This window comes from Plantibacter sp. MCCC 1A11337, assembly GCF_013349365.1.
Lineage (GTDB): Bacteria > Actinomycetota > Actinomycetes > Actinomycetales > Microbacteriaceae > Plantibacter > Plantibacter flavus_A.
This window is the reverse complement of record NZ_JABJWX010000002.1, coordinates 729959-840939: the sequence shown is the minus strand read 5'-3', so window position 1 is coordinate 840939 and position 110981 is coordinate 729959. Positions and strand designations below refer to the sequence as shown.

Genomic DNA, 110981 nt, shown 5'->3' with positions numbered 1-110981 from the left:
TGGGCGACCCAGTACTCGCTCGCCCAAAGATGGGCGAGTGAACCGGGACAGGGGGAACCTCCCGAATCACCCCTGCACTGGGGGCAACACCACTCTCGGAAGTCGGTCGCTCGACTGTCATGCTCAGATCGTGACCACATCAGAACCGCTGGGGGGCGGCTCACAGCAGCCCGACCCCGCATACGCACAGCAGCCGACCGCACCCCACACGAACCCGTACCCACCGACGGCCCAGTACACCGACACCACGGCACCGCCGCCCTACGGCCAGCAGCCGTACGGGCCACCACAGAACCCAGAACCGAAGCAGGGCCGGAACGTCCTCGCGCTCATCGCGTTCATCACATCCGTCGTCGGCTTCATCTTCGCCTGCATCCCCGGCGCCCTCATCGTCGGATGGGTCCTCTTGCCGATCGCCTTCATCCTCGCAATCGTGTCGCTGTTCCTCAAGGGATCGGGGAAGGCCTTCGGCATCACCGGCCTCATCCTGTCGGTCATCGGCACGATCGTCGGCGTCGTCGTGTTCTTCGCCGTGATCGCCACCTCGTTCGACGACGCGTTCGGCTCCGGACCGACGAAGATCGACACTTCATCGGCACCCGAGGAGTCTGCCGACGCACCCGCCGCTGAGCCCGACGCCGCTGAAGGTACGCGCGAGAACCCCGTCGCGATCGGCGCGACGATCAGCAGCGATGACTGGACCGTCGTCGTGAACTCCTACTCGACCGACGCCAACGCAGCCGTTGCAGCTGCCAATAGCTTCAACGAGGCTGCCCCGGCTGGCTCGCACTACGAAATGATCAACTACACCGTCACGTACAACGGAGCGGATTCGGCTATCGCGGCGCTCGTCGGGGTCGATGTCGTGACCAGCTCAGGCAACGTCATCAACAGCTTCGACAACTTCGTCGTCCTGGGAGACAGCATGGGCCTCGACGAACTATTCACAGGAGCGTCCGCCACCGGATCCGCGGCTTTCCTCGTCCCCGACGGCGAGACCGTACTCATCCGCGTTCGACCCGGGATGGTGGCTGACGAAGTCTTCGTCAAGCCGTAACCTGCTTCACCACATGGCCCCCGACGCGACCGTCGAGGGCCATGTGTGTTGCTCCATCGATGGACGAGGTGAGGCAGATCGTCGCACGCTCACCTCTCTGACGACGATCTGCCTCACTTCGTGGGCTCGATGCGCTGCCACTTCCCTATGCTGGCTGGATGATGAGCCAGGTCGGCTACACCTCCTTCACCGGATCCGCCCCCGACGACGTGTGGGGCGAGGTGACGCAGTTGTTCGTCGCGGCGTTCACCGCCGAGCCGTACAACGAGGATGCGATCGACCTCGCGACCATCCGGCAGTGGGGCCCGGAGCATCTCGGGCACCGCGGCGGGCGCCTTGTGATCGCGACGGTCGACGGCCGGATCGTGGGCTTCGCGCTCGCCCACGGCCTCGACCCCGACCCGGCCTGGCTCGGTATTCTGGCGCAACTGGCCGACTCCAGCAGCACGGCTTCGACTGCGCTCGCACGACCGGCGGACGCCGTCGTCGTCCACGAGCTCGCCGTCTCGGAGGAACAGCGCGGACGTGGGATCGCCCGCGGGTGCCTGGCTGGAGTCTTGCAGGAGCGCACCGAGTCGACGACCTTCATCGGCGTCTACGAGCGCGCGACCGACGCCGCGTCGATGTACCACCGCTGGGGGCTCAGCGAACTCGGTCGCGTACCGATGCCTGGCGACGCGATAGCCCTCCGCGTCCTGTCCGCACCCACGACCGAGCTGGTTTCGCGCCTGCGGTCCGACGACCCGGCGTCGGCGCGGATGACCCGGCGGACGCTCTGGCTCAGCTCCTGGGAGTGGGATTGTTGCGGCGGGCCGTTGGAAACCGGCCAACGGGCGACCTTCTCCGTCTGGCCCGTCGACGACGGCCAGCGGACCTGGCTGACCGAGGAGATCGGGGCGGATCTGACGGCGCGGATCGACGGTGTCGAGATGCACCACGAAGAGGACGCCGCACCGGAGCGGCTGACGGGCAGGCTGGCGAAGCTGTCGAGGGTGTCGATACCCTCGCGCCGCGTCCACACCAAGCGACCACCGTTGCCGCTTGGAGCTCTGCCCGCGACGAGGCGCCTCATTGGGCCACCAGGCAGCGGCGTGTACATCGGCGTAGCGGTCTCCGACTACGTCACCCACCATGAGACCGTCCCCGGCCCGCCCGTCGTCGAGGAGACACCGCGGATCCCGCTCACGCGCGGGATCGATCACCCCGACGCCCAAGCAGCGGCAGAGGCAGCGGCGGCCACGGCACGCGCAGCGGCGCAGGCGGCGGAAGCTGCCGCTCGAGCGGCGCGGACGACGGACCCGCCACCACCCGGCGAGGTCGAACCACGACTTGTCGGCTATCTCGTCGAACTCGAACTGGACGTCGACTGAGCAGGATCTTCGCGACTCAGCCCGCTCGGCGCAGGCCCCGGAGCGTCGCGGCGATGAGCCGCTCCGCCCGCTCCGGGGTCATCCGGTCCGACTGCTCCGCCGCTCGCGCGACCGCGATGCCGTCGAGCACTGCGAGCAGGAGCGCCGCATCGTCCGCGACCAAGCCGTCGTCAGGGAATGCTGCGACGAGCAGCCGCAGGAGGACCTCCTCGGTGCGGGCCCAGTCGACGGCGTGGATCGCGCGCACCTCGGTCTCGGTGCTCGCCCGCGCAGCGAAGGCGACCCAGACGATCCCATCGGTCAGGTCGTCGCCCTCGATGCAGGCGATCTCACGACAGAAGATCCGAAGTCGCTCTTCCTCGGACGCCACGGCCTCGAGCCGCGCCGCCACGCGCCGACGGAACCGCTCGTTGACCTCGGTCATCGCCGCGACGACCAGTCGGTCCTTCGTCGGGAAGTGATGCTGGACCGCGCCGACGGAGACCCCGGCTTCGCCAGCGACGGTGCGGATGGTCAAGGCATCGGCTCCGCGCGACGCCATGATGCGCAGCAGTGCATCGAGGATCCGATCCCTGTTCGTGTCCTGCTCGGTCATCGCCTCCGCTTTCGCCATCGCCCACTCGACAGGGTACGGTCATCTCATGACCAATACGAGCGTATTGCCACCGTCGCGTCCGAGCAACCGACGGATCGCCGCACTCGACGTCGTCCGCGGACTCGCCATCCTCGGCACGCTCGGCACCAACATCTGGCTGTTCTCGCACCCCTGGGGCATGGTCGGCATGCTCTCGGCCCCGGTGACGCTGGAGACCGGCCCCGCGGCGGGCACGATCCAGCTCGCCCTCATGGCACTCACGCAAGGCAAGTTCCTCGCTCTGCTGACCCTGATGTTCGGCGCCGGACTCGCGATCCAGCACGCCGCGGCACGCCGACGCGAGCTGCGCTGGCCAGGCCGGTACCTGTGGCGCGCCACCCTGCTCCTCATCGACGGTGCCGTGAACTACGTCCTCATCGCGGAGTTCGACGTCCTCATGGGCTACGCGGTCACCGGCGCCATCGTCGCCTGGCTCCTGCTCACGAGGCCCCGCGCGCAGCGCGCCATGATCGCCGTCTTCGGGGCGCTGCACGTGCTCCTCATCACCGCGATCGTCGCGTTCATCGCCACAACGCCGACGATGTCGGGCGACCTCCCGCTCCCCGCCGGACCGAGCCCGTACGCCACTGACTCGTTCCTCGGCCTGGCGGCCTTCCGACTCGAGAACGTCGCGGTCTTCCGCGCGGAGCCCGTGCTGATCGGGTTCCTCACGCTCGCGATGTTCCTCGCCGGCGCACACCTCTTCCAAGCCGGGGTCTTCGGGGAGACCGGCGGTCAACTCCGACGCCGCCTGATGATCGTCGGTGCCTGCGCGCTGCCGGTCGACCTCGCCCTCGGTGTCTGGGGCGGCACCGCGGGACTCCTCGCCGAACGCTACCTGGCCGCGCCCCTCGTGGCGCTCGGCATCCTCGGCGCCACCGTCGAGCTCTGTCGTCGCCTCGGTACCGAGGGCTGGATCGCCGTACGCCTGCGCGAACTCGGGAAGGTCGCGCTCAGTGCCTACCTCCTGCAGAACCTCCTCGGCGGCGCACTCTTCTACGGCTGGGGATTGGGCCTCGCCGAACACACGACCGCCTGGCGCGTCCCGGTCACCGTGGCTGCGTTCGTCGTCATCGCCGCGCTCGTGACCGGCTTCGCCCACCTCTGGCTCCGACGGTTCGCGCTCGGCCCCGTCGAATGGCTCTGGAAACGCGGCGCGGAGCTCGGGACGAAGCGGCCGGAGGGCCGACCCTCGCTACGGTGAGACCATGACCACCGTGCACCTGACCGGCCAGTTGATCTGCGCGACACCGACCGACGTGGCGGTCGTCGAGACCCATCTGCCGGAGCATGTCGCTCTCACCCGCGCCGAACCGGGATGCGTGTCGTTCGAGGTGACGCCGACGGACGACCCGCTCGTCTGGGACGTCGCCGAGGTCTTCGAAGACGACGAGTCGTTCGCAGCACACCAGGCCCGCGTCGCGTCCAGCGAGTGGGGGCGTGCGACCGCGGGCATCGAACGCCGCTACCAGGTGACCCGGTCGCCAGCAGGCCAGGCCGTTTTGGACATCAGCGACGACGACCTCGCCGACCTCCGCCGCAGACTCCACGACACCCGCTGGCCCGACCGGTGGCCGACCGCGGGTTGGGAGGCCGGCACCGACCAGGACGAACTGCGGCGGCTCGTCACCTACTGGGCGGACGACTTCGACTGGGCGGCACAGCAGCGGGACATCAACGCCCTGCCGTGGCACCGCGCCGAGATCGGCGGGGCCGCGATCACCTACCTCCGGTTCGACGCCGAGGCCCCGGGCGGCATCCCCGTCGTCCTCACGAACGGATGGCCGAGCACCGCCCTCGAACTGGTCGGACTCGCCAGGCGCCTCGCGACACCGTCCCGGTACGGCGGAGACCCGGCGAGCGCCGTCACCGTCATCGTGCCCGCACTGCCCGGACTGCCGTTCTCACCGCAACGCCCGAGCTTCGACGACCAGACGCACGAGCTGTGGCACACGCTCATGCACGATCACCTCGGCTTCGCCCGGTACGCCGCGCACGGAGGCGATCTCGGGGCGGGGATCACCTCTCGGCTCGCGCAGGCGCATCCCGAGGCGGTCGCCGGCATCCACCTCCTCGCGGTCGCTGCACCGCGCGAGGTCGACGCTGAGACGCTCACGGAGGAGGAGCGGGCGCATCTCGCCCGGGTCGATGCCTGGGACGCCGAGGAGGGTGCGTATGAGCATCAGCACCACACCCGTCCGCTCACGCTCGCTCCCGCGCTGTCCGACTCCCCCGTCGGCCTGCTCTCATGGATCCTCGAGAAGCATCGGGCCTGGAGCGATTGCGGCGGCGACGTCTCGTCCCGGTTCAGCGACGAGTACCTCGCGACGCTCGCCTCCGTCTATTGGTTCACGAACGCGATCGGCACGTCGCTCCGCCCGTACTACGAGTCCGCGACCGGGATCACGACGCGTGTCGACCGGGTCGAGGTGCCGACCGCGGTCGCGCTCTTCCCGCACGACCTGGCGAGTCCGCCGCGCAGCTGGGCCGAGCGGAGCTACGACGTGCGGCGGTTCACGACGATGCCCCGAGGCGGCCATTTCGCGCCGCACGAGGAGCCCGAGCTCCTCGCGGACGACATCCGGGCGTTCCTGACGACGCTGTGATGCCGGGAACGCCCGGGACGGATGCCGTGACCGCTCAGAGTTCGCGCTTGCGGTACAGGGGCACGGCGACGAGGACGCCGACGACGATCCCGACGGCGCCGAGCGCGAGTCCGAGGCCGACGACGAGCGGGAGCGGAACACCGGTGGCGGCCTCTTGCGCGCCGTCCAGCACGCCGATCGCCTGCGCGAGCCAGGCGAGGCCTGCGATCGCCAGCGCAGGGGCGTAGCTGATCAGTCGGCCGCGCGTGTACCCGATCCGGAACAGGACGGGCAACTGGATGCTGGCCGACAGCCCGACGAAGGCGACCGCGACGGCCTGGATCACGAGCAGGAGGCCCCAGTCGAGTGAGGCGCCGCGCACGCTGGCCATGAGCAGGGTCACGGCGAAGGCGATCGCCGAGGCGAGCGGGGCGAAGACGACGATGGAGCCGGCCCGTCCCACCACGACGGTGGACCGCGAGACGGGGAGGATGCCGTAGAGCGTGTCGAGGCGTCCGCGCTCGTCGCCGAGGAACGGCGCGGCGATCATGAGCGAGGTGACGATCGCCGCGCCCATGATCGCCATGCCGGGCACGGGGAGCAGGATCCCGACGACGGCGACGAAGCCGAGCAGGAGGAGCGTCTGCCGCCGGGGCAGCCAGGAGGTCAGGTCGAAGCGGATGAATGAGCCGATCATGCGGAAGCCTTCCCGTGTGCTGCTGCCAGGTGGATGACGATGTCGTCGACGCTTGCCGCGTCGATCACGGTCTCCGGTCCGAAGTCCGCCATCTGCGTCGTCCGGATGAGTGCGGACCACTGCTCCCCGCGTCGCTCGAGTCCGAGCACCTCCCCGGTCGGCGGGGCTCCCGCGCCCCGCACCATCGCGAACTCGTCGACGGTGTCGGCGAACCGTCCGTCATAGGCGACCCGGCCGTTCACGAGCACGAGCAGGTCGTCGGCGAGCTCGTCGAGATCCGTCGTGATGTGTGTCGAGAAGAGCACCGCGTGCTCGGGGTCGACCATGAACTCGCGGATCAGGTCCCCGATCTCGCGCCGGGAAGCCGGGTCGAGGCCGCTGGACGGCTCGTCGAGGATGAGGAGTTCCGGCTGCTGCGCGAGCGCGGTCGACAGCGACAGCTTCACGCCCTGCCCCCGGGACAGCTCGCTGACCCGCTGCTCGCGGGGCACCCCGAGGCGGTCGAGCAACGACTCGAACCGCTGCTGATCCCATTCCGGATAGAACGGGCTGAGCCGTCGGCCGATCGATGCGACACGCCACTCCGGAGCCGCGGTCGGCTGGTCGAGGACGACGCCGATCCGTGCGAGCGCACTCGGGGAACCGGCCGGCCGCCCCAGCACCTCGATGTCGCCGGCGTCGGGGGTCAGCAGGCCCAGTAGGGCACGGATGGTGGTCGTCTTGCCGGCCCCGTTGGGTCCGACGAGGCCGGTCACGGTGCCGCGTTCGACCGCGAAGGAGACGTCGTCGACGGCGAATGATCGCCGCTGGACGCGCAATCCCTCGATGCGAAGGATGTTGTCAGTCATCGGTACTCCACCTCTGTTCGAGTCGTGTCTGGATGTCGGTCCTGCTGAGGCGCGCATGCCGAGCCGCGATGACGAGCTCGCTGATGACCTCGTCGACCCGCGACTGCAGGAGGGTGCTCGCCGTCTCGGGGTCGACGTCGAGGACGACGAACCCGCGTCCGTGCTCACTCCGCACCAAGCCCTCGGCGACGAGATCGTTGTAGGCCCGGGTGACGGTGATGACGCTCACCCGGAGATCCGCCGCGAACTGCCGCAGGGATGGGAGCGTCTGCCCGACGGGGATCTCCCCGGCGAGGATCGACGCACGCAACTGGGTCTCGATCTGTTCGTAGATCGGTGTTCCCGAACTGTTCGAGATCACGACGCCCATGGCACCTCCATCTGTTTATAAACACCATAACAGTTGGCATGCGGAACCGCGAGGCCCGCCTCTCCATCCCGACGGCGAAGCGTGCCGCGTGCTCGCTACGGTGGAGCCATGAGCACCGTCCGAGACGCCTACGCCCGACGGTCCACCGAGTACGTGAAGCTGCTCGGCACGATGGCCTCGGTGCATCCATCGGACCGGCAGCTCGTGACCTCCTGGGCCGACCGGATCATCGGTCCCGCGCTGGACGCCGGCTGCGGCCCGGGGCATTGGACGGCGTACCTCTCCTCGCGCGGGCTCGACATCCGCGGCATCGACCTGGTCCCCGAGTTCATCGCGCATGCCCGCGCCGAGCACCCGGAGACCCGGTTCGACCTCGGCAGCCTCGACACCCTCGACGCTGAGACCGGCTCGGTGGGCGGCGTCCTCGCCTGGTACTCGCTGATCCACCACCGCCCCGACACGATCGAGACACCGCTCGCGGAATTCGCTCGCGTGCTCCGGCCGGGAGGTGGACTCCTGATCGGCTGCTTCGAGGGGCCGACGGTCGAAGCGTTCGACCATGCCGTGGCGACGGCCTATCGCTGGCCCATCGCGGAACTGGCCGAGCACGTGCGCCGAGCGGGCTTCGAGGTCATCGAGACGCACACCAGGACGAGCCTCGATCAACGACCGCACGGAGCGATCCTGGCCAGGCGAGCCGACCCGGTGAGGTGAGGCGATTCGTCGCCCGGCCCGCGGCTGAGCGACGATCCGCCGCATCTCACTGCCGCTGCAGTTCCAGCGTACGCCGGGCACCGGGGCTTGCCGCAAGACCCCCTCCGGCCTCCAGAATGGGTGGCCGCGGTCGCCTCCGACCACGAGAACGGGGTCCTCATGCATGACGTCATCATCAGCGGTGGCGGACCGACCGGCATGATGCTGGCAGCCGAACTCCGGCTCCACGGCGTCGATGTCCTCGTCATCGAACGGGACGCCGAGCCGAGCCCTGCCGTACGGTCGTTGGGCCTCCACCCGCGGACCATCGAGATCCTCGACCAGCGCGGCATCCTCGATCGGTTCCTCGCCGAGGGCACGCAGTACCCGGGCGCCACCGGTCACTTCGCCGGCATCGTCCCGCCGCGACCCGTGCCGCTCGACACCGCGCACGACTACGTCCTCGGTCTCCCGCAGCCGGTCACCGATCGACTACTGACCGAGCGCGCGGTCGAGCTCGGTGCCGAGCTGCGTCGCGGGAGCGGACTCGTCGGCCTCGAACAGGACGACGACGGGGTCACCGTCGAGCTGGACGAGGGTGAGCGCCTGCGGGCACGGTGGCTCGTCGGGTGCGACGGCGGGCGGAGCACCGTTCGGAAGATCCTCGGCATCGGCTTCCCCGGCGAGCCCGCGCAGACCGAGTGGATCCTCGGGGAGATCCAGGTCACCCTCCCGGCCGACGAGGTCACCGCCATCGCCGACGAGGTCCGGAAGACGCACCGTGGCTTCGGCATCGGGCCGGTGTCCGACGGCTTCTTCCGCGCGGTGGCGCCCGCCGACGCCCCCGCCGACGAACGCCTGGCGACTCCCACGATCGAGGAGTTCCGGGCCCGGCTCGAACGCTTCGCCGGGACCGACTTCGGCGCACACTCCCCACGCTGGCTGTCGCGCTTCACCGATGCGACGAGACTCGCTGAGCGCTACCGGGTCGGCCGGGTGCTCATCGCCGGCGACGCCGCCCACGTGCACCCACCCCTCGGCGGGCAGGGCCTCAACCTCGGGATCCAGGACGCGTTCAACCTCGGATGGAAACTGGCAGCCGAGCTCGCAGGCTGGGCACCGGCCGACCTCCTCGACACCTACGCGACGGAGCGCCGCCCGGTCGCCGACGACGTCCTCACGCTCACCCGCGCGCAGAGCGTCCTCCTGTCCCCCGACCCCGGCCCGCAGGCGGTGCGTCGGCTGTTCTCGGAGCTCATGCGGTTCGACGACGTGGCCCGTTTCCTGGGCGCGCGGATCGCGTCCACCGGCATCCGATACGACGTCGGAGGTCCCGGCACAGCGGTGGACAGCGGCTCGGACGAGGGGTCGCTGCTGGGTCGACGGCTCCACGACCTCCCCCTGGCCGACGGCAGGGGCCTGTTCACGCTCCTGCACGAGGGTCGCGGACTCCTGCTCGACCAGACCGGGACCCACAACGTCACCGACTGGGCGGACCGCGTCGACCGGGTCGCCACCACGACCCCGGAGCTCTCGGCCACGGCGGTGCTCCTGCGCCCCGACGGACACGTGGTCTGGCTGGCCGACGGGCGGGAGCCGCTCGAGCCGGCCCTCCGGCGCTGGTTCGGTGAACCGACGCGGTGAGGTGAGGCGGTTCGTCGCCCGGCCCGCGGCTGAGCGACGAACCGCCGCATCTCAGCGAGCGCTCAGTCGTGGTCGATGGAGGCGACCGCGTCGGCCACCTGCGACTTCCCCTCGGCCACGCGGTCGTCGTCGTCGGTGACGATCCCGATGGTCTCCTCGATGCGTCCCTGCACAGCCTGGATGACCGCCTTCGGCTGCGGCGCCTCCGGCTCGGAGTCGTCGCTCCCGTCCGAGTCCTCGGGGTAGACCCGGAGCCGGTCGTCGTCACCGTCCGCCACCGTGCGTCTGGCGTGGTCGACGCAGAGTTTGGCGACCTCCTCCGCGTGCGCGTACATGACGGAGTGCGCTGCGCCGGGGATCTCCCAGAGGCGCGAGGAGGGCAGGAGTTCTCCGACCCGCTCCACCCACTCGCGCGGTGCGACGGCGTCGTACTCGCCGCGGATCACGAGCGTGTGCGCCTGCACCTTCGGCAGGGCCTCCTCGATCGGATACCTGAGCATCTGGGGCAGAACCCGAGAGAACCACTTGAAGCCGCAGAAGACGTAGGCGCTGACGGCGAGCACCTTCACCGTGAGCGGTTCGTGCCAGCTCGACTGCAGGAAGCGGACGGCCTGGGTGAGCACCCGGCGCTGACCGGGCACGACGACCGGGCCGATGAGGACGAGGGTGGACAGCTCAGGACGACGGGAGACGAGGTCGCTGACCACCTGGCTGCCCATCGAATGGCCGACGATGATCGGGTCCTTGAGATCGAGCTCGTCGATCACCCGGCCGACGAGGTCCGCGTACTCGCGGATCGTGAGCGTCGACGAGGGGTGCGGCACGCCGCCGAAGCCGGGGAGGTCGAGCGCGTGCACGGGACCGAACTCGTTGAGGTGCGGCGCCAGGCGTTCGAAGTAGGTGGAGGAGACACCGATGCCCGGGATGAGAATGAAGGAGCGGTCGCCGCTGGATCCCACGGAGTTGACCCGGACGTAGACGTCGCCGTCGTACACGCGATCGACCCGCACACTCCGCTTGCGACGCTTGCGTTCGATCCTCGACATGCCCCCAGCGTACAAGCGGGTGACGCCTGCGCCGCCGGAGCTGTCAACCATGCGGGATTCGGATCGGCGATTGCGATGATGGAGGCAACCGGAGCGGCAGTCCCACGCTCCTCGAGAGGTGGCACCACCATGACCGTTCCCCGCGTCCTGATCTCCGGAGCCAGCATCGCCGGCCCCGGCCTGGCCTTCTGGCTGAACCGCTACGGCTGGGAGACGACGGTGATCGAGCGCGCGCCGGCGTTCCGTGACGGCGGCCAGAACATCGACGTGCGCGGCGCCGCTCGCGAGGTCCTGCGACGCGCTGGCCTCGAGGACGCGGCGCGCGAGGCGACCACCGGAGAACGCGGCACACGCTTCGTCGGCGACGCCGGTGAGACGATCGCCGAATTCCCGGTGTCGGACTCCGAGACCGACGGCGCGACCGCCGAGGTCGAGATCCTGCGCGGTGACCTGGCCCGCATCTTCATCGATGCGACGGACGGCACCACCACCTACCGCTACGGCGACCACATCACGGCCCTCGACGACGACGGCGAACGGGTCCTCGTGTCCTTCGCGCATGGAGCGGACGAGGCGTTCGACCTCGTGATCGCGGCGGACGGCATCCGATCGTCGACCCGTGAGCTGGCCTTCCCCGGCGAGGCGGTGACCCGGTCCCTCGGGCTCGAGATGACGTACCTCACGATTCCGCGCGACGACGCCGACGTGCCGTGGTGGCAGTGGTACTCGGGCGTCGGCGGCCGCAGCGTCACGCTCCGACCCGACCGGCACGGCACCACTCGCGCGGTGTTGACGGAGGTCACGTCCGACCGTGGTGACGGCGTCGTCCCCGCGCGCCGCGACCTCGACGCGCAGCGACGGCATCTCCGGAACCGCTTCGTCGGACTCCCCTGGCAGGCGAACCGGATCCTCGAGCACCTCGACGACAGCGACGACGTCTATTACGAGTCCATCGGCCAGGTCAGGACGCCCCGCTGGGCATCCGGACGGGTCGCGCTGCTCGGCGACGCGGCCTGGTGCGCGTCGCCCGTCAGCGGCATGGGGACGAGCCTGTCGATCGTCGGCGCCTACGTGCTGGCCGGAGAGCTGGCCGCGCACGTGCACCACCGGGACGCCTTCCGCGGGTACGAACGCATCATGCGCCCCTACGTCGAGCAGGCCCAGTCGCTGCCGCCGGGCACGCCGCAGCTCGCCAATCCGACCTCGAAGGCCGGCGTCGCCGCCTTCCGAACCGCGCTCCGCGTGGCCGGGTCGAAGCCGGCGAAGCTCGTCGGTGCGCAGTTGTTCTCCCCGCCGGCCGACAAGATCGACCTGCCCGAGTACGAACACCTGGCATGACCGGCGAGCCCAGGCCGATCGCCTCGGACGCACCGGCACTGTCCGGCCCGGTCGTCGCCGCGCAGGAATGGCGGGACCTGGCGTTCGTCCACTGGCGCGTCCCGGCGAGCGCGGTCGCGCCACTGCTCCCGCCCGGGGTGGTCCCCGACGTCTTCGACGGTTCCACCTGGGTCGGACTCATCGCCTTCCAGTTGGGCGACGCCCGCATCGGCCCACTGCCGCCGTCGCCCATCGGCGGTTCCTTCACCGAGGTGAACGTCCGGCTGTACGGGGTCGACACCGAGGGGCGTCGCGGCGTCGTGTTCCGGTCGCTCGAGGCGTCGAGCCTGCCGGCGGTCCTCGCGGCTCGCGCGATGTTCGGTCTGCCCTACCGGTGGGCGCGGACCGCGCAACGGCCGACGGACGACGGCTGGGAGTACGCGTCGCGGCGGATCACCAGGTCGCCGACGACACGGGGTCCGGGCTTCCAGCTCGGCGTCGATGTCGACCGGACGACGACCGTCGTCGACGAGCTGTCCCAGTTCCTGACGGCGCGGTGGGGGCTCTTCCAGAGCCGCTTCGGTCGGACGCAGTGGTTGCCGAATAAGCATGAACCCTGGGTCCTCCACCCGGCTCGCGTCACCTCGTTGCGCGACGAGCTCTGCGCAGCGGCGGGCCTCCCGGGTGTCGTCGAGCACGAGCCCGACTCGGTCCTCTTCAGCCCCGGCGTGACCGCCCGGTTCGGTATCGGCTCGTTCCTCGCCCACTAGTGCCGGATCAGTCCGCTGCAGCGACCGCGGCGAGCACCACGGGGTCCTCGCAGCCGCGCGCGAAGCCTCGGATCCGGCGGTCGATGTCGCGCTGCAGGACGATCGCACCGATGCGCTCGGCGATCGGTGCCAGCCACCGCGGCTTGCACGTGAAGTTGTAGCGCCAGACGGCGAGGGTGCGCTGGTCGTCGCCGTCCACCAGGCTGAAGCGCCAGCCGCCGGCGAGCCGTTCGAAGAACCATGAGCCCTTCGTCATCTTCATGCCGACGTTGATCGGCGGGTGGTACGAGACGTATTCGCTGACCATCCGGAACCCGAACCGCTGGACCGTGAAGGTGCGGACGCCTTTGGCGGCCTCCTTCGCGCCGTCGAGGAAGTGCTGCCGCCGGATGAACGGGTCCCAGCGCATCCGGGTGTCGCCCGTGGTCTGGGAGATCGCGAACGCGACGTCGGGCGGGACGGGCACGGTGCAGCGGGATTCGACGACGGGCATGCCCCATCCTTACACGGCCCCGAAGTGAGGCAGATGGTCACCCGGAACGCTGCCGGGCGACCAGTTGCCTCACCTCAGCGGCGGAGCGTGGCGGGCAGCACCCGGTCGACGAGCTTGAGCAGCACGGCGAACACGATCGCGACGACGAGCACCATGAGCGCGTTCCGGACGGCACCGTCGAAGCCGAGCTGCGTCGCATCGAGGAAGGGGTAGGGGTACCAGCCGGTGATGCCGCCACGGATGAAGGTGAAGACCACCCAGGCGAGCGGCCAGAGGAACGCCCAGGCGACGGTGCTCCAGGTGAAGCGCGGACGCGGACCGAACACGAGCCAGGCACCGAGCGTGAGCCACGGCGAGAGGTAGTGGAATCCGATCGTGATGACGAGCGCCCACCCCGTGAGGTTCACCTGCGGCGCGAGGACCACCGCGTAGACGATGCCGGTGATGACGATGCTGAGCAGCGCGTCGAGCCGCGCCACCCGCCACAGCCGGCCGTCACGCAGGGGGTCGATCACCAACAGGACGGACACGGTGAGCACGATGAGGTTGCTGAGGATGGTGAACGCGCTGAAGATGCGTGCGAACCGGGTCGCGAGGTCGACGGACATGTCCACACCACCCGAGCGGGCGTCGGCGCCGCCGGTGATGACGAGGACGATCTGGATGACAAGGGAGATCGCGATGATCACGGCGATCAGGAGGTAGACCACACGGCTGGCGGTGACGACGGCCGCGGACGGCGCGACCTGCGTGGGATGGACGGTGGTGCTCACCCGCCAACCCTAGCCAGCCCGCCGCACCCCATCTCCCTCAAGCCCTGACACGTGCGCTTTCAGGCCAACAGCGGCAGTCGCCCGACGATCCGGTCCACCCGGTTGCGCGGCCCGACCAGGGCGACGGCCAGCGGGTTGAGTGCATCCGACACGGTGTCCCCAACCACCTCGAGGTACTCGTCGTAGACCCGGGTGAGCTGGCCCGCCTCCGGCATGTCGACGACGAGCACGCCGTCCGACCCCGCCGCTTTGGCCCGGATCGCCCCCAGTTGCGCAGCCGGAGCGGACAACACACTGCACCCCGCCCACGGCAGTCCGGGATGAGCCGAGCCGTCGGCGTCGACCGCGTCCGGTCCGAGGAGTCCCTGCACCCCGGCTCCGATCGCCGCTGCGACGCAGGCCGCCGCATTCACGGCACGACCGGCCGGAAGATCCTGTTGCACGACGACGACCCACTTCAGCCGGGCGGACCGCGTGGGCGCCGCCGTGTCGATCTCCTCCGGCGCGAAGCCGACGAATCGTTCTTCCGTCATGTCTCTCCCTGATGTCGTACGCGAATCGATCCTCAGGCTACGTCGATCAGAAGGGAGCGCGGATCGCAGCCGTACATCGTTCGGTGCATCTGGCAGAATCGCCGCCATGGACGAACTTGATACGGCGATCCTGCGCGAACTCCAGCGCGACGCTCGGCGCACCAACCGCGACATCGCGGCCGCGGTCGGCGTCTCCCCCACCACCGCACTCGACCGGACACGCGGCCTGTACCGCCGCGGCATCATCCGCGGCGCGCGACTCGACGTCGATCTGCCGTCGCTCGGTCGCTCCGTCCAAGCGCTCATCGCGATCCGGATCCGGCCGCCGTCGCGCGTCAACATCGACGCGTTCCGCAGCTGGGCGATCACCCTTCCCGAGACCATCGGCGTCTTCGTCGTCTCCGGGAACGAGGACTTCCTGCTCCAGGTCGCCGTCACCGACAACGACGCGCTCTACGCCTTCGTCATCGACAAGCTCACGGAGCGCGAGGAGGTCGCGGACGTCCGGACGAGCGTCGTCTACGAGCACGTGCGACCGCAGGTGGTGATGCCTGCGGAACCCGAGACCTGAACGATCAGCCGGTGTGCGCCTCGAGGAACCCGCGGACGTCGTCGATCTCGGCTTGGTGGATCCCGTGGGCGAGCCCCGGATAGGTGCGCTCGGTGAGCGTCGTGTGCAGCGGCAACCAGGCGGCGGTTCGCGCGACGGCCGGCGCGGCGATGACCCGGTCCTCGAGACCCCGTCCCCAGAACACCGCGGGCTTCGTCGCCGCCAGCACCTCGTCGCCGGGCTGTGGTGCACTCAGGACGAAGCCGGCGACGATCACCGGCGCCACGACCCGCTCGGGTCGGGTGCGCAGCAGCTGCGAAGCCATGAAGCCACCCTGCGAGAAACCGATGGGCACGATGCGCGCCTCGGCCGACACGTGTTCATCGATCCAGCCCCAGACGGCGTCCGTTGCGCGGGCGATCGGCTCCGGGTCCGGGTTGCCCGGAGTCGTGATCTCGAACCAGGCCGCCCCGCCGTGTCCCATCTCGAGCGGCGCGCGCAGCGACACCCAGGGCATGCCGAGCGCGAGGGGCCCGACGAGGCCGGTGAGGTCGTGCTCGTTCGAGCCGTAGCCGTGCAGGAGCACCGCGACGGCGGGAGCCGCAGCGGCAGTCTCGGCCCAGTCGGCGGAACGGACGTCGCGCAGTGCGGTGGTCATCGGGACAGCAGCTCCTCGGTCGACAGATCGGGCAGCGCCACCGTCACGCGGGTGCCCCACGGGTCGGAGACGGTCACGGAACGACCGTCCGCGTCGAAGGGGATCGTGCGGGTGCGCAGCCTCGCGGCCAGCGTATCGAGGTTCGCGAGGTCGGGGACGGTGATCGACACGTCGCCGAGGCCGAGGGCGGCCGCGCGGGGACCGGCGCCCTGGCTGTTCCAGACGTTCATCGCGATGTGGTGGTGGTACCCGCCGGCGGAGGCGAAGATCGCGCCGGGGTACTCGGTCTGCGTCGTCTCGAATCCGAGGGCGTCGACATAGAAGGCTCGGGCGGTCTGGAGGTCGCCGACCTGCAGGTGCACGTGCCCGACCGCGCCGGCCAACGACGGCCCGGCGCCGAGGGCGTCCTCCGTGAGGTGCCGCTGCAGGTAGGCGTTCGGGTCGAGGTACGTGGTGGTCATGGCGATCTGGTCGCCCGAGCGCACCCAGCTGCTGCGCGGGCGGTCCGTGTACAGCTCCACGCCGTTCCCCTCCGGGTCGGTGAAGTAGAACGCCTCGCTCACGAAGTGGTCGCTCGACCCGACGAATTGTCCACGGGGATCCTGCGCGGCCCGATAGACCGTCGCCGAGAGACTCGACTCGTCCTCGAACAGGAACGCCGTGTGGAACAGGCCGGCCTGCCGCCGGTCGACGGCCGGCAGGTCTGGCGTGTGCACGAGTCGCACGAGCGGGGTGTCGCCACGACCGAGCACCCGGTGCACCTCGCGGGCACGGCTGCGCTCCTCGAGCGGCTCCATCGCGAAGGCGTTGGCGTAGTAGCCGGACATGAGGTCGAGGTCGCCGACGCGGAGCGTGACCGCGCCCATCGACGTCTCCGGGGCGAGCAGACGCTCGTCGAGCACAGCGGACATTCGGTCTCCGATCGGGTGATGGGGTCGGTACAGGCTACCCCGTTTACTTGTAGATGTAACCAATTCAGGGTCGTCGTATTCCGCGATCGGCCGACACGCCTGTCAAGCCCTTGTCTCGCGCGCGCGAGGGGTGTGGGCTGGAGGACCACAACGAGAAGAGTGCTCACATGACCGATGCCAGCAGCGCGGCCGACCGCAGACGGAGTCGCCGCGGACTTCCTCCCATGAAGACCCTCCTCACCGACCTCCGCGAGGACGTCGTCCGCCTGGTCACCGGCGAGATCGCCCTGTTCAAGGCGGAGATGACGAAGAAGGCCAAGGACCTCGGGATCGGCGCGGGGATGCTCGTCGTCGCCCTGGTGCTCGTGCTCTTCGGCTTCGGGACGCTCATCGCGGCCGCCGTCCTCGGACTCGCCACCGTGCTCCCCGCCTGGCTCGCCGCCCTCATCGTCGGCGTCGTCCTCATCCTCGTCGCCGGGATCCTGGCGCTCGTCGGCGTCAAGAAGCTCAAGGCCGGCGCGAAGCCCGTTCCCGAGCGCAGTGTCGAAGCCCTCACCGGCGACCACCTCGCAGAGCACCAGCAGCACGACTCGAAGCACGACACCAAGGAGGCCGCAGCATGAGCGACCAGGATCTCGCCCGCCCCACTCCCCCCGAGGGCGCCGGGCTGAACACCCTGCAGCTCGACGTCGAGCAGACGCGTGAGCACCTCGCACAGACGCTCGACCTCCTCTTCCAGAAGTTCGACGTCCGCACCGCCGTGGCCTACCACCTGCGCACCACCGCCATCGTCGTCGCCTCGGTGGCGGTCGTCGGCGCCGGCGTCCTGCTGTGGCGTGCGAACCGAGGGCACCGTGTCTGAACCCACCAAGCAGCGCCAGGACCGCGTCGAGGCGAGCCAGCCCGACGATCCGAAGGACCGTCACGCGGATGACGCCGAGGAGACGATGCAGCCGCAGCGCGTCCCCGTGCCCTGGGGCTACGTCCTCAAGCGGACGCTGCACTCCTTCACCTCGAACCAGTGCACCGACCTCGCGGCAGGGCTCACCTACTTCGCGATCCTGTCGCTGTTCCCGGCCGTCCTCGCGCTCGTCTCGATCCTCGGCCTCTTCGGGCAGAGCCGGAGCGGCACCGACGCCCTGCTCGAGATCGTCGGCAACCTCGCACCGGGCGACAGCCTCGGCTTCCTGACCGACGCCGTGAACCAGTTCGTCGAGTCACCGGCGATCGGCTTCGCCCTCTTCGCCGGTATCGCCGGTGCCGTGTGGTCGGCATCCGGCTACGTGGGTGGTTTCGGTCGCGCGCTGAACCGCATGTATGGCGTCGAAGAAGGTCGCAAGATCTGGTCGCTGCGTCCCACACAGCTCGGCGTTACCTTGGTCGTCCTGCTCGTCATCTCGGTGATCGCGCTCGCACTCATCGTGTCCGGTCCGGTCGCGCAGGCCATCGGACAGGCGGTCGGTCTCGGTGAGACGGGCCTCACGGTCTGGTCGATCGCGAAGTGGCCGGTCATGGCCATCGCGCTCGTCTTCGTCATCGCCGTGCTGTACTCCGCGACGCCGAACATCAAGCCGGAGAAGTTCCGTTGGATCAGTATCGGTGCGCTCGCCGCTCTCCTGATCCTGCTCATCGCCTCGGTCGGGTTCGGCTTCTACATCGCCAACTTCAGCAACTACGACGCCACCTACGGCTCGCTCGCCGGCATCATCATCTTCCTGCTGTGGATCTGGATCGCGAACCTCGCACTGCTGTTCGGCGCCCAGCTCGACATCGAGATCCAGCGGGGCCGTCAGCTGGCCTCGGGTGTCGCCGCGGAGCAGGAGCTGCAGCTGCCACTGCGCTCGGACGCCGCCATCAAGGCGCTCGCCGACCGCGACGCGAAGGACGCCCTCGAGGGCCGTCGGGTCCGACGAGCTGCAGACCGCACGGACTGACCAGAACAGCCCGCGAACTGTCAGAACAAGCTAGTCGAACGGCGTCGGACTAGCCGGAACTGACAGTTCGCGGGCTGCTGTGGGGCGGGACGGGGTTACGGCGTGGGCATACCGCCGTTGACGTTCAGGGTCTCACCGAGGACGTAGCTCGACTCCGCCGACGCGAGGAACACGTAGGCGGGCGCGAGCTCGGCTGGCTGGCCCATGCGGCCGAGCGGGGTGTCCTCGCCGAACTCGGCGATCTTGTCCTGCGGCTGACCGTCCGACACCTGGAGCGGCGTCCAGATCGGGCCGGGCGCGACCGCGTTGACGCGGATGCCCTTGGGTGCGAGCTGCTGCGCCAGCGCCTTCGTGAAGGCGTTGATGGTCGCCTTGGTCGACGCGTAGTCCACGAGGATGTCGGAGGGCGAGTACGCCTGGATCGAGGTCGTGTTGATGATCGACGAGCCGGCCGGCAGGTGCGGGAGCGCGGCCTTCGAGAGCCAGAACATCGCGTAGACGTTGGTCTTGAAGGTGTCGTCGAACTGCTCGTCCGTGAGGGTGGTGAGGTCCTCGTTGAACTTCTGCTTGCCGCCGTTGTTCACGAGGATGTCGAGTCCTCCGAGGCCATCGACCGTCTGCGCGACGAGGTCACGGCAGTAGGACGGGTCCCGCAGGTCACCAGGCAGGGTGAGGACGGTGACGCCGGCCTCGCGGACGATCCCGGCGATGCGCTGAGCGTCCTCTTCCTCCTCGGGGAGGTAGGACAGCGCGACGGATGCGCCCTCGCGGGCGAAGGCGATCGCCGTGGCCGCTCCGATGCCGGAGTCACCGCCGGTGATGAGCGCCTTGCGGCCGGTGAGACGGCCGCTGCCGCGGTAGCTCTCCTCGCCGAGGTCGGCCTTCGGGTCGAGCTTCGCGTCCAGGCCGGGCTCGGGCTGGTGCTGCTTCTCCGCGGAGATGTGAGCGTAGAGCTTCGCCGGGTCGGTGAAGGTGTACTGGTCGTCGGCCATGGTGATGGTCCTCTCGTTCAGTGGGTGTTCGGCGTGGATCGGATCGTGGCCGAGTGGTTGCAACGCTACGGACCGCGACCGGTGTGACCCCGGGGCTTGCGTTCTCGGAGGCTGCCGGGTATCCGCGCAGGGACCGCCCTTCGACAAGCTCAGGGACCGGGGTGCAGACTCAGGGACCGGGGTGCAGACTCAGGAACCGGGGTGCAGACTCAGGGACCGGGGACTTCACTCCTCTCCGGTGAGCTCCTTGATCGTGAGAGCCGCGTTGATGAGCGCGAGGTGACTCAACGCCTGCGGCAGGTTGCCCCAGTGCGCACCGTCGGCGGGATCGATCATCTCGGCGAGGATTCCGACGTCGTTGGTCATGCCGACGAGTTCGTCCATGGCCGCGATCGCCTCGTCATGGCGGCCGACGCAGGCGAGCGCGGACGCCCGCCAGAACGCGCAGGCGACGAAGGTGTACTCCTCCTGCTGCACGCCCGAGTACCGGTAGAGCAGGGCCCCCTCGCCGAGTTCGTTCGTGAGCGCGTCGATCGTCGATGACATGCGGTCACCACGGTCGAATCCGCTCATCGCATGCAGCAGCACCGAGGCGTCGAGATCGTCGCTCCCGGGGAACATCACGTACGCCCCGCGCTCCTCGTTCCATCCGTGCTCGTCGATCCATTCCCGGATCCGGGTCTGCTCGGCGCGCCAGCGATCGGCACTGCCGGCGACCTGCCCGAGCTCCGCCAGGTGCACCGCATCACCGAGGGCCTGCCAGCAGCCCATCTTGGACGAGACGTAGTGCTCCTCCTGGGGCAGCTCCCACATGCCTGCGTCACGGTTCCGCCAGAGGTCGCAGGTGCGGTCGGCGACTTCGGCGAGCAGACGACCGGTCTCCACGTCGAGGACGTTGCCGGCGTCGACGTAGGTGCGGCAGATCGCGAAGAGGTCGCCGTAGACGCCGAGCTGCAACTGCCCCTGGGCGGGGTTCCCACTCACCACCGGTCCGATACCGCGCCAGCCGGCGACGTCGTGCTCGACGACCCCGTCGGGCACACCGCCCTCGAGTCCGTAGAAGATGTGCAGCTCCGGCCCGTTCTCGCGGATGGTGCGCAGCAGCCACGACACGGCGGCGTGCGTCTCCTCGCGGAGACCGAAGCGGACGAGCGCGTGCGCGGTGTACGCGAGGTCGCGCACCCAGGCGAAGCGGTAGTCCCAGTTCTTGGCCCCGCGCGGGTTCTCCGGCAGTGACGTCGTGGCGGCGGCGGCGATGGCCCCGGTGGGGCTGAAGATGAGCAGTTTCAGGGCGAGCGCGCTGCGCTGCACCTGATTCGCCCACGGTCCCTCGTAGGAGAACGCCCGGGACCAGGCCCGCCAGTTGTCGATCGTTCGGTCGATGCCCACGTCGACGTTGGCAGGCACGGGCAGATGGATCGGCTCGCCGTGGGTGGCGACGACGATCAGGAGATGCCGGGAGTCCTCGCTGGTCGTGAACCGGCCCGAGAGCTCCGTCGGCATCGATCCATCGACCTCGACCTCGTTCGGCCCGTACTCGTCGCCGACCACCGCGATCGTCGTCGCGCCCGACCGGATGATGGGGCCCCGTGTGCTGTCCTCGATCCACGGCGAGGCCGTCCCGAGCGCCGTTCCGGGCCGGACGCGCCAGGTGAACTCGACGCTGCCTGAGACACCGTCGATCCGGCGTGCGAGTTCGGCCCAGGGCAGGCGCCCCGCGATACCCGTGACGAGTGCGTCCGTGATCGTCGCGCGCCCGTGCTCGGTCGTGAAGGTCGTGCGCAACACGTTGGTGCCGGAGACGTAGCGTCTCGTGACGGTGTACTCGCCGACCGGCTCGAGCTCGATGCACCCGCCGGAGTCGTCGTCGAGCAGCCGGGCGAACACCGGCATGGAGCCGAGGTCGGGGATCGGCAGCCAGTCGACCTGGCCTCGGAGTCCGATGAGGGCGACGGTGCGGCCGTCCCCGATCGGTGCGTACGAACGGAGATCCTCGCCAGCTGCGGTCATGCGATTCACCCTACGAGCCGCGCCTCCGAATCGCCGGGGCTGGCGGCCCCGGCACGCGGCTGCTAGCACGCGCCTCCCGCCTCTGGGCGGGCGTCAACCCCTGGAGGCGGATCGCTCGGATCGGCTTGGCTGGTCGGACCGCAACCACGGCATGCTGGCACGCACAGCAGCACAGGGAGGAACACCATGAACCAGCCCGCTCAGCAGCAGCAGCCGCCCGGGACCGAGGGAGCGCTCACGCCGCAGGCCGATCACGGCGAGACCAGCTACCGGGGTTCGGGCAAGCTCGAGGGCAAGGTCGCCATCATCACCGGCGGCGACAGCGGCATCGGGAAGGCCGTCGCGATCGCCTACGCCCGCGAAGGGGCGGACGTCGTCGTCAGCTACCTCGACGAGGACGAGGACGCCGCGGACACGGTGCGCTGGGTCGAGGAGGCCGGCCGGAGCGCGCTCAGCATCGGCGGTGACCTGACGAGCCCGGAGCACTGCCGCGAGATCGTCCGCGCGACGGTGGAGCGCTTCGGCAAGGTCGACATCCTCGTGAGCAACGCCGCGTACCAGATGACCCGGGAGAGCCTGGCCGAGATCCCGGACGAGGAGTGGGACCACACGCTCGCGACGAACCTCAGTGCGTTCTTCCACCTGAGCAAGGCGGCGGTCCCGCACATGGCTCCGGGATCCTCGATCATCGCGACGAGCTCGGTGCAAGCCGACTCGCCGTCGCCGCAGCTCATGCCGTACGCCATGACCAAGGCTGGGCTCGCGAGCATGACCGCTTCGCTCGCCCAGCTGCTCGGCGGCGACGGGATCCGCGTGAACGCGGTCGCCCCCGGCCCGATCTGGACACCCCTGATCCCGTCGACGATGCCGCCCGAGACGGTCGAGTCCTTCGGGACGGACACCCCGCTCGGGCGTCCGGGACAGCCCGCCGAGGTCGCACCGCCCTACGTGCTGCTCGCCTCGGACGAGGGGAGCTACATCTCGGGCGCCGTGATCGCGGTGACCGGCGGCAAGCCGATCCTCTGAGCGCCGAGCGCATCAGGCTTCGGGCGACCGCTCCGAGCGCTCGATCTCGGCGTGGATGCGGCGCAGGGCGAACAGCAGGTTCTCGCCGCCCGCATCCTCCGCCGGGTCGTCGTCGTCCGGCTCCCGACCGGCCGCACCGTTCGCGCCCGCGTGGGCCGAGCGCACCGCCCGACGCAGCATCGTCAGCGCCCGGTCGGAGGCACGCAACGCCTCGGAGAGACGCTCGTCGTCGATCGCGGCCTCGACGAGGTCGGCCGAGGCGTCGATCGCATCGGCGAGTGCACTCCGGACGCCCTCGTCGAGGTCGACCGGCACCGGGATCCCCCAGAGCGCCGCACGCAGGGCGTCACCGATCTCCACGACCACCGGCGCGATCCGTTCGAGGGCGGCGAGCGCCCCCTCATCCCCGCGGAAATCGTGCCGGTTCCACCGCGTGCGCGGGTTGGCCCGGCGGCTCTCCGCGGCGTCCTTCATCAGCCCGCGCGCGGCGTCGACGTCGTGCCGGATGGCGAGCAGCGAGCTGTCCCAGGACGGCGGGTCGTCCGGGGTCGGTGCCGACTCGGATCGGAGGGTGTCCGACATGCTCCGGAGCGCACCGACCATCCGTGACCTCGCGGCCGAGATCCCGGCTGCCGACTCGCGGACGAACAGCGGCGGCATGATGAGCAGGTTCACGAGGAGCCCGACGAGCACGCCGAGTGCCATCTGCACGAGGTAGCCGACCGAGAAGTCGTTGGCGTTCGCTCCGCCGATGATGATGACGAAGAGCGCCGCGATGGGGACGTAGTCGCGGCCCTGTCCGAGCCCCGGCAAGCCGGCGAGGAGTGTGCCGAGCCCCACCGACAGGGATACGGACACCCAGCCGGGCGCGGGCGAGATGATGAGCAGCCACGCGAGTCCGATGCCGAGGCCCAGACCGACGAGGGTCTGCAGGCTCGAGCGCACCGAGTCCATGAGCGTCGGTGTGAGGCTGACGAGGGCGCCGAGCGGGGCGTAGTAGGAGAAGTCGCCGATCTCGCCCGGGAGCAGGCTGCCGAGGAACCAGGCCGCGGTGGCCGCGATGGCGACCTTGAGCGCGAGCATGAGGCGCCACGGACGCAGCGCGGGCATGATCCACGCGCCGACCCGTTGCTTCGGTGTGCGGATGCTCCCCGTCGGGGTCTTGCGTCCGGTCACCTCATCGCCGCTCATCACAGCCGCCATGGTGGTCTGGCCCTGTCGAAGCGTCAACCCCCACGCGCCGATCAGCTCGGCGGCCTAGCGTGGGTCTGGTCATCTCCGATGGCGACAACCAGGAAGGAAGCGAACATGACGAACGCATCTGCATCATCCTCACGTCCGGACGCGGAGGAGATCCCCGACGGTTCGGGCTCCGACGGTTCCGAGTCCACTGACGGTGAGGACACGGCGTCGGGTGGCGGCGCCGACGACGAGTAGTCGCCGAACCGACCTCCGACCCCGATGGGTGGCGGCGCCGACGACGATTCGCCGTCGGACGCCGCCCCAGGTCAACGACTGCGGGTCGCCGTCCGGTTCTCCGCGCTGATCATCCAGGCGAACTGCTCCAGCTGCTGGATGATCGCGTGGAGGATGTCCGCGCTCGTCGGGTCCTCGTCGTCGACCTCGTCGTGGACGCGGCGCATGGTGCCGACGACGGCCTCGAGTCGGACGGTGATCAGATCGATCGTCTCCGAGGTGTCGATCTCGCCCTGCGGGTACTCGGGCAACGTCGTGGTCTCGGCCACGATGTCGCTGCGTCCGTCCGGCACGGCGTGCAGGGCACGCATGCGCTCGGCGACGGTGTCGCTGAACTCACGGGCAGCGTCGATGATCTCGTCCAGCTGCAGGTGCGTGTCGCGGAAATTGCGTCCGACGACGTTCCAGTGTGCCTGCTTGCCCTGGATCGACAGCTCGATGAGGTCGACGAGGACGGCCTGCATGTTGGCGTCCAGTTCCTTCGACGCGACGAAGCCCTTCTCGGCGTTCTGCCGACGGGTGGGCTTCGGCCCGGATCCTCCGGGAGCCGATCGGGTCGTGCTCTCGGTCTTGCTGGTCTTCTCTGCTGTTGCCATTGGTGGCACCTCCTGCACCGCAGGTTACGCACCGAAGCTGTCGATCCGGGGGCCCTTGACATCATCGACGACATCTCCCATTCGCGCCCGCGCGGTCGTCAGCTGGGAATTCCGAGCCGGGAGACTTATGGTGAAGCGACACAGCGTGACGCGACACCGCGTGAAGCACGACGAGGAGAGCACGGCCCGCCATGGGAAAACTGATCTACGGTTCTGAGGTCTCGATCACCTTCGAGGACCGGCTGCTTGCGCACCTGCAGTTCGTGATCGGCGCGAAGCTCCGCCGGAACGAGGCCTTCTACTTCGGGTGGAAGGACGACCCGCGGGCGGGCGACGGGCGCAGTGTCATCTGGATCCACCCCTCGGTGCCGTTGCGCTTCAAGTACTCGGGCAGCGTCCCGATCGACCTCAACCGCGCGTGGATCGACGCGCTGAACGTCACGGCGAACTCCGCCCACGGCCTCTCGGTCATCGCGGAGCCCGCTCCGAGCCGGACAGGACAAGTCGCATGAGCCGCATGGAGATCGTCTACCAGGGACTTCCGTACTCGATCGCCGTCTCCGACCCGGACGAGTTCCGCGCCGAGGTGCTCGAGAGCATCTCGTCCGGGCAGTTCCGATGGCTGCAGGTCGACCGCGGCGAAGGACAGCTGGAGCCCATCAACCTCCTGATCGGTCCCGGTATCGGTATCGCGATGGGCACGCCTGACGGCGATTCCCAGGACACCCCGTCCTCGGCCCTCCCTCAGGGACAGGACCCGGACCTGCTGTCCTGACCATCTCGCCGAGCGGACACGCATAGCGCAGCAGGCACTCGGAAATCAACAGTTCAGAGCGCCGATTTCAAGTTTCCTAGACTAGTTCGGCGGACGTTGAAGTGGGTCTCCAGGCTGGCCGCTCGACACCGGCGCATCTCGCCGTGTCGATCGTCGGAGGTCCGGAGAAGGGTACAGCACATGGGCGCGATCGTTTACGGGACGGGCGAGAACCGGTTCCACCTCGAGGACCGGATGCTGGCTCACGTCAAGACCATCACCCTCATGAAGCTCCGCCGGAACGAGTCGTTCTCGGTGACGCTCCGCGACACCTCGACGGAACGCGGCCGCGTCACGCTCTGGCTGCACCCCTCGATCCCGCTGCAGTTCAGCTTCGAGTCGGATGAGACGTTCGAGATGGACCGCCCGCTGCTGGAGGACCTCATGCACGGCGCCAACGGTGGCGAGGTCACCGTTCGAGCGGACGCCGAAGAACTGGCCTGATCGGCCCCGCGGTGCCGCACGAAACAGGAGGGACTTCGTGCGGCCCCCTGAGGGTCCCGGTGCTCGACGGCTCAGTCGGTGATCGTGAAGCGGACCGCGTGCAGCGCATCGGCCCGTGACGAACCGCCCACCCGCAGCTCGAACTCGCCCGCTTCGACGACCCGCCGTCCCCGCGCGTCGACGATGGAGCAGTCGGCGACGGGCAGTTCGATCGTGACCGTCGTCGTGTCGCCCGGTTCGATCGCGACCTGACGGAACGTCTTCAGCTCCTGGTCGGCCCAGCTCACTGATGTGACGAGGTCGCTGACGTACACCTGCACCGTCTCGAGGACGGAGCGCGAACCGCTGTTGTGGACCTCGACCTCGGCACGCACGGTCTCGTCACGTCCGTAGACGGCCTGGTCGAGGCGCGGCTGCCCGTACTCGACGCTCGAGTAGGAGAGCCCGTCGCCGAACGCGAACGCAGGCTCCTGGGTGAGGTCGGCGTAGCGGTCGCCGTGCTGGCCGCGGATCTGGTTGTAATACGTCGGCTGCTGGCCGGCGTGCCGCGCGAAGGAGATCGGCAGGCGACCGGTCGGCTCGATGAGACCGAGCAGGAGTTCCGCGATCGCCCGACCGCCCTGCATGCCGGGACTGGCCGCCCACACGATCGCGTCGGCGTGCAGCGCGGACGGCGGCAGCACGAGCGGCTTCGAAGCGAGCAGGACCACGACGAGCGGCTTCCCGGTGGCGGCAAGGGCGTCGAGCAGGGCCACCTGTGCGCCGATGAGCTCGAGCGTCGCGGTGGAGCGGCCCTCCCCCACGAGCTCGATGCGGTCGCCCACCACGGCGACGACCACGTCGGCGTCCTCGGCCAGTGCGACGGCTTCCGCGATGAGCGCCTCGTCCGGTCGCGCGGGCGTGACGAGCGGCGGACGCGGCTGGCCGTCGGGGAAGGTCGCCCCCGCGGGATCGGGCGAGAGCGTGAGGATGTCCGCTCCGAACGCCGTCGTGACCGTGCTCCCGGCGGGTGCGACCGCACGCAGGCCGTCGACCACGGTGGTGATCATCTCGCGCGGCTGGCCGTCGGGCAGCCAACCGGCCTGGCCGGAGTTGCCCGCCCAGTCGCCGAGCTGCATCTGCGCGTCGTCCGCGAGCGGACCCACGACGGCGATGCGCTGCGGCCCGGCCTCGGACGTCGCGATCGCCCTGCCTGCCTCGTCCGCCCGGTAGCCGCCGGCGAGCGGCAGCACGCCCTCGTTGCGGAGCAGGACGAGCGAACGCCGCGCGGTCTCGAGGTTGAGCTCGGTGTGCTCCGGCGAGCCGATCACCGCGAGCTGCTCCGCGGCGTCCGGGTGCCGCGGGCGCTCGAACAAGCCGAGCGCGAACTTCAGGGTGAGGATGCGACGGACCGCCCGGTCGAGGTCGGCCTCCTCGAGCAGGCCGCGCTCGAGCGCTTCCAGGGCGCCCTCGAAGAAGCCAGGGGTGGTCATCACCATGTCGTTGCCGGCGCGGATCGCGGCAGCCGAGGCGTGCACGTAGTCCGGGCTGACGTGCTGCTCCCACACCATGCGGCCCACGTTGTCCCAGTCGGTGATGAGCGTCCCCTCGTACCCCCACTCACCGCGCAGGACGTCGCCCAGCAGCCACTCGTTGACCGTGATCGGCACCCCGTCGATCGACTGGTAGCCGAGCATGAAGCTGGCGCACCCCTCGCGGGCGACCCGCTCGAACGGCGGGAGGAACCATGACCGCAGTTTGCGCGGGGAGATGTCGGCCTCGCTCGCGTCGCGCCCACCCTGCGTCTCGGAGTAGCCGGCGAAGTGCTTGGCCGTCGCGAGGATGGCGGTCGGGTCGGACAGGCCGTCGCCCTGGTAGCCGCGCACCATCGCGGAGGCCAGCTCACCGATGAGGAACGGGTCCTCACCGAAGGTCTCGCCGACGCGGCCCCAGCGGAGGTCGCGCGCGATGCAGAGCACCGGCGAGAACGTCCAGTGGACACCCGTCGCGGCGACCTCGACGGCCGTGGCCCTGGCGACCCGTTCGAGCAGCTCGGCGTCCCAGCTCGCGGCCATGGCCAGTTGCGTGGGGAAGATCGTCGCGCCGAGGTGGAAGGAGTGCCCATGGATGCAGTCCTCCCCCACGATCAGCGGGATCCGTAGTCGCGTCCGCCCGACGAGTTCATGGGCGACCGCGAGACGCTCCGGTGACGCGTGCAGGATCGAGCCGACGTGGGTCTCGAGCACGTGCGCCTCGATGTCGTCGCGGGCGTCGAGCTGCATCATCTGGCCGACCTTCTCCCGGACGGTCATCCGCTCGACGAGGTCGTCGACACGGGCCGCGATGGGCAGCGTGGCGTCGAGGTAGCGGGCCGCGTCGAGGTGACGGGTGGTGTCGGTCTTCATCGTTCGGTCGCTCCAGCGCGTTCGGTGTGGGTCGTGTCGGTGGTCGTGGACGGGCCGGCCGGCTCGGTGCGGACGGCGGTGACGCTCGCCCCGGGCTTGATGCCGCGCTTGCGGAGGGCCCTGGCGCGCTCGCCAGCCGAGCGGAGCCTCGGGTTCACGTACTCGTCGATCCCGAAGTTGATGAGCGACAATGCGACACCGAGCAGGGCGATGCACACACCGGCGGGCACGTACCACCACCAGAAATCGGGGAACGCACCGTTCTGCTGCGCCCAGAACAGGATGGTGCCCCAGTTGAGGTTCGTGATGGGGATGACACCGATGAACGCGAGCGTGGTGAGCCCGAGCACTGCCGCGGTGACCGTGCCGACGAAGCTCGAGGCGATGATGGCGGTCAGGTTCGGCAGCATCTCGACGGTGATGATCCGGAAGAGGGACTCCCCGTTCGCCTTCGCCGCCTGGATGAAGTCCCGGTTGCGGAGCGACATCGTCTGCGCGCGCAGCACCCGGCCGCCCCATGCCCACCCGGTGAGCGCCAGGACACCGGCGATGAGGAACAGGCTCGGGTTGTCGTACTGGGACGCCACGATGATCATGAGCGGGAGACCCGGGATGACGAGGAAGACGTTCGTCAGCGCGGACAGCGACTCGCTCGTGAACCCCGAGACGTACCCGGCGGTGACGCCGATGGCGACGGCGATGATCGTCGCGAAGATGCCCGCGAGGAAGCCGACGAGGAGCACGCCGCGGGTGCCGTAGATCAGCTGGCTCAGGACGTCCTCGCCCATGTGCGTGGTGCCGAGCAGGTGCGCGGCGGACGGAGCCTGGCGCAGCGCGGTGAAGTCCTTCTCCAGTGGGCCGTACGGCGCGATGAGGTCGCCGAAGACCGCGACGAGGACGAAGAAGCCGAGGATGCAGAGGCCCGTGATCGACTTGCCGTTCCGGAACATCGCGAACGACGACGCGAACCGTGCGGCGACCGAGCGGCCGGCCGGCGTCGGTTTGGGCGCCTCAGCGGTGGCGAGGGCCTCGGTGGTGGGGATGGTCATGTCAGGACTCCATCTGGCGGGTGCGGGGGTCGAGCACCGCGTAGGCGACGTCGGCCAGGATGTTCGCGACGAGAACGGTGAGGGTGATGACGAGGAAGAGCCCCTGCATGAGCGGGTAGTCCTTCGCCGTCGTGGCGTCGAGCAGGAGCTTGCCGACGCCCGGGTAGGAGAAGACCATCTCCATGACGATCGTGCCGCCGACGATGAAGCCGAGCGACAGGGCGAAGCTCGACAGCTGCGGCAGCATGGCGTTGCGTGCGGCGTAGTCGACGAGCACCCGGCGGGTCGGCAGGCCCTTCGCCTCGGCGACGGTCACGTAGTCCTCGTCGAGGACGGTGACCATCATGTTGCGCATGCCGAGGATCCAGCCGCCGAGCGAGGCGAGCACGATCGTCGCCGCCGGGAGGAAGCCGTGCGCGATCACCTGCCCGATGAAGTCGAGCGAGAACTCCGGCCTCGATCCCTTGCCGTAGGCGTGGGAGGCGGGGAACCAGCCGAGGAGGGTGGAGAACACGGCGATCGCGATGAGGCCCATCCAGAAGTACGGCACGGTCGAGAAGAAGGTGGACAGCGGGACGATGAAGTCCGCCTTGCTGCCGCGTCGCCAGCCGATGAGGGCGCCGATGGAGGTGCCGAGGACGAACGACAGGATCGTCGCGATCCCGACGAGGCCCACGGTCCACGGCAGGGCGGCGGCGATCACGTCGGTGACGGGTGCGAGGCCCTTCGAGAAGGACCGTCCGAGGTCGCCCGAGAACAGCAACCGCCAGTAGTCCAGGTACTGCTCGAGCATCGACTTGTCGGCGTCGAGTCCGAACAGGGTGCGCAGCGAGTCCGCGGCCTCGGGGCTGATGCGGCCCTGGTTCTTCGCGATGTACGCCGAGACGGGGTCGCCCTTGAGCATGCGTGGCAGGAAGAAGTTGATCGTGATCGCAGCCCACGCGGTGAACGCGTAGAAGGCGGCGCGACGGAGGAAGAAGGTCATGGTCGGCTCCCTGCCGATTCGGAGAGCGCGTCGCCCGCGAAGTGGCGGTCGGGGTCGGGTGACGCGTTGCGGAGGGCGAGCGTGTAGGGGTGCTGCGGGCGGAGGATCACGTCGTCGGCCGGGCCTCGCTCGACCACCTCGCCGTGGTGCAGGACCATGATCTCGTCGCTGAAGTGCCGCGCGGTCGCGAGGTCGTGCGTGATGTAGAGCACGCCGAGTCGCGACTCGCGCTGCAGCTCGGCCAGGAGGTTGAGGACGCCCAGCCGGATGGAGACGTCGAGCATCGAGACGGGCTCGTCGGCGATGAGGAGGGACGGACGCGACGCGAGCGCACGGGCGATGGCGACCCGCTGGCGCTGACCGCCGGACAGTTCGTGGGGCCGACGGTCGATGGTGCCGGCGGGGTCGAGCTGCACGCGCTCGAGGAGGCGGTGCACCTCGTCCTCGACCTCGGCCTCGGGGACGACGTGGTCGAGGCGCAACGGCCGCTCCAGGTGGTGGCGGATCGTGTGCGACGGGTTCAGCGAGGCGAACGGGTCCTGGAAGACCATGCGGACCTGCTGGCGGTAGCGGCGGAGTGCGCGACCACGACGCGGGATCGCCTTGCCGTCGAGCAGGATGTCGCCGCTCGTCGCCCGTTCCAGCTGCGTGAGGATCTTCGCGATGGTCGACTTGCCGCTGCCGGACTGTCCGACGAGGGCGAGCGTCTGGCCGGACCGCAGGGTGAAGCTGACGTCGTCGAGCGCGAGCATGTGTCCGGAGCCACGGACCCGGTACCGCTTCGACACGTGGGAGAACTCGAGGGTGGTCATGCGGTCGCTCCTGCCTGGGTGGCCGACGTGGCGGCACCCGTCCCGCGGACGAAGTCGCCGCGCTCGCCGGTGAGGCTCGGGAAGGACGCGAGCAGCTTCCGCGTGTACGGGTCCTTCGCCTGTCGGTAGATGCGTTCCGCCGTGTCGATCTCGACGAGCCGACCGGCACGCATGACGGCGATGCGGTCGGAGATCTCGAGGAGCAGCGGGAGGTCGTGGGTGATGAAGATGACCGAGAACCCGAACTCGGTGCGGAGCTCGGAGATCTGCTGGAGGATCTCGCGCTGCACGAGCACGTCGAGGGCGGTGGTCGGTTCGTCCATGATCATCAGCTGCGGCTTCAAGGCGAGCGCCATCGCGATCATGACGCGCTGGCGCATGCCGCCGGAGAGCTCGTGCGGGTAGGACTTCAGGCGGTCGCGGCCGACCCCGACGATGTCGAGCAGCTTGCCGGCCTCCTCGCGGCGTTCGGCTCGCGACATGCCCCGGCGGTGCGTGGTGAAGACGTCGTCGAGCTGCCGCCCGATCGAGGTGACCGGGTTGAGGGCGTTCATCGCGCCCTGGAACACCATGGAGGCCTTGTCCCAGCGGAACGCGCGCATCTCCTCCTCGCCGAGCAGGCCGAGGTCGATGTCCTCGCCGGACTCGTCGTGGAAGACGGCGGTGCCACCCGTGATGACCGCCGGTGGTTTGAGGAGCCGTTGCAGGCCGTAGGCAAGGGTGGTCTTGCCGCAGCCGGACTCGCCCGCGAGGCCGAGGATCTCGCCGCGGCGGAGGGTGAGCGAGACGTCGCGCACGGCTTCGACGGGCGGTTCCACGTCGTAGGTGACGCTGAAGGAGGACACCGTCAGCAGGTCGTCGTTGGTCACTGCATGAGTCCGTTCTGTGCTGATGAAAAGCGGCGCCGGACCGTCGGCAGGTCGTCGTTGGTCACTGCATGAGTCCGTTCTGTGCTGATGAAAAGCGGCGCCGGACCGTCAGCAGGTCGTCGTTGGACACTGCATGAATCCGTTCTGTCGCTGGTCGCGGTGCATGCCGTTGCGCATGCGGGAGATGACGGGCGGGGCGGATGAGCGCCCCGCCCGTCGGTGGGACACCGTGCCTACTTCGCGGCCTTGAGCTGCGTGAGGATGTAGACCGCGGTCGGCTGCGTCGGGTCGGCGGGCGCGTACGGGTCGTCCTCGCTCGGCCATCCGGTGTAGTTCCGCGTGTTGTACGAACCGATGAACGGGCGTGTGCCGATCGGCATGGCCGGGACGTCGGAGACGAAGAGCTTCTGCACGGTCTCGAGGGCGGCTGCGCGCGTCGCGTCGTCCGTGGCGTTGGCGTAGGCCGCGAGCGCCGCGGTGGCCTCCGGGCTGTCGTACCGACCGAAGTTGAAGTCGGCCGCCTGGCCCTCGGCGACGAGCCAGCGGCCGTCCATGATGTCGGAGTACAGGTCGTACGGCGTCGCGCCGGTGTCGGTCCAGTGCAGGATGGCCTGGAAGTCGCCGTCCGACTTCGCCGCCCACCAGGTGTCCTGGTCGGGGGTGTCGACCGTGGCGGTGACGCCCAGCGTCTTGACCGAGTCGGCGATGAGGCTGATGCCGGTGACGTAGTCGTTCCAGCCCTGTGGCACCGACAGCGTGAAAGTGACGGCCTCGCCGGACGGGTCGGTGAGGACGTCGTCCTCCCAGGTGTAGCCGGCGTCGGTCAGGACCTGCTTCGCGGCCTTCGCGTCGACGGTGTAGTCCTCGCCCTCGAACTCGGAGGCGATGAACGCGTCACCCGCCGGGGTCGGGAGGCCGGTCACCGAGCTGAGCTCGGGGACGCCGCCCTCGCGGGCGATCTGCTGGTGCTGCTCGCGGTCGATGACGAGGTTCACCGCCTGGCGGAACGCGGGGTCGTTGAACGGCTTCGTCTGCGTGTTCACGAACATCGCGTCGACGGCGAGACCGGCGGCCGCCCAGTAGACGTTGTGCTCCTTGTCCTTGTCGAGGTACGCGGACTGCACGTTCGGGATGAAGGCCTGCGCCCAGTCGGCGTCACCGTTCGCGAGCGCGGTGGTGAGAGCCGTGTTGTCGTTGTACGACACGTAGTAGAGCGTCGGCACGGCCGGCTGCTCACCCCAGTAGTCGTCGCGGGCGGAGAGCTCGACGCTCTCGGTGCTGAAGCTCGTGAGCGTGTACGGGCCGGTGCCGACGGGCTCCGGGTTCTCGAAGGTGGCGGGGTCGTCGACGGACTCCCACACGTGCTTCGGGACGATCTGCTTGAGGAGCACCTTGTCCTGCTTCACGAACATGGGGTTCGCGAACGAGAGGGTGACGGTGTCGCCCTCGGTCGCGACCGTGGTGAGGCCGAGGGCCGAGTTGTCGAGTTCGGGGTGGTCGATGAACTGCTGGAAGGTGAACGCGATGTCGTCGGCGCTGAACGCCTCGCCGTCGTTCCAGGTGACGCCCTCACGGGCGGTCAGCGCGACGGAGGTGTAGTCGTCGGACCAGGCGATCTCGGACGCGAGCCAGGGCTTCACCTCGGCACTCGGGTCGACGAGGTTGACGATCGCGAGCGGCTCCAGGATCGCGTTGATGTAGCCGAGCTTCATGGCGGACGAGTCGCCGACGTAGGGGTTGTTGGACTCGGTGGCGATCGAGCCGTCCGGCTTCGCGATCGTCAGGGCGGCGCCGCTCTCGGGGCCGTCGCTCGACCCGCCGCCACCGGTGCATCCGGTGAGCAGCAGGGCTGTGGCCGCGAACGCGGCCAGCAGTGGGGTTCTCAGCTTCATCGCTTTCTCCTCTTGGGTGTGCGCTGCGGCAGTGCGGCGCAAGTCGGGATTCGGTGATAACTTACTGACCATTCAGTAAGTTGGCAAGCGCGGTAGTGTCGGGCGCATCGAGGCCCCCGCGGAACGGACACCATGAGCACGGTGAAACGACAGAACACGGTGAAACGACCGGCCCAGCCACGCCCGGCGACCGTGGCGAGGCGAGCCGAGGTCGTCCGCTCCGCGTTGGACGTCTTCGGCGCCAAGGGGTACGCGAACGGCACGCTCATCGACATCGCCGAGCTCGTCGACATGACGCCGGCGGGCATCCTGCACCACTTCGGGTCGAAGGACCAGCTCCTCCTCGAGGTGCTCAGCTACCGCGATGCGACGGACGTGCAGGATCTCGACGACCAGCACATCCCGGGCGGCATCGACCTGTTCAAACACCTGATCCGCACTGCCGCCGCGAACGCGCAGCGCGCCGGGATCGTGCAGGCGTTCGTCGTCCTGTCGGCGGAGTCGGTGACCGAGGACCACCCGGCCAGGCACTACTTCGACGACCGCTACCGGACGCTGCGTCGGGAGATCGCGGAGGCGTTCGAGGTGGTGTGCGCCGAGCGGGGCGTCGATGCACCCGAGACGATCCACCGTGCGGCGGCGTCCATCCTCGCGGTCATGGACGGCTTGCAGGTGCAGTGGCTCATCGACCCGGCGGACGTCGATCTCGCCGAGACGAGCGAGTACGCGATCCGGGTCATCGTCGAGTCCGTACTCGGTCCCGGCGCGCTGGACGACTGAGTCGAATCCGCACCCCACGTCCCCACCGCGAGGGCTACCGTGAGAGGCGGAGCCGGGCAGGACTCGGAGACGGTGATCGGAAGGACGTCGACATGGCCGAGAAACAATCGAGCACGAAGAGCGGATTCAGCGCCGAGGAACGCACGGCGATGAAGGAGCGCGCCAAGGAGCTGAAGGCGGCCGCGAGTCGCGAGGAGGCCCTGCAGGCCGTCGTCGACGCGATCGCGGACATGGATGACGCCGACCGCGCGATCGCCGAGCCGTTGCACGAGCTGATCATGAGCGGCGACTCCGGCCTCGCGGCCAAGACCTGGTACGGCATGCCCGCCTACGTCGGTGCCGACGGCAAGGCGGTCGTGTTCTTCCAGGCGGCGGCGAAGTTCAAGGCGCGCTACGCGACCATCGGGTTCAACGACTCTGCGAAGCTCGACGACGGCGACCTGTGGCCGACCGCGTTCGGTGTCACCGCGTGGAACGACGCCGTCGCGAAGCGTGTCGCGGACCTGCTCGCCCGGGCCGTCTGACCCTCCGGCCGCTGGGCCCCGGTCCCTGAACCCGTCGATGGGCACACGGGACCTCCCGCTCAGGTGATCTCCTCCCGGTCCCTGAGCCCGTCGAAGGGCACCCGAGCAACCCCACGAATCCGGCACCCCTCCTCCGATCCCTGAGCCTGTCGAAGGGCACACGAGTCACCTCCCAATCCGGTGATCTCCTCCCGGTCCCTGAGCCTGTCGAAGGGCACACGGAGAACCCCACGAACCCGGCGCCCTTCCTCCGGTCCCTGAGCCTGTCGAAGGGCCCACGAGCAACGTCCACAACCGGTGCGACTCGGCATCTGGAATGTCAGTGGTCCATGATGGACTAGTCCCATGACCGAGACCTCCTCCGCCGCGATCCGCGTCGGCGACGAGTACGCCGCGCAGCTCGCGGAGTTCTCAGGCGAGTGGGCGGAACTCCACCGGCAACAAGCCGTCCTGGACGCACGCAAAGCGCGCCTCCTGGCCCGCTCCGCCGCCTACGCGGACGCCTTCGCCGACTCGGTCGTTCCGGCCGTGTTCCCCCCGGCCGAGCGGCAGGCGCTCTCGCGTCGCTCGACGTGTGCGGCCCTCGCGATGGCGACGCGCACGCCCGAGCAGACGGTCCAGCGGGCCACCAATGACGCCGAACGTCTCGTGAACGACGCCCCATCAGTCCTGGCGTCGCTCGAGACGGGCCGTATCTCGGCGCGGCACGCGCAGACGATCATCGACCAACTCAGTGACGTCCCGGTCGCAGGGCGGGCGGCGTTCCTCGCGGAAGTCTTACCGATCGCGGAGGAGTCCACCAACGCGAACCTTCGCAGGCGCGCCCGCGTCCTGCGCGAACGACTCCACCCCGAGTCCATCACCGCCCGAGCAGTCCGCTCCGAGGCCGACCGCCGCGTCGAGTTCGAACCGGCCGCTGACGGCATGGCGTGGGTGCACCTGTTCGCGACGGCGCCCATTGCGCAGGGCATCGCCGAGCGCATCGAAGCCGCCGCGGCCGAATCGCGCCAGGCCGGCGACACCCGCACCTGCGCACAATTGCAGGCCGACGCCCTAGCGGCGCTCGCGCTCACCGGTGTCACGCCCGACGACGTCAGGTCGAGCCCGGTGCTCCCGCACCCGATCGAGGTGCAGGAGCACATCACACCGACCGTGCAGATCACGGTGCCGGCGCTGAGCATGGCCGGTGTGAGTGATGCCCCGGCGACGCTCGACGGGTACGGCCCCATCGACCCGAAGACCGCCGCGCGCATCGCGGTGAACGCGCCTAGCTTCACCCGGATCCTGGTTCAGCCGGAAACCGGTGCGGTCCTTTCCGTCGGCCGGCATCAGTACCGGGTTCCGGCCGATCTGCAACGGGCAGTGCGGTTGCGGGACGGCACCTGTAGGGCACCGGGCTGCGGCAGACGCGCCAGAGCCTGCGACCTGGACCACTCGGTCGCGTGGGAAGACGGAGGCACGACAGATGTCGCGAATCTCGCCTGCCTGTGTCGACATCACCACCGTATGAAGCACCTGCCGGGTTGGAACCTCGACCATCAGCCGGGCGGGGTCCTCGAGTGGACGACACCCGACGGCAAGCAGTATCGGACCGAGCCAGATCCTGCACCGTTCTGACCCCCGCCGGTCCCTGAGCCTGTCGAAGGGTTCCACGTGGGCACTTCGACAAGCTCAGTGACCGGGAGAAGTATGCCCGAACCGTCTCGGTCCCTGAGCCTGTCGAAGGGCAGCCGAGCCGCGCAACCTTGGCCAACCGAAGAGGTTCACCCGGATGAACCCGGCCCCTGAGCCTGTCGAAGGGTTCCTCGTGCGCACTTCGACAAGCTCAGTGACCGGGAGAAGTGTGCCCGGAACCTGTTCGGTCCCTGAGCCTGTGGAAGGGCGGCTAAGCCGCACCGCCTCAGTCGATGGAAGAGGCCCACCCGCACGGCCCCGGCCCCGGGCCCGGCCCCTGAGCCTGTCGAGGGGTCCTTCGTGAGCACTTCGACAAGCTCAGTGACCGGGAGAAGTGTGCCCGAACCGTCTCGGTCCCTGAGCCTGTCGAAGGGCAGCCGAGCCGCGCAACCTCGGCCAACCGAAGAGGTTCACCCGGATGAACCCGGTCCCTGAGCCTGTCGAAGGGTTCCTCGTGAGCACTTCGACAAGCTCAGTGACCGGGAGAGGTACACCGGGATGGCCCCCGGTCCCTGAGCCTGTCGAAGGGCAGCCGAGCCGCGCAACCTCGGCCAACCGAAGAGGTTCACCCGGATGAACCCGGCCCCTGAGCCTGTCGAAGGGTTCCTCGTGAGCACTTCGACAAGCTCAGTGACCGGGAGAAGTATGCCCGAACCGTTTCGGTCCCTGAGCCTGTCGAAGGGCAGCCGAGCCGAGTCACATCAGTGCCCGGGAGCAGCCTGCCCGTGCAACTCCGTGCCCCACGCCCTGCCCCGCGCTCACCTTCCGGGCAGAGCCGGCCCGGTCTCTCGCCCTGACACCGCGAGCAGCAGGTCGAGCGCCGATCCCCGGACCTCGTCGCCCTCACCCCAGCTCGTGCCGGCGTCCTCGGCGACGAGCCGGACGCCCTGGGCGCGTTCCTTGCCGCCGCCCATCGAGACTCCGGTCCGGAGCTGGTACTCCAACGCCACCATGACCGCTGCTGTCGGGTACTCCGCGCGGATGCCGAGCGGCCGACGGACGTCCTCGCCGTGCACGATGGCCTCGACGAGCCTGGTCGCGAGGTTCGCCGGCGGAGTGCACGTCAGCTCGGTGGCGTCCGCCAGAGCCCGGAGCGTCTCCTGCGGATCGTTCCTCCGCTCCCGCTCGACCCCGTGTGCGTTGTCGAGGTCGAAGTCGAACCGCGCGGCGATGAGTCGTCGGACGAATCCCAGCCGCGTCGTCTTCGCCGAGTCGACGAGATGGGCCACGACATCATGCACATCCCATCCCGTGCACAGCGACGGCGTCGCCCACTGCTCGTCGTCCAGCACCGACAGATCCGCGACCAGCCGCCGACGTTATTCGTGGATGACCGGCCAGACCGCCGACGGAAGCACCCGCGTTCGACGGCCGATCAGCATGAGCTGCTCCGGATCGGCACACGCTCCGCGGTCATGAGGCGGTGGCAAGCACAATCAACGTGCGCGCCCATCGATAGGCTTCGGTCACCGACCCGCACGTCACGGACACGGTCGTTGGATTGCGACGCGTGACCGGCGGCGGCAGCTCCGCCCGATCCGCGTGGATGGGATGACCGAACTCGACCTCGAGCAGGACCTCCCTGCGCGATAATCCCTGCATCTGTACGTGCTCGCCAGACCACGCGGTGACTGCCCGCTTGGAAGCCTCTTCGATCGCCGCGGACACCCGCAGCGGATGCTCGGAGACCGCGGCCCCTGCGGACACTGTTTCCTTCGTCTGCACGACCGGAAGCCCGGGTGCCAGCGCGGCCAGCTCCGCTGCCAGAGCATCATCTCCTGAAGCAAGAAGGATCGACGCCCCGACCTCCGTCGCGAGCAAGGCGCTCAACCCTGCCTCTCCGAAGGAGCTTCCGTTGCACCGCACGTCGCGAACGGCATCATCGATGGTGTGGCTGAGGACACCGCCCACTCCAGCCCTCGCGTGGTATCCGATCAGCATGACGCCATCCCTCGCGCGAACACCCGACATCATGGCGAGCGGACGAGGCTTGCCCTGGAGCAGGCGAGCGCGGTCATCCAGTTCCAGCGGGTCGATGTTCCGATAGGTACCGTGCGCGTCCGAGACGACGATCTGCAACCCATTGTCGACCTCGAGTGCTCCGCGAATAGCAGCGTTGACCTCGCGTGTTAATTGCGACCTGGCGGCGTCGAACCCGAACCCTCCTCGCGCAAGATCGTCCGGCGAGACGACGGTCGCCGCCCCCTCCAGATCCGCCGAGATGTACAGCCGTGATCGATCGGTCATGGGTCTTGTCTACACGTTGCTGGTGATTCGCGCCGATGGTCTCGGACGACTGCCACGCGCGAAGTGCAGAGCAAGCCACCATCAGCGGTAGTGCTGCTCGCCCCGGGCAGCCTTCTCGATCACGTCGGCGATGCGCGCCGCCCTGATCGCGGGCGTCTTGATGTTGCTCAGGCGGAAGAAGACGCGGAAGCGGTCGGTGCGGCCGAGCGTCGCGAAGTACGCCGCCGCCTCGGGGTTCGCATCGAGCGCCGCCTGGAGATCATCCGGTGCGACGGCGTCCTTCTGCCGGTACGCCACATCCCACCGCCCGTCGGCCTTGGCACGCTCGATCTCCGCGAGCCCGGCAGGACGCATCCGCCCCTCCTCGATGAGGCGGGCGACGTGCTCCCGGTTGATCTGCGACCACGGGCTGTTCTTCCGCCGCGGCGTGAACGCCTGCAGCGTGTAGTCGTCATCGAACCGTTTGCTCTGTCCGTCGATCCATCCGTGGCAGAGGGCGACGTCGAGCGCCTCCGACCAGGTGATCCCCGACGCCTTCGAGGTCTTCTTCCGCAGCTTCAACCGAACACCCGCGTCGCTCGGCGCGCCGGAGAGGTAGGCCTCCCACTCATCGAGCGTGAGGTCCAGGATCGGTTTCTCTTCGAAGCTCGCCACGGGAGCGAGCGTAGCGCGCACGGGCGACGCAGCCCAGATCTAGCTGCCGTCCGAACCGCCGCCACCCACGACTGGATAGGGTCGAAGCATGCTGATGAACGACGAGACGCTGTCGCGCGCCGCCGACACCCTGCGAACCTGGGCTCTCGACGAGGACCTCAAAGCGCGAGTCCTCGCCCACCCGGAGGCCGCCGCCATCGCCAAGCGGGCCGCCCTGCGATACATCGCCGGCGAGGACGCGGCCTCGGCTTTGCGGCTCCTCGAAGCGAACGCCGATCGTGGGCACCGCTGGAGCATCGAGCTTGTCGGCGAGTCCGTCCGCGACGCACGCGTCGCCGACGAGCAGACCGCCGAGTTCGTCGACCTCGCCCGCCGGATCAGGGAGTCCGACCAGATCGCGACGATCTCGCTCGACCTCTCCCACATCGGTTCAGTCGTCTCCCCCGAGCTCGGCCTGCGCAACGGCCTGGCGCTCGCGCAGGCGGCACGGGATGCCGACACCTCGCTCATGATCTCCGCCGAGGGTTCCGACCGCACGGACCTCGTGTTGTCGATCTACGAGCAGATCGCCGACGCCTTCCCGGAGACCGGCGTCACCCTGCAGGCGAGACTGCACCGCACCCCCGCGGACCTCGACCGAGTGCTGGATCGGTCCGGGCCGATCCGCGTCGTCAAGGGCGCCTTCCTCGAATCGACCGAGGTCGCTCACCCCCGCGACTCCGCACCGATGACCGCCGCCTACATCAGCATGGTCACGCGACTCGTGGGATCGGGTCACCGTGTCAACGTCGCCACCCATGACGCGAACCTCGTCGCCGCACTCGAGGGTGCGCTCGGCGACGATCTCCGTCAGCCGCACGTGGAGTTCGAGATGCTCCAGGGACTCGGCACCGAACTCCTCGACGACCTCCGCCGCCGCGGGTTCACGACGCGCGAGTACCTCGTCTACGGACCCGAGTGGTGGCTCTACGTCCTCAACCGGATCGCCGAGCACCCCGAGCGGGTCATCGAGGCGATCGCCGACATCGGCCCGATCGCGCTCCTCGCCTGATCAGCCGAGCGGGTCGGACTCCAGGCGGTGGAAGTTGCGGTTCTGGTAGACGAGCGCCGGCGCGTCCGTGCCGGGCGGGATGACCTCCAGCACCTCGGCGATGACGAGCATCGAGCTGCCGGCCGGGACCGTCTGCACGATCCGGCAGCGCAGTGCCGCCCGGGCGCTCGGCAGGTAGGGCTCGCCGGTCGCGAGTCGCTCCCAGTGCTGTTCCGGCGTGAAGCGCGGCTCCCCCGTCTTGGCGAACGCCTTCGCGACCTCCAGGTGGTGGTCCGCCAGGAGGTGGACGACGACCGTTCCCGCACTGAGCAGTCCGCCCGCGGACCCCGTCGCTCGCGTGACCGAGAAGGACAGCATCGGCGGGTCGACGGCCACCGATGCGACCGATGACGCCGTCAGCCCGACGTCTCCCTGATCGGTCGAGGCACTGATCAGTGCGACGCCGGCCGGGTGGTCACGGAACGCCGTCTTGAACCCGTCGACGGTCGCGGCGCGGGCGAGGGCATCGGGATCAGCGGACGGCGTGGTGGGAATGGTCATGCTTCAACCGTAGAACCTCAATCGGTCTTGAGGTCAACTCAAGGCGTGGCGATCTCCGGCTACTCGAACATCTCCGCGAGGAGCTCGTGCGGGTCGCCGTCGACCCGGTGCTCCGAGCGGCCTTCGGGCCAGAACGTGACCCCGTCGTCATCCCAGCACGGGACGACGTGGAGATGGAGGTGGGGGACGCTCTGCCCGGCATCGGCACCGGACGCGCTCAGCACGACGACGCCGGTCGCCCCGAGCGCCGCCCGCATCGCGCGTCCCACCCGCTGGGCGAGGGCCGTCGTCGCCTGGAGCGCTCGCGGGTCGGCGTCCAGCAGCCCGACGCTGTGCGCTCGCGGCACCACCAGGGTGTGGCCGGGGGCGAGCTCCGACTCGGGCAACGGCCGGAAGGCGACCGCCTCGTCCTCGCGCTCCACCCAGATGATGTCGTCGGGCTCGTCATCGATGATCCGGCAGAACGTACACGTTTCGGGCATCGTCCCATTCTCGGGGCTCTGGACGGGCACGTCCATCACCTCAGGACACGCGGTCCCGCGCACCCCGGATCACGCGGGGGCCGACCAGCCACACCAGCCCGATGAGGACGACCACCGCGCCGCCCGCCCACAGCCCGACCTCGGGCGATGCGACGAAGTCGAACACGAACAGGACGATCCCCGCGAACAGCAGTGAGGCCGCCCCGAGGCAGACCATGAGGATCCGGCTCGAGAGCCGCACGAGCTGCGGTTTCGCCTGCTGCCGGAACACGAGCCGGTGCATGATGACCGGCGCGAGCGCCAGGAGCGTCACCGTCACGGCCAGGACCACGAGACCGAGGTACAGCACGTGATCGAATCCACTGAGCTCGGTGAACCGCGCCTGAAACGGCAGCGTCAGCAGGAATCCCGCGAGGATCTGCGTGCCCGTCTGCAGGACGCGGAACTCCTGCAGCAGCTCCGACCAGTTGCGATCGGAGCGCTCGTTCAGCGTCTCGTCGCGGCCGTCCCCGGGCAGGGCGTCGGCCGGGTCATTCGCGGCAGGCATCAGCCGACCTCGTCATCCGTCATACCTCGTCCAGATCGCATGGACGGATGGTACCGCCGTCAGACGCTCCTCACGCCGCTTCCGGCGCCTTCCGCCGACGCACCAGGCGCGTGATCGCGTAGAGCACCACGCCGACCGCGACGATGATGCCGCCACGCAACCAGACCTCGGCGCTCTGCTGCGTGAGGAGGACGAGGCACGACAGGACCGCGAGGACCGGCAGGACCGTCCACGCACGGAAGTGGGCGTGCTCGACGTGCTCACGCCGCAGGACGAGCACCGCGATGTTCGTGCTGAGGAAGACGATGAGCAGGAGCAGGACCACCGTCTCGGCGAGCGTCGCGATACTGCCGGTGGCCGTGAGGACCATCGCGACACCCGTGGTCACGACGATCGCGACCCACGGCGTACCGCGCTTCGGCAGCACCTTCGTGAAGACGCTCGGCAGCAGACCCTGCGAGCCCATGCCGTAGGCGAGCCGGCTCGACATGATCATCGTGAGCAGCGCACCGTTCGCGACCGCCACGAGCGCGATGATGCTGAACAACCAGGCGGGGATGCCGACGCCGGTCGCCTGGATCACGGTCAGGAGCGGACCGGTCGATTCGCCGAGCTCGTCGGAGGGCACGGCGATCGAGGCCGCGGTGCCGACGAGGACGTACAGCACACCCGCGGTCGCGAGGGCACCGAAGAGCGCCTTCGGGTAGACCCGCGACGGATCCTTGACCTCTTCGATGACGTTCGCGCTCGTCTCGAACCCGACGAAGGAGTAGTAGGCGAGCAGAGCCGCGCCGAAGACGGCGATGACCGGGCTGCCACCCTCCGCGAACTGCGTCGCACGACCGAGGTCGCCCCGGCCTCCGCCGAGCATCATCGCGACCGCCACCACGACGAGGACGAGGCCGGTGGTCTCGATCATCGTCATGACGAGGTTCGCCCGGACGGACTCCTTGATGCCGCGGGCGTTGATGAGCGCGATCACCAGGAGGAACAGCACGGCGCCGAGGACCGGTGGCAGGTCGACGAAGGTCGCGAGGTAGTCACCGGCGAAGGCAAGCGCCAGCCCGGACGCACTCACGACACCCGCGGCGAGCATGCAGTATCCGACGAGGAAGGAGACGATCGGCCGCTTGTAGGCGCGCTCGGCGAACACGGCCGAACCACCCGCCTTCGGGTACTTCGTGACGAGCTCCGCGTAGGAGGCCGCGGTGAGCAGCGCCAGCAGCAACGCGACGATCATCGGGACCCAGGTGACCCCGCCGACCTCTCCGGCGATCTGGCCGATGAGGGCGTAGATACCCGCGCCCAGGACGTCTCCGAGGATGAACAGGTAGAGCATCTTGCCGGAGATGTCGCGTTTGAGCGTGGACGGAGGATCAGCCCTGGTGGTGTCGGTCGAGGTCATCCGCGCAACGGTACGGCAGCTGTGGAACCCCGCCCCGTGCTTGCTATCGCGGCGCGGTTGTGCGTCGGCGTCGGATCGACGTCAGTGACGGGCGAGCTTGCGCGCCACCGCGACCACCGGCACGGCGACGACGAGGACCGACGCCACCCGCGCGAACAACGACCGCTTCGGGAACTCGGCGTCCTTCCGGTCGTCCGCCGTCGGTTCTGCCGCCTCCACGAGGTGGGTGCCGCCGGCACCGCCCTCAGCGAGGTGGGCGAGCCGGCGCAGCGTCTCGACGTTGCGGATGTGCAGACCGATGTCGAGGAGCCAGACCGGGATCAGCGCACCAGGGCCCGTCACGGCATGCTCGTGCAGGTGGACGACGCAACCGCGCTCGTGCGGTTCCACCTCGATGGCGACACGGGCCTCACCGAGCGGCCACCCCTTCGGCTGGATGACGAAGCGGTGCGGAGCATCCCACTGGAGCACGGTGGTCTCGTCGTCCAGCACCGCCGGCCAGACACCGAAGGAGTGGTGCAGCTTCCCGCCCACATGCGGCCACCGGTCACCGACGTCACGCATGCGGGACGCACCGACCACCCACGCCGGGAACAGCCAGCCGTCGGCGAGGACGGCGAAGACGCGGTCGGGCGGGCAGTCGAAGACCTTGGTGGTGTGGGACACGGTGGTGTTCCTTTCGCTGAAAGCGGGGATGGAGGTCAGGAGGGGCGCGCGGTTCGGTCTGGCGCGAGCGACGGCATGCGGTCGCGACCGAACACCGAGCGGAGGGCGCTGCGGGCGGCGTGCCAGCCTGCGAGACCGTGGACGCCCGGGCCCGGTGGGGTCGACGAGGAGCACAGGAAGATCCCCGGCGTCGGCGTCCGCCACGGGTCGTTCGAGAGCACGGGACGCGCGACGAGCTGCGCGAAGGTCGCAGCGCCGGCGGCGATGTCGCCGAGGACGTAGTTCGGGTTGTACCGCGCCATGTCGCGGGCGGTCATCGACGCCGACGTCAGGATCACGTCGCGGAACCCGGGGGCGAAGCGCTCGATCTGCCGGGTGATCGCCTCGGTCTGGTCGAGACCGGACCCGCTCGGCACGTGCGTGTAGGCCCAGAGGACCTGGGCGTCACCGGGAGCGCGACCAGGATCGCCGACGTCGGGCTGCGAGACGAGGACGTAGGGCGACTCGCTGTGCCGACCGCGGGCGACGTCGCGCTCGGCGGCGGCGATCTCCGGGCGGGTGCCGCCGAGGTGGAGCGTGCCGGCCCGCGCCAGTTCCGGGTTCGTCCACGGGACGGGACCTGAGAGTGCGAAGTCGACCTTGGCCACGCCGTCGCCGTATCGGAATCGGGAGAGACGACGGAGGTACGCGTCGGGCAGACGGCTGCCCGCGATCTCGGCGAGCGCCTTCGGGGTCGTGTCGAACAGGACGGCACGGGCGGACGGAAGTTCGTCGATGGAGCGCACCTCGGTTCCGGTGACGATCTCACCGCCGTGGGCCAGCAGGTCGTCCGCGAGCGCGTCGACGATCGCTTGGCTGCCGCCGACGGGGATGGGCCAACCGCGGGCGTGCGCATACGCGCCGAGCGACAGGGCGGCGGCCGAGGTGGACAGGCTCGGCATCGGCCGGATGGAGTGGGCGGCGACACCGCTGAGCATCGCCGGAGCGGTCTCCTCACGGAACCGGAGGTTCCAGGCCGGGCTGCCCTGCTCGAGCGCGCGGAGGCCGAAGCGTGCGACCGTGACCGGGTGGCGCGGCACCTGCAGGAGCTTGCCGCCGGTGAACTGCGAGACGCGGTCGGCGTCGGCGGCGAGCGGTCCCATGAGCGAGCGCCAGGCCCCGCCGTCCCGTCCGAGGGCGTCGGCGGTGCGGTCGATGTCGCGGTAGGCGATCCCGGCCCGGCCACCGTCGAGTGGGTGGGCGTAGGAGATCTCCGGCACGACGAGGTCGATGCGGCGCTCGAGGCCGAAGGACCGGAAGAAGCCGGAGGCGAGCGCCATCGGGTGGACGGCGGAGCAGATGTCGTGGTGGAAGCCGGGCAGCGTCAGCTCGGCGGTCCTGGCTCCACCGCCGATCGTGTCGCCTCGCTCGACCACCTGCACGTGCAGGCCGGCCCGCGCGAGGGTCACCGCGGCGGCGAGCCCATTGGGGCCCGCGCCGACGACCACCGCGTCGAACTGCTCGCGCCGCGCCATCGCGCTCAGCGCCGCTTCGCCGCGCCGGCCACGAGGGCGACGCCCGCTGCGAGGGTGCCGGCGGCCGCCGCGTACACCCCGCGACGGTGGCGGATGGCCCAGGTCTGCGGGCTCCACGAGTGGGCCTTGTCGCTGAATACGCCGCGGGCGCCGTGGTCACCGGGGGCCGGCGTGTAGACGTTGTCCGGCAGGCGCGGGTCGTGCTTGTCCGGCGCAAGCTGCCCGGAGTATCCGGTCCTGGCGAGGAACCAGTCGAGGAAGCCGCCGGCGAAGCGGTCGCCGAGGATCGTGCCGACGGTGGACTCGCCCACCCAGGTGCGTCGCCGCGGGCGGTCGGCGACGTCCGCGATGGCGGTCGCGCCCACCTCGGGCTGGTAGATCGGGGGCACCGGCTGCGGGTGCTCGGGCAGCTGCGACTTCACCCAGCTGAACTGGATGGTGTTGAGCGCCGGCATGTCGACGGTCGAGAGTTTGACGTTGCTGCCGTCGTGGAGGAGCTCGGCGGTGACCGACTCTGTGAACCCGCGGGCGCCGAACTTCGACCCGCAGTAGGCGGCCTGCAGCGGGATGCCGCGGTGGGCGAGGGCGGAACCGACCTGGATCACGTGCCCCCGGTCGCGCGGGACCATGCGCGAGAGGGCGGCCCTGGTGCCGTTGACGAAGCCGAAGAAGTTGACGGCGACGGCGCGCTCGAAATCCGCCGGTTCGGTCGTGAGGAAGTCCCCGAACACACCGACCATGGCGCAGTTCACCCACAGCTCGATCGGTCCGAGTTCCGCCTCGACCCGGTCCGCCGCCTGCTCGACGGCCTCCCGGTCGGCCACGTCCGTCGGCACGGCCAGCCCGCGACGTCCGGCCTGCTCGACCTCGGCGACGGTGGCTGCGAGTCCGTCCTCGCCGCGGGCCAGGATCGCGACGTCCCACCCACGGGCGGCGAGTTCGCGGACGGTCGCACGACCGAGCCCTGCGGTTCCGCCGGTGACGACGGCGACCCCGCGGCTCATCGCGCCGACCGATCGGCTGCTGCGGACCGTTGGGCGGAGGGGCGCGGAGAGGGTGTCGTCGTCAGAGGCATGACGCCACGTTAGGCGAATCCACCCCGCCGGGGCGGCCCCTTGCTTTCCCAGGCAGGACGGATCACCACCCGGCGGTCGCGGCGGGATGGCCGTACGATGAACGGAGACCTCCCTCGAGCCGGAAGGAATGCGGACATGAGCGACACCTTCGCCATCGTGTACAGCGCACTCGACCGGGTCGACGAGGACGACCAGCTGGTGGAGCCGATCCTGCGGCTCATGCCGCTCAGCGGTGTCTCGATCGCGACGCTCGGCGACACCCTGAGCCCCGAGACGATCGCAGCGAGCGACGAGCAGATCGCGCTGCTCGACGAACTCCAGTTCGACCTCTCGGAGGGCCCCTCCTGGGACGCGGTCGGCAGCGGCCGCCCGGTGCTGGAGGAGGCCGTCAAGCGGACCGGCTACGACTCCTGGCCGTCGTTCACCGAGGCTCTCCGCGACCACGCGGTCGGCTCCATCTTCGCCTTCCCGCTCCGCGTCGGGCCGCTCCAGGTGGGTGCGGTCGAGCTGTACGACACCGAGGAGCGCACGCTGGACACGCAGGCGGTCGGGGCCATGATGTCCCTCACCCGCCCGCTCAGCCGGTACGTCCTCCGACGCACCCTCGAACTCGCGAGTCTCCCCGACACGACGCAGCTGAAACCCCACGCACGACGCCGGATCCACCAGGCGACCGGATTCGTGATCGCGCAGCTCGGACTCTCCCCCGACGACGCCCACCTGCTGATCCAGGCTCAGGCCTTCGCCCAGAACCGCTCGATGTCGGAGGTCGCGGAGGACATCCTCGAACGTCGCACCGGCTACGTGATGCGCGACGAGACGATCGAAGACGAGCGATGAACGCGCGCGGCGACGACGGGACCGGTTCCGAGCTCCGTCACTCGACCGCCCTGCTCGACGTGTTCGCGACGCTCGCCGACACGCTGGTGGACGACTACGACGTGGTCGACCTGCTGCAGATCCTGGTCGATGCCAGCGTCGACCTCCTCGACGTCCAGGCCTCGGGCATCCTCTTGGCGGATCCGCACGGCGACCTCGAGCTGATCGCGTCGACCAGCGAGTCCGGGAGGCTCGTGGAACTCATCCAGCTGAGCGCCGACGAAGGCCCGTGCATCGACAGCTTCCGTGCGGCGACGCCGGTGTCGATCCCCGAGATCGCCGCGGTCGCAAGCGACTGGCCGAGGTTCGCCGAGGTCGCGGCGACCGCGGGGTTCCGGTCGGCTCATGCCTTCCCGCTGCGACTCCGCCGGACCACCATCGGCACCCTGAACCTGTTCCGCACGGCTTCGGAGGCCTTCGACCGGTTCGAGTCACGGGCCGCGCAGGCGATGGCCGACGTGGCGACCATCGGCATCCTGCACGAGCGCACCCTTCGCGAGAGCGACGTGACCCGCGGCCAGTTGGAGTCCGCGCTGCAGTCGAGGGTCGTCATCGAGCAGGCGAAGGGCGTCGTCGCCTACACCGCTGCGATCTCGGTGGAAGCGGCCTTCGAGGTGATCCGCAAGTACGCGCGGAGTCGCCGTCGTCCCTTGGCGGACGTCGCCCGCGACATCGTGGAGCGTCGCCTCGAGCTCTGAGGTGCGGCCACCGGCCCCGATCGACCTTCAGCGCGGTTTCCGCGCGAACACGTGATGCACGACGCCACTCGGTGATGCGGTCACTTCGACTGTGAACCGATCCTCCAGGCCTTCGAGCCCGTCCCAGAGCCGCACCCCACGACCGAGCAGGATCGGGACGACGACCACGTGGAGATGGTCGACGAGGTCGGCCTCGAGGAACTGCCGGACCGTCGTCGGCCCTCCACCGAGACGGACGTCGAGTCCGTCGGCGAGCGACGTCGCGAACGACAACGCATCGACGGCGGACAGGTCGCGGAAGAGGAACGTCGTCTCACCGACCACCAGGTCCGGTCGTTCATGGTGGGTCAGGACGACGACCGGTGTGTGGAACGGCGGTTCCTCGCCCCACCATCCCCGCCAGCTCTCGTCCTCCCACGGGCCGAGCTGCGGACCGAACTTCCGACGGCCCATGATCTCGACGCCGATGCGGTCATCGGTGGCCGCAGCGAACGCGTCGTCGACCCCGCGTGTCCCGGCGCCGACCGCCTCATCCTCGTGCCCGCTCTTGGACACGAAGGTGCGGGTCGGGAGGAACCACTGCATCAGCCGATGCCCGGCGTGACCGAAGGGGGTCTCGAAGGACTGGCCCTCGCCCGTGGCGAACCCGTCGAGCGAGACGGCGAGATTGTGGACCCGGAGCATCGTCATGGGCACACGTTAGTCCAGACACCCTGGCCCGTCGAGTAGCAGCTCGACGGCTGAAAGGCAAGAGCGCGCCGAACGGTCGAACGGCGACGACACTCGAAGGAGGGCACGGCGGTCCGACGACCGGTCGACGCAGCCGTCCCGCCTGACATCGGGTGCCACGACGCGCCCAGAGAGGAGATGCTCGTGTTCACCGAGCTCGACGAATTCCTACGCGGCATGGAGTACCCCTGCCGCCCCAGCGACCTGACGCGTGAGGCCCGCCGCGACCTGCTCCCGACCCACCTCGTGGAGGCGCTCCGCTCGCTCCCCGAGCGCAGCTACACCAGCCGCTGGGACGTCCTGCACCGCACCTCGATCGCGGAGGCGCTGCCGATCAGCGTCTGAGCGATCGCGCACCACGGCTGAGCGGCACCGGCATCGCGCCGGTGCCGCTCCGTCGTGTCAGGTCCACCGGCCGGACAGGTCGGAGATCATGCGGCGGTTCGCAACCCCCTCGGGCATCGTGGCGGTTCCTGGGGGCCGGGCCTACCGTAGGAAGCCGAGAGCGGAGCAGGAGGACCCATGGGCAAGATGATCTACGACGCCGAGGTGTCGGTGACGTTCGACGACCGGGTGCTCGCACACCTGCAGCAGGTCATCGGCGCCAAACTGCGTCGCGGTGAGGGGTTCTACTTCGGGTGGAAGGACGACCCGCGGGCCGGCGACGGCCGGACGACGATCTGGCTGCACCCCGCGATGTCGCTGCGATTCAAGTACGCGGGCAGCGTCCCCGTCGAACTCAACCGCGCATGGCTCGACGCGCTCGCCGTCAGCGCCGACTCGAACCACGGCCTGGTGCTCGTCCCGGAACCGGGTCCGCGCGTCTGAGGCTCCACAAGCACTGAGGCCGAGCCCGGACGCCGGGTCCGTGCGCTATCGTCTCGACATGACCGACAGCGACCAGACTCCGCACACGCACGACGAGAACCGACACGACCAGCTGACGACGGCCCCGAACGCCACCGAGGAGGACGCCGCGCCCCGCATCGACGTCACCGATCAGGGCGACGGCGTCACCCGCATCGACATCCGTGACGACGCGGCGGTGCGCCCGGGCGCAGACCCCGAGGACACCGAACAGACGGACCGAGCCTGAACCCCGCCTGTTGCACGACGAAGCGCCGCCGACCCGAGGGCCGGCGGCGCTTCCACGTCTGACGGCTCAGCGAGCGTGGGGGTCGTCGAGGGGTGCCGTGTCCGGCTGCTCGAGCACGTCCGGCTCGTCCTCGGTGTCCTCATCCGGGATCTCGGTGGGCGGCGTGCCGACCACCATGTCCGGGTCGGTACCCAATGCGTCTGCTCCGGTGAAGTCGCTCATGTCGCTCCTGCTTCCTGTGGTGGTGGTCTGGGTGATGCTGGTATCGGGTGGTGGCGCTGGTCAGGCGACGACGACGTGCAACCCGCCGGTGATCTCGATCTCCTCGAGCATCTCGGCGGCCATGCGTTCGTCGATCGGCGGCTCGAACTCGGCGTCGAACGCGAAGACGATCGGCTGCTCGGGCGAGACCGTGACCGGTTCCGATGATTGGAAGCGCCCGCGATGGAGTTGCAGCCGGAACGAGCGCTCGCCGAGCATCCGTGTGAGGATCACGCGTTCCAGTTGGGCGAGCGTCTGATCGTCGACCTGTGATCGGAGCGCACCGAGGCGGAGGAATCCCATCGTCAGCCCCTTTCTCAGGTGTGCCACGCTAGCGCGCAGAGATGGGGGCGCCCGGGCCATTGCGCGGATGGCCCGGGCAGCGGACAATGCGCGTGCGCATCGTCGATCGAGCACCGCATCGTGGATAATCGGGCGCGCGCCAAGAATGTCTCGTATCCTGAGAGAGCGCTTCACCGACCCGGACCCCGTCGCGATGCGCGCCGTGTCGGCTGTCCACGTCGACGACCATCTCAGGGGTTGGAAGTCGAGGTTCCCAATGGGACAACTGGTCTACGGCACCGGGGATGCACGCGTGCGGCTCGACGACCGCATGCTCGCCCATGTCAAGACGATCGCACTCATGAAGCTGCGACGGAACGAGTCGTTCGCGCTCACGGTGCGACAGGACTCCACCACCGACGGACGCACGACGCTCTGGCTGCACCCGGCGATCGCCCTGCAGTTCTCCTTCGACTCCGACGAGGTCGGCGAGATGGACCGCGCACTGCTCGAAGGTTTCATGCACGAGGCGAACACCGGCGAGGTCGTCGTCCACGCGACGACCGGCGACGACGCGACCGCCGGGTCACCGAAGCGGTGACTCCGGCGGCCGAGCCGCCTGTTCAGCTGTCGCGGAGCATCGCGATCAATTCGCTCTTGCGCTTGTCGGAATAGCCGGTGAGGCCGATCTCCTTCGCACGCTCGCGGAGCCGCGCGACGGTCCAGTCGTCGTACGACCCGGACTCGCCGCCCTTCTCCCCGATCGCCGAACGTCCCTGCTTGGCCGCCGCGTTCGAGATGCGTGCCGCCTTCCCCTTCGAGGCGCCCTCGTCGCGGAGCTTCTCGTAGAGCTCGGGGTCCTTGATCGCTGGGTTCTGCCGTTCAGGCATCGCTCCTCCTTCGATGGTCGGTCGGGTCGACTGCCGCCGCCCTCGTTCCACTGTCTCGTCGCCACCGGCATCGCGCACGGGGTGGTGGATTCCTCCTTCACGCGCTAGCAGCGTGGCTAGCGCGACCTCGATGGCGACGGGTCCGGCACCTCATGCGGCCGATATCCGGGGAGGCGACTCGCGGGCAGGATGGCGAGCGCACTGACCGCCGCCATCGCGAGCAGGCCGAGCTTCAGTGCTGACAACCGTGCCTGCGTGTTGACGTCCACGGCAGCGTCGACCTGCTCCGGTGTCGCGTCGGTCGTCTCCTCGAGCGCGGTCCGGAGTTGCTCGTTGCTGACGAAGTTGACGCTGTCGAGGTCCACCTGCGAGACGAGCTCCGGCGGCAGTTCGACCCGCTCGGCGACCGCGGCGCCGACGTTCACCCCGAGGATCGTCACGAGGAGGGCACCCGCGACCGCGGTACCGACGGCGGAGGCCAGGTTCTGCGTCGTCCCGCGGATCGATCCGACGTCGCCCGCCAGTTCCTTGGGCGACGCCGTCACCAGGACGTTGAAGACGAGGGTCACGAGCGCTCCCTGGCCGACACCGAACACGAACAGTCCGAGGATGGTGGGCAGCGTCTCCCAGTCGTTCGTGACGACGAACGCCAACCAGAGCAGGGCGATGGTGGTGAGCCCGAACCCGACCATGCCGATCGTACGGGGCCGGAACCGCGAATACAGCCGGACGACAAGGGTCGCCGTGACGAAGACCGTGAGGTTGAACGGCATCATCGCGAGCGAGGTGTCGAACGCCGTCCGTCCCTGGACGATCTGGATGTACAGCGGCACGGTGAAGTTCAGGGCGGCCTCTAGCGAGACGACGATGAACATCGCGTACACGGCTGCACGCTCCCTGACTGACCCGAGGACGGCGAGGCTCACGAGCGGAACCCTGCCCACGGCGGTCCGGCGGCTCGTCCAGAGGAGGAACGCCTGCCCGAGCACGAGGCCGAGCACGATGAGGAGCGGCGCCGGAGACAGCCCGAGGACGTCGAACGGGGCCGCAGCTTCGGCTTGGAACAGTCCCCACCCGTTGAGGTTGTTGAACCCGAGCGTGAGAGCGACGATGCCGCCGCCGATCAGCACCGCCGCCACGAGGTCGATCTTCACCTCGGGGTCGCCGGCGTCCGACCGCAGTCGGAAGCTGAAGAGGAAGACGGCGACCGCGAGCGCCAGCACGATGCCGAAGACCGGCCGCCACCCGACGAAGGTCGCCAGCGTTCCGCCGACGAGGAACGCGCTGACACCGGCGAGTGCACGCGCGGAGCCGAGCGATCCGATCGCGGTCGCCTGCTGCGCGCCGCGATAGTTCTCGGCGATGAGCGCCACGAGGGACGGCACGATGATGGCCGCCGACGCCCCGGCGAACGCCTGCGCGACGATGACCCAGGTGACCGTCTGCGCGAGGATCATGAGGAGCGCCGACACCGCGAAGAGGGCGACCACGATGCGGAACATGATGATCCACCCGATGCGCTGCCCGAGCTTGGCGCCGACCATGACGAGGGCGGCGACGACCAGCCCGTACGTGACGATGGCCGTGCTCACGCTCGTCGGAGGAACGCCGAAGTCGGCGACCATCCCACCCAACGAGACCGGCAGCGCCGAGACGTTGAAGGACATGAGGATCTGGGCCAGGAACAACCCGACCATCGGGATCCACGACGTCCGCTCCACCACCGTCGATGTGGTCTGGCCTACGCTCATCGTGCCCCTCCCCGGTCGCCGTCGGTCGATCCATCCGGCGGCGCGTCATGCGCGGCGGACGCGAAGATGTTGAGGCCGAGTGCGCGGGACAGGTACGCGGTGGCGCGCTGTCCCCGGACACTGTTCCCCGCCGGGTCGAGCCTCGGCGAGAAGACCCCGATCCCGCCCTTGCCCGGAGCGACGGTCACGATACCGCCGGCGACGCCGCTCTTGCCCGGTAAGCCGATCTCGAACAGCCACTCGCCCGAGCGTTCGTACAGGCCGGTGGAAGCGAGCACGGCGAGCGTGTCCCGACACACCTCCTGCGACACGACCTGCTCCCCGGTGACGGGGTTGACGCCGCCGTCGGCGAGGGTCGCGCCCATCACCGCGAGGTCCTCGGCCGTGACGAGCAGGGCGCACTGCCGGGTGTACACGTCGACGACCGCCAACGGATCGACGTCGACCCGTCCGTAGCTCTCGAGCAGCCGCGCGATCGCTCGGTTCCGATGGTTCGTGGCGGCCTCAGAGGCGTAGACGACCTCGTCCAGCTCGAGCGGTCGACCGGCGAACCGGGACAGTCCGTCCTGGACGACGTGCCACTGCGCCTCGGGCGACCCGCCAGGCATGAGCGCGGTGGTCGCGATCGCTCCGGCGTTGACCATCGGGTTCATCGGATGTCCGTCGTTCAACTCGATCGCGATGACCGAGTTGAACGCCAGGCCCGTGTTGTTCACCCCGATGCGGTCGCGCACCACCTCGTGACCGAGAGCGTCGCACACGAGCGCATAGACGAACGCCTTGGATATCGATTGGATCGAGAACGGGACGGCGGCGTCGCCTGCGGCATGCACCGCACCATCGGTCTCGACCACGCACACCCCGAAGAGGTCCGGATCTGCGGCGGCGAGTTCGGGGATGTAGTCGGCGACGACACCGCCGGTCGCTCCACGACTCCGCTCGTAAGCCGCCGCGACGTGCTCCTCGACCGCGTCCCAGCCCGGAAGCGCACCGGTGGACACCCGTTGTTCGACGTCCTGCGTGTCCAGTTCCATGTGCACCGCCCCCTCGGGCCGGCGACGAGCCCGCTCGTGGAACCCATCATGGCCCGACGGCGCCCGCACCGGAAGTGCCTGTCCGGTCCCCTGCGGGTGTCGCAGTGGACCGGACAGGAGCCCCCGGTGTCACCCGATCCAGCCCTAGCGCAGGAACCAGTCCCGTGGGTGCTGGTCCGCGGTCGGCGGCGTGCGCTCGATCGTCGGACGGGCCCACTCGGCAGCGTTGGCCAGTACGCGGCGGATGTCGGGGTGGTGGTAGACCGGGTACTCCTGGTCACCGGGTGAGAAGTAGAACACCCGCCCGCGCCCGCGGTGGTAGGCGACACCGGACCGGAAGACCTCGCCGCCGGCGAAGGTGGAGAGGAACACCTCCTCGTCGGGACGCGGGATGTCGAAGTGCTCCCCGTACATCTCCTGGCGGTCGATGACGATCGGGTGCGGGACACCCTGTGCGATCGGGTGATCCGGGAGCACCGTCCAGACGAGTTCGCGCTCGCCGTCGTTGCGCCACTTGAGCGCGCAGCTCGTCCCCATGAGGCGTTGGAAGACCCGCGAGTAGTGACCGGAGTGCAGCACGACGATGCCCATGCCGGCGTGGACGTGTCGGACGACCCGCTCGACGACCTCGTCGGAGACCTGGTCGTGGGCGATGTGCCCCCACCAGAAGAGGACGTCGGTGTTCGCGAGGACCTCCTCGGTGAGACCGTGCTCGGGATCCTGGAGGGTCGCGGTCGAGACGGACACGGCGTCCCCGAGCGACTCCTCGAGGCCCGCCGCGATCACGGCATGGATGCCGTCGGGGTAGTGCCCCAGCACCACCGCGTCACCGCGGGACTCGTGGACGAACTCGTTCCAGACCCGGATGCGGATCGGTGTCGTGGTGCTCATGCGGGGACCTCCAGTTCGTGCCCGGCGGCGGCCGAGGCGTAGGCGGCGTCGATGACGCGGCTGCGGTGCAGTGCGTACTCGCCGTGGTGACCGGCGAAGCGGAGTTCGCCGCCGGCGGTCTCGCCCGCGCGGATGGTGTCGAGGAACTCCGCGATGACCGACTGGTGGTGACCGGCCGGGACCTGCACGGCGGGTCGTTCGATCGTCGGCGCACCGGCGACGTCACGGTAGATCGTGACCGTTCCTTCGGTGTTGTAGTTGTCGACGTGGAGGCGGACGCCACCCTCCGAGCCGAGCAGTTCGACAGAGATGTCCTCGTGCGCCTTCGAGTAGGAGGCCCACGACGCCTCGAGGTGCAGGCTGCCGCCGTCTTCGAACCGCAGGAGGGCGGACGCGAAGTCCTCGACGTCGAAGGCGTGGGAGGACCGGCTCGAGACCGGACCACCGCCGGAGGAGCCGCCGCGGCCGGCGCGGCCCAACTCGTTGTACGCGACGGCCGACACGTGCGTCACCCGCGGCTCACCGAGGAGCGAGAGCGCGATGTCGAGGACGTGGGACCCGAGGTCGATGAGCGGCCCGCCGCCGGCCGCGGCCTTGTTGGTGAACCAGGAGTCGATACCGGGCACACCCTGGCGACGCAGCCAGGAGGCACGCGAGTGGTAGACACGGCCGATCGGCTCCTCGGCGAGGTACCGCGCGAGGTAGGCGACGTCGGCACGGCGGCGGTGGTTGTAGGCGACCTCGAGGACGCGGTCGGCGGCGGTCGCCGCTTCCACCATCTCTGCGGCGAGGTCGGCGGTCGTGGCGAGCGGCTTCTCGCAGAAGACGTGCTTGCCGCTGCGGAGCGCGGCCACGGCGATCGGGTGGTGCAGGGCGTTCGGCACGCCGATCGACACGATGTCGAGGTCGTCGCGGGCGACGAGGTCCTCCCAGTCGGCGTAGGTCTCGGGGACCCCGCGGCTCTCGGCCAGCTCGGCGAGTCGCGCCGGTTCCTGGCCGGACAGGGCGACGACGGTGGCACCGGGGAGCGCGGTGAAGGCGTCCAGGTGCGTGGTGCCGGCGAAGCCGAGGCCGATGACGCCGACCCGGAGGTCCGATGCATCTGTTGTGGTCGGGGCGGTACTGGTGCTCATGCTCGGACGGTTCCTTTCGGGGTGCGGAGCCGAGCACTGTCGTGACCGGCGGTGGTCGACCTTCGCCACTAAATATAGCGGCCATATCTAGTAATGCAACCCTGCTACAGTCACCCCATGGCGGAACCGGGGATCGAGACGGGCAGGGCGAGCGTCGAACTCGTCGCCGCCTACGCCTTCGACCACGGTGCGTTCACGGCGAGCGACGTCATGGATGGGACCGGCCTGACCCGCGCGACCGTACTGAACGCCTGCGACTCCCTCGCCGACCGCGGCTGGATCCGTGAGCTCGACGACGCCCGGGCCGCCGGCGACTACCGACGGGGACGACCGGCCCGGCGCTACGAACTCGCCGCGGACACCGCCTTCGTGATCGGACTCGACGTGGGGCAGCATCGGGTCGCAGCACTCGTCGCGACGCTCCGTGGTGAGGTCGTCGGCCGGGCCGAACGCCCCATCGTGGGCGGCGACGAAGACCCCGACCTCCGCCTCGCGACCGCACGGACCGTCGTCGAGGAGGCGACCGCGCAGGCCGGCGCGACGCCGGGGCAGGTGCTCGTGACCGCCGTCGGCGTCCCGGCACCGGTGGACGCGCACGGCCGCTCCCCGCGCGGCGATCACGACTACTGGGCCCGGATGAACCCCGACTTCGCGAGCCGCCTCGGCCCGTGGGGTGACGTCGTGCTCGAGAACGACGCCAACCTCGCGGCCACGGCCGAGCGCGCCCTCGGGGAGGTGGCGCGCGAGTCCATCGCCGTCCTCCTGGCCGAGGCGAGTTTCGGGGCGGGACTCATCGTCGACGGTGTGCTGCTGCACGGCGGGGCGGGCGGCGCGGGCGAACTCCGCGTGCTCGGCATGGTCGAGGGCGTCGGTTCACCGGAGGGCCTGGACGGTGCGGCACGGTCGTGGCTGGAGGAGGATCAGCGATCGGGTGCGGTGCCGGCGTCGTCTCCCCTCGCACGGACACCGATCGACGCCCTCGACGTCGGCCGCGTCATCGACGCCGCCGCCTCGGGCGACGCCTACGCCGGCAGACTCGTCGAACGTCTCGGGGAACGCCTCGGGCGGGTGTGCGTCCTGTTCGGCAGCCTGCTCGACGTGGACGAGGTCGTCGTCGCCGGCGGCGTGGCCCGCGTCGCCTCGCCCGTCATCGCCGCGGCTCAGACCTGGCTCGACGAGGGGACCTACGCGCCGACGCCGATCGTGCGGGCCTCGCGACTCGGCGCGGACGTCGTCGCCCTGGGCGCGATCACGCGGGCGGTCGCGACGATCCGCTCCCAGCCGTGGCGCTTCGCCGCTCCGATCCCGCGCTGAGTCCGCGCGCCGCCCATCGCAGGCCGGACACGGCGCAGGGCCCCACCTTCCGCCAAGATCGGTGGGGCCCTGTGAGCGGTGTCACCGCAGTGCGAACGATCGTTCCGGCCGTACTCGTTCAGAGCGTTCGCAGGGGACGGGCGACGCAGAGCGGGCCCGTGTGATTCAAGATTCGCAGCAGAAATACGTTCATCCCGCCCTGAACGACCGTTAAGAATCGCGGTTCTTACCGATTGCTGAAGTTCTGTGCAACGGCTGCTACTGCACCGACCATCCACCGTCGGACGGCAGGATGACGCCGTTGACGTTCACGCCGTCATCGCTCAGCAGGAAGGTGATGGACGCGGCGAGCTGCTCCGCGGTCGCGATCGTCGGGATCGCCGCCTGGAACGGTCCGAGCCGCGCCGAGCCGGCCTCGGAGACGTTCGGCGGGAAGGGGATCCCCGTGGCGACACCGCCCGGAGCGACGGCGTTGACCCGGACGCCGTGCGGTCCGTACATGAAAGCGGCACTCTTGGTCATGCCGACGACCGCGTGCTTCGAGGTCGTATAGGCGTTCCCCGAGGCGTTGCCGCGCAGCCCGGCCTCGGACGCGATGTTGACGACCGAGCCGGATCCGGCCGCGACCATCGACGGCAGGACGGCGCGTGTCAGCTTGAACGCACCGGTGACGTTCACGCCCATCACCCGCTCCCAGGTCGCGTCAGAGGTCTCGTGGAGCGGGGAGAAGTCGTCGTTGATACCGGCGACGTTGGCGAGCGCGTCGATCCGCTCCCCCGCTGCAGCCACGATCGCGTCGATGTCGTCCTGCTTCGTGATGTCGCCGGCGACCGTGACGAGGTCGGCGTCCAGCAGGCTCGAGGCGAGGTCGGCGAGCTTGTCCTCGAAGAGGTCCACGGCCACGACCCGGCCGCCCTCACGCGCGACGCGGGATGCCGTGGCACGGCCGATACCGGAAGCGGCCCCGGTGACGATCACGGTCTTCCCGGCGAACCGACCCACGGTGATGCGCTCCTGCCACCCCTGGGGCGCGTCGTCGACAGGTACCACGCCGTCGTTCGCGGCGAGCACGAGGTCGTCGATGAGCGATTGGGGCAGCTTGCCCTGACTCAGGGCGACGAGCTGCTGAAGTGGGAGGCCCGAGATCGGGGCGAGCTGCGATTCCTCGGTGCCCAGCTGGGTGAGGAGGCCGCGGATGAGCGGTCCACCGGTGGGGTCGGCGAGCCACGCGGCGATCGGGGTGTTGGCGGTGAGGGCGCTCATGGGGGTTCCTTCGTTCTCGGGAGGGCGATGAGCGGCGGGACCGTGTGGGCCTGGATCCATACCGGACATCATTGTCCGGTATACGTTACGCCGTCCGGGTCATGGCCACCAGCCCTCACGGCGGGCTCCCAGTCGGGTGCTCCGGAGCGGCCGCGCGGCGTTACGCTACCGGGATGTCGTCCACGCCCCCGAAGCCGAACCGAGGCCCGAGCGCGGGCCCCGAGAACCGCCGAGCGCTCGTCGCCGCGGCGCGTCAGGTGTTCGCCGCTGACGGCTTCAGCGCTCCCCTCAGCGCGGTCGCGAAGCGGGCCGGCGTCGGACAGGGCAGCCTGTACCGGCACTTCCCCGACCGACTCTCCCTCGCCCTCGCGGTGCTCGACGAGAACGTCGGCGAGCTGGAGGAGCACACCGGGCGACCCGATGCGACCCTCGACAGCCTGCTCGACGTCGTGATCGACCAGGCCCTCGTCACCTCGCCCTTCGTCGAGGCGATCCTCGGCGAGGGCGACGACCCCCGCGTGATCGCGCTCGGCACGCGCCTCGATCGCCTCGCGCACGCCCTGCATGCGAAGGAACTGGCTGCGCACCGCATCGCCGACCACGTCGAGCCCGACGACATCCTCATGGCGATCTCGATGGTGGGAGCGACCCTCACCCGCATCCCCGATTCCCACCGAGCCGACACCGCGGCGCGCGCGAAGGCGATGTTCCGCCGCTCGTTCGGCCGATGAACCGGGGCGGGATGATGGATGCGGCTGGGTCGGTGGCACAGGACACCCGCGAACCGTGTGCCGACAGCCCATTGAGGCGTGCGAGGGACGACCGTAGGGTCGGAGGGACAGAGAAGGGGTCCGCCATGCAGGCCAGCGCGTTCGCGTCGATCGACGTCGACACCATCCGTCGCTCCCTCGGCGAACCGGATCCCGCGGCGACGGCCAAGATCATGGACGAGCTCGACGAGAACTGCCTCGCCTTCCTCGCCCACTCGCCGTTCTGCACCATCGCGACGTCCGACGCCGACGGCCGGTGCGACAACTCCCCGCGCGGGGACTACCCGGGGTTCGTCCGGGCGCTCGACACCCGCACGCTCGTGATCCCGGAGCGCCTCGGCAACCGGCTCGCCGACTCCCTGCAGAACATCGTCCAGAACGGCCACATCGGCATGCTGTGCTTCGTCCCCGGCATGAGCGAGACCCTCCGGGTCAACGGCACGGCCACCGTCACCGACGACCCGGCGCTCATGGCGATGCTCGAGCAGGACCACGTGACGCCGCAGCTCGCGATCGTCGTGCGCACCGAGGAGGTCTACCTGCACTGCGGGCGGGCGCTCCTCCGCGGCGGGCTGTGGGACGCCGAGATGCAGGAGCTCGCGGCCGAGGTGCCGAGCGCGGGCAGGATCTGGGCGAGCATGTCGGGCCTGAGCACCGAGGTCGGCGACGCCATCGACGAGGCGGTCGCTGTCGGGAACCAGAGCCTGTACTGATGGCTGGAAGCAACGGGCCTGCCCTGATGGCTGGAAGCAGCAGGGTTTCCTGATGCGCAATCGCGCGGGCATGACCGGTCCGGATCTCCAGACCGGCGATGCCATCGACACGAGGGATTTCTGATGCGCAACCGCGCGGGCATGACCCCGCTCATCGTCCAGGAGATCGTGCGCGAGACACCGACGATCGTCAGCGTCGTGCTCGCCGATCCGGAGGGCCGCCGGCTCCCGCCGTGGGACCCCGGAGCGCACATCGACCTGCAGCTCATCACCCGCCACGAACGGCAGTACTCGCTCTGCGGTGATCCTGCGGACGAGTTCCGGTACCGGATCGCCGTCCTGCGGGAGGAGCACTCGCGGGGTGCCTCGCACTACATCCACAACTTCCTCAAGGTCGGTCGGAAGGTGTTCATCCGGCCACCAAGGAACCTGTTCCCACTCTCGGACGCGAAGCGGCACCTGCTGCTCGCGGCCGGCATCGGGATCACGCCGCTGCTCTCGATGGCGCGTCGGTTGGCCGCGGGCGACGCCGATTGGACCCTGGTCTACGCGGTGCGCACCCGGGAGGACGTCGCGTTCGCGCCGGAGCTCGAGGCTCTGGGCGACCACGTGCGCATCCATGTCAGCGCGGAGAGCGGCCGTCTCGACCTGGCCGGCCTCCTCGCGGGCCTCGAGCCGGGCACCGACGTGTCGGCCTGCGGGCCACGCGGGTTCACCGACACCCTCACGAGCCTGGCCGAGACGCTGCCCGAGGGCTGCCGATTGCACCTCGAGCGATTCGAGCCGAAGCCCCGCTCCTACCTGCCGAACACGGCGTTCACCGTCGAGTGCGCGAGGTCGGAGCGGACCGTCGAGGTTCCCGCCGGGCAGACGATGTTGCAGGCGATGCAGGCCGCGCGGGTCGGTGTCGCCGGATCGTGCATGCGGGGCGTCTGCGGCTCCTGTGCCGTGCAGGTGGTGGACGGGACGCCGGAGCATCGCGACTCCCTGACGACCGACGACGCGTCGATGATCATGTACCCGTGTGTGTCGAGGTCGCTGACGCCGACGCTCGTGATCGACGCGTAGGCGGCGCGGCCCGGCCTCTCAGCACCCGACCCCGGTCCCTGAACTGCATCCCCGGTCCCTGAGCCTGTCGAAGGGCGTCGTCCCCCGTGGGCACTTCGACAAGCTCAGTGACCGATGGAAGAGGGCTCAGTGACCGATGGAAGAGGGCTCAGTGACCGGAGGCACGCACCCCGGTGGTCAGGGGCGCCAGGTGGCGTCGGCGGAGGCGAGGACCGTACCGTCGGCGGCACGCACGACGACCGAGGTGCCCTCCGGGCCGTCCGTCCCCGCGATGCGGAACGCCGTGTCGACGAGCACCGGTGCCTTCGCCCGGAACCGGACCGACGCGAGCCGACGACCACCGGCGTTCGCCGTGAGGGCGTCGAGCACCAGGATGCGGGTGAGCGGACCATGCACGAGGAGGTCGTCAAGCCCCTCGACCTCACGCGCCCACTGGCGGTCGTAGTGGATGCGGTGGGTGTTGCCCGTCACGGCCGAGAAACGGAACAGTTGGCGGGAGTCGAGCGACCGGGTCACGGTCCAGTCGGCTCCGGCGTCGGGATCGACGTCCTCGGCGGCCACCTCGGGCACCGCCGTCCGCGGGGAGGGCACCGCGGGCTGCGCCTCGAGGAACACATCGTGCCAGGTGCTGCGGACGGCGACCTCGCCGTCGACGAGGTACTCACGCACGAGGTCGGCGAAGACCAGACGGCCGGCCCGCCCCTGCTTCTGGACGAGCGAACCGAGGCTCGTACGCTGCATCACCATGTCGCCGTAGCGGAGCGGCGCCAAGAACTCGGTGTCCTCCCCCGCGTACATGCGGCGCGGCAGGTCGATGATCGGCAGCACGCCGTCCTCCGCGGGTGAGCCGTCCTCGCGGAGCTGCGCGAACGGCGTCTCGAACGGGAAGTGGACGCCCTCCCAGCCGGCGGGGAGCTCCTCGCCGAGGACCGGTTCCGGTGCCGCGGTCGCGAAGGTGCTGCGATACCAGGAGGCGGGACGGAGATCGAGCTGCTCCGTCCGCTCCACGACTCCCACTCAGATCACCCCGTCGGACCGCAACGCGGCGATACGGTCGGCAGGCTGTTCCGTCCGCTCCACGAGCCCCACTCAGATCACCCCGCCGGACCGCAACGCGGCGATGCGTTCGGCGTCGTACCCGGCGAGCGCCGTGAGCACGTCGTCCGCGTGCTCGCCCATGTGGTTCGCAGGGCGGTCGGTGGTCGCGGGCGTCGCGCTCAGTTTGATCGGCTGGCCGAAGGAGCGGAGGGTGCCGAAGGAGCCGTAGTCGGTCTCGACGACCATGTCGCGTTCGGCCGTCCCGGGGTCGTCGACGACCTCGCCGATGGTCTTCACGGCGGTGAGCGGGACGACGTCGCCGGCCAGCTCCTCGAGCTCGGCGCGGGTGCGGTCCGCGAACCAGGAGACGACGAGCGGCTTGACGCGACGGGCGTACACCTCCTCGTCGAAGCGTTTGCGCATGGTGTCGATCTCGGGGTCGGCGATCGCCTCGGGCGTGCCGAACAGCTCGCAGCTCGCCTTCCAGAGCTTGTCGGTGTACGCGCCGAAGAACACCTGTCCGTCGGCGCAGGGGAACAGCTCGTAGGGCCGCACCCAGGCGTGTTCGTTGCCGGACGGCGAGGCGACGGTCCCGTCGACGGTGTAGTCGACGACGGCGGTCTCGGTCATCGCGATGATGCTGTCGACCTGGGCGACGTCGACGAGCTGGCCCACGCCGGTGCGCTCGGCGTGCCGCAGCGCGGCGAGCGTGCCGATGACGCCGAACATCGTCGCGGAGAGGTCGCCGATGGTGACGCCGACGCGCACGGGCGGCTGGTCCGCGTAGCCGTTCATGGACCAGAGTCCGCCGGCGGCCTGGGCCGTGTTGTCGAAGGCCGGGCGGCGGCTGCGCGAACCCGTCTGTCCGTAGCCGGAGATCGCGGTGTACACGAGCTTCGGGTTGATGGCGGCGAGCGCCTCGTAGGGCAGGCCGAGCTTGGCCATCGTCCCCGGGCGGAAGTTCTCGACGAGGATGTCGGCGCTCGCGACGAGGTCGCGCAGCACCTCCTTGCCGGCGTCGCTCGCGAGGTCGAGCGCCAGACCGAACTTGCCGCGGTTGTACTGGCCGTAGTAGCCGCTGAACTCCTCGTCGCCGTCGCGCAGGTAGGGCGGGAAGCCCCGGGAGACGTCGGGGTCGTTCGGGTTCTCGATCTTGATGACGGTCGCGCCGAGGTCGGCGAGCATCGATGCGGCGTAGGGGCCGGCGAGGACGCGGGAGAGATCGAGGACCACGACGCCCTCGAGCGAGCCGGGCGGGACGGCGAGTCGTTCCGTGGCGGCGAGGACCGCTTCGGTGTCGGCTCCGGTCGACGGCTGCTCGGTCATTCGTGTCCTCCTGATCGCTGTACTCCGTACCGGTCAACGGTATCGGGCGGTGGAGGCCTCACCCATGGGTGAACCGCACACGTCCCGCGCCGATCCATGGATCGCCCGTCCGTCGCCGCCGATAACCGACGTGCATCACGACCGGGATAGGTGAGGCTAGGCTAACTCCATGCGCAGCGCGACCCTCCTCCGATCGAGACGCGCGCTCGCCGTCGGCACGCTGGCCGTCGCGCTCCTCGTCATCGCCCTCGCGAGCCTGATGCTCGGCAGCAACCTCATCAGTCCCGTGGCCGTCCTCACCGCACTGTTCGACCCCACCCAGGACACCGGTGCCGTCGTCTGGGGGTCGCGGGTGCCGCGCACGGTCCTCGGCGTCCTCGTCGGCGTCTGTCTCGGGATCGCCGGTGCCGTCATGCAGGGGCAGACCCGCAACCCGCTCGCCGACCCCGGCCTGTTCGGTGTCTCCGCCGGCGCGAGCCTCGCGGTCGTCGTCGGGGTCTACGTGCTCGGCACGAGCTCGGTGATCACGACCCTCTGGCTCGCCCTGCTCGGCGCCACCGTCGCCAGCGTCATCGTGTTCTCCGTCGCCGCGCTCGGCCGCGGACTGTCGAGTCCCGTCCCGCTCGCGATCGCCGGCACCGCCGTCTCGGCCCTGCTCGTCGCCCTGACCTCGTACCTCGTCCTGTCCGACGAGACGACGCTCGCCGCCTATCGCATCTGGGTGGTCGGTTCACTGTCCGGCCGATCGCTCACGGGCGTCGACGCGGCCCTGGTCTTCGCCGGGCTCGGCCTCGTGTTCGCGTTCGCCAACATCCGCTCGCTGAACGCCCTGGCGCTCGGGACCGAGCTGGCGAACGGCCTCGGTGAGAACCTCATCCGCGCACGACTCGTGGGGCTCGCCGCGATCACCCTGCTCACGGCCGCCGCCGTGGCCCTGACCGGCCCGATCGCCTTCGTCGGGCTCACCGCGCCGCACATCGCGCGCACCCTCGTGGGCGGGCATCACGGCTGGCTCCTCCCCGCCTCGGGACTCGTCGGCGGGAGCGTGCTGCTCGCGTGCGACGTGATCGGTCGACTCATCGGTGGCACCGCCGAGGTGCCCGTGGGCGTCGTCCTCACCGTCGTGGGCGGCGTCGCGTTCATCGCCATCGTGCGCCGCGGACGGATGGCGGAGCTGTGAGTGCCGTGCGGGAGGGCAGCCGCTTCTTCGGCCGCCTGTGGCGAGGGCGGGTCGTCGGCGTCACGATCGCCTGTCTCGTCGTCGCGCTGGCGTTCGCCCTGCTCGGGATCGTCGCCGGCTCGTCGTCCCTGACGATCCCCGACGTGGTCACCACCCTGCTCGGTGGTGGGACCGGCGGCCAGGAACTCATCGTGTTCGAGCTCCGCCTCCCCCGGGTCGTCGGCGGCCTTCTCGTCGGTGCGTCCCTCGGACTCGCCGGGGCCCTGACCCAGACCTTCGCACGCAACCCGCTCGCCACTCCGGACATCCTCGGTGTCACCTCGGGTGCCGCGCTCGGGGCCGTGGCCGCGATCGTCCTGGTCGGCGGCAGCTACTCGGTCGGGGCCGGCGCCCTCAGCCTGGGCTTGCCCGCCATGGCCGCGATCGGCGCCCTCGTCACCTCCGCCGCCGTCTACGCGCTGTCCTGGCGCGGCGGCGTCGACAGCTTCCGACTCATCCTCATCGGCATCGGTGCCACCGCGACCCTTGGCGGCATCACGAGCTACCTCATCGCCCGGGCGCAGATCACCGAGGCGGCAGCGGCGGCACAGTGGCTCGTCGGCAGCCTCTCGGGCATCTCCTGGTCGAGCGTGTGGCCGGTGCTCGTCGCGCTGGCGATCCTGACGCCGATCGCGGTCCTGCAGACGAGCAGCCTCGACATCAGCCAGCTCGGCGACGAGTTGTCGACCGGCCTCGGCGTCCCGGTCCAGCGGCATCGGATCGTCGTCATCGCGTGCGCGGTCCTGCTCGTCGCAGCGGCCGTGTCCGCGGCGGGGCCGATCGAGTTCGTCGCCTTCGTCGCGCCGCAGATCGCCCGCCGCCTGGCCCGCACCGGTCGCCCGCCGCTGCTCGCCTCCGCGCTGCTCGGCGCCGTCATCGTCACGGGCGGCGACGCACTCGTCCGTGGTGTCCTGCCGGGCGAGATCCCGGTGGGCATCATCACCGCGATCGTCGGCGCGCCCTATCTCATCTGGTTGCTGACGCGCCGCAAGGAACGGGAGACCTCCGCATGACCGACCCCGCCACGACCGCATCGCCCGCGCAAGGGCGTCCGACGCCCGCCCTCGAGGCTCGGGGCGTCTCCCTGGCCTACGACCAGACGGTGGTGTTCGAGGGGCTCGACCTCCGCATCGAGACGGGCGAGGTCACGACCCTCATCGGCGCCAACGGCTGCGGCAAGTCGACGCTGCTCAAGGCGTTCGGTCGCCTGCTCACCCCGACCGCCGGCACGGTCGAGCTCGACGGTCGCGGCGTGCGGTCGATCCCGACCCGCGAGGTCGCGCGCCGCCTGGCGATCCTGCCGCAGAAGCCCCTGACGCCGTCGGCGACGAGCGTCCGCGACCTCGTCTCGCGGGGGCGGCACCCGCACCAGAGCCTCCTCAAGCCGTGGACGCCCGCCGACACGATCGCCGTCGACGAGGCGCTCGCCGCCACCGGTCTCGAGACCCTCGCCGACCGCGACACGGCCTCCCTGTCGGGCGGGCAGCTGCAGCGCGCCTGGATCGCCCTGGTCCTCGCGCAGCGGGCCCCCACGATCCTGCTCGACGAGCCGACGACCTTCCTCGACCTCAGCCACCAGCTCGACGTCCTCCGACTCGTGCGGTCGATCAACCGCGAACGTGGCGCGACGGTCGTCATGGTCCTGCACGACCTCACGCTCGCCGGTCGCTACTCCGACCGCCTCGTCGTCGTGGGCGGCGGCCGGGTCATCGCCGACGGCACGCCCTGGGAGGTCCTCACCCCGGCCGTGCTCCGGGAGGCGTTCGACCTCGACGCGATCGTCATCCCCGACCCGAGCAGCGGTTCGCCACTCATCGTGCCGGTCGACCCTGACGACGCGATCGCCCTCGACGCCAAGTGATCCGGGCGATCGGGCATTCCGATACCGTTTCGTGACTTAGGTTCGGCTACCCTAAGTATCATGACGATCTCTTCACGCCTCCGCCGCGCCGCACTCGTGCTCGTGCCCGCGCTCGCCCTGGTCGGCCTCGCCGGCTGCTCCCCCACCGCCGCCTCCGACGCCGACAGCAGCGGCGCCTGGAGCTACACCGACGACACCGGCACCACGGTCAAGCTCGACGAGCAGCCCAAGCGCATCGCGAGCTTCGCCGACTACGCGCTCGGCCTGCACGGCAACGGCATCGACCCCGTCGCGGTCTTCGGTCGCGTCGACGTCGCCACCGACAAGCGGTTCTCGGACTACGACCTCGGCGACACGGCCATCGTCGGCAACAGCTACGGCGAGATCGACCTCGAGGCACTCGCCGAGGCGGCACCCGACCTCATCGTGACCGGGATCTACCCGACCGATCGCGACGGCACGCTCGACCTCAAGGGCCCGTACTACGGTGTCGCCGACGTCGAGCAGCAGGAGCAGCTGGAGAAGATCGCTCCGGTCGTCGCCATCAAGGTCGGCGGCAAGGGTGCCGACGTCATCGCCTCGCTCAACAAGCTGTCCGAGGCGCTCGGAGCCGACGAGGACACCATCGCCGCGGCGAAGGAGAAGTACGACGCCGCAGCAGCGGACCTGACCGCCGCAGCGAAGGAGACCGACCTCGAGGTCACGCAGATGTACGCGGACGCGAGCGGCATCTACGTCGTCAAGCCGCAGGACGAGCCGGAGACGGAGCTCTACAGCGAACTCGGCGTGAAGTACACGAACGCGAACCCGGACGGCTACTACTACTGGGACATCTACAGCTGGGAGAACGCCGGCCAGGCGATGACCGGTGACGTCCTGCTCGTCAACGTCGAGGGCTTCCAGCAGAGCGACCTCGAGGCGCAGGCGACCTTCGCCTCGCACCCGGCGCTCGTCGCCGGCCAGATCCACTCCTGGAACACCGCCGCCCTCGACTACACGTCTCAGGCGAAGCAGATGGAAACGCTCGCCGGGATCCTCCGCGAGTCGAAGGCGCTGTAGCGAGCACGGGGTGGGGCGGCCCTCGGGCGCCCCACCCCGTGTGCTCCCGACGCACCGGATCGACTCCGGAGTGTGCCGACCGCACATGGGCTGAGCCTCCAGACGGCCGGTAGCCTCGTCAGGCGTCCCGGCCGCCCGGGTGCGCCCAACACGAAGGAGTGCCATGGCCATCCAGAGCGCGCGCGCGAGCGACCCACGCGGATCCGACACGACCACCGCAGGCCAGAGCGACATCGATCGCGACGGCCTCGACTCCCGGGTGCAGCGTCGCCGCGCCATCCTCGCCAGCTCGGTCGGCACCGTCATCGAGTGGTACGACTTCACCCTCTACGGGCTGGCCTCCGCGCTCGTGTTCGCGCCCCTGTTCTTCCCCGGCGCGGGTGACCTCGCCGGCCTGCTCGGCGCGTTCGCCGGCTTCGCGGTCGGCTTCGGTGCCCGCCCGATCGGCGGCCTGATCTTCGCCCATTACGGCGACAAGCTCGGGCGCAAACCGACGCTGCTCATCACGCTCCTCTTCATGGGCGTCGCGACCACCATCATCGGGTTGCTCCCCACCGCCGAGACCATCGGTATCTGGGCACCGATCCTGCTGATCGTGCTGCGGATCTTCCAGGGCATGGGCTCGGGCGCCGAGTTCGCGGGCGCGATCACGATGGCGAGCGAGTCCGCCGACGTGAAGCACCGCGCGTTCGCCGCCTCGTTCCCCGGTGCCTCCGTGTACGTGGGCATGGCGCTCGCGACCACCGTCTTCGCCGTGGTGAGCACGCTGCCGATCGACCAGTTCCAGAGCTGGGGTTGGCGGATCCCGTTCCTCGCGAGCGTCGTCATCGTCGCCTTCGCCCTGTACTTCCGCCTGCGCGTGAAGGAGACGAAGGCGTTCGAGAGCGCCGAGGAGCGCGGTGCCGTCACCTCCGCTCCGCTGGCCGGCGCGATCCGCTCGCACTGGCGCGTGATCATCTGCGGCATGGCGCTGTTCACGTTCGCCCTGCCATGGGTCTACGTCGTGCAGGTGTTCTCGCTGTCGTACGTCACGGGCACGCTGAGTGTGCACCCGACGGAGGCGCTCATCGGCCTCATCGTCGCCGAGGTCCTGACCATCCCGACGGCGCTGCTGTTCGGTCGCCTCGCCGACCGCATCGGTCGCAAGCCCGTCCTCATGGGCGCCGCGATCTTCGGTGTGGTCTACGCGTTCCCGATGTTCCTGCTCTACAACACGGAGCAGTCGACCCTCGTCGCGCTGGGCCTGATCCTCGGCCTCGCCGTCATCCAGGGTGCCACCATCGGCACCTCGGGGGCGCTGCTCGCCGAGATCTTCCCGACCTCGATGCGGTGGAGCGGCATCGCGCTCTCCCGCGAGATCCCGGCCGCCCTCGTCGGCGGGACGGTCCCGCTCGTCGCGACCGCGCTCGTCGCCGCGAGCGGTGGTGCACCGTGGCTGGTGGCGGCGTACCTGCTGCTGCTCAGCGCGATCGGCATCGTCGGGATCGCGTTCCTCCCGGAGACCCTGCCGCGCAAGCAGCGCGGCTGACCTGTTCCCCCGATCCCGCCCTTCGACAGGCTCAGGAACCGCCTGTCGACGGGCGACGTCATCCGGGTGCACTTCGACAAGCTCAGTGACCGGGAGAGGTGCACTCAGTGACCGAGAGCAGGAATCCCTCCGCTACTCCTCGTCCCAGGCCATGCGACGGCCCATCACGGGCACGGAGGCCAGGAGTTCTCGGGTGTAGGCGTCCTCGGGAGCAGCGAGGACGGTGGTCGTCGGACCCGCCTCAACGACCCGGCCGGCCTGCATGACGCTCACCGTGTCGCACATGTAGTTCACGACGGCGAGGTTGTGGGAGATGAACAGCACCGTGAGTTCGAGCTCGCGCTGCAGCTCGCGCAGGAGGTTGAGGACGACGCCCTGCACCGACACGTCGAGCGCCGAGGTGATCTCGTCGGCGATGAGGACCTCCGGTTCGGCCGCGAGCGCCCGGGCGATCGTGATGCGCTGCCGCTGACCACCCGAGAACGCCGACGGCAGGTCATTCGCCCGGTCCGGGTCGATGTGCACGCGCTCGAGCAGCTCACCCACCCGGGACCGCTGCTCCGAGCGACTCCAGGAGCGCCCCGTCGCCCGGGACCCCTCGGCGATCGACAGTCCGATCGGCATGCGCGGGTCGAGCGCGGAGTACGGGTCCTGGAAGACGAGCTGCACGCGTCGACGCGCACGACGGGCAGCGGACGAGCGCCCCACGATGTCGGCGCCGTTCAGTCGGATGCCGCCGGCGCTCGGGATGACGAGACCGACGGCGGCCGCGGCGACCGTCGACTTGCCCGAGCCCGACTCGCCCACGAGCCCGTGGGACGTGCCCGGTCGGACCGTGAGGTCGAAGCCGTCGACCGCGGTGTGCGCGGACGCGCCGTGGCCGTAGCGGACCGTGAGGCCAGAGAATTCGAGACCGGTCATGCGCGCCGTCCTTCGGTGGTGATGGGTCCTTCGACAACCGGATCCTGGGCTTGTCGAAGGGCAGGGACGAGGGGGTCCTCCTCGTCGATCTCGTCGATCGCACCGATGACCGGGAGCGGCATGGTGCGGTCGGAGGTCATGTCGGGGACGCAGGCGATGAGCCCGCGGGTGTACGGATGCCGCGCCTCGTGGAGGCGGTCGGCGTCGAGCGATTCGACGATGCGGCCGTCCTTCATGACGAGGATGCGGTCGCAGAACCCGCTGACGAGGGCGATGTCGTGCGAGATGAGCAGGATCGCAGCGCCCGTCTGCTCCTGCGCCTCGTGGAGGACCCGGAGGACCTGGCGCTGCACCGTCACGTCGAGCGCCGTCGTCGGCTCGTCGGCGATGAGCAGCTTCGGGCGGCCCATGAGTCCCATGCCGATCATGGCCCGCTGGCGCATGCCGCCGGACAGCTCGTGCGGGAACTGCTTCAGGCGCTTGGCCGGAAGCGGGATCCGCACCGACTCGAGTGCGGCCTCGGCACGCTTCGTGGACTCGGCCGTCGAGAGCCCCTCGTGGACCTCGACGGTCTCGCGGAGCTGCTTCCCGATCGTGAGCGAGGGGTTGAGCGAGGTGAGCGGGTCCTGGAAGACCATGGCGAGCTCGAGGCCGAGGCGGCTGCGCTCGGCCTTCGTGAGCGGTGCGGTCATGTCGATCCCGCGGAAGCTCAGCTCCGAGGCTTGTACCGAGGAGTCCGGCCCGAGGAGGGCGGCGATGGCCATCGCGCTCACCGACTTGCCCGATCCGGACTCGCCGACGACACCGACGACCTCGCCGGGCATGATCGTGAGGCTGATGCCGTGGACGCGCTCGACGAGTCGGCCGTCGCGGTCCGGGAAGGCGACGCGGAGGTCGCGCACCTGCACGACGGGCTCCTGGTCGGCCGGGGTCGCAGCCGCAGCCGAGGCGGTCGCGGGAGCCGCGGTGCGACGTCGCGCCGGCGCAGGCAGGCCGAGCAGCCGCTTCGAGGACTCGTTCCAGAGCTCGCCCAGCTGCGTGAAGATGACGCCGCACACGACGAGCGCGATACCGGGACCGATCGCCGCCATCGGGTTGCCGTAGATGCGGGCGATCCCGAGGCCGAGGAGGCGCCCCCAGTCGTACTCGGGTGCCTGCACCCCGAGACCGAGGAAGGACAGGCCGGCGAAGGCGAGCAGCGTGCCGGAGGCGGAGACCGCCGCGTTCACGAGCATCGGCGGGAGCATGTTCGGCATGACGTGCCGGACGAGCACCTCCGCCTGCCCGACACCCGCGATCCGCGCGGCCTTCACGTAGTCGCGACCGATGAGCGACGACGCGAGCGTGTAGGTGAGGCGGGCGAAGGTCGGCACGCCGGCGAACCCGACGGCGAGCATCGCGCCGGTGGCGCTCGCGCCCCAGATCACCGAGAAGAACAGCGCCATGAGGAGCCACGGGAACGACAGCAGGATGTCGATGAGGGCGGTGACGAGTCGGCGGAGCGGTCGAGGCAGGACCGTCGCGACGGCCCCGAGCACGACGCCGCCGACGAACGAGATCGCCGTGGCGCCGAGGGTCAGGAGCACGGACACGCGCGTGGCGACCATGACCCGGGCGAAGACGTCCCGGCCGAGCTCGTCGGTGCCGAAGGGGTGGGCGAGGCTCGCACCGGCGAGGCGGTCGGCGACGGACGTCGTGTCTGCGGCGGACCCCCAGACGGTCGGGCCGACGACCGCGACCACGATGATGAGGAGCGCGCCGATCGCGCCGGTGAGGCCGCGCGGGGTGCGGAGGCGGTCGAGCACCGGCGACCGGTTCGAGCGGGTGGATGCACGCATGAGCTCAGCCCTCCGTGATCGAGGAGCGCGGATCGATCGTCGCGAGCGCGATGTCGATGAGGAGGTTGAGGCCGAGGACGAGGATCGCGTACACGAGCACGATGCCCTGGATCATCGGGTAGTCCTTCGAGGTGATCGACGAGACGATGCTCGTCCCGAGACCGGGGATGGCGAAGACCGTCTCGATGAGCACGGTGCCGGCGACCATGCCCGTGAGGATGATGCCGCCGATCGTGAGCGTGGACGTCACCATGTTCGGCAGCGCGTGCCGGAGGTAGACGAGGTGTGTCGGAAGGCGCTTGCTCCGTGCCGTGGTCATGTACGGCATCTCCAGGACGGCCAGCATCTCCACGTGCACGATGCGGGCCAGGTAGGCCATCGGGCCGACCGCGAGGGCCACCACCGGCAGGATCGCCTGGTCGAAGCCTCCCCAGCCGGCGGCCGGGAGCACCTTGAGCCCGATGCTGAACACGGCGATGAGACCGACGGCGAGCAGGAGGCTCGGGATGGCGATCAGCACGCCGAGCAGACCCGAGACGCCGAGGTCGGCGAGTCGGCGGCGGCCGGTGCGCGAGGACACCGCGGTCGCGACGCCGATGGGGAAGGCGCCGATCGCCGCGAGGAGGAAGGACGCGACCGCGAGGGTGAGCGTCACCGGGAAGCGCTGCGCGATCGTGTCGGCGACCGGCCGCTGCGACCCGATCGCCGTGCCGAAGTCGCCGCGGAACAGTCCGCTGACGTAGTTGACGAACTGCTCCGGCACCGGCACGTTCAAGCCGAGGTCGGCGCGCGTCCGCTCGACGAGTTCCGGCGTGGCACTGTTCCCGAGCGCAGCCCGCACCGGGTCGCCCGGCACGAGCTGCACGATCAGGAACGTCGCGACGATGACGATGGCGAGGGAGACGAGCACCCGGCCGAGTCGTCGGAGGATGAAGGACGTCCGCGGGGAGAGTCCGCCGAGGACGCCACGACCCCCTCGACGCGCGACCGCCGGGCCGCCGGGGCCCGTGGCCGGGTCGGTGGCCTGCCCGGTGGTCACGGTCGAGGGGATCGCCATGATCAGCCGACCATCCGGATGCTCGTCGGGCGGATGAAGTTCGGCCGCTCGACCTCGGCGCCGTTCAGGTACATGAAGTCCTGCGCGTCGGCGATCGGGAACACGTCCGTCCGCTCGATGAGCTTCGCCTCCGCCTGCTGCCAGAGGTCGCAGGTCTCCTCGGGGCTGGCCGTCTTGGCCTGCTCGGCGAGCGCGTCGTACTCCGGGTTGTCGACGAACATGAAGTTGTTGCCGCCCTTGTCCGGGGTCTCGCCACCGAAGAAGGTGTTCACGATGACCGGTCCGCCGGGAGCGATCTGCACGAAGCCGGTGTCCCAGTCGAAGGTCGAGAACAGCTGCTCGGACCAGGCGTTCGCGTCGTTGCCCGACAGCTCGGTCGTGACGCCCAGCTCGTCCCAGGTCTGCTGCACGAGCTCGGCCGCCGCCGCGTGGCTCGGGGTGGCCGCGTCGTAGATGAACTTGATCGTCAGCGGCTCACCGTCCTTCGACCGCTTGCCATCGGAACCGAGCTTCCAGCCCGCCTCATCGAGCAGCTCGCCGGACTTCTCGACGTCCGTCTCGGGGAGCGTCCACTGCGGGCCGTCGGCGACGCAGAGGTACGGGCTCTTCACGACGAGCGACTTCGACTCCTCGGCGGTGCCGTCGGTGACGACCTCGCCGACCTGCTCGCGGTCGATCGCGGTGACGAGGGCCTCACGGACGAGGGGGTCGGAGGTGGGACGCTCGGGACGCTCGTTGAAGAGCATCTCGCCGATCGGGTTGCGCACGCCCTCGCTGCCGAGACCGGCGGCCTCGACGCGGTCCTGGTCGGCGCCGCCGATGCTCGCGGCGTTCACGTCACCGGAGAGCAGCAGGTTCGCGGCAGTCCCGGGGTCGGTGACGACGCGGACCTCGAAGGTGTCCGGCAGGCCCTTGGTGTCGCTCGTGACGTCCTCGGGACCCCAGGTGTAGTCGTCGCGCTTCGTGAAGGTGTAGCTGGAACCCGGGGTCGCCTTGTCGAGGGTGAAGAGGCCGGTGCCGTTCATCGTCTCGACGAGGGAGTCGGGGTCGTCGAGGCCGGCCTGGCAGACCATCTCGACGGTGCCGGTGTTGGCGAGGATGAACGGGTCGGGCGTCGAGCTCGTGACGGTGAGCTGGTTGCCGTCGGCGGTCGCGGTCATCCGCTCGGAGACCTGCGCGCCGTAGTAGAAGGTCGCGTTGGCCGGGTCGGCGTTGTAGGTGATGTTCGCCGCGGCGGTCTCCGCGGTGAACGGGGTGCCGTCCGCACAGGTGATGCCGTCCTTGAGCGTGTAGGTGATGGAGGTGGAGCTCGCGTCCTCCTCCCAGCTCTCGGCCAGCCACGGCAGGAGCTCGCCGTCGGCGTTGACGTACACGAGCGACTCGTAGTGGAAGCTGATGATCTCGCGGGCCTCGAGGCTGATACCCGTCATGGGGACGAGGCTGCCGGGGTCGCCGCTCATCGCGGTGACGAAGGTGCCGCCGGAGACGTACTCGCCGGAGGAATCGGAGGATTGCGAGGAGGTGCACGCGGTGAGGGCCACCGCGGTGAGGGCCGCGGTGGCGAGGGCCGCCGCGGCTTTCCGCTTGCTGTTCATGCTGGATCCTTCGTACTCGGGTGGCCGTGGTGCGCGGGTGGCCGGATCAGATGGGGTGAGGTGCCGTGCTGGTGCTGGTGGAGAGCTGTGCTGGTGCTGGGGTGGGTCAGATGCGCTGTCGGGTCGCCGTTCCGATGCGGGCGAGCGGACCCGCCGCCTTCACGGAGACCTTCAGGGTGGGACGGGTGGCGTACGAGACGGGGGTCTCGAGCACGTCGACGATCTCGACCGAGCGCGGGTCTGCGCCGGCCTGGATCGCCTTCTCGATCGCGGAGCGTCCTGCCTCCTCGATGGCGGCTGCGCGGTCGGCGAAGTCGCAGAGCTGATCGGAGCGCCCACCGGCGAGCGCGATGGCCGCGCCCACGGCGTTGGCGACGTTGCCGCGCGCCGGGCGCAGGACCTCGCTCGCGCCGAGGACGGCGTCCGGGACGAGGAATCCTCCGCCGCCGACGACGACGAGCGGGAGGCCGGTGCGGCCGAGCGACATGCGCTCGACGGCGGACTCGATGCGTTCGTGGGCGACGCCGAGCGCGTGCTCGAGTGCTTGGCGGGTCGCGCGGTCGAGGGGCGGCAGCTCGCGGTCGGCGATGCCGAACTGGAGCGAGGCCGCGTCGGTGAGGGTCGGGGTGGTGCCGCCGAACAGCAGCGCCTCCTCGGTGAGCCGGTAGCCGACCGAGTCGTGCCGCGGGACACCGGTCGCGGTGTCGACGATCGTGCCGCCGCCGAGGCCGACGCTCAGGATGTCGGGCATGCGGAAGTTCGTCCGGACGCCACCGACCTCGCGGGGCAGGGTCGACTCGCGGGGGAACCGGTCGACGAGCACGCCGAGGTCGCTCGTCGTGCCGCCGACGTCGATGATGATCGCGTTGTCGGCACCGGAGAGGAACGCGGCACCGCGGATGGAGTTCGCCGGTCCGGAGCCGATCGTGAGCACCGGATAGCGCGCCGCGTACTCGACGGCCATGAGCGTGCCGTCGTTCTGGGCGAAGTAGGTCGTCGCGTCGAGTCGCTCCTCGGCGACGACGGTCGTGAGCGCGTTCGTGACGTCGCGGGCGACGGCGTAGAGGGACGCGTTGAGGACGGTCGCGTTCTCGCGCTCCAACAGGCCGAGCGCGCCGATCTCGTGGCTCAGCGACACCGGGATGTCGACACCGACGTGGTCCTGGACGAGCGCCTCGACCTCGAGCTCCTGTTCGGGGAACGACGGGCTGAAGATGCCGCAGACGGCGACCGCGTCGAAGGTGCCGGCCAGGGCGTCGAGCTCCCGGCGGATGAGGTCGCGGTCGAGCGGGGCGATCGGGTAGCCGTCGACGAGGTGGCCGCCGCCGGCGAGGATGCTCCCCGCGAGGACGACGTCGCGCAGTTCCCGCGGCCAGCCGGCGAGCGGCGGGAGCGAGGTGGCGGCGGGCGAGCCGAGCCGGATGACGACGACGCGTCCGAGGTCGCGACGGTTGACGATCGCGTTCGTCGCGTGGGTGGTGCCGAGCATGACGCGGGTGACGAGGCCCCGGTCGTCGCCGAGCTGGTCGAGGACCTCGGCGAGCGCCGCCCGGATGCCGCCGGTGACGTCGCGGGTGGTGGGCTGCTTCGTCCACGAGACGACCTCGCCCGTGCCCGAGAGCGCGACGGCGTCGGTGTTGGTCCCGCCGACGTCGATGCCGATCGCGAGTTCACCCGAGGTGTCGGTGACGGTGCTGGTGCCGGCGCTCATCGGGTCGCTCCAATGGTCTCGTCGGCGCTCACGCCGAACGGCTCGTAGTCGAGGTCGTAGCCGAACGCGCGCGGACCGGCGAGTTCGAGGCCGCGCTCGGTGCGCCACAGTGGGTCGCACGCCCAGGCGAGGACGCTCACCCGTTGTCCGAAGCGCAGCATCTCGGTGGAGATCGCGTCGCCCGTCTCGGAGTCGACGATCGTGACGAGGTCGGGGACGCTGACGATGACCGCTCCGTCCTCCATGACGACGAGGTTCTCGTTCTGGATCTCCACGCGGGTGAGGCGACCGCGGTGCTCGCCGATCCCCTCGACCGTGACGGAGCCGCGGGTGAACCCGCCCTCGGTGCGGCGCTCGATGTCGACGACCTTGCCTCCGGTGATGAGGGATGCGCCGAGTTCGTCCGTGAGTGCGCCGACGGGGTCGGTGGCGGTGAGGAGCCGTCGCCCGACCTGCACGGCGCGACTGACGCTGCCCTCGATGACCGCGCCGCGGACGGTGTCGCGGTCCATGACGTAGTTGGCGCCGATCGAGATCGCTCCGCTGGCCACGGTGAGGGCGCGGGCGTGGCGCTCGAGCCAGGCGAGGCTGACCGGCCGCAGGATCGAGACGTTGCCGATCACGTCGCTGAGGACCGCGTACCCGGGCGGGAGGTTCGCGACGTTCATCGCGGTCATCGGCGCTTCCGGGAAGGCGCGCCCCATGCCGTCGGCGTCGAGGATGCTGAGGCCGAGGCTCGCGGCCCAGCCGACGGGCCCGACGCCGTTGCTGCCGCCGATCTCCGTCGCCATGATCGTGGTGATGCGCTTGCCCGTGAGGCGCTCGATCTCCTCGACGATGATCTCGGCCTGGCCGCTCGCGCCGAGCATCTCGAAGCCCACCGAAGGGGCACCGATGCCGGACATGGCGACGACCACGTCGTCCGCGTCGAGGTCGGCGACCTGTTTGACGGGGACCGGTCCGAACCGCTCCAGGGCGATCTCGACGCCGAGCTGCGGGGTCTGCACCGCGCCGCCGCCTCCGGTGCCGAAGATGGCGCATCCTGCGGCGAGCGCCGGCACGTCGGCCAGGGTGATGCTGGTGATCGGCGTGGCCAACGCTGCGGAGCGTGCAGCGGGGTGGTTCGTTGACATGTACCGAGCGTAGGCAGGGTCGGGAAACACGACAATGTTCCCCCAGCCCACACAATCGGGGCAGAATGTGCTCATGGCCCAAGTCACCGTCGCGGACGTCATCCTCCAAGCCGAGCATCTCGGCGCCCGTTGCGTCGCCGGTGCCCCCGCGGGCGTGCCGGTCACCGGCGTCGAGATCCTCGCGCTCGACGAGTTGAACGACGCGACCGAGCACTCCATCGCCATCGTGACGACCCCCGACGGCGCCGTCCCGAGGCCGTACCAGGTCGACATCGCCATCCGCCGGGCCATCGCCGCGGGCTGTGCCGGCCTCGTGTTCGTCGGTGCGTTCCCGGTCGCCGAGACCTCACGGGCCCTCGCGGACCGCGGTGGTCTGCCGGTGATCATGAGCGAGGGCATCGCCTCCGACCTCGCCGTGCTCATGGACCGCACCATCCGCGGCGGGGCCGAAGAGGCGATGTCGCGCGCCGAGTTCGCGATCCAGCGGGTGATCAGCGCGTCCGCGGCCGAAGCCGAACAGGCGTCGGGTGTCGGCGTGCGGGAGGCGATCCTCGAGGTCGCCAGCACGACGCTCGGGGTGCCGGTCACGCTCGTCGAGGATGCGAGTGCCAGCTGGCTCGAACCCGACGCGGTGTGCATCGGTGAGATCCCGATCGGCCGCGTCCACGCCGAGCGTGACGACCCGGCGGCGGCGATCGCGCTCCCGGTCATCGCCTCCGTCCTCTCGCGCGCCCTGCAACGGGAGCTGCACGGACGGTTCGGTTCGGTTCGCTCGCGGGCGGAACTCATCATCGAGCTGATCTTCGCGGAATCGTCCCGTATCGACGGCTTCGCGATGGACGCGGTCCGCGCCGGGCTGCCGTTGCAGCTGTCGCACGCGGTGGCGTGGCTGACCCCGAAACACGCGAGCGATCCCGACCGTCGGGCGCCCACCGTCCTCGCGCCGTCCGTCGAACTGTTCGCCCTCCAACTCGTCGACCAGCGCGAGGAGCAGTGGCACCTCGCGATGCGGCGCGACGAGATCGTCGTCATCGCCTCGGAGGAGCTCGGCGCACCCGACCACCAGCGGCGCCTGCGCGACGTGATGGAGCGGATCGTCGCGCACGCCGCGACGATCGCAGGGCCGGAGTGGACGTTCACCGTCGGGCTCGGGACGCCGCAGAGCGGGGCGGCGGGGCTCCGGCAGTCGGCGACCGAGGCGCGGGTCGCTGCGGAGGCCGCCATCGCGGGTGGTCGCTTCGGCACCATGGAGGCGACGGACGTCACCGGGCTGCGGCGGGTGCTCCTCGACTTCTACGCTTCACCGCTCAGCCGGACGCTGCTCGACGACATCCTCTCGCCACTCGACGCCCTCGGACCGGAGCGGGCCACGATCTCGGTGCGGACGCTCCTCGCGTACCTCAGCCATCGGAACTCGCTGGCGCGTGCCGGAGCGGAACTGAACCTGCACCCGAACGCGGTGAACTACCGGATCCGGCGCATCGAGCAGTCGCTCGAACTCGACCTCGCCGACCCCGACGTCCGCTTCGCCGCGGAACTCGCCTGCCGGGTGCGCCTCATCGGCACGCCATAGCCCCGGTCCCCCGGCCCCCGGTCCCCGGTCCCCGGTCCCCGGTCCCTGAGTCTGTCGAAGGGCAGCCCTCCCCGAGCCCGCGGTCCCTGCCTCAACCCCCGGTCCCTGAGCCTGTCGAAGGGCCCACGAACAACCCTCCCGTCAGCGACACGTCCCCCGTGCTGCATTTCGACAAGCTCGATGACCGGACGAAGCCACCCCGCTCCCTGAGCCTGTCGAAGGGCCTGCGAGCACCACCCGGCCAAGCTCAACGGCCGGACGAACTCCTCGCCACCCGGACGATGCCGGCGGCGAGCGTCGGCCAGAGCTCGGCGGGGATGAGATGCCCCATGCCGGGGAGGACGTGGAGCTCGGCCGCCGGCATCGCCTGAGCGATGTCCACGGCGGAGGACCAGTGCAGGACGTCGTCCTCGCGACCGTGGAGCACGAGCGTCGGTACGGTCACGTCGCGGAGTCGCTCGAGTCGCTCCGGCGCACGCAGGAGCGCCGCCCACTGCCGGCTGAAGCCCTCTGGCGCGTAGCCACGATCGTAGGCCTCACCTGTCGCCCACACCTCCCAGGCGGTGTCCGGCTGGTAGCGCGCGCCGGGCACGGGTGCGGCGAGCTCCGCCATCGCGGCGACGGACTCCTCCCGGGTGTATCGCACCGGCTCGACGAGCAGCTCGGGCCGCTCGCCGTGCAGGATGTAGCGCGGGTCCTGGCCGGGGATCGTGGACAGCAGGCCGAGGCTCAGCACGCGCTCCGGGTGGTCGAGAGCGACCATCTGCGCCATCATGCCGCCCATCGAGTGCCCGACGAGGTGCGCCTGTTCGACCCCGAGGTGGTCGAGCACCCGCAGGACGTCGTCGCCCATGTCGCCGAGCGAGTACCCGCCGTCGAGGTCGGTCTCGCCGCCGAACCGCTGCGAGAAGCCGACGTCGCGGTTGTCGAACCGCACGACCCGGAAGCCTTCGTCCACGAGCATTCTCCGGAACGGATCGCGCCAGGTGAGCAGCTGCGCGCCGCCGCCGGCGATGAGCACGATCACCGGGTGGGCGGGGTCGCCCTCCACCTCGTAGTAGATCGAGACGTCGTCGGTGTCGGTGTACGGCATGCGGTACCCACTCTCTCGGAGGTGCGCCCTGGCGGGCGTTTCGAGGCTAGCCCGCGGCCTGTCCGGGCACCATGTGCCCGGACACCACGGTTCCGGAGGAGACTGTGCCGACGCCCCAGTCGTCGGTACCGAGGGCAACGCGGGTAGGCTCGCGACATGAGCGCCGAATCCCTCTCCGGAGACGACACCCTGCAGCTGCCCGAGTTCGAGACCCCGCCCGCCGAGCCCATGCTGCTCGCTCAGCAGTGGCTCGCCGCAGCGATCGAGCGGGACGTCAGCGAACCCCGGTCGATGACCCTCGCGACCGCCACCTCGGTGGGCGTCGTGAGCGCGCGCACCGTCGATGTGAAGACCCTCGACGATCGCGGCCTGATCTTCGGCTCCTCGACCGAGAGCCGGAAGGGCGGGCAGCTCGCCGAGAACCCGAGCGCCGCCCTTCAGGTGTACTGGCGCGAGACGATGCAGCAGCTCCGCTTCGAGGGCCGCGTCGAGCAGTTGAGCGACGAGGAGTCCGACGCGCTGTTCGCCGACCGCTCGCCCAAGTCGCGAGCGGCGACGGCGGTCGCCCACCAGTCGACGCCGTTCCGCGACGGCCCGGAGGAGACCCTCGACGCCCTCATCGCGCGGGCCAACGAGCTGCTCGAGCGCGAGGGCGACGATGTCCCCCGCCCGGCCACCTGGGTCGGGTTCCGGCTGGTCCCCGACATGGTCGAGTTCTGGCACGCCAGCCGCGACCGCATGCACCGGCGCCTCCGCTACCTCGCGGCCGACGGTGGCTGGATCGTGGACCGCCTGCAGCCGTAGCGGAGAGGCGACCACCGGCCGCCTCCCCTAACCCGGTCGTCGAGCCCAACCCGGTCATTGAGCCTGTCGAAATGCACCCCGACAACCCCGCCCTTCGACAGGCTCAGGGACCGAGTAGGTCGCTCAGGGACCGAGCAGGCCGGTCGTCGAGCCCCACCCCGGTCATTGAGCCTGTCGAAATGCACCCGGAGAAACCCCGCCCTTCGACAAGCTCAGGGACCGGATGGGGGCTCAGGGACCGACCAGCCCTTCGACAGGCTCAGGGACCGGATGGGGGGCTCAGGGACCGGACACCCGGACAGGCTCAGGGACCGAGTAGGTCGCTCAGGGACCGGACCGCTCGCGCTACCTCGGCGCGCGGACGACCACGACGCCACCGACGGGCGGCTCGACGACCGCGGTGCCGTTGTCGGCGTCGACCGCGATGACGTAGGCACCGACGGCCACGCGCTGTACACCGGCGGTCGCAGGGTGCACGACGACGTCGAGCCCGGGCTCCACCCGGGAGACCTGCTGGTCGGCCGGGTCGGGGTCCGTCGTGAGCACGTGCGCGGGGTGCGTCCGCTCGGCGGCGGCTGCCGCCTCCCGGCGGGTCAGCTCACTCGACGGCGCGGCCACGTGTGCGGCCGTCCCCGCGGTCACGCCGGCTCCGAGGGCCGCCGTCTCCGCGCCGTCGACCGCGTTCCGCGGCTCGCCGCTCGACGGGGCGGTCGCGACCGAACCCGTGTCATGCGGGTGGCTGCGCTCGAGCGCTGCACCCTCGACGTCGACGTTCGGGAGGATGCGGTCGAGCCACTTCGGGATCCACCAGGCGCTCTTCCCGAGCAGGTGCATGACCGCCGGGATGAGGAGCATGCGGACGACGAACGCGTCGACGAGCACACCGAACGCGAGACCGAACCCGATCGACCGGATCATCGCCGAGTGGGAGAAGATGAACCCGCCGAAGACGGAGATCATGATGATCGCCGCCGCCACGACGACCGTGCGGCCGGCGTGCAGCCCGCGCTGGACCGCCAGGCGCGCCGGGGCACCGTGGGCGAACGCCTCGCGCATGCCGGACACGAGGAACAGCTGGTAGTCCATCGCGAGCCCGAAGAGGATGCCGATCAGGATCGTCGGCAGGAAGCTCAGGATGGGTCCCGGGTCGTGCACGCCGAACACCGGTCCGAGCCAGCCCCACTGGAAGATCGCCGTGATGCCACCGAAGGTCGCCGCGAGCGACAGCATGAAGCCGAGCGTCGCGGTGAGCGGCACGAGGATCGAGCGGAACACGAGGATCATGATGATCAGCGACAGGCCGACCACGAGCGCCAGGTAGAGCGGGAGGGCGTCGGACAGCTGCTTCGAGACGTCGATGTTGCCGCTCGCACTGCCGGCCACGCCGAGCTCGACGTCACCCGACAGCGGCGAGAGGTCGCGCAGGTCGCGGACGAGCTGCTCCGTGGAGACCGCGTTCGGGCCCTCCTTCGGGATCACCTGGAAGGCGAGCACGGAGTTATCGTCCGAGGCGCCCACCGGTGCGACGGCCTTCACGTCGTCCTGGTCGGCGATCTCCTGGCCGATCCGCACCTGCTCCTCGAGGACCTCCTCGTCGGTGGCGGCGTCGGGCAGCGTGGCGACGACGAGTAGCGGCCCGTTGACGCCGGCACCGAACTTGTCCTCGATGAGCGTGTAGGACTGGTACTGCGTCGAGTCGACGGCTTCCGAGCTGCCGTCCGGCAGGCCGAGGCGCATGTCGAGCGCGGGGATCGCGACGACGCCGAGCACGACGAGTCCGGCGACGAGCGTGCCGACGGCGCGCAGCGTGCCCATGGGCTTGGTCGGGACGGCGTCCGGACGCGGCGTGCCGATAGTGCCGCGTGCCTTCCGGCTGAGGATGCGGAGGCCGAGCAGCGACAGCAGGGCGGGCGTCAAGGTGACCGCGAGCAGGATCGCGACGGCGACGCAGATCGCGCCGACGGTACCCATCAGGCCGAGGAAGGGGATCCCCGTGACGTTGAGCGCCAGCAGCGCGACGAGGACGGTCGATCCGGCGAAGACGACGGCGTTCCCGGAGGTGCCGTTCGCGAGCCCGATGGACTCGTGCAGCTCGACGCCCGCGAGCAGCTGCTTGCGGTGTCGGTTGAGGATGAACAGCGAGTAGTCGATGCCGACCGCGAGCCCGAGCATGACGCCGAGTACCGGCGTGATCGACAGCATGTCGACGACACCCGAGAGCGAGAGCGACGCGGTGACGCCGACACCGACGCCGACGATCGCGGAGACGAGCGGGAGCGATGCGGCGATGACCGTGCCGAGCATGACGAGCAGCGTGATCGCCGCGATGATGAGACCGATCGCCTCACCCACGCCGAACAGCTGCGGCAGGCTCTGCGCGAGCTCGTTCGAGAACTCGACCTCGACGCCCGACGGGACGTCCTCCTTCACCTGGTCGATGACCGACTGCTTCGTCTCCGGCGTGACCTCCTGCTGACGCTTGTCGAAGACGACGTTCGCGACCGCTGTGGTGTCGTCGGTGGAGACGGTGCGGATGCCCGAGGAGAGGTCGAGGAGCTGGGAGGAGAGCTCGAGCTTCGTGCTCTGCTCGTCGAGCTTCGCGAGGTTCTCGGTGATGGTGGCCTGCTGGGCGTCGAGCGCCGTCTGCTGCTGCGTGATGGCGGTCTGCTGGGCGTCGAACTGGGCCTGTGCGGCGGCCGGGAGCGTGCCGCCGGCGGCCTGCTGCGCCTGGGCGAGCGCGGCGCTCAGCTGGGTCTGCGCGTCGGTCAGCTGCTGCTGTCCGGCGTCGAGCTGCGTCTGGCCGTCGGTCAGCTGGGTGCGGCCGTCGTCGATCTGCGTCTTGCCGTCGGAGATCTGCTTCGCCTGGTCGGCGATCGTCTCCTGCGTCTCGAAGGGGTTGACCGTGGTGTCGACGCCCTTCAGGTCGGCCGTCTCGTCGAGCAGCTCGCCGATGGCGGTCTTCTGGCTGTCGGTGAAGGCGTCGCCGTCCTTCGTGTGGAACACCATCGCCCCGGTGCCGCCGGACGCGCTCGGGAACGACTCCTCGAGCTGGTCGGTGACCTTCGCGGTCGGCGTGCCCGGGATGGTGACGGCGCTCGAGAGGGTGCCGCCGAAGGCGAGGAACGCGCCGACCGAGATGCCGAGGATCACGATCCAGGAGATGAGGACGGCCCACGCGCGACGCGCGGAGAAGCGTCCGAGGCGATACAGCAGTTCAGCCAAGGGAGTCTCGATTCTTCGGGAGGTGGTGCAGGTGTCGTGTGCGGGGACGGAACGGGAAGCGGGTCAGTGCGTGGACGCGTAGCCGGTGCGGACGCTCGCGATGAGCCGTTCCAGCAGGTCGGTCCAGAGGGCACGGGCTTCATCGTCCGTGGTGGCGCCGGTGCTCGCGATCCAGTGGTGGGCGAGCACTTCGACACCGTGCATGAGGGAGGACACCAGGAAGCCGGCCTCGAGTTCGTCGACGTCGGTGTTGCGCTCGGCCAGTTCGTGGGCGAGTTCCTGGGTGGTGCGGGAGAAGGTGGCCTGGAAGAGCTGCTGCGGGCGCGAGTCGTCGGGTGCGAAGCCGCCGAGCGCGTTCCAGAGGAAGGCGATGACGCGGGGGATGTCGGTCGTGCGGAGCGCTGCGGCGACGTCCTCGAACATCGACACGCGCGACCCGGGGCCTGCCGGTCGTGCGTTGACGGCGGACCGGAAGCTCTCGATCACGACGGCCAGCTCCTCCGTGCAGGAGGTGGTGACGAGGTCGTCGATCGAGGAGAAGTGGTTGAACACCGTGCGGCGCGAGACGTCAGCGCGCTCGGCGATGACGTCGACGTTGAACCCCGCGATGCCCTGCTCCGCGATCATGACGCGGGCGGCGTCGAGGATCGCCCGATGGTGGCGCGCGCGGAGGGCGGCGCGTCGATCCTCGGCGGGGGCGGTGGTGGACACGTGGGTACATTACGTGCACCGATGCACTGAGTGCAACTTGTTGACCATGGTCTCAGGCGACTCTCGGCAGGGCACGGCGCCTCCGGTGGACTGGCGGTCGGCTCGAGTGGACGGGAGGTCGGATGCGACCGCTTCGTCTCGGGCAGGCTTGAGGCATGACGACAGGCGAGAAGCTCGATGCTCCACGAACGGGCTCGGTCCCCACGACGAACACAGCCGCGTCCGCCGCCCCTCGCACGCGGACCGCATGGGCGGCCGTCGCCGTCATGATGGCGACGAGCTTCGTGCTCGTGCTCGCCGAGTTCCTGCCGCCGAGCCTGCTGCCGTCGATGGCAGCCTCGCTCGGGATCACCGAGGGCCAGGCGGGCCAGGCCGTCACCGCGACGGCGTTCATCGGCTTCCTCACCGCACCGACGATCGGCATCCTCGTCCCGCGGCTCGACCGCCGCCTCCTGCTCGTCCTGCTCGCAGCGGCCGCCGCGGTGTCGAGCGCGCTCGTCGCGATCTCCGCCGACTTCGTGATGCTGCTCATCGCCCGCCTCCTACTCGGTGCGGCCCTCGGCGCCTTCTGGGCGATGTCGATCGCGATCGCCGCCCGGTTGTCCGCTCCGCACCACCTCGGTCGGGCGATCATGCTCGTGAACACCGGCACCACCGTCGCGACGGTCGCCGGTGTCCCGGTGGGCACCTACCTCGGTTCGGTCATGGACTGGCGCCTCATCTTCGCCGGTGTCGCGGTCATCACTGCGGTGGTGGCCGTCGCACTGCGGCTCGTGCTCCCGCCCGTCGCCCCGGCACCGTCCAGCGGCGGTCTGCGGTCGCTCGTCGACACGCTCCGGGTCCCTGGCATCCGCGTCGGCCTCACGGGGCACATCCTGACCGTCCTCGGCCACTTCATCGCCTTCACCTACATCCGGCTCGCGATCGAGCGGGTGCCGGACCTCGACGCGGCCGGTGTGGCCGTCCTCCTCGCGGCGTTCGGCCTCGGCGGCGTGGTCGGCAACTTCGTGATCGGACTCCTCGTCGACCGCCACCTCGCGGCTCTGCGCTTCGTCGTCCCGGCCTTCATCGGCGTCTCGATCGCACTCGTGACCCTGTTCCCGGGGCAGCCGTGGATCGTGACCATCGCGATCACCACCTGGGGCATGGGCTTCGGCGCCTGGCTCACGACCCTGAGCACGTGGATGGGTCGCCTCGTGCCGGACCGCATGGAGTCCGGCGGCGGACTCGTCGTCGCGGGGTTCCAGCTCGCGATCACCGTCGGCGCCGGAGCGGGTGGGCTGCTCGTCGACGCGGTCGGCATCGTCCCGGCGCTCACGGTCGCGGCGATCTCCGCGATCATCGGTGGCATCGTCTTCGGGTCGGCGCGCACCGCGCGGTGAAGCCGAAGGCCGCCCGGCCGAGCACCTACGCGGCGAGCGCCGCCTCGGCACGCCAACGGGCGGGCGTCAGGCCCGTGTACCGCTGGAAGGCGCGCGCGAACCCGTCTTCCGACACGTAGCCGAGGGCACCGGCGAGCTCGGCCACGGACGCGTCGCCCGTGAGGATGAGCCCCTTCGCCGTCTCCATGCGAACGGTCGTGAGGTAGGCGCGCGGTGTGTGCCCGACGACCTCGCGGAACCGTTCGGCGAACGCCGACCGCGACATCATGGCTATGCGGGCGAGCGTCTCGAAGGTCCACGGTCGCCCAGGTTCGGCGTGCAGGGCGTCGAGGACCGCACCGATGTGCGGGTCGCCGATGCGCTGCAACCAGCGCTCCGGTGCGCAGCCGGCCTCGTTCCAGGTGCGCAGCGCGGCCGACACGATCGTGGTCGCGATGCGGCTGCAGATAACGCTGTCGCCCGGCCGCGGACGACCAGCCGCCTGCGGGCAGCCCATACCTTCCAGGAGCGCCACCATCGAGGGCTCCTGCCCGGCGAAATCTGCGACGTACAGGTGCTCGGGCAGCGTCTCCGCCACCTGCTGGCGTTGACCGGGCGGGGTGAACGCGACGTCGAGCAGCTCGGCGTCCTCGAGCGCGACCACCGTCGTGGCGTGGGCGCGAGGGAAGAAGACGAGGTCCCCGGCGTCGAGGTCGCGGGTGCCGTCGGCGGCCGTGAGGCGGACGCGGCCGCTGGAGAGGTAGACGAAGCCGGATGCCGCGTGCGGCCGCCGCAGCGGAACGTTCGCGGCGAGGCGGTCGCGGTCGGTGCCGTGGATCGTCCACTCCAAGCTCGCGAGCGCGCGATCGAAGGTGTCGGTCGCGGGCCCTGCGGGAGCGGTCAGGGTGGTGGTCACACCGTCGTGAACGCGAATGCCTCGCCGGATGTTCCGCGACCTGCACGCTGAGTCGCCAGGATCTGTCCGGTCTCGGAGTGGATCCGAGCAGATTCGGGCGACTCGGTTGCGGCTAGCGCCCGTCGATCACGGACATCAACCCTGCGAAGGCGAAGGCGCCCGGGATGAAGTACAGCAGCGTGCGGGTGACGAGCCAGCTGACCGCACCGACGGCCACCCAGATCGCATGGAAGCGCGCCCGCACCGTGAGGCGACGACCCTCCTCGCCGACGACCGTCTCCTTCCGGGTCCAGACCTGCTCAGCCTCCATGGCGTCCCGTGCCGCCTCGAGGACGCTCTCCGCGTCCTGTCCCGCCACCCGTTCGTCGCGGTACCGCTCAGCCCTCGTGATGAGACGCGGGACGAGGTCGCTGAGGATCGCGTCGACGGCGACCCAGGGGGCGGCGTACGAGAAGTCGGCGGCCGGCTTACTGAAGAAGACGACCCGATCGTCGACCATCTCCACGTTGTAGTACGCCGCGGTGCTGACGAGCGACGACATCACGTCGGGGGTCAGCACGTATCGCGCGTCCGTTCCGTAGCCGGACGGTGCGTAGACGCGGAACCACCGGTCGAAGTCGCCCTCGAGGGAGATACGCAGACCCCGGTCGAGGCCCGGCGGCAGGTCGCTGCGGACGGTGTCGTTCGTCGTCGCGTCGAGCAGGAGGTGCGGGAGCGGGGCCGGTAGCTGCACGGTCAGGTAGTGCCAGTCCCGCGACCGCTTCACGTCGTCGACGAGGTTGCCGAACTCGACCCGGTCGCCGACGAACCGCGGGTGGGACGACAGCTGCGGCCCCGGCGTGGTGATGAAGGCGTTGTTGTACTTCCCCGTCGTGGTGATGAGCGAGGAGAACATCGCCCGTCCTTTCGGCTCCTCCCCGAATCCGTTCGCCACGGCCGTCAGGTGGGTCCGCCACTCGGCGAGGCCTGCCTTCGGGGACGGCGGACGTCGCGACCAGCGGTACAGGAACCAGGCCCCGACGAGGAGACCCACGAGGACGAGCACGGCGACGACCAGCCCGACGACGTCATCGATCTCGACGCGACCGTCGTGGTGCTCGTCGACGCTGACTCCGACCGAGACGAGGGCGATCGCGAGGTACCAGAGGACGAGACTGAAGTAGAGGTGGAAGAGCACTCTCCGCCCGGTGGGCACCCACTTGGACCGGCCAGAACGACGCTCGTCCGCCATCGCCGCGGCGACCTCGTGTTCGGGCGCCGTCAGCCACCGCAGTTCCACCGACCAGATCCCCTCGACGCCCCCGACGTCCAAGCCTAGGACAGCGCGCGCGTGACTATACGCCTGTCGGCACGCGGATGACACACCCGACGGGAATCCTCCGGCGGGCGCAGGCTGGGTGCGAGTGCCCGCTCCGCCGGGGCGGGCACCGAGCACTGCACCACCGCGCCGGTCAGGCGTCGAACCAGTCCTCGCGGGGACGGGCGGGAACACACAGCATGTCGAAGACTCCGAACCGGACCAAGCCGCCCAAACGCATCCGGAAGGACCGCTACGAAGCGGAGCTGGAACGGCTGCAGATCGAACTGGTCGCGATGCAGCGCTGGGTGATCGAGACCGGCGCGCGAGTCGTCGTGGTCTTCGAGGGCCGCGACGCCGCGGGTAAGGGCGGCGCGATCAAGCGCATCGTCCAATATCTGAACCCGCGTTCGGCGCGGGTCGCCGCGCTGCCGACCCCCGGTGAGCAGGAGCGCGGCCAATGGTACTTCCAGCGGTACATCCAGCACCTGCCGACCGCGGGCGAGATCGTGCTGTTCGACCGCTCCTGGTACAACCGTGCCGGCGTCGAGCGGGTGATGGACTACTGCACTCCGGAGCAGTACCGGCGGTTCCTCCGCCAGACTCCCGTGTTCGAGCGCATGCTCGTCGAGGACGGCATCATCCTCGTCAAGTACTGGTTCTCGGTCTCCGACGAGGTCCAGGAGCAACGGTTCCGCTCGCGCCTCGACGACCCGATGCGCCGCTGGAAGCTGTCCGACACGGACCTCCAGTCGATCACCCGCTGGGAGGACTACTCGCGCGCCAAGGACGAGATGTTCGAGGCCACGGACCACGCGGACGCCCCCTGGTGGACGATCGAGAGCGACGACAAGCGGGCGTCCCGGTTGAACGCGATCTCGCACCTGCTCTCTCAGATCCCCTACGAGCAGCGCGCCCCCGAGCCGATCGACATCCCCGAGCGGCCGGGCGCCGACGGGTACGACCGACCCGCGCGCGAACGGTACCGGTACGTGCCGGATCACGCCCACACGCTCGGGAGCTGAGCAGGAGGGTAGGACGGCGGCCTGAGGAGGAGCACCCCGTAGGGAGGTCGTGAGGATCCACGCGGAAGGCGTATGGAAACCGTGAGGACCGCCGTCGGAGGTCGCTGACGGGTGTTGGCTCTGAGCTGTCCCGAACGGGACACCGCACCACGCACCCGCACCACGCACCCACTGGAGTCCTCTTGCTCGACCTCGTCTACGTGCTCGGCGTCATCGCCGTGTTCGCTCTGGTCGGCCTCGTCGCCCGGGGAGTGGAGAGACTGTGATCGTCTTCGAACTCCTCGCCGCCGTCCTGGCCGTCGCCGCCGTCGTGTACCTCGTGTACGCGCTCGTGAAACCCGAGAGGTTCTGATGCAGACCCTCTTCGCGATCCTGCAGGTCTCGACCCTCGTCCTGGTCCTCGTGCTGCTCTACCGTCCACTCGGCGAGTACCTCGCCCGCGTGTACACCTCCGGCAAGGACTTCGCCGTCGAGCGGGGCTTCTACCGCGTGATCGGTGTCGACGCCCGCTCCGAGCAGACCTGGCAGGCCTACCTCCGCGGGGTGCTCGCCTTCTCGCTCGTCGGCGTCCTCCTCGTCTACGCCCTCCAGCGTGCGCAGGCCGTCCTCCCCTTCGCACTCGGCCTCCCCGCCGTCCCCGAGGGACTGTCGTTCAACACGGCCGCGTCGTTCGTCGCCAACACCAACTGGCAGTCGTACTCCCCCGAAGTCACGATGGGCTACACCGTGCAGCTCACGGGCCTCGCGGTGCAGAACTTCGTCTCCGCCGCCGTCGGCATCGCCGTCGCGATCGCCCTCGTCCGCGGGTTCGCGAGTCGCCGCAGCGGCACCATCGGCAACTTCTGGGTCGACCTCACCCGTGGCACCCTCCGCGTGCTGCTGCCGCTCTCCGTCGTCATGGCGGTCGTGCTGATCGCGGGCGGGACCATCCAGAACCTCAACGGCTTCACCGACGTCACGACCATCACGGGCGCGACGCAGACCATCCCCGGCGGACCGGTCGCCTCGCAGGAGGCCATCAAACTCCTCGGCACGAACGGCGGCGGGTTCTTCAACGCGAACTCCGCGCACCCCTTCGAGAACCCGACCGCGTGGACGAGCCTCGTCCAGAACATCCTCATGCTCGCGATCCCGTTCTCCCTCCCGCGCACCTTCGGCCGCATGGTCGGCGACCACAAGCAGGGCTACACGATCCTCGCGGTCATGGGCGTCATCTTCCTCGCCTCGTTCTCGATCCTCACGGCGCTCGAAGCCCGCGGCCTCGGAGCGGCACCGATGGCCGCCGGCGGCGCGATGGAGGGCAAGGAGCAGCGTTTCGGCGTCTTCGCCTCGACGCTGTTCGGCTCGACCTCGACGCTCACCTCGACGGGTGCCGTCAACTCGATGCACGACTCCTACACGGCACTCGGCGGCATGATGCCGATGATCAACATGATGCTCGGCGAGATCGCCCCCGGCGGCGTCGGCTCAGGCCTGTACGGCATGCTCGTGCTCGCCGTCATCGCCGTGTTCATCGGTGGGCTGCTCGTCGGCCGGACCCCGGAGTACCTCGGCAAGAAGATCGGCCCACGGGAGATCAAGCTCGCGAGCCTGTACATCCTCGTGACGCCGACGCTCGTGCTCGCCGGCACCGCACTGAGCTTCGCGATCCCCGGCGTCCGTTCGGATGTGGAGACGACGTCGATCTGGAACCCGGGCCTCCACGGCCTGTCCGAGGTCCTCTACGCCTTCACCTCCGCGTCGAACAACAACGGTTCCGCGTTCGCCGGTCTCACGGCGAACACCCCGTGGTTCAACACGGCGCTCGGTGTCGCGATGCTCCTCGGCCGCTTCGTCCCGATCGTGCTCGTCCTCGCGCTCGCCGGTTCGCTGGCCGCGCAGGACCGGGTGCCGTCGACCGCCGGAACGCTCCCGACCAACCGGCCGCAGTTCGTCGGCCTCCTCACCGGTGTCGCTGTGATCATCACCGCACTCACGTACTTCCCCGTACTCGCGCTGGGTCCTCTGGCGGAAGGGCTGTCATGAGCCACGTCCACGACGCACACGCCGTGATCATCACCGCACCCACCTCCTTCCCCGTACTCGCGCCAGGCCCCCTGGCGGAAGGGCTGTCATAACCATGTCCACCACGCACACGCTTCCCGCCCAGGCGGAACCCGAGCAGGAGCAGGACCACCACCACGAGCCCGCGAAGGCCGCCTTCGGTCCGGCACAGCTGCTCGCCGCGACCCCGGGCGCCTTCCGCAAACTCGACCCGCGGCTCATGGTCAAGAACCCGGTCATGTTCATCGTCGAGGTCGGGGCGGCACTGACGACCGTCCTCGCGATCGCCGAACCGTTCCTCGGTGGTGCGCAGGAGTCCGGCGGGTCGGCCGTGCCGGCGTCGTTCACCTGGGGCATCGCGATCTGGCTGTGGCTCACGGTCGTCTTCGCCAACCTCGCGGAGTCCGTGGCAGAGGGCCGCGGCAAGGCGCAGGCCGACAGCCTCCGCAAGACGCGCACCTCGACCATGGCGAACCAGGTCACGGCCTACGACGCCTCGGCTGATCCGTCCGCGGAGCACGCCGCCATCGGCCAGGTCTCCTCGGCGGACCTCACCCTCGGCGACGTCGTCGTGGTGACCGCCGGCGAGCTCGTCCCGGGCGACGGCGACATCGTCTGGGGCATCGCCTCGGTCGACGAGTCGGCGATCACGGGCGAGTCGGCCCCGGTCGTCCGCGAGTCCGGCGGCGACCGCAGTGCCGTCACGGGCGGAACCCGCGTGCTGTCCGACCGCATCGTCGTCCGCATCACCTCGAAGCCCGGCGAGACCTTCGTCGACCGCATGATCGGCCTCGTCGAGGGCGCGGCGCGGCAGAAGACGCCGAACGAGATCGCGCTCAACATCCTGCTCGCGAGCCTGTCGATCGTGTTCGTGGTCGTGGCGCTGACGCTCAACCCGATCGCCTCCTATGCGGCGGCTCCCGTCAGCGTCCCGGTCCTCATCGCCCTGCTCGTCTGCCTCATCCCGACGACCATCGGCGCCCTGCTCTCGGCCATCGGCATCGCCGGCATGGACCGACTCGTGCAGCGCAACGTGCTCGCGATGTCCGGCCGTGCGGTCGAGGCCGCCGGCGACGTCACGACCCTGCTGCTCGACAAGACCGGCACCATCACCTACGGCAACCGGCAGGCGGTCGAGTTCATCGCCCTCCGCGGTGTCACGCCGGAGGAGCTCGCGCAGGCCGCCGCCCGGTCCTCGCTCAGCGACCCGACGCCCGAGGGCAAGTCGATCGTCGACCTCGCGGCCGAGCGTGGCATCCACCTGGACGGGTCCGGGGCTGGCGAGATCGTCCCGTTCACCGCGCAGACCCGCATGAGCGGCCTCGACCAGCCGGACGGCGTGCAGATCCGCAAGGGTGCCGGCTCAGCGGTACTGGCCTGGGTGGAGTCGTTCGGATCCCTCGCCGAGGCGAACCGCGCCGAGCTCCAGGAGCACGTCGAGGCGGTGTCCGCCGGCGGCGGCACCCCGCTCGTCGTCGCACAGACCGACACCACCGGCACCGCGCGGGTGCTCGGCGTCGTCCGCCTGAAGGACGTCGTGAAGGCCGGCATCGCGGAGCGGTTCGCCGAGCTGCGCGCCATGGGCATCCGCACGGTCATGATCACGGGTGACAACCCCCTCACCGCCAAGGCGATCGCCGCCGAGGCCGGGGTCGACGACTTCCTGGCCGAGGCGACGCCCGAGCAGAAGCTCGAGCTCATCCGCAAGGAGCAGGAGGGCGGCAACCTCGTCGCGATGACCGGTGACGGGACGAACGACGCTCCGGCGCTCGCGCAGGCCGACGTCGGTGTCGCGATGAACACGGGCACCTCCGCTGCGAAGGAGGCCGGCAACATGGTCGACCTCGACTCCGACCCGACGAAGCTCATCGACATCGTCCGGATCGGCAAGCAGCTGCTCATCACGCGAGGTGCGCTCACGACGTTCTCGATCGCGAACGACGTCGCCAAGTACTTCGCGATCATCCCGGCCATGTTCGCCGGGGTGTTCCCGGGGCTCGCTCTGCTCAACATCATGCAGCTGCACTCCCCCGCATCGGCGATCCTCTCGGCGATCATCTTCAACGCGATCATCATCGTGGTCCTGATCCCGCTGGCCCTCCGTGGCGTGAAGTACCGACCGCTCAGCGCCTCGAAGGTCCTCAGCCGGAACCTCTTGATCTACGGGCTCGGTGGCGTGATCGCGCCGTTCATCGGCATCAAGCTCATCGACCTCGTCGTCACCCTGATCCCCGGCTTCTAGCCCCACCCAGCACACGAAAGCAGACAGATCATCATGAGTGCCTCCCGCAGCGGCATCGCCCAGTACTGGGTCGCCATCAGGGCCATGCTCGCCCTCACCGTCGTCCTCGGCGTCGGCTACCCCCTCATCGTCACCGGCATCGGGCAGGCGACGATGTCCTGGCAGGCGAACGGATCCGCCGTCACCGAGGGTGGCGAGACGGTCGGCTCGGCGCTCATCGGGCAGTCGTTCACCGACGCCGACGGCAAGCCGCTGCCACAGTGGTTCCAGTCGCGTCCGTCGGCGGCCGGCGACGGCTACGACGGTGGCGCGTCGAGCGGCAGCAACCTCGGGCCGGAGAACACCGACCTCGTCGCATCGATCGAGGAGCGCCGCGCGGCCATCGCCGCCTTCGAGGACGTCGATCCGTCGAGCATCCCCGCCGACGCGCTGACGGCCTCCGCGTCCGGCCTCGACCCGCACATCAGCCCGGCCTACGCACTGCTGCAGGTGCCCCGCGTCGCCGCCGAGCGCGGCCTCGACGAGGGTGAGGTCCGTGCCCTCGTCGAGCGCCTGACGCAGGGCCCCGACCTCGGCTACCTTGGGGAGTCCACGGTCAACGTCCTGCAGCTCAACCTCGCCGTGGCCCGACTGAACGGATAACCCATGCAGCGCGGACGACTCCGGGTGCTCCTCGGCGCGGCCCCCGGCGTCGGCAAGACGTACGCGATGCTCGAGGAGGGTCACCGTCTCGCCGCGGAGGGCGTCGACGTGGTCGTCGCGGTCGTCGAGACCCACGGCCGGGCCGCGACCGCCGCCCTGACGGAGGGGCTCGAGACCTTGCCGCGTCGGGGCGTGGAGCACCGGGGCGTGACGCTCGACGAGATGGACCTCGAGGCCGTCCTCGCGCGCCGCCCCGGACTCGCGCTCGTGGACGAACTGGCCCACACGAACGCCCCCGGTTCAACGAACGACAAGCGCTGGCAGGACGTGGAGGCCCTGCTCGCCGCCGGTGTCTCCGTGCTCTCGACGGTGAACATCCAGCACATCGAGTCGCTCAACGACGTCGTCCGGCAGATCACCGGGGTGCCGCAGCGGGAGACGATCCCTGACGCCGTGCTGCGGGCGGCCGACCAGATCGAACTCATCGACCTCGCTCCACAGGCCCTCCGCGACCGGCTCGCCGGCGGCCGGGTCTACCCGGCCGAACGGATCGACGCCGCACTGTCCAACTACTTCCGCCTCGGCAACCTCACGGCACTGCGCGAGTTGGCGCTGCTGTGGCTGGCCGACGAGGTCGATTCCGCCCTCCGCGACTACCGCGCCGAACACGGCATCGACAGCACCTGGGAGGCGCGTGAGCGGGTCGTCGTGGCCCTCACCGGCGGACCGGAGGGCGAGACCCTGCTCCGGCGCGGCGCCCGGATCGCAGCCCGCTCCTCCGGTGGTGAACTCATCGCGGTGCATGTGACGACGCAGGACGGCCTCCGCACCGCGAACCCCGGCGCACTCGCGCAGCAGCGAGCGCTCGTCGACACCCTCGGCGGCACCTTCCACCAGGTCGTCGGCGACGACGTGCCTCGTGCGCTCGTGGACTTCGCGAAGGCGGCGAACGCGACGCAGCTCGTCATCGGCGTCAGCCGGCGCAGTCGCCTGTCCGCCGCGGTCACGGGGCCCGGCATCGGCAACACGGTCATCCGCGAGTCGGGCAACATCGACGTCCACATCGTCAACCACGAGGCGGCGGGCGGCCGGTTCCGACTGCCGAAGCTCGGCGGCGCCCTGAGCGCACGGCGCCACATCGCGGGCTTCGCGCTCGCGCTCATCGGCGGGCCGCTCGTCACCTGGCTCCTCCACCTCGCCCGCACCGAGGAGTCGATCACGAGCGAGGTGCTGTCCTACCAGCTCCTCGTCGTGCTCGTCGCGCTCGTCGGCGGGTTCTGGCCGGCGGTGTTCGCGGCCGTCCTGTCCGGGGTCACGCTCGACTTCGTCTTCGTCCAACCGCTCTACACCGTGACCATCGACGACCCGGCGCACCTCGTGGCGCTCGTGCTCTACGTCGTCATCGCGGTGATCGTGAGCGGGGTCGTCGACCTCTCGGCCCGGCGGGCTCGCACGGCCAGGCGCGCGGCCGCGGAGTCCGAGCTGCTCGCGACGGTCGCGGGCAGCGTGCTCCGCGGCGAGGGTGCCCTGCAGGCACTCGTCAGCCGGACCCGTGAGTCCTTCTCGCTCGCCGGGGTGCGCCTCGTCGCGGGTGAGCAGGTCCTCGCGGTCGACGGCGAACCGACCCGCGGCGGCGACTTCACGAGCGTCCCGATCGGCACCCGCGCGGTGCTCGAACTGCACGGTGGCGTGCTCGCCGCCTCCGACCGCCGCCTGCTCGCCGTCATCGCGGCGCAGCTCGACGCCTCGCTCGAGCACACCGATCTGCGCGCCACCGCCCAGGAGGTCGGCCCGCTGGCCGCGACCGACCGGGTGCGGAGCGCGCTGCTCTCGGCGGTCAGTCACGACCTCCGGCGCCCCCTCGCCGCCGCGACCGCCGCCGTCACCGGACTGCGCGCGACCGACGTCGAACTCACCACGGCGGACCGCCGCGACCTCCTCGAAACCGCGGACGACAGCCTGCGCACGCTCGCGGCCCTCGTCACCAACCTGCTCGACGTCAGTCGCCTCCAGGCCGGTGTCCTCGCCGTGACCGTCGCACCGATCGACGTCGAGGACGCGATCCTGCCGGCCTTCGACGAGCTCGGCATCGGCCCGCACGACGCCGAGCTCGATCTCGCACCCGAGCTGCCACCCGTCCTCGCGGACGCCGGCCTCCTCCAGCGGGTCATCGTGAACCTCCTGACGAACGCGCAGCGTTTCAGTCCCGACGACACCCCCGTCCGGATCGCGACGAGCGGGTTCCGCGACGCCGTCGAGATCCGCATCGTGGATCACGGCCCGGGCATCGCACCCGACCGGCGGGAGGACGTGTTCGTCCCCTTCCAGCGGCTCGGCGACACCGACAACCTCACCGGTCTCGGCCTGGGGCTCGCGCTGTCGAAGGGCTTCGTCGAGGGGATGGGTGGCACACTCGAACCGGAGGACACGCCGGGTGGGGGTCTCACCATGGTGGTGTCGCTGCCGGCGGCACGTGATCAGGAGGGGAGCGCTCGATGAAGATCCTCATCGCCGACGACGACCCGCAGATCCTCCGGGCCCTGCGCATCACGCTCACCGCCCGCGGCTACGAGATCATCACGGCCGAGGACGGCACCGCTGCGCTCAACGCCGCGACGACGCACCGCCCCGACCTGTACCTGCTCGACCTCGGCATGCCCGGGCTCGACGGGCGGCAGGTGATCGAGGGCCTCCGCGGCTGGACCGACGCGCCGATCCTCGTGGTGTCCGGTCGTGCCGGCTCGACGGACAAGGTCGAGGCGCTCGACGCCGGAGCCGACGACTACGTGACGAAGCCGTTCGCGATCGACGAACTGCTCGCCAGGGTCCGCGCGCTCACCCGACGGGTCCCCGGTGCCGAGGCCGAACCCACCGTGCGGTTCGGCGACATCGTGGTCGACCTCGCCGCGAAGCAGGTCACCAGCCAGATCGCTGGTGCGACCCCGGTCACCGTCCGCCTGACGCCGACGGAGTGGCAGGTGCTCGAGCTGCTGATCCGGAACGCCGGCAAGCTCGTGACCCGGCAGATGCTGCTCACGGAGATCTGGGGTCCGACGCACGTGACCGACACCGGCTACCTGCGCCTCTACATCGCGCAGCTGCGGAAGAAGCTCGAGCCGGAGCCGGCCACCCCCCGCCATCTGCTCACCGAGGCCGGCATGGGGTACCGCTTCCAACTCTGAGCGAGGGCACGCGTCGCGACGGGCAGGGTAACAGGTTGCAGCGCCTGTGGCCATGCCCCCGGAATCGCAGCTTGCACGCGTACCGTCGCAGTCGCGTCCGGGTTTTCCGGACGAGACCCGTGCAGGTACCGCAGCACCAGAGAGGATGGCGCCCATGACGCAGATCATCGAAACCATCGACGTGGACGTTCCCGTCTCCGTCGCCTACAACCAGTGGACCCGCTTCGAGGACTTCCCGAAGTTCCTCGACGAGGTCGAGTCGATCACGCAGGTCACCGACACGCTCACCGAGTGGACGGTGAGCGTCGCCGGCCAGACCCGCACCTTCGAAGCGGAGATCACCGAGCAGCACCCGGACGAGCGCGTCGCCTGGAACAGCACGGGCGGCGAGGCGGACCACGCCGGCGTCGTCACCTTCCACCGCCTGGAGGACGCCAAGACGCGCGTCACCGTGCAGCTGGACTGGGAGCCCAAGGGCCTCCTCGAGCACCTCGGTTCCGCCGTCGGTGTGGCCGGACATGCGGTGAAGAAGGACCTCGGCAACTTCAAGCAGCTCGTCGAGACCGAAGGTCAGACCGGTCAGGGATGGCGTGGCGATGTCGAATAACGGACCCGAGTCGGACGCGCAGCGCGCACACGACGACGACATCGAGCAGGCCGTGACGAAGCCCGAGGAGGTCGATCCCGAGACGGGGACCGACGCCGAGGGCGATCCCGTCGAGAACCCCTCGGGCTGATCATCTGATTCCTGCCAATCAGCACTCCCACCGCCTCTAGGCTCGGAGCATGAGTGCTCGCGCCGGTCAGGCGAACCCCCGCCCCGCGCTGTCCGCCCCTCTTCGGCGGCGGCGCGGGGCGATCTTCGTCTTCATGCTGACCCTCGGGGTCGGCCTGTCATCCTTCATCGTCCGGACGCCCGCTGTCCGCGACCTCGTGCATGCGAGCACCGCCGAGATGGGGCTCATCCTCTTCGGCATCTCGATCGGTTCGATGACGGGCGTCCTGTCCTCGGCGGCGTTCGTCCGCCGCTTCGGCGCCCGACGCCCGATCCTCATCGGTGGTACCGCCTTCGTCACGGGGCTCGCCCTCCTCGCCCTCATGGCGGGTGCCGGCCAAGGCTTGGGCGTGTTCGTCGGGCTGGTCGGCATCGGCCTCGGTTTCGGCCTTGCAGAGATCGCGATCAACATCGAGGGTGCGACGATCGAGCAGCTGTCCGGACGGTCCATCCTGCCCGTGCTCCACGGCTGCTACAGCCTCGGCTCCGTCATCGGATCCGTCGCCGGCATCGCGCTCACGGCGATCGCCTTCCCCGTGACCATCCACCTGCTGATCGTCGTGGCCGTGGCCCTCGCGGCGCTGCTGTGGGCGATCCCGAAGATCCCGGCCGACACGGGACGTCAGACGGACACGGGGATCGGCTCCCCCGGCATCCGCGCGCAGCTCGCGGTGTGGCGACAGCAGCGTGTGATCTTCCTCGGACTCATCGTGCTCGCCCTCGCGCTGGCGGAGGGCGCCGCCGGCGACTGGTTGCCGCTCATCATGGTCGACGGGCACGGCACCACGGCGGCCGTCGGATCGATCGTCTTCGCCGGGTTCGCTCTCGCCATGACGATCGGTCGTTTCGCCGGTGAACCGCTCCTCGCCCGCTTCGGGAAGGCCAACGTGCTGCGGGTGAGCGCGCTGGTGTCGGCGGTCGGGATCGCGCTCGTCGTCTTCTCCGACAGCGTCCTCGTCGCGGGGCTCGCGGTCCTGCTCTGGGGGCTCGGTGCGGCCCTCGGCTTCCCCGTGACCCTCTCCGCGGCGGGTGAGAGCGACGATCCGACGACGACCGTCGGGGCGGTGGCCTCGGCCGGCTATGTCGCGTTCCTCGTCGGGCCGCCGCTGCTCGGGTTCCTCGGGGAGCATTTCGGTCTGCGCGGCGCGATGATCGTCGTGCTCGCCGTCGTCGTCCTGGCGTCGTTCCTGACGTCCGCGGCGAAGCCCCAGGCCCGGCAGCGGACGCCTTCACCTACCGGTCCCTGAGCACAACACCGACCCGGTCCCTGAGCAACACCGACCCGGTCCCTGAGCTTGTCGAAGGGCGCACTTCGACAAGCTCAGTGACCGGGACCGCTCAGAAGTGACCGGGTGCACTCAGCGACCGGGGCTACTCAGCGCGGGTGGCGCTTGGAGCGCCGGATGTACCCGGGCAACAGCACGCGGCCGGAGACACCCGAGCGGCGCGCGAGGATCTCGCCGAAGGTGACGCCCGCGGCGAGCGCGAGGCCGGTGAGCCCCGCCTGCAGGAGCTGCTCGAAGCCCTCCGAGCCCTGCTCGCCGTTCACGAGGGCGAGCATGCCGCGGTAGATCGCGAGCCCGGGCAGCAGTGGGACGATCCCACAGATCGTCAGGATGATCGCCGGGATCCGCAGCCGCGGGCCGAGCGCCTCCGCAGCGAACCCGATCACGAGTGCGGCGAGCGCACTGGCCGCCGCCGGGGCGACGCCGCTGCCGGAGACGAACACGAACACCGAGAACGCGATGGCGCCGGTCACGCCCGCGAAGAACGCCGCGCGGAGGGCCGCGTACGAGGCCATCGCCCAGGCTGCCGAGGCGACGGCCGCTCCGACGATCTGCACGGCGACCGGCCAGGGGCTCACGGGGAGGTCGAAGAGGACGAGCGAGATGCCGAGTCGTCGGGCGAGGTCGAGCACCCCACCGATGCCGACGACGATCCCGATGGTGAGGAGCATCACCTCGACGAGGCGTCCGCTTGCGGTGACCGGGAACCCGTTGATCGCGTCGTCGGCCGCCCCGACGAGTGAAGCGCCGGCGAGGAGGACGACGATGCCGGACGCCACGATGAGGGCTGGGGGCAGCGCGGAGAGGTCCGCCGGGACGTAGGGGCTGAGGATGGAGATGAGGACGGCGACCGTCGTGGCGATGGCCGCTCCGGTGAGTTGGAGGAAGAAAACGGGCAGCTTCCAGACGTTCAGGGCCCGGAACGCGCTGTCGATGAGTGCCGTGGTGGCTGCGGCGAGCAGCATCGAGACCACGCCGCCGCCGAGGAGGACGGCGACGGCCGCGGCCATGGTCGACAGCAGCACGGTGATGAAGCCGCGACGGTAGGTGCGACGGGCGGTGAGGATGCGGTCGAGGTCGCGATGGGCGGTGCCGAGGCGGGCGTGCAGTTCGTCGAGCACGTCCGCCTCCTCGTCGCGGGCGACGTCGGTGACGGTCATGATCGGCTCGGAGCGACGGGTGATCCCCTCGGCGACCACGACGACCTTCGCGAGCCGGTCGAAGTCTGCTGCGGGTGAACGCACGACGCGCAGCACCGTGACCCCAGGTGACCGCTCGGACCCGTCGTGCGCGATGAGGATGGAGGTGAAGGTGAGGTCGACCTGGCATTCGAGGTCGAACGCGCGGCAGACCCGACGGATGGCGTCGGTGACCTCGGCCGCTGCGGCCCCGAGCGCGAGCATCGACTCACCGATCCGGCCTGCCAATTCGAGCACCTCGCGCACGGGCCGTTCGGCGTTGAGGCGGACGACCGCCTGCTCGTCGACACCCTCCGGCGCCGCTCCTCGGACTCCCCCGGCCAGCTGACTCAGCAGCGAACGCATACCCACCCGCTCATCGTACGAGCCACCGGTGACCGCGGTCTCGCCCTGGCGTTCCGCAGTCGCCTGTGCGAGGCCGCGGACTCGTCCTCACGGCCGGGATCCTCGTGATCATCTCGAATGTCAGTGGTCCATGGTGGACTGGGGTCATGACCGAGACCGCCATGATCCAGGGCCCCGAGGCGCTCGAGCGCGAGGGGCATCCGGAGCATCCGAGCGATGCCTTCGCTGCTCGGATGGCGTCGTTCACCGACCGCTTCGTCGATCTCTCCAGGCGCCGCGCGGCGCTCGACGCCGAGGAGGCGCAGCTGCTGGCCGAGGCCTTCTCATACGCCGACGCCACAGCGTCAGCGCTCGTCTCCACGAGCACCACCTCGACCGACGCCCGCGATCTCGCGAGGCGGTCGATGTGCGCGTCGCTCGCGATCGCCACGAGGATGTCCGAGCCGACGCTCCAGGCACGGGTCGGCGACGCCGAGGCACTCGTCCACCACGCACCCGCCGTGCTCGAGGCCCTCGCGCACGGTTCCATCAGCGGCGGTCACGCCCGCGCGATCACCGACCAGCTGCGCGACGTCCCGGTGGAAGGCCACGCGGTGTTCCTGGAGCAGGTGCTGCCCGTCGCTCTCCGATCGACGACAGCACGCCTCCGGCAGCGCGCCAGGGTCGTTCGGGAACGGCTGCATCCCGAATCGATCACCGCCCGACGCACGCGCTCGATCACCGACCGCCGCGTCGAGCTCGAGGCTGCGGCCGACGGCATGGCCTGGCTGCACCTGTTCACCACGGCCCCGTTGGCACACGCGATCAGGAACCGCCTCGACGCCGTCGCGGTCCCGGCGCGGATCGCCGGCGACACTCGCACGCTCGCACAGCTGCGCGCCGACACCCTCGCGTCGCTCGCCGTCGCCGGCACGGTGAGCGACGACACAGGTCCCATCCCGGTCGACCCGGAGACGACCGGGACGTTCACGTGGCTCCCCGGTTCCGCACCGCTCGACGACGCCGCCAGGATCGCGGAGGAGGCGGTCGCCGCCGGGGCCGACCCCCTGCTCGCCGAGCCCGTCGGCATCGAGGGCCGCATCCGGGCCACCGTCCAGATGACCGTCCCGGCACTGTCCACCCTCGGCGTCACCGACGAACCCGGCGTGCTCGACGGCTACGGCCCGATCGACCCCGACACCGCCGCCCGACTCGCGGTCACCGCGCCCTCGATGACCCGCATCCTCACCCAACCGGAAACGGGAGCCGTCGTGTCCGTCGGACGCGAGCAGTACCGGGTCCCGGCCGACCTGGCGCGTGCCGTCCGTCTGCGAGACACCACGTGTCGGGCTCCGGGCTGCGGACGAGCCGCCCGGAACTGCGACCTCGACCACTCGATCGCCTGGCAGGACGGCGGCACGACAGCGGTCGACAACCTGGCCTGTCTCTGCCGACATCATCACCGACTGAAACACCTGCCGGGTTGGAACCTCGAGCACCACCCCGGCGGCATCCTCACCTGGACCACACCCGACGGCCGACGACACGAGACGAGACCCGAGCTCGCCGAGACCGGGTGAGTGCGAGCGCGCCGGACGATCCTCGCGCCCACGGTTACCATGGATACCCGTGACCAACCGCCGACTCCCGCTCCTCGCGCAGCTGCGCAGGCGCATGCCGCTCGTCCGACTCGGGACGGATCCCGCCGAGTCGGAGACGTCGCTCCGCCGATCGCTCGGCGTCTGGCAGCTCACGATGATCAGCGTCGGCGCGACGCTCGGCACCGGGATCTTCGTCGTCCTCGGCACCGCCGTCCCGCTCGCCGGACCCGCCGTCTGGATCGCGTTCGCGGTCGCCGGACTCGCAGCACTCCTGTCGGCCCTGTCCTACGCCGAGATGGCCGGGTCGGTGCCGGTCTCCGGATCCAGCTACTCCTACGCCTACGCGACCATGGGTGAGGGCGTCGCCTGGGTGTGCGGGTGGTGCCTCGTCCTCGAGTACGGCGTTTCCGTCGCCGCGGTCGCCGTCGGCGCCGGGCAGTACGTGAACGAAGCGCTCGCGGTCTTCGGCCTGGGACTGCCGCCGGCACTCGCGAACCCGATCGGCGTCGCCGACGGGCTGATCAACCTGCCGGCCGCGGCCCTCGTCCTGCTCGCGATGCTGCTGCTCGTCCGCGGCGCGAAGGACAGCGCCTGGGCGAACACGATCATGGTGTTCGTGAAGCTCGCCGTGCTGCTCGTCTTCGTCGTCATCGCGTTCTCGGCGTTCTCCCTCGGCAACTTCGAACCGCTCGCACCCATGGGTGTCGCCGGTGTCGCGGCAGCCTCCAGCCGGCTGTTCTTCTCCTACATCGGGTTCGATGCGGCATCGACCGCCGGCGATGAGGCGACGAACCCGCGTCGCGACCTGCCGCGCGCGATCATCCTGTCGATGGTGATCGTCACCGCCGTCTACATCCTGGTCGCCATCGCCGCGATCGGTGCCCGCCCGTGGACCGCCTTCGCGGACGACGAGTCCGCGTTCGTCGGCATCCTCACCGAGATCACCGGGCAGCCGATCGTCGCGCTCTTCTTCTCCATCGGCGCGGTCATCGCGATCGCGAGCGTCGTGCTCACCGTCTACTACGGGCAGACGCGCATCCTGTACCGGATGGCGCAGGACGGCATGGTGCCGCGGGTGTTCTCGCGCGTCGGTCGCCGCAGCGGGACGCCCGTCGCCGGGACCGTCATCGTCGGTGCGGTCGTCGCGGTGGTCGCCGCCCTCATCCCCCTCGGCGAACTCGCCGACGCCACGAGCATCGGCACACTGTTCGCGTTCGCCCTCGTGAACCTCTCGGTCATCCTGCTGCGTCGCCTACGCCCCGACCTCGACCGCAGCTACTCCGTCCCGCTGTTCCCGGTGGTCCCCGCGCTCGGCATCGTCATGTGCCTCGGGCTCATGGTGTCGCTCGGCGGGACGACCTGGATCGTGTTCCTCGTCTGGATGCTCGTCGGCGCGGCGCTCTACCTCGGGTACGGACGCCGGCACTCGACGGTCGGCGCCCTCAGCGACGAGGAGTACGCCGAGGCGATCGCAGCGGAGGACACGTCGCAGAGGTGATGTCCGGGGCCTAGATGACGCCCTGTTACGCGAGGGGCCGATTGCCAGGCGACGTCCGGGACTCGTAATGCAGGATCGTGCGTATGACCCGACAGATCCGATTCAACGCCTTCGACATGAACTGCGTCGCCCACCAGGCGTCGGGGATGTGGCGCCACCCAGACGACCGCTCGAGCACCTACAAGGACCTCTCCTACTGGACGGACCTGGCGCAGCTGCTCGAGCGCGGCAACTTCGACGGCATCTTCATCGCCGACGTCCTCGGCACCTACGACGTCTACGGCGACAGCAACGAGGCCGCGATCCGCAACGGCGCACAGGTGCCGGTGAACGACCCGATCCTGCTCGTGTCGGCGATGGCCGCGGTGACGAAGCACCTCGGCTTCGGCGTCACGGCCGGCACCGCGTACGAGCACCCGTACCCGTTCGCGCGACGCATGTCAACGCTCGACCACCTGACGAAGGGGCGGGTCGGTTGGAACGTCGTCACCGGCTACCTGCCGAGTGCGGCGCGCAACATGGGGCACGACGACCAGCTCGAGCACGACGAGCGGTACGACGTCGCCGACGAGTACCTCGAGGTCCTCTACAAGCTGTGGGAGGGCTCGTGGGAGGACGACGCCGTCGTGCGCGACCGCGAGACGGGCGTGTTCACCGACCCGACGAAGGTCCACGAGATCGGGCACTTCGGCAAGCACTACACGGTGCCCGGCATCCACCTGTCCGAGCCGTCCACGCAGCGGACGCCGGTCATCTACCAGGCCGGTGCGTCGCCGCGCGGCATCCGGTTCGCCGCCGGCAACGCGGAGGCGATCTTCGTCGGTGCGTCGACGAAGGCGGGCTTGAAGGCGACGGTCGGCCGCATCCGCGACGCCCTGGAGGCCGCCGGTCGCGACCGGTACTCGGCGAAGATCTACACGCTGCTGACGATCATCACCGACGAGACGAGCGAGAAGGCCCAGGCGAAGCACGAGGACTACCTGCAGTACGCGTCGCAGGAGGGTGCGCTCGTGTTCATGTCGGGCTGGATGGGCATCGACCTGTCGCAGTACGACCCGGAGGAGCCGATCGGCAACGTGAAGAGCAACGCCATCCAGTCGGCGGTCGCCAACTACCAGGCGGCCAACGAAGAGGGTGGCGAGTTCAAGGTGAAGGACATCGCGCGCATGGGGGCGATCGGTGGGCTCGGTCCGCGGATCGTCGGCAGTGCGTCGGAGATCGCCGACACCCTGCAGGAGTGGGTGGAGGAGACCGACGTCGACGGCTTCAACCTCGCCTACGCGATCACGCCCGGCACCTTCGAGGACATCGTCGAGTTCGTCATCCCCGAGCTGCGTCGTCGTGGCGCTTACCCCGAGGAGTACGTCGAGGGCAGCCTGCGCCACAAGCTCCACGGCCGTGGTGACCGTCTCCCCGAGGAGCACACCGGCGCCCGCTACCGCTACACGAGCTGACTCCCGGTCCCTGAGCCTGTCGAAGGGCACCACGCACCCAACCGGCTGCGACCCGCACCCCCCAACCACCCCGGTCCCTGAGCCTGTCGAAGGGCACCACGCACCCAACCGACAGCGACCCGCTCCCCCAACCCTCCGGTCCCTGAGCCTGTCGAAGGGCACCGCGGACACACCCCGCCCTTCGACAAGCTCAGGGACCGAGGAGCACCTCGCTCAGGGACCGAGCCTCACCCGATCAGCGCGCTTCGAGCCACTCCCGCACAGCCGCTTCGAACGCCTCCGGCGCGACGTTCCACTCCAAGCCGTGCGGCGCAGCGTCGACCTCGACGAGCTCGAATGAGGGTGAGCTGCGAGCAACGGCCCGCGTGAGCTCCACGGGGATCGTCGTGTCGCCGGGCGAGTGGATCGCGAGCGTCGGCAGGTCGTCGATCGGCCCGGCGGACAGCGCGCGGACCGGAACCGCGCCGCGCACCCCGGCGGATCGCGCCAGCACCGGCGTCGAGAGCACGGCGAGCGCCGAGTGCACGAGCGCCCGCGGCACCCCGGCGACCGCAGCCGCATGGAGCACCGTCTCGCTGAGGCCGAGCATCGGCGAGATGAGGATCGCGCCCTGCACCACCTCTGGTCGCTCGCGTGCCGCCGCGAGGCTCAGGGCGGCGCCGTAGGACCAGCCGCAGACGATCACCCGTCGAGCACCGAGCGCCACGGCGTCGTCGATGGCCGCCACGACGCGGTTCACATCCGTGGCGTCAGCCCCGGAGCGACGCTCGGCGAACGCGGACCCGAGGCAGGCGACGAGCGACGGTAGTCCCGCGCGCTGCACGGCCTGCACGGAGCGGAGCGTCGCGAGTGGCGAGGCCCCGAGCCCGTGGGTGTGCACGACCCAGGTGTTGTCAGGTGAGGCGCTGTCGGCATCGCCGTCGAACCGCCATGCCCCTGACGGTGACCTCGGCACGCGCGCCTCGTCCACCCCGAGGTCCGCGGGTGTCACAGCCGCCCCGGTGAACCGCGCACGGGTAGCCCCGGCGGGAACCTGGCCGTTGACGACCGCTCGCATCACGGACCCGTCGGTCGTCTCGCGGCCGATCACCGGTCCGACGATGACCCGCGAGCCGTCGTCGAACTCGAGCCCATACCGTCCCGGCAGCGCGGTGGCAGCGTTCCGTTCGAGCCGCACGGTCGTGCGCGACGAGGTCGGCAACACCTCGCTGTAGTGCACTCGTCCGGCCCCGATGACGCGTCGGGCGACCATCGCGCTCGCGACCCCGAACCCCGCGACCGCAACGGTGGCGAGGCCGGCCACGACGACACCTGCACTGCGCTTCACGTCACACCCTCGATCCCGTCCCACTCGGGGAACGGTGAACCAGCCTAGCTGCGGCCCCTGAGCCGAACCCCGGTCCCGGGCTATCCCCGGTCCCTGAGCCGAACCCCGGTCCCTGAGCCTGTCGAAGGGCACACGACCACACCCCACCCTTCGACAGGCTCAGGGACCAGCAGAACCCATCCCGATCCGCCGGGCCATCCCGTCCCGGTCCCTGGCCATCTCCGGTCCCTGGCCATCTCCGGTCCCAGGCCATCTCCGGTCCCTGGCCACCTCCGGTCCCTGGCCACCTCCGGTCCCTGGCCATCTCCGGTCCCTGGCCACCTCCGGTCCCTGGCCACCTCCGGTCCCTGGCCACCTCCGGTCCCTGAGCCTGTCGAAGGGCATACGAGGGCCCTCCTCCCTTCGACAAGCTCAGGTACCGGGAGGGGGCGAGGCCCGAGTCCATACGGAGCACCGCCGGGTCATGTACGATTACTCAGGACGCTCCGGCGCCACGCGGATGTAGTTCAATGGTAGAACTTCAGCTTCCCAAGCTGATAGCGCGGGTTCGATTCCCGTCATCCGCTCCAATTCCCGTGCGGGAGTTCGACGTAGACCCCTGCTCGGTGATGCGGCCGACGGCGACGCCTCCCCCGACGCGCTCAGCTGTGCGTCGTGTTCGCCCGCATCTCCTCGACGGTCATCTCCGGCGCACCGCCGGCGGCCGCCTCCGGGTCCATCCAGACGAAGTCCCAGTGGTGGCCGTCGAGGTCGTCGAAGCTCTTCGAGTACATGAAGCCATGGTCTTGTTCGCCGGCAGGCGTCGCCCCGCTCGCGATGGCCCGCTCGAACATCGAATCGACGTCGGCTCTGCTCTCAGCGCTGAGCGCGAGCTGCACCTCAGAGGAGGTGGTGGCGTCGATGATCGACTTGCTCGTGAACTCCGCGAAGAACTCCCGCGTGAGCAGCATCGCCGTGATCGTGTCGCTGATGACCACGCTGATGGCGTTCTCGTCGCTGAACCCCTCATTGATCGAGTAGCCGAGTGCCTCGAAGAACACGCGTGACCGGTCCAGGTCGCTGACGGGAAGATTGACGAAGATCATGGTGGACATCGGGGCCGTCTCTCTCGAGGGTGCCGGCGGTCCGTTACCGTCGGTCGCTTTCGAATGATGACGACGATGGTCGACGACGTCAAGAGAGATCCGACGAGCGCGGCGCGACGGTTCGTCGCCATCCTCGACCGGCTGTGCATCGACGGTCACGTCACTCGCTCACGCGCATCCGACCGAGGTCACGGGATGCCTGACGCTGACACGGTGTCGGTCACCGAGCTCCAGCAGCCGGTCGCCCCAGCCTGACCGGGCGCCGGTCCTCCGACCCAGCGGCCACGAGGAACGCCGCAGCACTCGGGACACCACCGTGACGCTGGTCCGACAGCGGCTGTGGCGATAGCGTGTCACGCATGAACCGGAAGCAACGCCGTCACCGCACGGCCGGACGATGGTGCATCGGCGCGGGAATCGCGCTCATCCTCGCGTCGATCCCGCAGTTCGCCTTCGGCATCCCGGTCTCAGAGGGGTTCGCACCAGCGGGGCTCTCGCTCGGACCGCTCGCCCTCATCTGCGGCTTCGTCCTGTACCACTCCGGACGACCGGGTCCGGGCGACGGGACCTTCGATGACAGTTCCACGTTCCGCAACCTCGACCTGCCGACGAACCTCGATCACTAGGCGAATCCCCGCGCGAAGGGGCCGCCAAACGGGCTCCTGAAGGCGTGGTCGACGTCAACCGCTTACGACGGCTTCCGACCATCGCGTACGGCGCGATCCGTTCACTCAGAACCGGGAGATCATGGCCACGGTGTTCGCCGTGTTCACGGCGTTGACGGCGTTCACGGCGGCAGTCATGGCGATGGCTCCGGCCTGCGCGGCCCGCACGAGGTGGTTCGCCACCCAGAGCACGAACACGGCCTCGGCCACCGGCATCTGTGGCGGCACGACGAGCGCCCCGCCAGGAACCCCCTCGACGCGTCCGAAGAGGACCGCCCCGACGAGCTCGAACAGGTGCGGGGCGATGTCGGTCCGCCACCGCAGCTCGAACGAGCCGGAGGGAGTGGCGACGCGCCAGGTGCGATCCGATGTCCGCGTGGCATGCATCCACCGGGTGGGGCCGACGTCGGCGTGCAGGGTGCTGAGCATCCCGTCTCCGCCGTACTGCCACTCGTCGACGCCGACCCGGTAGCGGTCCTGCCCGATCCAGCCCGCCACGGCCATTCCGTCTGCCGAGACGACCCCGGCGATCTCGCGGTATTCCACGGCACGATGCTAGCCCGAGCCGGCACGCGGTGCACCCGGGAACCGCGCTTGTCCTCAGGGCCGGACGCCCACCGCTCGAATCCCGCGTGATGTCCTCACACGAGGATCGGACGAGACTCAGTGCTCGTCGTAGTGCTCGCCGTGCGCGGCGTGCTGGTGGCCGTCGTGGAGGTAGTCGACGTGACCGTCGTGGTCGACGGCGTCGTGACCGCACGCCGCACCGTGCTCGTGGTCGGCGACGGTGTGCTCGGCGACACTCTCGTGCTCGTCGTAGTGACCGTCGTGCAGAGCGTGATGTTGCGTGCCGTGCACGTAGTCGGTGTGGTCGTCGTGCTGGACGGCCTCGTGGCCGCAATCCGTTCCGTGCTCGTGCTCGTGGACGGAGTGCTCGGCGTGGATGTCAGTCGTGCTCATGGTTGCCTTTCGAAGGAGGAGATGAGGTGTCGCGATGGACGGCGACGCTTGACCAGTACATCTCACTCATAAGCGAATTGCAATACATGCACCTAAACGATAGTGGTTCTCGCTATCCCTCGAGCGCGTGCTGCACGGCATCGTCGACGATGTGCGAGACGTGCACGTCAGCGACGTCGTAGTGCGCCTCTCGACCGATCCGCTGCACCGAGACGAGGCCGGCCGAGCGCAGCGTCCGCAGGTGCT

General features: G+C 69.9%; 111 protein-coding genes and 1 tRNA gene (1 of these 112 cut by a window edge). 54 read left to right on the top strand and 58 right to left on the bottom strand.

Annotation, left to right across the window (positions count from 1 at the left end):
* Positions 1–130: 130 nt before the first annotated feature.
* Entirely contained in the window at positions 131–1057 is a 927-nt protein-coding gene (locus tag HOW07_RS11355) for a hypothetical protein (protein ID WP_371743657.1), read from the top strand.
* Positions 1058–1215: 158 nt separating this feature from the next.
* A complete protein-coding gene (locus tag HOW07_RS11350; RefSeq protein ID WP_175117035.1) occupies positions 1216–2427 on the top strand; it encodes a GNAT family N-acetyltransferase in 1212 nt (403 codons plus the stop codon).
* 16 nt (positions 2428–2443) lie between these two features.
* Here the strand turns inward: HOW07_RS11350 and HOW07_RS11345 are convergent, their stop codons facing one another.
* The gene (locus HOW07_RS11345; protein WP_175117033.1) at positions 2444–3022 is read right to left on the bottom strand and encodes a TetR/AcrR family transcriptional regulator; all 579 of its coding nucleotides are present in this window, start codon (positions 3020–3022) and stop codon (positions 2444–2446) included.
* A 46-nt stretch (positions 3023–3068) separates the two neighbouring features.
* Between HOW07_RS11345 and HOW07_RS11340 the strand changes: the two genes are divergently transcribed.
* A complete protein-coding gene (locus HOW07_RS11340) occupies positions 3069–4265 on the top strand; it encodes a DUF418 domain-containing protein (RefSeq protein ID WP_175117031.1) in 1197 nt (398 codons plus the stop codon).
* Positions 4266–4269: 4 nt separating this feature from the next.
* On the top strand, positions 4270–5667 hold the full coding sequence (locus tag HOW07_RS11330; protein WP_254628279.1) for an alpha/beta fold hydrolase: 1398 nt from the start codon (positions 4270–4272) through the stop codon (positions 5665–5667).
* A gap of 34 nt (positions 5668–5701) precedes the next feature.
* On the opposite strand, the gene HOW07_RS11325 is transcribed toward HOW07_RS11330, so the two are convergent.
* The 3 genes from HOW07_RS11325 to HOW07_RS11315 are packed head-to-tail and all read right to left on the bottom strand — an operon-like array spanning position 5702 to position 7561.
* The gene (locus tag HOW07_RS11325; protein WP_175117029.1) at positions 5702–6343 is read right to left on the bottom strand and encodes an ABC-2 transporter permease; all 642 of its coding nucleotides are present in this window, start codon (positions 6341–6343) and stop codon (positions 5702–5704) included.
* Complete coding sequence (locus tag HOW07_RS11320; RefSeq protein WP_175117027.1) at positions 6340–7191, bottom strand: ABC transporter ATP-binding protein; 852 nt, start codon at positions 7189–7191, stop codon at positions 6340–6342. Before HOW07_RS11320 ends, HOW07_RS11325 begins: the two co-directional genes overlap by 4 nt.
* Positions 7184–7561, bottom strand: a complete 378-nt coding sequence (locus HOW07_RS11315; RefSeq protein ID WP_064297095.1) for a GntR family transcriptional regulator — start codon at positions 7559–7561, stop codon at positions 7184–7186. The genes HOW07_RS11320 and HOW07_RS11315 overlap by 8 nt, the downstream gene beginning before the upstream one ends.
* 108 nt (positions 7562–7669) lie before the next feature.
* Between HOW07_RS11315 and HOW07_RS11310 the strand changes: the two genes are divergently transcribed.
* On the top strand, positions 7670–8275 hold the full coding sequence (locus HOW07_RS11310) for a class I SAM-dependent methyltransferase (RefSeq protein WP_175117026.1): 606 nt from the start codon (positions 7670–7672) through the stop codon (positions 8273–8275).
* A 159-nt stretch (positions 8276–8434) separates the two neighbouring features.
* The gene (locus tag HOW07_RS11305; protein ID WP_121291694.1) at positions 8435–9898 is read left to right on the top strand and encodes an FAD-dependent monooxygenase; all 1464 of its coding nucleotides are present in this window, start codon (positions 8435–8437) and stop codon (positions 9896–9898) included.
* 62 nt (positions 9899–9960) lie between these two features.
* Here HOW07_RS11305 and HOW07_RS11300 read toward each other — a convergent pair whose 3' ends face one another.
* Positions 9961–10944, bottom strand: coding sequence for an alpha/beta fold hydrolase (locus HOW07_RS11300; RefSeq protein WP_079003817.1), 984 nt, complete (start codon positions 10942–10944; stop codon positions 9961–9963).
* 129 nt (positions 10945–11073) lie between these two features.
* Here HOW07_RS11300 and HOW07_RS11295 point away from each other — a divergent pair, with 129 nt between their 5' ends.
* Together HOW07_RS11295 and HOW07_RS11290 are read left to right on the top strand one after the other, a co-directional pair.
* Positions 11074–12282 carry an FAD-dependent monooxygenase gene (locus tag HOW07_RS11295; protein ID WP_071261777.1) on the top strand — a complete coding sequence of 403 codons (1209 nt, stop codon included), beginning with the start codon at positions 11074–11076 and terminating at the stop codon, positions 12280–12282.
* Positions 12279–13031 carry a YqjF family protein gene (locus HOW07_RS11290; RefSeq protein WP_175117024.1) on the top strand — a complete coding sequence of 251 codons (753 nt, stop codon included), beginning with the start codon at positions 12279–12281 and terminating at the stop codon, positions 13029–13031. Before HOW07_RS11295 ends, HOW07_RS11290 begins: the two co-directional genes overlap by 4 nt.
* Before the next feature lie 7 nt (positions 13032–13038).
* On the opposite strand, the gene HOW07_RS11285 is transcribed toward HOW07_RS11290, so the two are convergent.
* The 3 genes from HOW07_RS11285 to HOW07_RS11275 form a co-directional block, all read right to left on the bottom strand.
* The gene (locus tag HOW07_RS11285; RefSeq protein ID WP_175117022.1) at positions 13039–13524 is read right to left on the bottom strand and encodes an SRPBCC family protein; all 486 of its coding nucleotides are present in this window, start codon (positions 13522–13524) and stop codon (positions 13039–13041) included.
* A 74-nt stretch (positions 13525–13598) separates the two neighbouring features.
* Positions 13599–14297 carry a Pr6Pr family membrane protein gene (locus HOW07_RS11280; RefSeq protein ID WP_071261773.1) on the bottom strand — a complete coding sequence of 233 codons (699 nt, stop codon included), beginning with the start codon at positions 14295–14297 and terminating at the stop codon, positions 13599–13601.
* Positions 14298–14356: 59 nt separating this feature from the next.
* Entirely contained in the window at positions 14357–14830 is a 474-nt protein-coding gene (locus HOW07_RS11275) for a DUF2000 domain-containing protein (RefSeq protein WP_121291377.1), read from the bottom strand.
* A gap of 106 nt (positions 14831–14936) precedes the next feature.
* On the opposite strand from HOW07_RS11275, the gene HOW07_RS11270 reads away from it, so the two are divergent.
* A complete protein-coding gene (locus tag HOW07_RS11270; protein WP_175117021.1) occupies positions 14937–15401 on the top strand; it encodes an Lrp/AsnC family transcriptional regulator in 465 nt (154 codons plus the stop codon).
* A gap of 4 nt (positions 15402–15405) precedes the next feature.
* Here HOW07_RS11270 and HOW07_RS11265 read toward each other — a convergent pair whose 3' ends face one another.
* On the bottom strand, positions 15406–16038 hold the full coding sequence (locus tag HOW07_RS11265) for an alpha/beta hydrolase (protein WP_175117019.1): 633 nt from the start codon (positions 16036–16038) through the stop codon (positions 15406–15408).
* The gene (locus HOW07_RS11260) at positions 16035–16949 is read right to left on the bottom strand and encodes a VOC family protein (RefSeq protein ID WP_175117017.1); all 915 of its coding nucleotides are present in this window, start codon (positions 16947–16949) and stop codon (positions 16035–16037) included. The genes HOW07_RS11265 and HOW07_RS11260 overlap by 4 nt, the downstream gene beginning before the upstream one ends.
* Positions 16950–17116: 167 nt before the next feature.
* Between HOW07_RS11260 and HOW07_RS11255 the strand changes: the two genes are divergently transcribed.
* From HOW07_RS11255 to HOW07_RS11245, 3 genes are read left to right on the top strand one after another with little or no spacing between them, the layout of a single operon-like run.
* A complete protein-coding gene (locus HOW07_RS11255; RefSeq protein ID WP_071261765.1) occupies positions 17117–17572 on the top strand; it encodes a phage holin family protein in 456 nt (151 codons plus the stop codon).
* Positions 17569–17811 (top strand): DUF3618 domain-containing protein, encoded by a 243-nt coding sequence (locus tag HOW07_RS11250; RefSeq protein WP_064297084.1) that lies wholly within the window; start codon positions 17569–17571, stop codon positions 17809–17811. The genes HOW07_RS11255 and HOW07_RS11250 overlap by 4 nt, the downstream gene beginning before the upstream one ends.
* Positions 17804–18883, top strand: coding sequence for a YihY/virulence factor BrkB family protein (locus HOW07_RS11245; protein WP_285038502.1), 1080 nt, complete (start codon positions 17804–17806; stop codon positions 18881–18883). Before HOW07_RS11250 ends, HOW07_RS11245 begins: the two co-directional genes overlap by 8 nt.
* A 95-nt stretch (positions 18884–18978) precedes the next feature.
* Here the strand turns inward: HOW07_RS11245 and HOW07_RS11240 are convergent, their stop codons facing one another.
* On the bottom strand, positions 18979–19875 hold the full coding sequence (locus HOW07_RS11240; protein ID WP_175117015.1) for an SDR family oxidoreductase: 897 nt from the start codon (positions 19873–19875) through the stop codon (positions 18979–18981).
* Between the two features lie 225 nt (positions 19876–20100).
* Entirely contained in the window at positions 20101–21885 is a 1785-nt protein-coding gene (locus tag HOW07_RS11235) for a glycoside hydrolase family 15 protein (RefSeq protein ID WP_175117013.1), read from the bottom strand.
* A gap of 186 nt (positions 21886–22071) precedes the next feature.
* Between HOW07_RS11235 and HOW07_RS11230 the strand changes: the two genes are divergently transcribed.
* Positions 22072–22911 (top strand): SDR family oxidoreductase, encoded by an 840-nt coding sequence (locus tag HOW07_RS11230; protein WP_175117012.1) that lies wholly within the window; start codon positions 22072–22074, stop codon positions 22909–22911.
* Positions 22912–22923: 12 nt separating this feature from the next.
* On the opposite strand, the gene HOW07_RS11225 is transcribed toward HOW07_RS11230, so the two are convergent.
* Positions 22924–24102: an FUSC family protein gene (locus HOW07_RS11225; RefSeq protein WP_175117010.1), complete on the bottom strand. Its 1179-nt coding sequence runs from the start codon at positions 24100–24102 to the stop codon at positions 22924–22926.
* A 117-nt stretch (positions 24103–24219) separates the two neighbouring features.
* Here HOW07_RS11225 and HOW07_RS19670 point away from each other — a divergent pair, with 117 nt between their 5' ends.
* Positions 24220–24348: a hypothetical protein gene (locus HOW07_RS19670; protein WP_255376699.1), complete on the top strand. Its 129-nt coding sequence runs from the start codon at positions 24220–24222 to the stop codon at positions 24346–24348.
* Between the two features lie 71 nt (positions 24349–24419).
* Here the strand turns inward: HOW07_RS19670 and HOW07_RS11220 are convergent, their stop codons facing one another.
* Positions 24420–24983 carry a Dps family protein gene (locus tag HOW07_RS11220; protein ID WP_071261759.1) on the bottom strand — a complete coding sequence of 188 codons (564 nt, stop codon included), beginning with the start codon at positions 24981–24983 and terminating at the stop codon, positions 24420–24422.
* A gap of 191 nt (positions 24984–25174) precedes the next feature.
* Between HOW07_RS11220 and HOW07_RS11215 the strand changes: the two genes are divergently transcribed.
* The 3 genes from HOW07_RS11215 to HOW07_RS11205 all read left to right on the top strand — a co-directional run bounded on the left by HOW07_RS11215 (position 25175) and on the right by HOW07_RS11205 (position 26241).
* Positions 25175–25495 (top strand): hypothetical protein, encoded by a 321-nt coding sequence (locus HOW07_RS11215; RefSeq protein WP_064297077.1) that lies wholly within the window; start codon positions 25175–25177, stop codon positions 25493–25495.
* A complete protein-coding gene (locus HOW07_RS11210) occupies positions 25492–25758 on the top strand; it encodes a hypothetical protein (protein ID WP_071261757.1) in 267 nt (88 codons plus the stop codon). Before HOW07_RS11215 ends, HOW07_RS11210 begins: the two co-directional genes overlap by 4 nt.
* Before the next feature lie 180 nt (positions 25759–25938).
* Positions 25939–26241 (top strand): hypothetical protein, encoded by a 303-nt coding sequence (locus tag HOW07_RS11205; RefSeq protein ID WP_064297075.1) that lies wholly within the window; start codon positions 25939–25941, stop codon positions 26239–26241.
* A gap of 71 nt (positions 26242–26312) precedes the next feature.
* On the opposite strand, the gene HOW07_RS11200 is transcribed toward HOW07_RS11205, so the two are convergent.
* The 6 genes from HOW07_RS11200 to HOW07_RS11175 form a co-directional block, all read right to left on the bottom strand.
* Entirely contained in the window at positions 26313–28625 is a 2313-nt protein-coding gene (locus tag HOW07_RS11200; RefSeq protein ID WP_175117008.1) for a glycoside hydrolase family 3 N-terminal domain-containing protein, read from the bottom strand.
* Complete coding sequence (locus HOW07_RS11195; RefSeq protein WP_064297073.1) at positions 28622–29674, bottom strand: ABC transporter permease; 1053 nt, start codon at positions 29672–29674, stop codon at positions 28622–28624. The genes HOW07_RS11200 and HOW07_RS11195 overlap by 4 nt, the downstream gene beginning before the upstream one ends.
* Before the next feature lies 1 nt (position 29675).
* Positions 29676–30659: an ABC transporter permease gene (locus HOW07_RS11190; protein WP_175117007.1), complete on the bottom strand. Its 984-nt coding sequence runs from the start codon at positions 30657–30659 to the stop codon at positions 29676–29678.
* Positions 30656–31471: an ABC transporter ATP-binding protein gene (locus tag HOW07_RS11185; protein ID WP_071261755.1), complete on the bottom strand. Its 816-nt coding sequence runs from the start codon at positions 31469–31471 to the stop codon at positions 30656–30658. The genes HOW07_RS11190 and HOW07_RS11185 overlap by 4 nt, the downstream gene beginning before the upstream one ends.
* Positions 31468–32340 carry an ABC transporter ATP-binding protein gene (locus HOW07_RS11180; protein WP_175117005.1) on the bottom strand — a complete coding sequence of 291 codons (873 nt, stop codon included), beginning with the start codon at positions 32338–32340 and terminating at the stop codon, positions 31468–31470. The genes HOW07_RS11185 and HOW07_RS11180 overlap by 4 nt, the downstream gene beginning before the upstream one ends.
* A 233-nt stretch (positions 32341–32573) precedes the next feature.
* Positions 32574–34232: an ABC transporter substrate-binding protein gene (locus HOW07_RS11175; RefSeq protein ID WP_175117003.1), complete on the bottom strand. Its 1659-nt coding sequence runs from the start codon at positions 34230–34232 to the stop codon at positions 32574–32576.
* A 132-nt stretch (positions 34233–34364) separates the two neighbouring features.
* On the opposite strand from HOW07_RS11175, the gene HOW07_RS11170 reads away from it, so the two are divergent.
* The 3 genes from HOW07_RS11170 to HOW07_RS11160 all read left to right on the top strand — a co-directional run bounded on the left by HOW07_RS11170 (position 34365) and on the right by HOW07_RS11160 (position 37153).
* Positions 34365–35012, top strand: coding sequence for a TetR/AcrR family transcriptional regulator (locus tag HOW07_RS11170; protein WP_064297068.1), 648 nt, complete (start codon positions 34365–34367; stop codon positions 35010–35012).
* 92 nt (positions 35013–35104) lie between these two features.
* A complete protein-coding gene (locus HOW07_RS11165; RefSeq protein WP_175117001.1) occupies positions 35105–35536 on the top strand; it encodes a hypothetical protein in 432 nt (143 codons plus the stop codon).
* 345 nt (positions 35537–35881) lie between these two features.
* Entirely contained in the window at positions 35882–37153 is a 1272-nt protein-coding gene (locus HOW07_RS11160) for an HNH endonuclease signature motif containing protein (protein ID WP_175117000.1), read from the top strand.
* A gap of 815 nt (positions 37154–37968) precedes the next feature.
* On the opposite strand, the gene HOW07_RS11155 is transcribed toward HOW07_RS11160, so the two are convergent.
* The 3 genes from HOW07_RS11155 to HOW07_RS11145 form a co-directional block, all read right to left on the bottom strand.
* Positions 37969–38520 carry a maleylpyruvate isomerase family mycothiol-dependent enzyme gene (locus tag HOW07_RS11155; RefSeq protein WP_254628332.1) on the bottom strand — a complete coding sequence of 184 codons (552 nt, stop codon included), beginning with the start codon at positions 38518–38520 and terminating at the stop codon, positions 37969–37971.
* A 103-nt stretch (positions 38521–38623) separates the two neighbouring features.
* The gene (locus HOW07_RS11150) at positions 38624–39457 is read right to left on the bottom strand and encodes a M55 family metallopeptidase (RefSeq protein WP_175116999.1); all 834 of its coding nucleotides are present in this window, start codon (positions 39455–39457) and stop codon (positions 38624–38626) included.
* Positions 39458–39538: 81 nt separating this feature from the next.
* Entirely contained in the window at positions 39539–40111 is a 573-nt protein-coding gene (locus HOW07_RS11145) for a YdeI/OmpD-associated family protein (protein WP_175116997.1), read from the bottom strand.
* A gap of 88 nt (positions 40112–40199) precedes the next feature.
* On the opposite strand from HOW07_RS11145, the gene HOW07_RS11140 reads away from it, so the two are divergent.
* The gene (locus HOW07_RS11140) at positions 40200–41162 is read left to right on the top strand and encodes a proline dehydrogenase family protein (protein ID WP_217485254.1); all 963 of its coding nucleotides are present in this window, start codon (positions 40200–40202) and stop codon (positions 41160–41162) included.
* Here HOW07_RS11140 and HOW07_RS11135 read toward each other — a convergent pair whose 3' ends face one another.
* The 7 genes from HOW07_RS11135 to HOW07_RS11105 all read right to left on the bottom strand — a co-directional run bounded on the left by HOW07_RS11135 (position 41163) and on the right by HOW07_RS11105 (position 47320).
* Positions 41163–41702 (bottom strand): flavin reductase family protein, encoded by a 540-nt coding sequence (locus HOW07_RS11135; protein WP_079001123.1) that lies wholly within the window; start codon positions 41700–41702, stop codon positions 41163–41165.
* A 59-nt stretch (positions 41703–41761) separates the two neighbouring features.
* Positions 41762–42184 carry an HIT family protein gene (locus HOW07_RS11130; RefSeq protein ID WP_121291690.1) on the bottom strand — a complete coding sequence of 141 codons (423 nt, stop codon included), beginning with the start codon at positions 42182–42184 and terminating at the stop codon, positions 41762–41764.
* Positions 42185–42224: 40 nt separating this feature from the next.
* Positions 42225–42731 (bottom strand): DUF6328 family protein, encoded by a 507-nt coding sequence (locus tag HOW07_RS11125; RefSeq protein ID WP_064297063.1) that lies wholly within the window; start codon positions 42729–42731, stop codon positions 42225–42227.
* 70 nt (positions 42732–42801) lie between these two features.
* The gene (locus HOW07_RS11120; protein ID WP_121291348.1) at positions 42802–44136 is read right to left on the bottom strand and encodes an APC family permease; all 1335 of its coding nucleotides are present in this window, start codon (positions 44134–44136) and stop codon (positions 42802–42804) included.
* A gap of 81 nt (positions 44137–44217) precedes the next feature.
* Positions 44218–44802 carry an SRPBCC family protein gene (locus HOW07_RS11115; protein WP_175116995.1) on the bottom strand — a complete coding sequence of 195 codons (585 nt, stop codon included), beginning with the start codon at positions 44800–44802 and terminating at the stop codon, positions 44218–44220.
* Positions 44803–44837: 35 nt separating this feature from the next.
* On the bottom strand, positions 44838–46316 hold the full coding sequence (locus HOW07_RS11110) for an NAD(P)/FAD-dependent oxidoreductase (protein ID WP_175116993.1): 1479 nt from the start codon (positions 46314–46316) through the stop codon (positions 44838–44840).
* Positions 46317–46321: 5 nt separating this feature from the next.
* On the bottom strand, positions 46322–47320 hold the full coding sequence (locus HOW07_RS11105) for an SDR family oxidoreductase (protein ID WP_175116991.1): 999 nt from the start codon (positions 47318–47320) through the stop codon (positions 46322–46324).
* Positions 47321–47527: 207 nt separating this feature from the next.
* Here HOW07_RS11105 and HOW07_RS11100 point away from each other — a divergent pair, with 207 nt between their 5' ends.
* Positions 47528–48232: a GAF and ANTAR domain-containing protein gene (locus HOW07_RS11100; protein WP_158596587.1), complete on the top strand. Its 705-nt coding sequence runs from the start codon at positions 47528–47530 to the stop codon at positions 48230–48232.
* Positions 48229–48969, top strand: a complete 741-nt coding sequence (locus tag HOW07_RS11095) for a GAF and ANTAR domain-containing protein (protein WP_064297058.1) — start codon at positions 48229–48231, stop codon at positions 48967–48969. Before HOW07_RS11100 ends, HOW07_RS11095 begins: the two co-directional genes overlap by 4 nt.
* 27 nt (positions 48970–48996) lie before the next feature.
* Here HOW07_RS11095 and HOW07_RS11090 read toward each other — a convergent pair whose 3' ends face one another.
* Positions 48997–49659 carry a dihydrofolate reductase family protein gene (locus HOW07_RS11090; RefSeq protein ID WP_121291338.1) on the bottom strand — a complete coding sequence of 221 codons (663 nt, stop codon included), beginning with the start codon at positions 49657–49659 and terminating at the stop codon, positions 48997–48999.
* A 183-nt stretch (positions 49660–49842) separates the two neighbouring features.
* On the opposite strand from HOW07_RS11090, the gene HOW07_RS11085 reads away from it, so the two are divergent.
* The 3 genes from HOW07_RS11085 (at position 49843) to HOW07_RS11075 (ending at position 50794) form a co-directional block, all read left to right on the top strand.
* Positions 49843–50043, top strand: a complete 201-nt coding sequence (locus tag HOW07_RS11085; protein ID WP_158596586.1) for a DUF2795 domain-containing protein — start codon at positions 49843–49845, stop codon at positions 50041–50043.
* Between the two features lie 177 nt (positions 50044–50220).
* Entirely contained in the window at positions 50221–50526 is a 306-nt protein-coding gene (locus HOW07_RS11080) for a hypothetical protein (RefSeq protein WP_064297056.1), read from the top strand.
* Between the two features lie 58 nt (positions 50527–50584).
* Positions 50585–50794: a hypothetical protein gene (locus HOW07_RS11075; RefSeq protein ID WP_121291689.1), complete on the top strand. Its 210-nt coding sequence runs from the start codon at positions 50585–50587 to the stop codon at positions 50792–50794.
* 66 nt (positions 50795–50860) lie between these two features.
* On the opposite strand, the gene HOW07_RS11070 is transcribed toward HOW07_RS11075, so the two are convergent.
* On the bottom strand, positions 50861–51016 hold the full coding sequence (locus HOW07_RS11070; protein WP_175116989.1) for a hypothetical protein: 156 nt from the start codon (positions 51014–51016) through the stop codon (positions 50861–50863).
* Between the two features lie 60 nt (positions 51017–51076).
* Positions 51077–51358: a hypothetical protein gene (locus HOW07_RS11065; protein WP_064297054.1), complete on the bottom strand. Its 282-nt coding sequence runs from the start codon at positions 51356–51358 to the stop codon at positions 51077–51079.
* Positions 51359–51614: 256 nt separating this feature from the next.
* Between HOW07_RS11065 and HOW07_RS11060 the strand changes: the two genes are divergently transcribed.
* Positions 51615–51938: a hypothetical protein gene (locus HOW07_RS11060; RefSeq protein WP_121291336.1), complete on the top strand. Its 324-nt coding sequence runs from the start codon at positions 51615–51617 to the stop codon at positions 51936–51938.
* Between the two features lie 22 nt (positions 51939–51960).
* Here the strand turns inward: HOW07_RS11060 and HOW07_RS11055 are convergent, their stop codons facing one another.
* From HOW07_RS11055 to HOW07_RS11035, 5 genes are all read right to left on the bottom strand, one after another.
* Complete coding sequence (locus tag HOW07_RS11055; RefSeq protein ID WP_175116988.1) at positions 51961–52227, bottom strand: Rho termination factor N-terminal domain-containing protein; 267 nt, start codon at positions 52225–52227, stop codon at positions 51961–51963.
* Between the two features lie 116 nt (positions 52228–52343).
* Positions 52344–53978 carry an MFS transporter gene (locus HOW07_RS11050; protein ID WP_254628278.1) on the bottom strand — a complete coding sequence of 545 codons (1635 nt, stop codon included), beginning with the start codon at positions 53976–53978 and terminating at the stop codon, positions 52344–52346.
* Complete coding sequence (gene glsA, locus HOW07_RS11045) at positions 53975–55012, bottom strand: glutaminase A (protein WP_175116986.1); 1038 nt, start codon at positions 55010–55012, stop codon at positions 53975–53977. Before glsA ends, HOW07_RS11050 begins: the two co-directional genes overlap by 4 nt.
* A 144-nt stretch (positions 55013–55156) precedes the next feature.
* Entirely contained in the window at positions 55157–55903 is a 747-nt protein-coding gene (locus tag HOW07_RS11040) for a ThuA domain-containing protein (RefSeq protein ID WP_175116985.1), read from the bottom strand.
* A complete protein-coding gene (locus tag HOW07_RS11035; RefSeq protein WP_071261738.1) occupies positions 55900–57036 on the bottom strand; it encodes a Gfo/Idh/MocA family protein in 1137 nt (378 codons plus the stop codon). Before HOW07_RS11035 ends, HOW07_RS11040 begins: the two co-directional genes overlap by 4 nt.
* Before the next feature lie 117 nt (positions 57037–57153).
* Between HOW07_RS11035 and HOW07_RS11030 the strand changes: the two genes are divergently transcribed.
* On the top strand, positions 57154–58350 hold the full coding sequence (locus HOW07_RS11030) for an ROK family transcriptional regulator (protein WP_175116983.1): 1197 nt from the start codon (positions 57154–57156) through the stop codon (positions 58348–58350).
* Positions 58351–58608: 258 nt separating this feature from the next.
* On the opposite strand, the gene HOW07_RS11025 is transcribed toward HOW07_RS11030, so the two are convergent.
* The gene (locus tag HOW07_RS11025; protein WP_175116981.1) at positions 58609–59613 is read right to left on the bottom strand and encodes an SDR family NAD(P)-dependent oxidoreductase; all 1005 of its coding nucleotides are present in this window, start codon (positions 59611–59613) and stop codon (positions 58609–58611) included.
* 173 nt (positions 59614–59786) lie between these two features.
* On the opposite strand from HOW07_RS11025, the gene HOW07_RS11020 reads away from it, so the two are divergent.
* From HOW07_RS11020 to HOW07_RS11010, 3 genes are all read left to right on the top strand, one after another.
* Positions 59787–60344 carry a TetR/AcrR family transcriptional regulator gene (locus HOW07_RS11020; RefSeq protein ID WP_175116979.1) on the top strand — a complete coding sequence of 186 codons (558 nt, stop codon included), beginning with the start codon at positions 59787–59789 and terminating at the stop codon, positions 60342–60344.
* A 125-nt stretch (positions 60345–60469) separates the two neighbouring features.
* Complete coding sequence (locus tag HOW07_RS11015) at positions 60470–61096, top strand: MSMEG_1061 family FMN-dependent PPOX-type flavoprotein (RefSeq protein WP_175116977.1); 627 nt, start codon at positions 60470–60472, stop codon at positions 61094–61096.
* A 123-nt stretch (positions 61097–61219) separates the two neighbouring features.
* Positions 61220–62164, top strand: a complete 945-nt coding sequence (locus HOW07_RS11010) for a PDR/VanB family oxidoreductase (RefSeq protein ID WP_175116975.1) — start codon at positions 61220–61222, stop codon at positions 62162–62164.
* 177 nt (positions 62165–62341) lie between these two features.
* Here HOW07_RS11010 and HOW07_RS19665 read toward each other — a convergent pair whose 3' ends face one another.
* Entirely contained in the window at positions 62342–63172 is an 831-nt protein-coding gene (locus tag HOW07_RS19665; protein ID WP_217485253.1) for a MaoC family dehydratase N-terminal domain-containing protein, read from the bottom strand.
* 81 nt (positions 63173–63253) lie between these two features.
* Positions 63254–64528, bottom strand: coding sequence for a CaiB/BaiF CoA-transferase family protein (locus HOW07_RS11000; protein ID WP_175116971.1), 1275 nt, complete (start codon positions 64526–64528; stop codon positions 63254–63256).
* A 169-nt stretch (positions 64529–64697) separates the two neighbouring features.
* Between HOW07_RS11000 and HOW07_RS10995 the strand changes: the two genes are divergently transcribed.
* From HOW07_RS10995 to HOW07_RS10975, 5 genes are all read left to right on the top strand, one after another.
* Positions 64698–65708 carry an iron ABC transporter permease gene (locus HOW07_RS10995; RefSeq protein WP_175116969.1) on the top strand — a complete coding sequence of 337 codons (1011 nt, stop codon included), beginning with the start codon at positions 64698–64700 and terminating at the stop codon, positions 65706–65708.
* Positions 65705–66760, top strand: coding sequence for a FecCD family ABC transporter permease (locus HOW07_RS10990; RefSeq protein ID WP_371743656.1), 1056 nt, complete (start codon positions 65705–65707; stop codon positions 66758–66760). The genes HOW07_RS10995 and HOW07_RS10990 overlap by 4 nt, the downstream gene beginning before the upstream one ends.
* Positions 66757–67608 carry an ABC transporter ATP-binding protein gene (locus tag HOW07_RS10985; protein WP_175116968.1) on the top strand — a complete coding sequence of 284 codons (852 nt, stop codon included), beginning with the start codon at positions 66757–66759 and terminating at the stop codon, positions 67606–67608. The genes HOW07_RS10990 and HOW07_RS10985 overlap by 4 nt, the downstream gene beginning before the upstream one ends.
* A gap of 60 nt (positions 67609–67668) precedes the next feature.
* The gene (locus HOW07_RS10980; RefSeq protein ID WP_121291320.1) at positions 67669–68667 is read left to right on the top strand and encodes an ABC transporter substrate-binding protein; all 999 of its coding nucleotides are present in this window, start codon (positions 67669–67671) and stop codon (positions 68665–68667) included.
* A 163-nt stretch (positions 68668–68830) separates the two neighbouring features.
* The gene (locus HOW07_RS10975; protein WP_175116966.1) at positions 68831–70195 is read left to right on the top strand and encodes an MFS transporter; all 1365 of its coding nucleotides are present in this window, start codon (positions 68831–68833) and stop codon (positions 70193–70195) included.
* Between the two features lie 132 nt (positions 70196–70327).
* Here HOW07_RS10975 and HOW07_RS10970 read toward each other — a convergent pair whose 3' ends face one another.
* From HOW07_RS10970 to HOW07_RS10945, 6 genes are all read right to left on the bottom strand, one after another.
* On the bottom strand, positions 70328–71116 hold the full coding sequence (locus HOW07_RS10970; protein ID WP_175116964.1) for an ABC transporter ATP-binding protein: 789 nt from the start codon (positions 71114–71116) through the stop codon (positions 70328–70330).
* On the bottom strand, positions 71113–72954 hold the full coding sequence (locus HOW07_RS10965; protein WP_175116963.1) for a dipeptide/oligopeptide/nickel ABC transporter permease/ATP-binding protein: 1842 nt from the start codon (positions 72952–72954) through the stop codon (positions 71113–71115). The genes HOW07_RS10970 and HOW07_RS10965 overlap by 4 nt, the downstream gene beginning before the upstream one ends.
* A 4-nt stretch (positions 72955–72958) precedes the next feature.
* A complete protein-coding gene (locus HOW07_RS10960) occupies positions 72959–74011 on the bottom strand; it encodes an ABC transporter permease (protein ID WP_079001089.1) in 1053 nt (350 codons plus the stop codon).
* Between the two features lie 2 nt (positions 74012–74013).
* Positions 74014–75606 carry an ABC transporter substrate-binding protein gene (locus HOW07_RS10955; RefSeq protein WP_175116962.1) on the bottom strand — a complete coding sequence of 531 codons (1593 nt, stop codon included), beginning with the start codon at positions 75604–75606 and terminating at the stop codon, positions 74014–74016.
* A gap of 106 nt (positions 75607–75712) precedes the next feature.
* Entirely contained in the window at positions 75713–77317 is a 1605-nt protein-coding gene (locus HOW07_RS10950) for a hydantoinase/oxoprolinase N-terminal domain-containing protein (RefSeq protein WP_064296013.1), read from the bottom strand.
* A complete protein-coding gene (locus HOW07_RS10945; protein ID WP_175116960.1) occupies positions 77314–78450 on the bottom strand; it encodes a DUF917 domain-containing protein in 1137 nt (378 codons plus the stop codon). The genes HOW07_RS10950 and HOW07_RS10945 overlap by 4 nt, the downstream gene beginning before the upstream one ends.
* 73 nt (positions 78451–78523) lie before the next feature.
* On the opposite strand from HOW07_RS10945, the gene HOW07_RS10940 reads away from it, so the two are divergent.
* Positions 78524–80023, top strand: coding sequence for a CdaR family transcriptional regulator (locus HOW07_RS10940; protein WP_175116958.1), 1500 nt, complete (start codon positions 78524–78526; stop codon positions 80021–80023).
* A gap of 247 nt (positions 80024–80270) precedes the next feature.
* Here the strand turns inward: HOW07_RS10940 and HOW07_RS10935 are convergent, their stop codons facing one another.
* Complete coding sequence (locus HOW07_RS10935; protein WP_175116957.1) at positions 80271–81116, bottom strand: alpha/beta fold hydrolase; 846 nt, start codon at positions 81114–81116, stop codon at positions 80271–80273.
* A gap of 156 nt (positions 81117–81272) precedes the next feature.
* Between HOW07_RS10935 and HOW07_RS10930 the strand changes: the two genes are divergently transcribed.
* Positions 81273–81920, top strand: coding sequence for a pyridoxal 5'-phosphate synthase (locus HOW07_RS10930; protein ID WP_175116956.1), 648 nt, complete (start codon positions 81273–81275; stop codon positions 81918–81920).
* A gap of 345 nt (positions 81921–82265) precedes the next feature.
* Here HOW07_RS10930 and HOW07_RS10925 read toward each other — a convergent pair whose 3' ends face one another.
* Entirely contained in the window at positions 82266–85142 is a 2877-nt protein-coding gene (locus HOW07_RS10925; RefSeq protein ID WP_121291304.1) for an MMPL family transporter, read from the bottom strand.
* A 63-nt stretch (positions 85143–85205) separates the two neighbouring features.
* On the bottom strand, positions 85206–85853 hold the full coding sequence (locus tag HOW07_RS10920) for a TetR/AcrR family transcriptional regulator (protein ID WP_064296018.1): 648 nt from the start codon (positions 85851–85853) through the stop codon (positions 85206–85208).
* Between the two features lie 155 nt (positions 85854–86008).
* On the opposite strand from HOW07_RS10920, the gene HOW07_RS10915 reads away from it, so the two are divergent.
* The gene (locus HOW07_RS10915; protein WP_175116954.1) at positions 86009–87235 is read left to right on the top strand and encodes an MFS transporter; all 1227 of its coding nucleotides are present in this window, start codon (positions 86009–86011) and stop codon (positions 87233–87235) included.
* A gap of 25 nt (positions 87236–87260) precedes the next feature.
* Here HOW07_RS10915 and HOW07_RS19835 read toward each other — a convergent pair whose 3' ends face one another.
* Both HOW07_RS19835 and HOW07_RS10905 read right to left on the bottom strand, forming a co-directional pair.
* Positions 87261–88130: an AraC family transcriptional regulator gene (locus HOW07_RS19835; protein WP_217485252.1), complete on the bottom strand. Its 870-nt coding sequence runs from the start codon at positions 88128–88130 to the stop codon at positions 87261–87263.
* Between the two features lie 112 nt (positions 88131–88242).
* Complete coding sequence (locus HOW07_RS10905; protein ID WP_175116952.1) at positions 88243–89409, bottom strand: hypothetical protein; 1167 nt, start codon at positions 89407–89409, stop codon at positions 88243–88245.
* 218 nt (positions 89410–89627) lie between these two features.
* On the opposite strand from HOW07_RS10905, the gene ppk2 reads away from it, so the two are divergent.
* From ppk2 to HOW07_RS10855, 10 genes are all read left to right on the top strand, one after another.
* Positions 89628–90452 (top strand): polyphosphate kinase 2, encoded by an 825-nt coding sequence (gene ppk2 / locus HOW07_RS10900; RefSeq protein ID WP_121291291.1) that lies wholly within the window; start codon positions 89628–89630, stop codon positions 90450–90452.
* 262 nt (positions 90453–90714) lie between these two features.
* Positions 90715–90804 (top strand): K(+)-transporting ATPase subunit F, encoded by a 90-nt coding sequence (gene kdpF / locus HOW07_RS10895; protein ID WP_056009336.1) that lies wholly within the window; start codon positions 90715–90717, stop codon positions 90802–90804.
* Complete coding sequence (gene kdpA, locus HOW07_RS10890) at positions 90804–92477, top strand: potassium-transporting ATPase subunit KdpA (protein WP_079001075.1); 1674 nt, start codon at positions 90804–90806, stop codon at positions 92475–92477. The genes kdpF and kdpA overlap by 1 nt, the downstream gene beginning before the upstream one ends.
* A 94-nt stretch (positions 92478–92571) precedes the next feature.
* On the top strand, positions 92572–94737 hold the full coding sequence (gene kdpB, locus HOW07_RS10885) for a potassium-transporting ATPase subunit KdpB (RefSeq protein ID WP_175116950.1): 2166 nt from the start codon (positions 92572–92574) through the stop codon (positions 94735–94737).
* Between the two features lie 33 nt (positions 94738–94770).
* A complete protein-coding gene (gene kdpC / locus HOW07_RS10880; RefSeq protein WP_175116948.1) occupies positions 94771–95379 on the top strand; it encodes a potassium-transporting ATPase subunit KdpC in 609 nt (202 codons plus the stop codon).
* 3 nt (positions 95380–95382) lie between these two features.
* On the top strand, positions 95383–97878 hold the full coding sequence (locus tag HOW07_RS10875) for a DUF4118 domain-containing protein (RefSeq protein WP_064295030.1): 2496 nt from the start codon (positions 95383–95385) through the stop codon (positions 97876–97878).
* Positions 97875–98561, top strand: a complete 687-nt coding sequence (locus tag HOW07_RS10870; protein ID WP_175116947.1) for a response regulator — start codon at positions 97875–97877, stop codon at positions 98559–98561. Before HOW07_RS10875 ends, HOW07_RS10870 begins: the two co-directional genes overlap by 4 nt.
* Positions 98562–98715: 154 nt before the next feature.
* Entirely contained in the window at positions 98716–99168 is a 453-nt protein-coding gene (locus HOW07_RS10865) for an SRPBCC family protein (RefSeq protein WP_071261699.1), read from the top strand.
* Complete coding sequence (locus tag HOW07_RS10860; RefSeq protein WP_153303361.1) at positions 99158–99298, top strand: hypothetical protein; 141 nt, start codon at positions 99158–99160, stop codon at positions 99296–99298. Before HOW07_RS10865 ends, HOW07_RS10860 begins: the two co-directional genes overlap by 11 nt.
* A 49-nt stretch (positions 99299–99347) precedes the next feature.
* Positions 99348–100583, top strand: coding sequence for an MFS transporter (locus tag HOW07_RS10855; RefSeq protein WP_175116945.1), 1236 nt, complete (start codon positions 99348–99350; stop codon positions 100581–100583).
* Between the two features lie 128 nt (positions 100584–100711).
* On the opposite strand, the gene HOW07_RS10850 is transcribed toward HOW07_RS10855, so the two are convergent.
* On the bottom strand, positions 100712–102166 hold the full coding sequence (locus HOW07_RS10850; protein ID WP_079001064.1) for a threonine/serine exporter ThrE family protein: 1455 nt from the start codon (positions 102164–102166) through the stop codon (positions 100712–100714).
* A 146-nt stretch (positions 102167–102312) separates the two neighbouring features.
* Between HOW07_RS10850 and HOW07_RS19465 the strand changes: the two genes are divergently transcribed.
* The 3 genes from HOW07_RS19465 to HOW07_RS10830 all read left to right on the top strand — a co-directional run bounded on the left by HOW07_RS19465 (position 102313) and on the right by HOW07_RS10830 (position 106698).
* On the top strand, positions 102313–103725 hold the full coding sequence (locus HOW07_RS19465; protein WP_254628277.1) for an HNH endonuclease signature motif containing protein: 1413 nt from the start codon (positions 102313–102315) through the stop codon (positions 103723–103725).
* 94 nt (positions 103726–103819) lie between these two features.
* On the top strand, positions 103820–105244 hold the full coding sequence (locus HOW07_RS10835; RefSeq protein ID WP_175117192.1) for an APC family permease: 1425 nt from the start codon (positions 103820–103822) through the stop codon (positions 105242–105244).
* Between the two features lie 83 nt (positions 105245–105327).
* Positions 105328–106698, top strand: a complete 1371-nt coding sequence (locus HOW07_RS10830) for an LLM class flavin-dependent oxidoreductase (protein ID WP_175116943.1) — start codon at positions 105328–105330, stop codon at positions 106696–106698.
* Between the two features lie 235 nt (positions 106699–106933).
* Here the strand turns inward: HOW07_RS10830 and HOW07_RS10825 are convergent, their stop codons facing one another.
* A complete protein-coding gene (locus HOW07_RS10825; protein WP_175116942.1) occupies positions 106934–108025 on the bottom strand; it encodes an alpha/beta fold hydrolase in 1092 nt (363 codons plus the stop codon).
* 495 nt (positions 108026–108520) lie between these two features.
* On the opposite strand from HOW07_RS10825, the gene HOW07_RS10820 reads away from it, so the two are divergent.
* A tRNA-Gly gene (locus HOW07_RS10820) sits at positions 108521–108594 on the top strand.
* Positions 108595–108666: 72 nt separating this feature from the next.
* Here the strand turns inward: HOW07_RS10820 and HOW07_RS10815 are convergent.
* Positions 108667–109119: a VOC family protein gene (locus tag HOW07_RS10815; RefSeq protein WP_175116940.1), complete on the bottom strand. Its 453-nt coding sequence runs from the start codon at positions 109117–109119 to the stop codon at positions 108667–108669.
* A 350-nt stretch (positions 109120–109469) separates the two neighbouring features.
* On the opposite strand from HOW07_RS10815, the gene HOW07_RS10810 reads away from it, so the two are divergent.
* The gene (locus tag HOW07_RS10810; RefSeq protein ID WP_175116938.1) at positions 109470–109736 is read left to right on the top strand and encodes a hypothetical protein; all 267 of its coding nucleotides are present in this window, start codon (positions 109470–109472) and stop codon (positions 109734–109736) included.
* A 105-nt stretch (positions 109737–109841) separates the two neighbouring features.
* Here HOW07_RS10810 and HOW07_RS10805 read toward each other — a convergent pair whose 3' ends face one another.
* The 3 genes from HOW07_RS10805 to HOW07_RS10795 form a co-directional block, all read right to left on the bottom strand.
* On the bottom strand, positions 109842–110321 hold the full coding sequence (locus HOW07_RS10805) for a hypothetical protein (RefSeq protein WP_175116936.1): 480 nt from the start codon (positions 110319–110321) through the stop codon (positions 109842–109844).
* Positions 110322–110438: 117 nt separating this feature from the next.
* A complete protein-coding gene (locus tag HOW07_RS19460; protein WP_175116934.1) occupies positions 110439–110735 on the bottom strand; it encodes a hypothetical protein in 297 nt (98 codons plus the stop codon).
* A gap of 112 nt (positions 110736–110847) precedes the next feature.
* Positions 110848–110981, bottom strand: partial view of a helix-turn-helix transcriptional regulator gene (locus tag HOW07_RS10795; RefSeq protein WP_064295041.1) — the 3' end only. It continues 148 nt past the right edge of the window; the window shows 134 of its 282 coding nt (coding positions 149–282); the start codon falls outside the window, past its right edge; its stop codon occupies positions 110848–110850.

Excerpts from the sequence above, each read along its gene's own strand:
- HOW07_RS11350 (WP_175117035.1), top strand. The coding sequence starts at position 1,216 with ATGATGAGCCAGGTCGGCTACACCTCCTTCACCGGATCCGCCCCCGAC.
- HOW07_RS11345 (WP_175117033.1), bottom strand. The coding sequence starts at position 3,022 with ATGACCGAGCAGGACACGAACAGGGATCGGATCCTCGATGCACTGCTG.
- HOW07_RS11340 (WP_175117031.1), top strand. The coding sequence starts at position 3,069 with ATGACCAATACGAGCGTATTGCCACCGTCGCGTCCGAGCAACCGACGG.
- HOW07_RS11330 (WP_254628279.1), top strand. The coding sequence starts at position 4,270 with ATGACCACCGTGCACCTGACCGGCCAGTTGATCTGCGCGACACCGACC.
- HOW07_RS11325 (WP_175117029.1), bottom strand. The coding sequence starts at position 6,343 with ATGATCGGCTCATTCATCCGCTTCGACCTGACCTCCTGGCTGCCCCGG.
- HOW07_RS11320 (WP_175117027.1), bottom strand. The coding sequence starts at position 7,191 with ATGACTGACAACATCCTTCGCATCGAGGGATTGCGCGTCCAGCGGCGA.
- HOW07_RS11315 (WP_064297095.1), bottom strand. The coding sequence starts at position 7,561 with ATGGGCGTCGTGATCTCGAACAGTTCGGGAACACCGATCTACGAACAG.
- HOW07_RS11310 (WP_175117026.1), top strand. The coding sequence starts at position 7,670 with ATGAGCACCGTCCGAGACGCCTACGCCCGACGGTCCACCGAGTACGTG.
- HOW07_RS11305 (WP_121291694.1), top strand. The coding sequence starts at position 8,435 with ATGCATGACGTCATCATCAGCGGTGGCGGACCGACCGGCATGATGCTG.
- HOW07_RS11300 (WP_079003817.1), bottom strand. The coding sequence starts at position 10,944 with ATGTCGAGGATCGAACGCAAGCGTCGCAAGCGGAGTGTGCGGGTCGAT.
- HOW07_RS11295 (WP_071261777.1), top strand. The coding sequence starts at position 11,074 with ATGACCGTTCCCCGCGTCCTGATCTCCGGAGCCAGCATCGCCGGCCCC.
- HOW07_RS11290 (WP_175117024.1), top strand. The coding sequence starts at position 12,279 with ATGACCGGCGAGCCCAGGCCGATCGCCTCGGACGCACCGGCACTGTCC.
- HOW07_RS11285 (WP_175117022.1), bottom strand. The coding sequence starts at position 13,524 with ATGCCCGTCGTCGAATCCCGCTGCACCGTGCCCGTCCCGCCCGACGTC.
- HOW07_RS11275 (WP_121291377.1), bottom strand. The coding sequence starts at position 14,830 with ATGACGGAAGAACGATTCGTCGGCTTCGCGCCGGAGGAGATCGACACG.
- HOW07_RS11270 (WP_175117021.1), top strand. The coding sequence starts at position 14,937 with ATGGACGAACTTGATACGGCGATCCTGCGCGAACTCCAGCGCGACGCT.
- HOW07_RS11265 (WP_175117019.1), bottom strand. The coding sequence starts at position 16,038 with ATGACCACCGCACTGCGCGACGTCCGTTCCGCCGACTGGGCCGAGACT.
- HOW07_RS11260 (WP_175117017.1), bottom strand. The coding sequence starts at position 16,949 with ATGTCCGCTGTGCTCGACGAGCGTCTGCTCGCCCCGGAGACGTCGATG.
- HOW07_RS11255 (WP_071261765.1), top strand. The coding sequence starts at position 17,117 with ATGACCGATGCCAGCAGCGCGGCCGACCGCAGACGGAGTCGCCGCGGA.
- HOW07_RS11250 (WP_064297084.1), top strand. The coding sequence starts at position 17,569 with ATGAGCGACCAGGATCTCGCCCGCCCCACTCCCCCCGAGGGCGCCGGG.
- HOW07_RS11240 (WP_175117015.1), bottom strand. The coding sequence starts at position 19,875 with ATGGCCGACGACCAGTACACCTTCACCGACCCGGCGAAGCTCTACGCT.
- HOW07_RS11235 (WP_175117013.1), bottom strand. The coding sequence starts at position 21,885 with ATGACCGCAGCTGGCGAGGATCTCCGTTCGTACGCACCGATCGGGGAC.
- HOW07_RS11230 (WP_175117012.1), top strand. The coding sequence starts at position 22,072 with ATGAACCAGCCCGCTCAGCAGCAGCAGCCGCCCGGGACCGAGGGAGCG.
- HOW07_RS11225 (WP_175117010.1), bottom strand. The coding sequence starts at position 24,102 with ATGAGCGGCGATGAGGTGACCGGACGCAAGACCCCGACGGGGAGCATC.
- HOW07_RS19670 (WP_255376699.1), top strand. The coding sequence starts at position 24,220 with ATGACGAACGCATCTGCATCATCCTCACGTCCGGACGCGGAGGAGATC.
- HOW07_RS11220 (WP_071261759.1), bottom strand. The coding sequence starts at position 24,983 with ATGGCAACAGCAGAGAAGACCAGCAAGACCGAGAGCACGACCCGATCG.
- HOW07_RS11215 (WP_064297077.1), top strand. The coding sequence starts at position 25,175 with ATGGGAAAACTGATCTACGGTTCTGAGGTCTCGATCACCTTCGAGGAC.
- HOW07_RS11210 (WP_071261757.1), top strand. The coding sequence starts at position 25,492 with ATGAGCCGCATGGAGATCGTCTACCAGGGACTTCCGTACTCGATCGCC.
- HOW07_RS11205 (WP_064297075.1), top strand. The coding sequence starts at position 25,939 with ATGGGCGCGATCGTTTACGGGACGGGCGAGAACCGGTTCCACCTCGAG.
- HOW07_RS11200 (WP_175117008.1), bottom strand. The coding sequence starts at position 28,625 with ATGAAGACCGACACCACCCGTCACCTCGACGCGGCCCGCTACCTCGAC.
- HOW07_RS11195 (WP_064297073.1), bottom strand. The coding sequence starts at position 29,674 with ATGACCATCCCCACCACCGAGGCCCTCGCCACCGCTGAGGCGCCCAAA.
- HOW07_RS11190 (WP_175117007.1), bottom strand. The coding sequence starts at position 30,659 with ATGACCTTCTTCCTCCGTCGCGCCGCCTTCTACGCGTTCACCGCGTGG.
- HOW07_RS11185 (WP_071261755.1), bottom strand. The coding sequence starts at position 31,471 with ATGACCACCCTCGAGTTCTCCCACGTGTCGAAGCGGTACCGGGTCCGT.
- HOW07_RS11175 (WP_175117003.1), bottom strand. The coding sequence starts at position 34,232 with ATGAAGCTGAGAACCCCACTGCTGGCCGCGTTCGCGGCCACAGCCCTG.
- HOW07_RS11170 (WP_064297068.1), top strand. The coding sequence starts at position 34,365 with ATGAGCACGGTGAAACGACAGAACACGGTGAAACGACCGGCCCAGCCA.
- HOW07_RS11165 (WP_175117001.1), top strand. The coding sequence starts at position 35,105 with ATGGCCGAGAAACAATCGAGCACGAAGAGCGGATTCAGCGCCGAGGAA.
- HOW07_RS11160 (WP_175117000.1), top strand. The coding sequence starts at position 35,882 with ATGACCGAGACCTCCTCCGCCGCGATCCGCGTCGGCGACGAGTACGCC.
- HOW07_RS11150 (WP_175116999.1), bottom strand. The coding sequence starts at position 39,457 with ATGACCGATCGATCACGGCTGTACATCTCGGCGGATCTGGAGGGGGCG.
- HOW07_RS11140 (WP_217485254.1), top strand. The coding sequence starts at position 40,200 with ATGCTGATGAACGACGAGACGCTGTCGCGCGCCGCCGACACCCTGCGA.
- HOW07_RS11135 (WP_079001123.1), bottom strand. The coding sequence starts at position 41,702 with ATGACCATTCCCACCACGCCGTCCGCTGATCCCGATGCCCTCGCCCGC.
- HOW07_RS11130 (WP_121291690.1), bottom strand. The coding sequence starts at position 42,184 with ATGCCCGAAACGTGTACGTTCTGCCGGATCATCGATGACGAGCCCGAC.
- HOW07_RS11125 (WP_064297063.1), bottom strand. The coding sequence starts at position 42,731 with ATGCCTGCCGCGAATGACCCGGCCGACGCCCTGCCCGGGGACGGCCGC.
- HOW07_RS11120 (WP_121291348.1), bottom strand. The coding sequence starts at position 44,136 with ATGACCTCGACCGACACCACCAGGGCTGATCCTCCGTCCACGCTCAAA.
- HOW07_RS11110 (WP_175116993.1), bottom strand. The coding sequence starts at position 46,316 with ATGGCGCGGCGCGAGCAGTTCGACGCGGTGGTCGTCGGCGCGGGCCCC.
- HOW07_RS11105 (WP_175116991.1), bottom strand. The coding sequence starts at position 47,320 with ATGAGCCGCGGGGTCGCCGTCGTCACCGGCGGAACCGCAGGGCTCGGT.
- HOW07_RS11100 (WP_158596587.1), top strand. The coding sequence starts at position 47,528 with ATGAGCGACACCTTCGCCATCGTGTACAGCGCACTCGACCGGGTCGAC.
- HOW07_RS11095 (WP_064297058.1), top strand. The coding sequence starts at position 48,229 with ATGAACGCGCGCGGCGACGACGGGACCGGTTCCGAGCTCCGTCACTCG.
- HOW07_RS11090 (WP_121291338.1), bottom strand. The coding sequence starts at position 49,659 with ATGACGATGCTCCGGGTCCACAATCTCGCCGTCTCGCTCGACGGGTTC.
- HOW07_RS11080 (WP_064297056.1), top strand. The coding sequence starts at position 50,221 with ATGGGCAAGATGATCTACGACGCCGAGGTGTCGGTGACGTTCGACGAC.
- HOW07_RS11075 (WP_121291689.1), top strand. The coding sequence starts at position 50,585 with ATGACCGACAGCGACCAGACTCCGCACACGCACGACGAGAACCGACAC.
- HOW07_RS11070 (WP_175116989.1), bottom strand. The coding sequence starts at position 51,016 with ATGAGCGACTTCACCGGAGCAGACGCATTGGGTACCGACCCGGACATG.
- HOW07_RS11065 (WP_064297054.1), bottom strand. The coding sequence starts at position 51,358 with ATGGGATTCCTCCGCCTCGGTGCGCTCCGATCACAGGTCGACGATCAG.
- HOW07_RS11060 (WP_121291336.1), top strand. The coding sequence starts at position 51,615 with ATGGGACAACTGGTCTACGGCACCGGGGATGCACGCGTGCGGCTCGAC.
- HOW07_RS11055 (WP_175116988.1), bottom strand. The coding sequence starts at position 52,227 with ATGCCTGAACGGCAGAACCCAGCGATCAAGGACCCCGAGCTCTACGAG.
- HOW07_RS11050 (WP_254628278.1), bottom strand. The coding sequence starts at position 53,978 with ATGAGCGTAGGCCAGACCACATCGACGGTGGTGGAGCGGACGTCGTGG.
- glsA (WP_175116986.1), bottom strand. The coding sequence starts at position 55,012 with ATGGAACTGGACACGCAGGACGTCGAACAACGGGTGTCCACCGGTGCG.
- HOW07_RS11040 (WP_175116985.1), bottom strand. The coding sequence starts at position 55,903 with ATGAGCACCACGACACCGATCCGCATCCGGGTCTGGAACGAGTTCGTC.
- HOW07_RS11035 (WP_071261738.1), bottom strand. The coding sequence starts at position 57,036 with ATGAGCACCAGTACCGCCCCGACCACAACAGATGCATCGGACCTCCGG.
- HOW07_RS11030 (WP_175116983.1), top strand. The coding sequence starts at position 57,154 with ATGGCGGAACCGGGGATCGAGACGGGCAGGGCGAGCGTCGAACTCGTC.
- HOW07_RS11025 (WP_175116981.1), bottom strand. The coding sequence starts at position 59,613 with ATGAGCGCCCTCACCGCCAACACCCCGATCGCCGCGTGGCTCGCCGAC.
- HOW07_RS11020 (WP_175116979.1), top strand. The coding sequence starts at position 59,787 with ATGTCGTCCACGCCCCCGAAGCCGAACCGAGGCCCGAGCGCGGGCCCC.
- HOW07_RS11015 (WP_175116977.1), top strand. The coding sequence starts at position 60,470 with ATGCAGGCCAGCGCGTTCGCGTCGATCGACGTCGACACCATCCGTCGC.
- HOW07_RS11010 (WP_175116975.1), top strand. The coding sequence starts at position 61,220 with ATGCGCAACCGCGCGGGCATGACCCCGCTCATCGTCCAGGAGATCGTG.
- HOW07_RS11000 (WP_175116971.1), bottom strand. The coding sequence starts at position 64,528 with ATGACCGAGCAGCCGTCGACCGGAGCCGACACCGAAGCGGTCCTCGCC.
- HOW07_RS10995 (WP_175116969.1), top strand. The coding sequence starts at position 64,698 with ATGCGCAGCGCGACCCTCCTCCGATCGAGACGCGCGCTCGCCGTCGGC.
- HOW07_RS10985 (WP_175116968.1), top strand. The coding sequence starts at position 66,757 with ATGACCGACCCCGCCACGACCGCATCGCCCGCGCAAGGGCGTCCGACG.
- HOW07_RS10980 (WP_121291320.1), top strand. The coding sequence starts at position 67,669 with ATGACGATCTCTTCACGCCTCCGCCGCGCCGCACTCGTGCTCGTGCCC.
- HOW07_RS10975 (WP_175116966.1), top strand. The coding sequence starts at position 68,831 with ATGGCCATCCAGAGCGCGCGCGCGAGCGACCCACGCGGATCCGACACG.
- HOW07_RS10970 (WP_175116964.1), bottom strand. The coding sequence starts at position 71,116 with ATGACCGGTCTCGAATTCTCTGGCCTCACGGTCCGCTACGGCCACGGC.
- HOW07_RS10965 (WP_175116963.1), bottom strand. The coding sequence starts at position 72,954 with ATGCGTGCATCCACCCGCTCGAACCGGTCGCCGGTGCTCGACCGCCTC.
- HOW07_RS10960 (WP_079001089.1), bottom strand. The coding sequence starts at position 74,011 with ATGGCGATCCCCTCGACCGTGACCACCGGGCAGGCCACCGACCCGGCC.
- HOW07_RS10955 (WP_175116962.1), bottom strand. The coding sequence starts at position 75,606 with ATGAACAGCAAGCGGAAAGCCGCGGCGGCCCTCGCCACCGCGGCCCTC.
- HOW07_RS10950 (WP_064296013.1), bottom strand. The coding sequence starts at position 77,317 with ATGAGCGCCGGCACCAGCACCGTCACCGACACCTCGGGTGAACTCGCG.
- HOW07_RS10945 (WP_175116960.1), bottom strand. The coding sequence starts at position 78,450 with ATGTCAACGAACCACCCCGCTGCACGCTCCGCAGCGTTGGCCACGCCG.
- HOW07_RS10940 (WP_175116958.1), top strand. The coding sequence starts at position 78,524 with ATGGCCCAAGTCACCGTCGCGGACGTCATCCTCCAAGCCGAGCATCTC.
- HOW07_RS10935 (WP_175116957.1), bottom strand. The coding sequence starts at position 81,116 with ATGCCGTACACCGACACCGACGACGTCTCGATCTACTACGAGGTGGAG.
- HOW07_RS10930 (WP_175116956.1), top strand. The coding sequence starts at position 81,273 with ATGAGCGCCGAATCCCTCTCCGGAGACGACACCCTGCAGCTGCCCGAG.
- HOW07_RS10915 (WP_175116954.1), top strand. The coding sequence starts at position 86,009 with ATGACGACAGGCGAGAAGCTCGATGCTCCACGAACGGGCTCGGTCCCC.
- ppk2 (WP_121291291.1), top strand. The coding sequence starts at position 89,628 with ATGTCGAAGACTCCGAACCGGACCAAGCCGCCCAAACGCATCCGGAAG.
- kdpA (WP_079001075.1), top strand. The coding sequence starts at position 90,804 with ATGCAGACCCTCTTCGCGATCCTGCAGGTCTCGACCCTCGTCCTGGTC.
- kdpB (WP_175116950.1), top strand. The coding sequence starts at position 92,572 with ATGTCCACCACGCACACGCTTCCCGCCCAGGCGGAACCCGAGCAGGAG.
- kdpC (WP_175116948.1), top strand. The coding sequence starts at position 94,771 with ATGAGTGCCTCCCGCAGCGGCATCGCCCAGTACTGGGTCGCCATCAGG.
- HOW07_RS10875 (WP_064295030.1), top strand. The coding sequence starts at position 95,383 with ATGCAGCGCGGACGACTCCGGGTGCTCCTCGGCGCGGCCCCCGGCGTC.
- HOW07_RS10870 (WP_175116947.1), top strand. The coding sequence starts at position 97,875 with ATGAAGATCCTCATCGCCGACGACGACCCGCAGATCCTCCGGGCCCTG.
- HOW07_RS10865 (WP_071261699.1), top strand. The coding sequence starts at position 98,716 with ATGACGCAGATCATCGAAACCATCGACGTGGACGTTCCCGTCTCCGTC.
- HOW07_RS10860 (WP_153303361.1), top strand. The coding sequence starts at position 99,158 with ATGTCGAATAACGGACCCGAGTCGGACGCGCAGCGCGCACACGACGAC.
- HOW07_RS10855 (WP_175116945.1), top strand. The coding sequence starts at position 99,348 with ATGAGTGCTCGCGCCGGTCAGGCGAACCCCCGCCCCGCGCTGTCCGCC.
- HOW07_RS10850 (WP_079001064.1), bottom strand. The coding sequence starts at position 102,166 with ATGCGTTCGCTGCTGAGTCAGCTGGCCGGGGGAGTCCGAGGAGCGGCG.
- HOW07_RS19465 (WP_254628277.1), top strand. The coding sequence starts at position 102,313 with ATGACCGAGACCGCCATGATCCAGGGCCCCGAGGCGCTCGAGCGCGAG.
- HOW07_RS10835 (WP_175117192.1), top strand. The coding sequence starts at position 103,820 with ATGCCGCTCGTCCGACTCGGGACGGATCCCGCCGAGTCGGAGACGTCG.
- HOW07_RS10830 (WP_175116943.1), top strand. The coding sequence starts at position 105,328 with ATGACCCGACAGATCCGATTCAACGCCTTCGACATGAACTGCGTCGCC.
- HOW07_RS10815 (WP_175116940.1), bottom strand. The coding sequence starts at position 109,119 with ATGTCCACCATGATCTTCGTCAATCTTCCCGTCAGCGACCTGGACCGG.
- HOW07_RS10810 (WP_175116938.1), top strand. The coding sequence starts at position 109,470 with ATGAACCGGAAGCAACGCCGTCACCGCACGGCCGGACGATGGTGCATC.
- HOW07_RS19460 (WP_175116934.1), bottom strand. The coding sequence starts at position 110,735 with ATGAGCACGACTGACATCCACGCCGAGCACTCCGTCCACGAGCACGAG.